This window comes from Stenotrophomonas sp. SY1 (assembly GCF_021202945.1).
In the GTDB taxonomy this organism is placed as follows: domain Bacteria; phylum Pseudomonadota; class Gammaproteobacteria; order Xanthomonadales; family Xanthomonadaceae; genus Stenotrophomonas.
Window position 1 is genome coordinate 2169463 of the sequence record NZ_JAJOYR010000001.1, and the last position, 115343, is coordinate 2284805.

Below are 115343 nucleotides of genomic sequence, written 5' to 3' on the forward strand. Positions count from 1 at the left end.
GTGGCGCTGCTGGAGGCGCCAACACTGACCGCGAAGATGGCCAACCTGGTCGGCTCGCCGCTGGAGTTCGCGGTGCGCAAGTTGCCCAACGCGGTGTCTTCGCGCATCCAGAGCGTGACCGAAGCGGCGCTGTACAAGGCCGCGCAGACCGCGCTGTGGAGCATGGACCGGCAGCAGCCGGGCAAGTCGGCATCGCCCCGCCTGCACAAGCTGGCCGCAGCGGCTTCCGGCGCACTCGGCGGCCTGGGCGGATTGCCGGCGCTGGCGGTGGAACTGCCGTTGTCGACCACAATCATCATGCGTGCGGTGGCCGATATCGCACGCAGTGAAGGCTTCGACCTGAATGATTTCGCCACCCGGCAGGCCTGCCTGGAAGTGTTCGCGCTGGGCGGGAATACCGGCAAGGACGACGCCAGCGAAACCGGTTATTACCTGGCGCGCGGCTTCACCACCGAGGTGATGCGGCACCTGTCGGCGGAGCTTGCCGGCAGTGCGGTCAGCGGCGGTCACGGGGTGATCCTGGGGCTGGGGCCGAAGGAAGCCGGCAAGTGGCTGGCGAAGATCGTGGAAAAGGTGGCTGCGCGTTTCGGCGTGGTGGTGTCGGAGAAGTTCGCCGCGCAGGCGGTGCCGATCATCGGTGCGGTTGCCGGCGCCACCTTGAACACCATGTTCACCAGTTACTACCAGGACATGGCGCGCGGCCATTTCATCGTCAAACGGCTCGAACGCAGCTACGGTTTCGAGCCGGTGCGGTTGGCCTACGCGGCCATTGCCGGGCAGCGCGGCAGCTGAGTTCGGCTGCCGGCACGGTGACGCTCATTTTTCGGGAATGACGACGTTTTCGGCGAGGAAGTCGAGGAAGGCGCGCACCCGCTGCGGCAGGTGGCCGCCCTGGCCGACGAACACGGCGTGGATGTCCTCGATGTCGCCGGGGTTCCAGTCTCCCAGCACCGGCAGCAGGCGCCCTGCGGCGATATCCGCAGTTGCCTGGAAGGCCGCCAGCCGCGCCAGGCCAACCCCGGCCAGCGCCAACCGGTGCAACGCCTCGCCGTCGCTGGCCTGCACGTTGCCCAGCGGCGTGATGCTGAACTCCTCGTTGTCCTGCCGCATCGGCCAGCCCGGCTGTGCGCGCGCGTAGCGGGTGGTGAGCAGGTTGTGCAGCGGGAGCTGCTGCGGATGCTGCGGCAAGCCATGCAGAGCGGCGTAGGCCGGTGCCGCGACCACGATCATCCGGGTGCTGCCCAGCCGGCGCGCGGTCAGCGTTGAATCCTTGAGCGGGCCGGCCCGCACGGCCACGTCGGTGCGCTGTTCGAGCAGGTCGATGACCTCGTCGCTGAGCGTGATGTCCAGCGAAACATCGGGGTGGCGTGCCAGGAAGGCTGGCGTGAGCGGCAGCAGGAAGTGGTGGCCGAACGGCACATTGGCATTGACCCGCACGCGCCCGCGCGGCGTGGCGTGGACGCCGGCGCAGCGCTCGGCTTCGTCCAGGTCGGACAGGATGCCGATGCCGCGCTCGTAGAAGGCGCAGCCTTCAGCGGTGAGCTGCAACTGGCGGGTGGAGCGGTTGACCAGCCGCGTGCCCAGCCGTTGCTCCAGCCGCGCCACCAGTTTGCTGACGGCCGACGGCGTCATGCCGAAGGCCCGCGCGGCAGCGGAAAACCCGCCCAGCTCGATCACGCGGACGAAGACTTCCAGCTCGCCGGAGCGGTTGACGTCAAGGCGGGCCACAGCGGCTCCTTTGTTGAGTTGAAGTCACAAATGTTTTTCTGGCGCGCAGTCTAGTACACGAAGTGGGGCGGGCAGATGATGGCTCCCCCATTCAAACGGCGCTGATTCGATGAATTCCCTGTTGCCGCAGCTTGCCTGCCTCCTGATTGCTGGTAGCGGACTGTTCGCTGCGGCTCAAGCCGCCGAGCCTGCTCATGTCGATGCGGGAGGCGGGCATTGGGTTGCCAGCTGGACGGCCGCACCGCAGCCGGTCTGGGCGAAGGATTTCCTGTTCCCCAACAATGTTCCGGAGCAGTTGCAGGACCAGACGCTGCGCCAGGTGGCACGGCTGAGCCTGGGCGGTAACCGGGTGCGGCTGGTGTTCTCCAATGCGTATGGCGACCAACCGATGCACCTGGGCAGGATCAGCGTGGCAATCGCCGGCAAGGACGGGCAGCTGCGGACCGGCAGTCTGCGCGAACGGCGCTTTGACGGCCGCGCGACGGCCACGTTGGCCGCAGGTGCGGCCCAGGTCAGTGATCCGGTGGAGTTGAAGGTGCCGGCGCTGGCGCGACTGGCCGTGAGCATCCACTTCCCCGGACCGACGCCGGTGCGCACCTTCCATTGGGATGGTCGCCAGACCGCGTGGCTGGTCGAAGGCGATCAGACCGGCGCAGCTGCGTTGGATCTGCGTGCTTCGCGCAGCCAGACGACGACCGCGCGGGTGCTGTTGAGTGGTATCGAGGTGGAGTCCGCAGCGCCGGCCGGCGCGGTGGCGGTCATCGGTGACTCGATCACCGATGGCGCGACCGCCAGCCTGGACGCCGACAGCCGTTGGCCTGATGTGCTGGCCGAGCGCCTGGCACCACGCGGCGTCGCGGTGATCAATGCTGGCATTTCCGGCGGCCGTCTGCTGTCCGATGGCATGGGCGAGAGCGCGGTGGCCCGGTTGCAGCGCGATGTATTGAGCCAACCGGGCGTGCGCACGGTGGTGGTGCTGATCGGCATCAACGACATCGCCTGGCCCGGCACCGCCTTTGCCCGCGACCAGCCGCGGCCGACGTTGGACGCGTTGCAGGCCGGCTATCAGCAATTGGCCCGGCAGGCGCGGCGCCAAGGGGTTCGGGTGATCGGCATGACCCTGGCACCGTTTGAGGGCGCACTGCCGGATACACCGTTGGCCGATTATTACCAGCAGCCAAAGGACGCGCTGCGTCGTCAGTTGAATGACTGGATTCGCAGCACCACTGTCTTTGATGCGGTCATCGATGCCGATCGTGTGCTGCGTGATCCGGCCCACCCGCAGCGGCTGCTGCCGCGTTTTGATTCCGGGGATCACCTGCATCCGGGTGATGCCGGCAACCAGGCATTGGCCGAGGCGGTCGATCTGGACGCTTTGTTGGCCCCTGCAGCTTCGATGACCTTCGTTTCAACTTCCCCCCACAAGGAATGATCCATGTTGTTTACCCCCTATCGTTTAGGTGCACTCGAGCTGCCCAATCGCATCGTGATGCCGCCGATGACCCGCTCCCGCGCCGCTGCCGGCAATGTCGCCACACCGCTGATGGCGCAGTACTACGCGCAGCGCGCGTCGGCGGGCCTGATCGTCAGCGAAGGCACGCAGATCAGCCCGCAGGGCCAGGGCTATGCCTGGACGCCAGGCATCTACAGCCCCGAGCAGGTGGCGGGCTGGCGCGGTGTGGCCGACGCCGTGCATGCCCAGGGCGGGCGCATCTTCGCCCAGCTATGGCACGTAGGCCGGGTGTCGCATGTGGCGTTGCAGCCGGGCGTCCAAGCGCCGGTGTCGTCATCGGCTTTGCAGGCCGAAGGGGTGAAGGTCTTCATCGATCCGCAGGGCAGGGGCCCGGAAGACGGCGTCGGCGAGATGGTCCAGCATTCGATGCCGCGTGCACTGGACGTGGAAGAGATTCCGGCCGTGATCCGCGATTACGCCAAGGCCGCGCGCAACGCCATCGATGCAGGCTTTGATGGCGTGGAACTGCACGGCGCAAACGGCTACCTGATCAACCAGTTCATCGACTCGCAGGCGAACGCGCGTACCGACGCCTACGGCGGTTCGTTGCAGAACCGCCTGCGCTTCCTGTGCGAGGTGGTGGAGGCGGTGGTGGCTGAAGTGGGTGCGGAGCGTGTCGGCGTGCGTCTGGCGCCCTTGACCACGTTGCAGGGCGCGGTGGACGACACCCCGCAGGCGACCTACCTGGCGGCGGCGCACGTGCTGGAGCAGTTGGGTGTGGCTTACATCCACATCGCTGAAGCCGACTGGGAAGATGCGCCGCTGATGCCAGTGGCCTTCAAGCAGGCCTTGCGGATGATCTACTCCGGCACGCTGATCTACGCCGGCAAGTACGACCTGGCGCGTGCCGAAGAGGCGTTGCGGAGTGGTTGGGCGGACCTGATCGGTTTCGGCCGTCCGTTCATCGCCAATCCGGATCTGCCGCAGCGTCTGCAGCAGGGCCTGCCGCTGAACCCGCCGGATGGCAGCACCTTCTTTGGCGGTGGTGCGAAGGGGCTGGTGGATTACCCGAAGACGGTACGGGAGCCGGCGGAAGCGGTCGAGGCATCGTGAGCCACCGTTTCCCGTTGCCGGGCATCGCTCGGCACCACCGCTGATGCGCTCCCTCCCTTTCGCGCAGCGAAGGGGAGGGTTGGAGAGAGGTAAGCTTCTCTCGCCCGCAATAAAACAAAACCCCGCTTGCGCGGGGTTTTGTTCATGCAGCCAGCAACTGGATCAGCTGTTGGCCTTGAGCTTGGCCAGCCGCAGCCAGGTGTCGACCACGGTGTCCGGGTTCAGCGACACCGACTCGATGCCTTCCTGCATCAGCCACTCGGCCAGGTCCGGATGGTCGGACGGGCCCTGGCCGCAGATGCCGACGTACTTGCCCTTGGCGCGCGCCGACTTGATAGCCATCGACAGCAGCTTCTTCACCGCCGGGTTCCGCTCGTCGAACAGGTGCGCGACGATCGAGGAATCGCGGTCCAGGCCCAGGGTGAGCTGGGTCAGGTCGTTGGAGCCGATCGAGAAGCCGTCGAAGATTTCCAGGAACTCATCGGCCAGCAGTGCGTTGGACGGCACCTCGCACATCATGATGATCTTCAGGCCGTTCTCGCCCTGCTTCAGGCCGTTGGCAGCCAGCACCTCGACGACCTTGCGGCCTTCTTCCAGGGTGCGCACGAACGGGATCATCACCCACAGGTTCTCCAGGCCCATTTCGTTGCGCACGCGCAGCACGGCCTGGCATTCCAGTGCGAACGCCTTGGAGAAGGACGGGTCGACGTAACGGCTGGCGCCGCGGAAGCCGATCATCGGGTTCTCTTCGTGCGGTTCGTAGTTGGTGCCGCCGATCAGGTTGGCGTACTCGTTGGACTTGAAGTCCGACAGGCGCACGATCACCGGGTTCGGCGCGACCGAGGCGGTCAGGGTGGCGATGCCTTCAGCCAAACGATCCACGTAGAAGCTGACCGGATCCTTGTAGCCGGCAATCTTCTCGTCGATCTTCTTCTTGGTGGCCGCATCCTGGCGGTCGTATTCCAGCAGCGCATTCGGGTGGATGCCGATGTGGCTGGCGATGATCATTTCCAGGCGGGCCAGGCCGATGCCGGCGTTCGGCAGCTGGCCGAAGTCGAAGGCACGTTCCGGGTTGGCCACGTTCATCATGATCTTGAGCGGTGCCGGCGGCATGTTCTCAAGGTCGGTGGTGGTGCGCTCGAACGCCAGCTTGCCGTCGTAGATGAAGCCGGTGTCGCCTTCAGCGCAGCTGACGGTCACTTCCTGGCCATCCTGGATCAGCTGGGTGGCGTTGCCCGAGCCGACCACGGCCGGTACGCCCAGCTCGCGCGCGATGATCGCGGCGTGGCAGGTGCGGCCGCCACGGTTGGTGACAATGGCCGAAGCGCGCTTCATCACCGGCTCCCAATCGGGGTCGGTCATGTCGGCGATCAGCACGTCGCCGGGCTGCACGCGGGCCATGTCTTCCAGCGACTTCACCACGCGTGCGGTGCCGGCACCGATCTTGGCGCCAACGGCGCGGCCTTCGGCGATCACTTCACCCTTGCCCTGCAGCGCGTAGCGCTCCATCTGGGTGGCCTTGGCGCGCGACTTCACGGTCTCCGGGCGGGCCTGCACGATGAACAGCTTGCCGCTGACGCCGTCCTTGGCCCACTCGATATCCATCGGGCGGCCGTAATGCTTTTCGATGACCAGCGCCTGCTTGGACAGTTCCTGCACGTCCTCGTCGCTGATGGAGAAGGTGTTGCGCACCTCGACCGGGGTGTCCTCGATCTTGACGCGCTCACCCGGCACATCCGAATAGACCATGCGGATCGCCTTGGAACCCAGCGAGCGGCGCAGGATCGCCGGCTTGCCAGCGTTCAAGGTGGGCTTGTAGACGTAGAACTCGTCAGGGTTGACTGCGCCCTGCACGACCATTTCGCCCAGGCCGAACGACGAAGTGACGAACACCACGTCGCGGAAGCCGGACTCGGTGTCCAGGGTGAACAGCACGCCGGACGAACCCACGCCCGAGCGGACCATCAGCTGCACGCCGGCGGACAGGAACACGTCCTCATGCTTGAAGCCGTGATGCACGCGGTAGGCAATGGCGCGGTCGTTGTACAGCGAGGCGAAGACTTCCTTGACCTTGTGCACGACATCATCGGCACCGGTCACGTTCAGGAAGGTTTCCTGCTGGCCGGCGAAGGACGCATCGGGCAGGTCTTCGGCGGTGGCCGAGGAGCGCACTGCCACGGCCACGTCGCCGCCGCCGTTTTCGGCGCTCAGCTTGGCGTAGGCGTCACGGATGTCCTTGTCCAGCTGCGGCTGCAGCGGGGCGTCGATCACCCAGCCGCGGATTTCCTTGCCGGCAGCGGTCAGCGCAGCGACGTCCTCGACGTCCAGCGTGGCCAGCTTGTCGAAGATGCGCTTGGACAGGTCGTTATGGGCAATGAAGTCCTTGAACGCCTCGGAAGTGGTGGCATAGCCGCCGGGCACCGACACGCCCAAACCGGCCAGATTGCCGATCATCTCGCCGAGCGAGGAGTTCTTGCCACCCACGCGGGCCAAGTCGGCCAAGCGCAGCTCATGCAACCAAAGAATGTTCTCGTTCAAGCGCGATGCTCCGTTTGGCCATCGCCCGGGTCGGGCTTGGGATGGCCACGTCCGTAGGAAGAAGCCAATATGATGCAGTGCACACCCAAGCCGCACAAGCTTGTGACAATACTTTGTCTTGTGCTTGTCTTTCCCGGGACAGGGTATGGCCAGGCACCCTGACCCCCGGGTCGGGATCACTACAACGAGGGATCGCGCATGTCGGCAATTCGGCCGGTTTTCTATGTTTCCGACGGTACCGGCATCACCGCTGAAACCGTGGGTCACAGCCTGTTGACCCAGTTCAACGGCTTCAGTTTCGTTACTGATCGCATGTCATTCGTGGACGATGGCGACAAAGCGCTTGATGCTGCGGCCCGCATCCGGGCCGCCGGGGAGCGCTACCAGGTGCGCCCGATCGTGATCAGCTCGTGCGTGGACTCCAGCCTCGGGCTGATCCTGGAGGAGAGCGGGGCGCTGGTGCTGGACGTGTTCAAGCCGTTCATCGGCCCGCTGGAGCAGGAGCTGAACGCGGCCCGCCATTCCAAGGTCGGCCAAGCGCACGGCATGGTCGATTTCGACACTTACCACCGCCGAATCAACGCGATGAACTTCGCGCTCAGCCACGACGACGGCATCGCGGTGAACTACGACGAGGCCGATGTGGTGCTGGTTGCGGTATCGCGCGCCGGCAAGACCCCGACCTGCATCTACCTGGCGATGCATTACGGCATCCGCGCCGCCAATTACCCGCTGACCGAGGAAGACCTCGAGCACGACCGCCTGCCGCCGCGCCTGCGCCCATACCGCAGCAAGCTGTTCGGGCTGACCATCGACCCCGAGCGCCTGCAGCAGATCCGCCAGGAGCGCCGGCCCAACTCGCGCTATGCCAGCGCCGAGACCTGCCGTCGCGAGGTTTCAGCGGCCGAGAAGATGTTCCGGATGGAGCGGATTCCGACCCTGAGCACGACACATACCTCCATCGAGGAAATCTCCAGCAAGGTGCTGGCGACGCTGGGCCTGCAGCGCGAGATGTACTGAGCCGGGCATGGGACATGGGGCGTGGCCGGTTGGCTCCGGCCCCAGGCATCTCGCCTGCTGCTGTAGGAGCGGCTCAGGCCGCGAGGCAGGCAGGCGTTTCGTTGGCAGCAACGCGCACGATTTCAGCCATGCCGCATGAAAAGTGGGTGTGTTTGAAGGGTTCCCACGCATCGCGGCTCAAGCCGCTCGTGCGCGACAGCCGGCACACGTTCCAGCATGCGCGCTGATCGGCCCGATGTTCAAGGCTGCACCGGAGCCTTTGCCGCGTGTACGATCAGGCCCATGGCACAGGCACTTTCCCGCATCGATCGCATCCCCCGGCTCAGCCGTCTCGGCTGGCTGATGGGCTTGTATGCGGAGAACTACGGGCATCTGGTGCGCCTGTTCGCGCCGCAGCACCTTGCTGCAGGCAGTTATGTATCGAGCATCGGTGACGGACTGGACCTGCGCCTGGATGTCATCGAATGCCATCGTTACACGGTGGAGCTGCGCATGACCTATGACATCTGCGACCCGGTTACCGGCGAGCCGGACCCGTCGGCCTACGTGCGGCTGTACCAGGATGCACGCCAGGTCGAAGCCACCCATTGCTACGTGGGCCGGCGCTGGCAGGATGTGGTCGGCATGTATCCGCCGGCCGATGAACTGATCAGTCATCGCATGCGCATGAACACGTTCCTGGGCAAATGGATGGAGTACCTGGCCGAGCGCGGCCACGGCGTGGCCACGCTGCGCCTGGCCGATGCGCCGGCAGTTCCCAAGCGTCTGCCCAACGTGCTGGAGCACTGAGGCTGCGCGTACGCATGGGGCGTTGTGTCGATGACGGGGCGGTTTCATTGCGATCGGTCATACTGCGCGCCCCTGTTTCCGGTAGTTGCCGATGCCGTACACCCCGATTCTGGCCACCCTGGGCTACGTGCTTTCTGCCGATGGCAGCCAGGCGTTGATGATCCACCGCAACACCCGCCCTGGCGATATTCATCTGGGCAAGTACAACGGGTTGGGCGGCAAGATGGAGCCGGACGAGGACATCCTGGCCTGCATGCACCGCGAAATCCGCGAGGAAGCAGGCATCGAATGCGGCACCACGCGCCTGCGCGGCACGATCAGCTGGCCGGGCTTCGGCAAGAATGGCGAGGACTGGTTCGCCTTCATCTTCGTCATTGACGATTACACCGGCACGCCGATGGAATCCAATCCGGAGGGCACGCTGGAATGGCTGCCGGTGGACCAGTTGGAGTCGCTGCCGCTGTGGGAAGGCGACCGCAATTTCCTGCCGCTGGTGTTCGATACCGACCCGCGCCCGTTTCACGGCGTGATGCCCTATCGCGATGGCAGGATGCAGTCGTGGAGTTTCAGTCGGTTGTGAGTGGTTGGAATTGGTTGTCCTGGATTCGCAAAGGCAGTATTGCTGCGACCATCAGGTGAGCCCGGGTGCCGGACTTCTCAGGTCGTCATTTCTGCCCAGGCGGGCATGACGAGCACGAAGGCAAGGGCGGGAAGTGCAGGCGAAAGCCTGTAATCCCAATTCCGAATCCCAGCCCGTAAGCTGACACCCTGCAATCACCCACTTTTCATTCCCCAATCCCGGCATTTAAATGAAACGTCACTTCTCGATGCTTCGCGAGTTCCAGCTTGCTGATTGGTTCACACTGGGCAACGCGTTCTGCGGCACCGGTGCCGTGTTCGCGGCGATGCGCTTTCTGCAGGACGGCCAGCGCGGCTTCCTGATGTTCGGCATGGCGCTGATCCCGTTGGCCTTCATCTTCGATGCGCTCGATGGCCGGGTGGCGCGCTGGCGCCAGTCCTCGTCCACGCTCGGGCGCGAGCTGGATTCGCTGGCCGACATCATTTCCTTCGGGGTTGCCCCGGCCGCGTTGGCCTATGCATGCGGCATGCAGGGCGGCTGGGACTGGCTGGTGCTGAGTTATTTCGTCTGCTGCGGCGTCAGCCGCCTGGCGCGCTACAACGTGACTGCCGAAGCGCTGTCCGGTGATTCGGACAAGGTGCCGTACTTCGAAGGCACACCGATCCCGACCAGCCTGGCGCTGGTGATCCTGCTGGCGGTGGCCGCGCACTTCAACGCCATCGGCCCGGCCCTGTGGGGCGGCAGCTGGCAGCTGGGGCCGTGGCAGCTGCATCCGTTGGTACTGCTGTATGCGCTGTCCGGCTCGCTGATGATCAGCAAGACCCTGCGTATTCCCAAGCCCTGAGCCTGGCTCCAGGCTGCATTGCTATCATCGCCACGCAACCGGGGAACTGTGCAATGAGTGGGTCAGGCAACAACGGCAACGAAGGTTTTGAAGCAGGCATGCGCCGCTACTGGGAGGCTTTGGCCCAAGGTATGCAGGGGCAGGGCGAAGGTGCGGCCGGCGATTTCCCCTGGCGCGAGAGCATCGAGAAGTGGACCCGCTTGGTCACCACCGATGCGCCTGCCGAAGTGCAGGACCTCGGTGCGCGCTTCCAGCACCAGGCCAGCGACTGGTTCAGCCTGATGCAGCAGGTGGCTGCCCGCTTTGCCGGGCGCGATACCAGTGCGGCGGAAGTGGCAGGCGCCTGGCGCGAGGCGGTGCAGGGGCAGGGTGAAGGCATGCTGCGTTGGATGCTGGGGGCGGCCCGTGGCGGCACTGCGCTCAACGACCAGCCGTGGATGCGCGATTTCGCCCGCACCATGCAGGCCGGGTTTGGCGGTGACGAATGGCTGCAGGCGCCGGCGTTCGGCCCGGCCCGTGAGCACCAGGCGCGCTGGCAGGCACTGCTGAAGATGCAGCGTGAATACCAGGGCCGTGCCGACGTCTACGTCGAAACCATCCGCAATGTCCTGGACGACGCATTCAAGCGTTTCGAGGCCAAGCTGGCCGAGCACGAAGTGCCCGGTGCGCAGCTGACCAGTGCGCGGGCGATGTTCGACCTGTGGATCGACGCGGCCGAGGAGGCCTACGCCAAGGTCGCGCTGTCGGACGAGTTCCAGCGTATCTATGCCGACCTGGCCAACGCACAGATGCGTCTGCGTGCAGCCTCCCAGCATGAGCTTGAGCGTGCCTGCGAAACGATGGGCATGCCGACCCGCACCGAGATGGATTCCGCGCACAAGCGCATCGCCGAACTGGAACGGCAGGTGCGGCGTTTGATCGCGGCTACTTCCAGCGCGGCGGCTGCGCAGGCGCCGAAGTCTGCTGCGCCGGCCAAGCGCGCGAGCGCAGCCAGTGCCACAACGCCGAAGACAGGATCAGCCAAGGGTACGAAGCCGAGGTCGACGCCCGCATCCAAGCCTGGTAAGCCTGCAGCCAAGGGCGCGGCCAAGAAAGTCGCGGCAAGGAAGCCCGTGGCGAAGAAGGCTGCCGCGAAGAAAGTGGCCGGGAAGAAGAACACCACCCGCCGCGGAGGCAAGGCATGAAGGGCCCGCTTGGATTCGGTGGTGACGATCTGCTGCAGGAAACCCTGCAGTGGCAGCGCAAGCTGCTGGACGGCCTGAAGCTGCTGCCCGGCGTCGAGGACGTGGATTACGGCGTCACCGCGCGCGAGGAAGTCTGGAGCGACGGCAAGGTCAAGCTGTACCGCTTTGTCAGTGATCAACCCAGCGCGGGCCAACCGCCGCTGCTGATCGTCTACGCGCTGGTCAACCGGCCGTACATGGTGGACCTGCAGGACGGCCGCTCGCTGGTGCAGAAGCTGCTGGCATTGGGCCAGGACGTCTACGTGCTGGACTGGGGCTACCCGGACCGCTCCGAACGCTACCTGACGCTGGAAGACTACCTGCTGCGTTACATCGACGGCGCGGTGGACCACCTCCGTGCGCAGCACGACGGCGTGCCGGTCAACCTGCTGGGCATCTGTCAGGGCGGCGTGTTCTCGCTGTGCTACGCGGCATTGCGCCCTGACAAGGTGCGCAACCTGATCGCCATGGTCACGCCGGTGGATTTCCAGACCCCGGACAACATGCTGTCGCATTGGGCGCGGCACGTGGACGTGGACCTGTTCGTCGACACGCTGGGCAACATCCCGGCCGACCTGATGAACGCCAGCTACCTGATGCTCAAGCCGTTCCGCCTCAACGTGCAGAAGTACGTGGGGCTGATGGACATCCTGGACGACAAACAGGCGCTGGAAGATTTCCTGCGCATGGAAAAGTGGATCTTCGATTCGCCCGACCTGGCCGGAGAAACCTTCCGTCAGTTCGTCAGGCAGTTCTACCAGGACAATGGCCTGATGCGCGGCAGCATCGTCATCGGCGATGAAGCGGTGGACCTGAAGCAACTGACCATGCCGGTGTTGAACATCTATGCCGAGCAGGACCACCTGGTGCCGCCTGCGGCGTCGCGGGCGATGGCGGGGCAGTTGGGTTCAACGGATTACACCGAGCTGAGTTTCCGTGGTGGGCATATCGGTATTTATGTTTCCGGACGCGCGCAGCGGGAAGTGCCCGGCGCGATCCACGAATGGTTGAGCAAGCGCATATGAATCGTTGTTTCAAGTTTCTCGCCGCCGTCGCATTGGCTACGGCAGCAGCCAGCGCCGTCGCTGCGCCCAGCCCGACCGCGCAGCGCGAGATCACCGGCTTGATGCAGGCATTGGAAACTTCCGGTTGCCGCTTCCAGCGCAATGGCAGCTGGCACGATGCGGCGCAGGCGCGCAGCCACCTGCAACGCAAGTACGACTATCTGCTCAAGCGCGACCTGGCTGATACCGCCGAACAGTTCATCGACCGTGCCGCCAGCCGCAGCAGCATCAGCGGCAAGGCCTATCGCGTGGCGTGTCCGGGCGCGGCCGAGCAGGACGCAGGGCCGTGGTTCCTGCGGCAACTGCGCAGCCTGCGCGAAAGCAGCAAGTGAACCTCGTCGCTGGCCGTGGCTGAAAGAGCGCCGCCGCCGGCTGCTACGCCGCGCACGCCGGTGAACCTGCGTATTGCGCAGCTGCTGGGTGCGCTGTGGACCTCGCCCAATACCTTGATCGGCCTGCTCATCGGCCTGGTTGGAATGACGGGCGGTGCGCGCATGTACTGGAGCAGGCGCGAGTACGCGCTGGTGTTTCGTCGCTGGCCATGGGGGCCGAGTGGTGCGATCACGCTGGGCATGGTGATCCTGCACAGCGGTGATGATCTTGAGGGTATGTGTCTGACCTATGAACACCGCGCAGGCCGTTGCCAGCATCCGCGCGTGCGTCTGGGCGATCACGAGCGCGCGCATGTGTTCCAGTACATGTTGCTGGGGCCGTTGTTCCTGCCGCTGTATCTGTTGTGCGGCGGTGTGAGTGCACGCAACCCATTGGAACGTGCTGCCGATCACTACGCGATGCATGGACGCGGCTGGTGGCCGTGGTGGAACTGAACCGGCATTCATGCGATGTCGCTATTTCGAAATGCTGCGGTCATGGCCCGCAAACCTTTTATGTACATCCTGGTAACACCCACCTGCGTATGGTGGCGTCGTTACAGCAACAACAGGAGTACGTACCACCATGGCAATTGTTCTTTATATCGGTGGAAGCAAGGACGGTGACAAGGGCGTGGTGCCCTACGGTTTCAGCAAGACCCGCGCGGACACGGAACATGGTCCGGAATTCTATGTAGAGCGGATGATGGAAATTGGTGGCAGGGCCCGGATGCGGGTGATGGTGCTGCAGGACCTGCGTGATGACATCGCCACTCAGCGGTTGAGCCACCATCTGGCCTGAACACGGAACGCGCGCCGGGCGACAGGTCCGGCGCGTGCTGTCAACGGCTTCCGCCAGGCGCGTTGCATTGCCAGAATGCGGATTCCCGTCATCGTGGCTACCGCACCCGGCATGCAAGATACCCAGCTCGCGCAGCAGATCGCGCAGACCATCGCCGTCGAAATCGGCGCACAGCCCGCACAGGCCAAGGCCGCCATCGCACTGCTGGACGAAGGTGCCAGCGTCCCGTTCATCGCCCGCTACCGCAAGGAAGTGACCGGTGGCCTGGACGACACCCAGTTGCGCAACCTTGAAGTCCGCCTGACCTATCTGCGTGAACTGGAAGATCGTCGCGCAGCGGTGCTGGCCAGCATTGCCGAGCAGGGCAAGCTCAGTGACGAGCTGCGCAATGACATTCTTGGTGCCGATACCAAGAGCCGGCTCGAAGATCTGTACCTGCCGTACAAGCCCAAGCGCCGCACCAAGGCACAGATCGCCCGTGAAGCCGGGCTCGAGCCGCTGGCCGATGGCCTGCTGGGCGACCCGACGCTGGACCCGCAGGCGTTCGCTGCCGACTTTGTCGATGCCGACAAGGGCGTGGCCGACAACAAGGCCGCGCTGGAAGGCGCGCGCGCGATCCTGATGGAGCGCTGGGGCGAGGACGCCGCGCTGGTGGGTGAGCTGCGTCAGTGGCTGGGCGAGGTCGGCGTGATTCGTGCGCGCGTGGCCGAAGGCAAGGAAAACGAAGGCACCAAGTACCGCGACTACTTTGACCACTCCGAGTCGCTGGCAAAGATTCCCTCGCACCGGCTGCTGGCGCTGTTCCGCGCGCGCCGCGAGGAAATCCTGTTCCTCGAACTGGACCCGGGCAGCGATGCCGAGGCTGGTCATCAGTACGGCGAAGGTCGCGTGGCGCGCAAGGCCGGTATCGCCGACAAGGGGCGCCCGGCCGACCGCTGGTTGCTGGACGCCTGTCGCCTGGCCTGGCGCGCCAAGCTGCACATGCACCTGCTGCTGGATCTGTTCAACCAGGCGCGCGAGAAGGCCGAGGCCGAAGCGATTGCCGTGTTCGGCGACAACCTCAAGGACCTGCTGCTGGCCGCGCCGGCCGGCCCCAAGAGCGTGCTGGGCCTGGACCCGGGCATCCGCACCGGCTGCAAGATCGCCGTGGTCGATGCCACCGGCAAGCTGGTCGCGACCGAGACCATCTACCCGCACGAGCCGCGCCGGCAGTGGGATCAGTCGTTGCAGACGATCAAGCAGCTGTGTAGCAAGCACAACGTCGAACTGATCGCGATCGGCAACGGCACCGCCAGCCGCGAAACCGACAAGCTGGCCGGTGAGGCCATCAAGCTGTGCAACAACCCGAAGCTGCAGAAGATCGTGGTCAGCGAAGCCGGCGCGTCGGTGTACTCGGCGTCCGAATTCGCAGCCAAGGAGTTTCCGGGGCTGGATGTCTCGCTGCGTGGCGCGGTTTCCATCGCCCGTCGCTTGCAGGACCCGCTGGCCGAACTGGTCAAGATCGATCCCAAGGCGATCGGCGTTGGCCAGTACCAGCACGACGTGGATCAGTACCGCCTGGCCAAGGCGCTGGATGCGCGCGTGGAGGACTGCGTGAACGCGGTGGGCGTGTTCGTCAACACCGCATCGGCGGCCTTGCTGACACGTGTGTCAGGCCTGTCGTCGACGGTGGCCGAGAACATCGTGCGTCACCGTGACGAGAACGGCCCGTTCAAGCGTCGCAAGGATTTGTTGAAAGTGGCGCGGCTGGGTGACAAGACGTTCGAGCAATGCGCCGGCTTCCTGCGCATTGCCGATGGTGACGAGCCGCTGGATGCTTCGGCGGTGCACCCGGAAGCCTATCCGGTGGTGGAGCGCATCGTCGCGGCGGCCGATCGGCCGATCAAGACACTGCTGGGCGACGGCAGCTACCTGCGCGGCTTGAAGGCCGAGCAGTTCACCGACGACAAGTTCGGCGTGCCGACCGTGCGCGACATCCTCAAGGAAATGGAAAAGCCTGGCCGCGATCCGCGCCCTGACTTCAAGGCGGTGCGTTTCGCCGACGGCGTGGAGGACATCAAGGACCTGCGCGAAGGCATGATCCTGGAAGGTGTGGTCAGCAACGTGGCCGCGTTTGGTGCCTTTGTTGATATCGGTGTACATCAGGACGGGTTGATCCACATCTCCGCCTTGTCGGACACCTTCGTCAAAGACCCGCGTGACGTGGTCAAGGCCGGCGACATCGTCAAGGTCAAGGTGCTGGAGGTGGATGTGCCACGCAAGCGCATCGCGCTGACCCGGCGTCTGGACGACAGCGCGCCGGCACCGAAGAAGCACGAACGCGAGGAGCGCCAGGCGGGGCAGGGCAATGGCCCGCGTCGTGATGGTGGTAACCGCGCTGGGCAGCGAAGCGGCGGCAATGCGAAGCCGGCAACGTCCGCGCCGCCGGCCAACAATGCTTTGGCAGATGCCTTCGCCCGCGCTCGCAAGGGTTGATCGACGGCACGGGTAGCGCCGAACCATGCTCGGCGACGCCTTGTCGGGAAGTTCTCCGCGCAGCCTGGCTGCGCGTCACGTAGCGCTGGGATTTCGTCCCGGCCTGCGAAGCTCGGGGGTGGCTCAGGCCACCGCCAGCGCCTGCTTCAAGGCATGGATCAGATCTTTGCTGGTGTAGGGCTTTGCCAGCTTGATGCCGGCGTTGAATACCTCGGGGAGTTGTGAGGTGTCCATGCCCGTGGCAACCAGGAAGGGGATGCCGCGGTGCTGCAGCAATGCGGCCACCGAAGTGCTGTTCTCGTTGCGAGCCAGCCAGTAGTCCAGAAACACCAGCTGCGGCTCATGGGCCTGGATCATCTCCAGCGCCTCGGCCACCGTAGGAGCGATGCCTTCCACGCGCATGCCTTCGCCTTCCAACTGCATCTGCAGCAGCATGGCGTTCAATTCGTCGTTCTCGACCACAAGAACCCGCATTCCCTGAAGCGAGGTCATTACCGCTTGCCCCAATCTGAAGTCCGCCGAGTATAGCCAGTCAGCGAAACGGACATTTCGGAAAAAAATTGCAAAGGGACCTGCCCAATCGCAGGAAGCTTCGTTATACTCCCGCTCCTGCCAGCCGAAGTGGCGGAATCGGTAGACGCAGCGGATTCAAAATCCGCCGCCCTTAAAAGCGTGTGGGTTCGAGTCCCACCTTCGGCACCAGAGAAAACAGGCACTTAGGTGCCTTTTTCTTTGCCCGGAATTTGAGTGTCCTGCTCCGCAGTGATGGGGGCGGTCGTCGATTCCACTTGGTCGGGGTTGCCTTGTCACCGGCCGATTCGGGCTTTCCGGTGGCCGGCTTGGCGCGCAGATCGCGGCGTTGGCCCCGGCCACGCCGGCCAAGCGGAAAGCTTCTGCGAAGCGTCGTGACCGCGCAGCCAGCCTGATCGTCTCCGCCGGCATCAAACACGGCCAGCGTGGCTGCGTAGCGGCGCAAGCGCTTCATTGTCCGAATTCCGACAAGCACCTGGGGCCGCTTGCCAATCACTGCAATGCTGACCTTGGCGCCTGTCCAGGCCTGCCTGAGTTGCAGGGAACGATCCTCAAGTGTGAGTTCGTTGAGCGCCAGGACACCACATGGCCGTTGATCTGTCGGTAAAGCAGGCCCAGGAAATCGGTCAATGTCCCAGACGGATGATGCTTTATCTGGTTTTACTGATCGTCCTTGAAGCGCACGATGCGAACAGAGCCCTTTCCCCCATTGAATTCTGTGCAGGGGGTTAACGAGCCAACCTGATCAAGAGAGCGAAGGGTGGATGTACTGGGCTTCTGACGCAGGGTTCACCACGTCTTAGCAGGGATGCCTGTTACATGGTCCTCTCATCCTGACCAGGGCTCGTCATGACTGAAGACATCGTTACAGTCCCCAATGTTGATCTTGAGCGCTACCTCGGACGCTGGTTTGAAATTGCGCGAAAGCCGATGCGGCATGAGGACGCGCACGCAAGCGACGTCGTTGCGGAGTATTCACTGAACAATGATGGATCAGTTCGAGTGCTCAACTCCTGTCTGAATGACAAAGGGGAGCCCGAGCAGTCAGAGGGAAGGGCAACAGCAGTTGACGGAAGCAACGCGAAGCTCGAAGTGAGCTTCTTGCCTCAGGGCTTGCAGTGGATACCTTTCACGAAAGGTGACTATTGGATCATCAGGCTTGATGACGACTACGCAACCGCCTTGGTCGGCGGGCCAGATCGGAAATACCTGTGGCTGCTCAGTCGCGATAGCAACTTGAATCGCGAGGTGGCACAGGATTGGCTGCGTTATGCAGAGAGCCAAGGCTACGACATCGCAGATGTGATATGGCCCAGGCAGTCAGGGAAGGTGCATGGCAAGCCCTGACGTGCAGTCGATAGTTCAATGGTTCGGGGCACGCTTCTTGTGGGGCCTTCCTTATCGATGATTTACATACAGCCATCGAGTTGGACGGCACCGCCAAACGAACGGGGTGCCGCCGTTAGATGGCAAATGGCTTGGATGCAAACAGAGCACTCTGGCTATGTTCAAGTTCTCACGCAACGTCCGCAACCGGCCAGAAGCAGGCGTCATCTCATTTCCGCCTAGGTCGGTGCGGGCCGCGCCTGCGGCCCGCACCGGGTTGGCTCTCGACTACTCCGATGCCAAGAATGCAGCGTGATACGACACCTCGGCGCGCGGGACATCGAACCCAAACGGTAGCGCCTGGAAGTATTCTGCGGGCACATCAGGCAAGGAAAAACCCGGCCACGTCTTGAAACCGAAGCGCGCGTAGTAGGCGGGATCCCCAAGTACGACGCAGCCTCTGCTTTGCAACTCCCGCATTCGGGCGAGCGCAGCGTGAACCAGTGCGGCCCCGACACCCTGCTTCTGCCAGCGCGGGTGCACCGACAAGGGGCCCAAGCCGTGCCAGCCCGACTCCTTCGTCGAGAGGCTGACGGGGGATATCGCGACATGGCCGATCAGCTCAAGGCCAGAGGTTGCGACGAGCGAGATCGACAGACGGTCTGCACGCCGCAGTGCGGCGACAATGAACTGCTCCGTGCCGCTCGAATGCACCAGGGGCGCGAAGGCCAGTTGTGTCAAGAGACCGATGGCATCGGCATCCGTTGCCACCTCTGTCCGAATGATTACGTCAGGATTCAGTACGACCTGCGGCTGGGTGCCAGCGGCATTATTTGATGTCATGGAAATGGTTTCCGAAAGTGGCCGCGGCGCCTGCGCTGATCGCGCATCATCACGCCGACATATGGCCGGAGATGATGGCTAACGGTTGTCGAGCTGCGGTCGAACCGCTTTAAGCCCCGCCGCGTTGATGCGATAGGGCTTGCCGGACATTGAGCTTATGAGGCGCTTGGACTTGAGCTTCTTGAAGACATCGAGCGTGCAGTCTGCGAGTACATAGCCATCGACCGTGCGGCATTCGACCGCTGCGATGCGACCTGACTCATTTCGACTGTGGACAATAGCCCCGCCCTTGGCGAGCACATGAAGTGCCCGCTGCTCCGATCTGGAGATGTTCATTAGTTGGAATCATCCGGAATAGGCAAAAACCGGCGGACACGTCGTGCCCACCTACGGATTCGCATATTGATAACCGCCCAACCAAAAACGGTCGGAGTGCGGTTATCGGATGGTTACAAGCTCCAACATGAAAACCTCTTCTGGACGCCCTGTGGGCTGTCGATCAGGAGGGATTAACACACACCACGCCGCGACCAGTCAACGGCACAGCGCGGTGCGTGGGACGCCCCACAGCCAGAGTCGGCCAGGTGCGGACGTTTGAAGCGCCAGACTTATGCCATGCCGCGAAGAGGCAGCAGCGGCTTAAAGGGAGGGCCGCCTCGTCGAAGCTGGCCCTCCTCCTTGGCATCAATTGGTCCGCATTGTCTCCAGCTCTTTCAGTCGCTTCATCGCGTCCTGTTGCTGCAGCAGACCATAGTTGATCCCACTGGGATTCAACGAGCTACCGACCTGGTACGGGTAATCACCGAAGTCCTGGAAGAAGGCCTTGATCTGCGCCTGGATGGGTACCAGCAGCCACATCTGCTGGCCGACGAATTGCATCGCGCCGCCCCCCTCCTCGATGCCGCGCTCGTAGGGGTCCATCCGCAGGTTGGTGATCGTCGCCCACGAAGTCACTTCGCGTTTTGCCGTGGCGATGTTGCCGTGGCTGGCCACGGCAAAACTCACCTTCCAGTCTGCATAGCGAACCGCATTGAGATTGCCGCCCTGGTCGAAGTAGTAAAGCGCCTGTCGCGGACCCTGCTCGGCTTTGCCCTTGAAATAGGGCCCAAAATCATAGCCGTCCAGGTGCACCTTGAAGGTCTTCCCGCCCGCCTTGTAGCCCTTCTTCATCTGGCCGACGACGTCATCCACACCTGCCGCTCCACACAAGGTCGGGAACCAGTCGATCAGCGAAATGATGTCGGTGTACGCGGTACCTGGTTCGATGACGCCAGGCCAACGAACCATCATGGGAATACGCATGCCACCTTCCCAAGTGGTGCCTTTCTCGCCGCGGAACGGCGTCATCGCACCGTCCGGCCACAACGCTATCTCGGCGCCGTTGTCGGTGGTGTATAGCACGATGGTGTTGTCGGCGATTCCCAGTTCGTCCAGTTGATCAAGCAACTGCCCGACGTGACCATCATGTTCCACCATGCCGTCAGCGTGCAGACCCTTGCCAGTGACACCGTCGGACTCGGGCTTGAGGTGGGTGAACACATGCATTCGGGTGGTGTTGAACCAGACGAAAAACGGTTTGTCTTCCTTGACGCTGTTGCCGATGAAGCCCTGTGCGGCTTCGAGGAACTCTTCATCCACGGTCGGCATCCGCGCCTTGTTCAGCGGCCCCGTGTCTTCGATCTTGCCGCCGGCCTTGGAGTGGATTACGCCGCGCGGGCCGTACTTCTTCTTGAACGCGGGATCCTTGGGATAGAAGTAGCCTTCGGGTTCTTCCTCGGCATTGAGGTGGTAGAGGTTGCCGAAGAACTCATCGAAACCATGATTGGTCGGCAGGTGCTGGTCCTGATCGCCCAGATGATTCTTGCCGAACTGGCCGGTGGCATACCCCGCGCCCTTGAGCACATCGGCAATCGTTGGCATCCAATCGGCGATGCCGTGCGGATCGCCGGGCATGCCGATGGTCAGCAATCCGGTACGGAACGGCTCCTGCCCCAGAATGAAGGATGCACGCCCTGCTGTGCAGCTCTGCTGCCCATAGGAGTCGGTGAACAACGCTCCCTCCTTGGCAATACGATCGATGTTGGGTGTCTGGTAGCCCATCAGTCCTCGGGTGTAGGCGCTGATCTGCGGGATACCGATATCGTCGCCAAAAATGACGAGGATATTGGGCTTCTTGTTCGGGGCAGCTTTGCTGTTTGCCATAACGTGCTCCAACGCTCTCGGGACATTGGGGGTGCTTTCATTCTTGACGGTAGGCCCTTCCGGGGCATCCGTAGTTTTCCGCTAGCCATATCAGTAGTTCTACCGCTCGCTTGGTCGCCATGCGGCCTCTTTAGGCTTGCCGGAGTGTTGATCTGCACGCACGTGGATCAATCAATTCGCAAGATCGTCAGTCAACGGGAGCCGGATGTACGTGCATGGATCCTGAGGCGGGGATTCGCTGAATACCCGCTTCGTGTCGCTTGCTGCCATGCCAACTGGTTGACGTTTAATATTCATGCGCTCAGGAAACGTGGCGAAGCAGCCTCAAAGTACCAAACAGGCCGGTAGCGGTGCCCGGTTGATAGTGATGAAAGAAAAATGCTCCGGGATGTCGAAATTCTTCGCTCTGGTTCGTCGAAGTAGTTCAACAAGGAGATTTTCATGGATCAGAACACCTTTCACTCCGAGCATCATCGTCGCCTGGATGTCCTCGCGGGCGCATGGCAGACGACCATCACCGCGCTGGAGCCCGATGGCAGTGCGGGAGCCGTATCCCAAGCGTCTGATATCTACACATGGATGCCCAATGGGCACTTTCTGATGCATGAGGTCGACGCCGCGATGGGGTCCGAGCGCGTCCAGTCGGTTGAGGTAATCGGGATCAATGCCGCATCCGGCGGATTCTTCAGCCGAAGCTACGATCCCGATGGCAGCACGAATGACTTCGTATCCAGGATCGACGGGCTTGAGTACACAATCAGTGGCGAGGTCCAGCGTTTCGCCGGACATTTCAGCGATGACGGCCTGAGGTTGACGGGTGAATGGATGCAGCTGATTGGCGGGAATTGGATGCCTTTTGTCCGCGTCGTACTTGAACGGAAAGTGTGAGACTTGCGGCGCCTGCGCTCGCTGGCTGTTGCCAGCCTTGGGCTGAAAGAGTCATGCAGACAACCTGCTCGGAAGGTCGGGGTGAAATGGCTGTCACGTGATGAGCGTTCAGCAGGGGCATTCGAACCTGTTGCGTGGTGATTCAATGCCGAGCGGCCGCGGTCATCGCGCGACAGGGAAGGGCGGGCGCTGTTGCCGGCGCGCCGCCTGTTTCCTATGATCGGCACCGTCACCGCAGCTTGTGCGGTTGGCCGTAAGCGTTCACGTCAACCAACGCGCCCATCAACTCCGGCACTGCCGGGGCTGGTCGCCTTCATCGGCGACAGGCGCCTTTGCTTGACCGGATCCAAGGAGATCGCATTTGAACGCTTCAAAGCAAACCCATCTGTTTTTTGGCATTCCCAAGCTGCCTGCGCGTTCTGCGGCGGTGGTGATGCCGTTGCTGCTGTCCATCCTGATGACATGCATCGTGTCGCTGATCAGTACCTTCAACAGCCTCGGGGCTACCCCGGGCTTCCTCGGTAAATGGCTGGGAGCGTGGGGCATCTCATGGCTGATCGCTTTCCCGGTCCTGTTGCTGGTGCTGCCCGTGGTGCGCCGGGTGACGGGGGCGCTGGTCCGCTCCGCTTAAGCCGCGCGGTTTGCAACGAACGGCCCGCTGCTGAACGGCGGGCCGTTTTCGTTGGTCCGAGTAAACCCGGGGGGCTTGTGCAATCAGTTCTTGGCAGGCGCTTGAGATTGGTGTACATATGTACACCATGTCCGAATTGTCCCCACAACGAGCTGCGGTGCTGGCCTTCCTGCGTGAGCGGGTGGGCCAGGGTGCGCCGCCCAGCCTGGCCGAAATCGCCGCGTGCTTTGGCTTTGCCTCGCGCAATGCAGCCCAGAAGCATGTGCAGGCGCTGGCCGAGGCCGGGCTGATCGAGCTGCGTAGCGGGCAGAAGCGGGGCATCGCCATTCCTGGCGTCGAGCCGGATGCGTTGCTGAGCCTGCCGGTGCTGGGCCGGGTGGCGGCGGGTTTGCCGATCGGGCCGGACATTGGCCTGGAGCGCCAGCTGCGGCTGGATCGCGGACTGTTTGCGTTGCGCCCGGATTACCTGCTGCAGGTGCAGGGCGACTCGATGATCGACGACGGCATCCTGGATGGCGATCTGGTGGGGGTGCATCGCAGCAGCGTGGCGCGCAATGGCCAGATCGTGGTGGCGCGTGTGGAGGATGAAATCACCATCAAGCGGCTGGAGCGCAGCGCATCGGGCATTCGTCTGTTGCCGCGTAATCCGGCGCATGCGCCGATCGTGGTGGCGGCCGATGCCGACTTCGCCATTGAAGGCATCTACTGCGGTTTGATCAGGCAGGGTTGAGCATGGGCGAGGTGCTGGCCCTGGATGAACTGATGGCAGCGCGCACGGTGTGGCGTGCCGGCCATGGCAGTGCGCTCAACCATGCCGGCGAACCCAGCGGACATGCGGCGCTGGATGCATTGCTGCCCACGGGCGGCTGGCCGCGCAAGGCGCTGACCGAACTGCTGCTGCCTGCCGACGGCGTGGGCGAAATTGCCTTGCTGATGCCGACCCTGGCGCGGATGACCGCCGCCGGCAACCGGGTGGTGCTGGTGGCGCCACCGTGGATTCCGTATGCGCCGGCCTGGCAGTCCGGCGGCGTGGAGCTTGCCGGGCTGGAAGTGGTGGAGGCCGAGCCCAAGGATGCGTTGTGGGCGTTTGAACAATGCCTGCGCAGTGGTGCGTGTTCGGCGGTATTGGGGTGGCCGAAGACCGCCGATGCGCGGGCGCTGCGGCGCCTGCAGGTGGCGGCGGACAGCGGTGATTGCTGCGGCTTTGCGCTGCGCGACCGGCGCCACGCGGTGAATGCATCACCGGCGGCACTGCGGTTGGAATACCTCCCCGCCGACGCGGCCTGGCAAGTGCGCAAATGCCGGGGCGGGCAGATTCCGTCGCAGCCGCTGCGGCTGGTGCAGTGAGCCGCACACATGCTCTGGGCCTGCATTCTATTGCCGCATCTGGCGCTGGACGCCGTCCTGCGGCGTCTGCCTGATCCCGAAGCGCCGCTGGCGCTGGTGGAAGGGCCGGCGCAGCTGCGGCGGCTGCATGCGGTGAACGAGACGGCCGCGCAGCATGGGCTGGTGCCGGGCATGCGGCTGTCGGCCGCGCATGCGCTGATGGCGCAGGTGAGAACCCTCGATTACGACGCACAGGCCGAGGCACATTGGCACCGCTTTTTGGCGGCGTGGGCGTACCGGCACAGCTCGCTGGTCAGCCAGCAATGGGCGCATGCCATCGTGCTGGAGGTGCAGGCCAGCTTCCAGTTGTTCGGGCCATGGCCGCGTTTTGAACGGCGGCTGCGCGAGGAGTTGAATGCGCTGGGTTTTCGTCATCGCATCGCGCTGGCGCCAACGCCGCGTGCGGCGCGGGTGCTGGTCGGCCTGCGCGATGGCCTGGCGATCACCCAACTGGCGCCGATGCGGGCCATGCTCGACAAGGTGCCGGTACGGCGCGCGGCCTTGCCCGATGATGCCGGCGAGCGCCTGCAACGCATGGGCATCGGCAGCCTGGCCGCGCTGCGTGCCTTGCCGGCCGATGGCGTGCGCCGCCGCTTTGGTGGTCCGCTGCTGGAACACCTGCGCAAGCTCTACGGCGAAACCGATGATCCGTTGACCTGCTACACGCCGCCGGATCATTTCGATGCGCGGGTGGAAATGGGCTACGAGGTGGAAACCCACACCGCGCTGCTGTTTCCGCTGCGGCGTCTGGTTGGCGACCTGTGCACCTATCTTTCCGTCCGCGACGGCGGTGTGCAGCGTTTCGTGGTGCGGCTGGAGCACGAGCAGGGGCACACCGATGTGGATGTGGGCCTGCTCGCGGCCGAGCGCTCGCCTTCGATGTTGTTCGAGCTGTCACGCAACCGTCTGGAGCGGGTGGAAATCCCGCAGCCGGTGGTGGCGTTGCGCTTGCTGGCCAAGCACCTGCCGCCGTTCGTGCCGGCCACGCGTGATCTGTTCGACCAACGCCCACAGCAGGCGATGGACTGGCCGCATCTGCGCGAACGCCTGCGTGCGCGCTTGGGCGATGACGCGGTCTACCGGCTGGCCACCGGTGATGATCCGCGCCCGGAACGCGCCTGGCGGCGGCTGACCGGTGATGCGGTATCGGCTGACATCGCCCCGCAACGGCCGCCGCGCCCCACCTGGTTGTTGCCGCAACCGGTGCCGATGCGCGACACACGTCTGCGCATCATCAGCGGCCCGGAGCGGCTGGAAAGCGGTTGGTGGGACGGTGATGACGCGCGTCGTGATTACTACGTAGTGGAAACCGTGCAGGGTCAGCGCGGCTGGGCGTTCGTGGCACCGGGTGAGCAGCAGGGCTGGATGCTGCATGGTTGGTTCGCATGAGCCGGGATGACTCGCCCAGTGGTGGCCCGTCGCGCAGCTGGAGCGTGGGCGCACGCCTGCATGCGGCGGCCAATGATGAGGTCGCCCACCATGACATCGACGGCAGTCCGGTCTATGCCGAGCTGCACTGCCTTTCGGATTTCTCGTTCCTGCGCGGCGCCTCCAGCGCCGAGAAGTTGTTCGCGCGCGCGCGCGACTGCGGTTATGACGCATTGGCGATCACCGATGAGTGTTCGCTGGCCGGCATCGTGCGTGGCTGGGAGGCGGCCAAGGCCACCGGTCTGAAGTTGATCGTCGGCAGCGAATTCACCCTGGTGGATGGCCTGAAACTGGTGCTGCTGGTGGAAGACAGTCACGGGTACCAGCAGCTGTGCACGTTGATCACCACCGCACGCCGGGCGGCCGGCAAGGGTGACTACCGGCTGAGCCGGGCGGATATGGAACGCGTCCTGCGGGACCAGCCGCTCGGTCTGTTCGCGCTCTGGGTGCCGGCAAACGTGCCGGATGCGGGGCAGGGCGAGTGGCTGAAGACGCTGTTTGGTGAGCGCGCCTGGCTGGCGGTGGAGCTGCACCGGCACTGCGATGACGCCGCCCGCCTGACGCAGTTGCTGGCCTTGGCGCGACAACTGGGAATGGCTGCACTGGCCAGTGGCGACGTGCACATGGCCACGCGCCGCGAACGCGTCATGCAGGACACGATCACCGCCATCCGCCACAACCTGCCGCTGGCCGAAGCGGGCGCCCATCTGTTCCGCAATGGCGAACATCATCTGCGTGCGCGACGGACGCTGGGCAACATCTACCCGGCCGCGCTGTTGCATGCGACGATGCAACTGGCCGGCCGCTGCCGGTTCGATCTCAAGCGCGACCTGCATTACCAATATCCGGCCGAACTGATTCCGGACGGACATACGCCGGCAAGCTACCTGCGCGAACTGACCGAGGCCGGTATCGCCGAACGCTGGAACGAAACCAGGCCGATGCCGGACAAGGTGCGTGAGGATATCGAGGAAGAGCTGGAGCTGATTGCCGAGCTCAAGTACGAACCGTTTTTCCTGACCGTGCATGACATCGTGCGCTTCGCGCGCTCGCGCAACATCCTGTGCCAGGGGCGCGGCTCTTCGGCCAACTCGGCGGTGTGCTACGCGCTGGGCATCACGGCGGTGGACCCGGGCGAGAACAAACTGCTGATTTCCCGCTTCCTTTCCAAGGCGCGCGATGAGCCGCCGGATATCGACGTGGACTTCGAGCACGAGCGGCGCGAGGAAGTGCTGCAGTACGTCTACAACAAGTACGGACGCGCCCGTGCGGCGCTGGCCGCCACGGTCATCAGCTATCGCGGCAAGAGCGCGGTGCGTGACGTGGCGCGGGTATTCGGCCTGCCGCCGGATCAGATCAGCCTGCTGTCCAACTGTTATGGCTGGGGCAACGGCGAAACGCCGATGGAGCAACGCATCAGCGAGGCCGGGTTTGATCTGGAAAATCCGCTGATCGCACGTGTGCTGGCCGTCACCGAGATGCTGCGTGGCCACCCGCGCCACCTGTCGCAGCACGTGGGTGGGTTTGTGATCTCCGATACGGCGCTGTCCAGCGTGGTGCCGGTGGAGAACGCGGCCATGGCCGACCGCACCATCATCCAATGGGACAAGGACGACCTGGAAAGCATGCGCCTGCTCAAGGTCGATTGCCTGGCGCTGGGCATGCTCACCTGCCTGCGCAAGACGATGGATCTGGTGCGCGAGCATCGGGGCCGTGACTTCGAACTGGCCACCATTCCGTCCGAGGATCAGCAGACCTACGCGATGATCCAGCGCGCCGACACCATCGGCGTGTTCCAGATCGAGTCGCGCGCGCAGATGGCGATGCTGCCGCGGCTGAAACCGGCGACGTTCTACGACCTGGTGATCGAAGTGGCGATCGTGCGTCCCGGCCCGATCCAGGGCGACATGGTGCATCCGTACCTGCGCCGTCGCCAGGGGCTGGAGCCGGTGACGTATCCGTCCGAAGGGGTGAAGGACATCCTCGGCAAGACGCTGGGCATCCCGTTGTTCCAGGAGCAGGTGATGGAGCTGGTGATGCATGCCGGCTACTCGGCGGATGAAGCCGATGGACTGCGTCGTTCGATGGCGGCGTGGCGGCGTGGCGGCGACATGGAGCCACACCGAAAGAAAATCCGGGAATTGATGGAAGACAAGAACTATTCCTCCGAGTTCATCGACCAGATCTTCGAGCAGATCAAAGGCTTCGGCTCGTATGGTTTTCCGCAGAGCCATGCGGCCTCGTTCGCCAAGCTGGTCTACGCAAGCTGCTGGTTGAAGCGACACGAACCGGCAGCCTTTGCCTGCGGCCTGCTCAATGCGCAGCCGATGGGTTTCTACTCGGCCAGCCAGATCGTGCAGGATGCGCGGCGCGGCTGTGCGGAGCGCTTGCCCGTGGAGGTGCGGCCGGTGGATGTGATGTGCAGTGATTGGGACAACCTGTTGGAAGGCGGGCGTGCATGGCGCAGTGAAGCCGATCCGGGCGAGCAGCCAGCGTTGCGGTTGGGCCTGCGCCAGGTGGCGGGGTTTTCGGAAGCTGCCGCCACGGCATTGATGCAGGCCCGCAGCCAGCGTCCTTTCAGCAGCGTGGCTGACCTGTGCCTGCGTGCCGGACTGGATGCAAAGGCGCGCGAAGCCCTGGCCGAAGCTGGAGCGTTGCAGTCGCTGGTGGGCAACCGCAATGCCGCCCGCTGGGCGGTGGCGGGCGTGGAGCGACGGCGGCCATTGCTGCCGGGCAGCCCGGAAGAAACCGCAGTGGAACTGCCGGCGGCCGATGAAGGGCAGGAGATCCTCTCCGACTACCAGAGCACCGGGCTCAGCCTGGGCCGGCACCCGATGGCGCTGCTACGCGAACAGATGGGGCAGCGACGAATCATGGGCCTGGACGCGCTGCGCAAGCGTCCGCATGGCAGTGGCGCGCACGTGGCCGGGCTGGTTACGCAGCGGCAGCGGCCGGGCACGGCGAAGGGCACCATCTTTGTCACGCTGGAGGATGAGAGCGGGATGATCAACGTCATCGTCTGGCCGCACGTGGCATTGCGCCGACGGCGGGCATTGCTGGAGTCGCGATTGATGGCCGTGCGCGGGCGCTGGGAGCGCGTGGACGGGGTTGAACACCTGATCGCCGGCGACCTGTACGACCTGAGCGAACTGCTGGGCGAGTTGCAGGTGGAGTCGCGGGATTTTCATTGAGCCATTGTTCGCACGCCAACGCTTTTGTAGGAGCGGCGTAAGCCGCGAAGCTCGGGGCATCTCTCTGCCGAATTGATTGCAATTGCAGTCAATTCGTCAGCCCTTGCCCCATCAGCTTCGCGGCTTACGCCGCCCCTACAGGAAGAGGTGAGACGCTGCGGATCAAATGGGCTGGCTATTTGTGATGCATCACATTAATTTGCGCGCAGTGCGGAAGGACGGATGACATGCAGGACGAAAAAGCGCCGGAGACGGCGGAGACAGAAGCACCACGCAAACGTGGCCGGCCCAGGATCTACAAGGAGCCACTCTCACAGGCCGAGCGTGCGCGCCGTTATCGGACCAAACGCGCCAATGATTTCAGCCCGCCCGCGGAAATGCGGGATTCCGGCTTGATCGATGCGCTGCGCTGGTGCATCAACAATCAGCATGAAGCGGTGGATCTGTACCTGGAAGAGTTGGTACGCCGCTTCCACAGCAAGGGGGGCGATGCGTTGAAGTGATGCGTGCAGGCGCAGGGTTCTGCACGAGCGGCTCAAGCCGTGAAGCTGATGAAGCCGCAGCTGTTGGCTTTGCTGCAAACGCAGACGACTTTTTCATCGGGGCCTGGTTGGTTTCATGGCTTACGCCGCTCCTGCAACAGCAAGGCGCTGATGCCTCAAGGCCTTGGCCGCAGGTGCCGTTTCCGTAGCGCCACCCACTCCAGCCTCACATCGGAGTGCCTACCCTGAAGTTGACCGTGTTGGTTATCGGGCGCAAGCTCGCCAGCACGCATTGGTTCCACTCAAACGGGAGGACTCATGACTGTCGCAACTTCAGTACCCGAATCGGGCAACCAACCATCCCCGTCGCATCTGGGCCGCGTGTTCTGGCTGCTGGGTGTGATTCCCAGCAACGTGCTGTGGGCGGTGGCGCTGTGGGCCCTGGCCAAGGGCATGACCTCGCTGATGCTGGGAATGTTCGTCGTGCTGCTGCTGTTCACCGGCTGGATCATCCCGACCGTATGGAAGGCCGCCCCTTCCGCGCAGAACCCCAATCTCGGCCTGGCCGCGCGTGGGCTGACCGTGGCCTGGGGCCTGAACACGGTGCTGGTGATCTTCTTCCTGACCCTGCAACTGGTGGGTCAATAGAACTGGAGCGGGTTGCCCTCGCGGTCGAAGGCGGCGAAACGGCTGATCTGGCCGTCGTTGATCGCGTTGACCATCAAGCGTAGCGGCTGGGCCGCCTCGTCGCTGGACGGGGCGATGCCGGCGCGTCCTTCCAATGCGGCCACGAAAGCCACGTCCCAGGTCATGCCGGCATTGGCCGATTCATTGGCCAGGGCGATGAACGAGGCCACTTCCTCAGGCGCCTTGTCCACGCACAGCACCGGCGTCAGCGTGCCGCCTTCGCCGCGCGCATGGCGGCCGTGCTGGTCGTCGGTGGGGGATTCGGGCAGGTCGGCCCTGGCGAACACAAACAACAGGCGCTGGGGTTCTGCTTGCTGGCGCGCTGCGTGCAGCAGGCCGTCGAAGTCGTTCAGCATCATGATCGCTGTCACACGGTGTAGGCATGGGAGCCTGCATGCTGCCACAACGCCGGCTGCCGCCGTGGGGAAGGGCATTGATTTAAGTCATGCCATCGCGCCATCACCCCCCGTAGGCTGTGTCCCAGTCAATGCAGGCGAGGCTCCCGGAATGCCGGGTGAGTAGAAAAAGTGAAGTCAGGAGGTGGAATAGCAATGAGCCAACTCACCGATGGCTTCGGTCGCAGCTTCCCCTACCTGCGCCTGTCGCTTACCGAGGCCTGCAATTTCCGGTGCAGCTACTGCCTTCCCGACGGCTACAAGGCCGACGGTCGGCCGCAGTTTCTTGCCGTGGATGAGATCGAGCGGCTCGTGCGTGCTTTCGCCACGCTGGGCATGCACAAGATCCGCCTGACCGGCGGCGAGCCCAGCCTGCGCAAGGATCTGGACCAGATCATCGAAACCGTGGCGCGCGTTCCCGGCATCCGCAAGGTGGCCATCACCACCAATGGCTGCCTGCTGCCACGTCGCCTGCCGGGCTGGCACCGCGCAGGCCTGACCGCGCTGAACGTGAGCATGGACAGCCTGCAGCGCGACCGCTTCCATGCCATCACCGGCCACGACCGGCTGCCGGAAGTGCTGGAAGGCATCGAGATGGCGCAGCAGCTGGGCCTGCAGTCGATCAAGCTCAACGCGGTGCTGCTGCGTGACCGCAACGATGACGAGCTGCCGCAGTGGATGGAATTCCTGCGCGAACGCCCGGTCAGCGTGCGCTTCATCGAGCTGATGCGCACCGGGGACAACCGTGAGTATTTCGAACGCCACCATCTGGATGCCGATGTGGTCATCGCGCAGCTCCAGGCCGCTGGCTGGCAGCAGCGCCCGCGCCTGGCCGATGCCGGCCCGGCACGCGAGTTCAGCCACCCGGACTACCGTGGCAGCGTGGGCATCATCGCCCCGTACTCGCGTGACTTCTGCAAGGGCTGCAACCGCCTTCGGGTAACCGCGCGTGGTGATCTGCGCCTGTGTCTGTTTGGTGACTTCGGCATCGCGCTGCGCCCGCTGCTGCAATCGGAAGACGAACGCGATGCATTGCTGGCCCGCATCACCACCCAGCTTGGCCTGAAGGCGGCAGGGCATGGGTTGCATGAGGGCAATACCGGCATCACGCCGCATCTGGCTTCAATCGGGGGATGAACGAAACAATGAGTGGTGAGATGACTGCGGCCTTCCATATGGCCGATGTACGCAACAAGCGCATCACCCGCCGCCGCGCGGTGGCCGTTGGCGAACTGCTGGCCGGCCCGGTGGCGTATCCGCTGATCGTCGAACGCCGCCTGCCCAAGGGCGATGCGATGGTGATGGCGGAAATTGCCGGCCTGCAGGGCGCCAAGATGGCCTCGGCGCTGATGCCCTTGTGCCACCCGCTGGCGCTGGAGCTGGTACGCGTCTACTGCGAGCCGGTGCCGGAGCGGCTGGCCATCCGCGTGTGGTGCGAATGCGCCAGCGAGGCGCGTACCGGCGTGGAGATGGAAGCGCTGGCCGGCATCAATGCAGCGTTGCTGACCCTGTACGACCTGAGCAAGCCGGTTGAACCGGCACTGGAAATCAGCGGTATCCGCCTGTTGTTCAAGGAGGGCGGCAAGAGCGGCTTGTGGCTGCACCCGCAGGGCATGAACGATGCCGAGCGCGAACGCTTCCAGCCCCGCGCGCCGAAAGGCCTGCAAGGGGCACGCTGTGCGGTGGTCACGCTCAGCGACCGCGCCAGCCGTGGCGAGTACGCCGATGAATCCGGCCCGCGCCTGGCGCAGGGCCTGCGTGCACAGGGCGGTGAGGTGGTGAGCGAGCTGGTGCTGGCCGATGGCATCGAGCCGTTGGCCACGCAGCTGCGTTCGCTGGCCACCAATGGCATACGCCTGTGCCTGTGTACCGGCGGCACCGGGCTTGGCCCGCGCGATCTTGCGCCCGAAGCGCTGCAATCACTGGGCGGGCGACGCGTGGATGGGCTGGCGCAGATGCTGCGTTCGCTCAGCGCGCAGCACACGCAGATGGCCTGGCTCAGTCGCGCCGAGGTGGTGCAGCTGGGCGACATGCTGATATTCGCGCTGCCGGGCAGCCCGCGTGCAGCGGCGCAATGCCTGGATATCCTGGCGCCGGTGCTGGGCCACGCACTGGCAATGATCGATGGCGGTGGCCACGCATGATCAGCTACGAGCAGGCGTTGCAACAGTTGCTGGCCGCCGCGTCCGCGTTGCCGAGTGAAGAAGTGCCGGTGACGCAGGCGGCCGGGCGCATCCTGGCTGCCGACGTGGTCAGCCCACAGGCATTGCCGCCCTTCGACAATTCGGCGATGGACGGCTTTGCGCTATGCGCGCAGGGCCAGATGATCGGCGCGGGCAGCACTTTCGAAGTCGTCGGCTGGCAGGCAGCAGGCGACCAGGCTGCGGAAGCCGGGCTGGGTGCCTGGGAAATCATGACCGGCGCACGCATGCCCGGCGGACTGGACAGCGTGGTACCGGTGGAGCAGGTGGAAGTACTGGATGTGCAGGCCGGGCGGCCGCAGCGGGTGCGCCTGCGGCAGGCGGTCAAGCCCGGCCAGCATGTGCGGTTGCGCGGACAGGACGTGGATCAGGATGAAACCGTGCTGACGGCGGGCACCACGCTGGATCTCAATGCCTTGACGCTGCTGCATGCGGTCGGTGTTGCCACGGTCCGCGTGCGTCAGACACCAGCGGTCGCGGTGATCACCACCGGCAAGGAACTGGTTGCCGATGCGGGCCAGGCGCTGCATTCCGGACAGATCCGTGACAGCAACCGGCCGTACTTGGTCGGCCGGATGCAGGCCGCCGGTGCCAACGTCGTGTGGCAGGGCATGGTCGGCGATGACGTGGCTGCGTTCGATGCCACGCTGGATGCCGCATTGGCCGCTGGCGCGCGGGTGCTTGTGAGCACCGGTGCGGTGTCACAGGGGCGTTATGACTTCATTCCCGATGCGCTGCGCGCACGCGGTGCGGAAATCATCTTCCACAAGGTCGCCATCCGACCGGGCAAGCCGCTGCTGTTCGCGCGGCTGGCCGATGGCGCGTTGTATTTCGGCCTGCCGGGCAATCCCATTTCCGCCGCCGTTGGCCAGCGCTTCTTCGTCGAGCCGGTGTTGCGGCGCCTGCTTGCCATGAACGACGAACTACCGTTGCAGTTGCCGCTGCAGGCGGCCATGCGCAAACCGCCTGGCCTGCGCATGCACGCGCGTGCGCGCATCGAACTGGATGCGCAGGGGCAACTGAGTGCATGCGTTCTGGCCGGGCAGGAATCCTTTCGCTTGAAGACCACACTGCAGGCCAATGCCTGGGTGGTGGTGGACGATGCACGCGAGCAGGCTGATGCCGGCGAATGCGTGCAGGTTTACGGTTGGGGCCACCGCGATCCGCTGCGGGTGGCCACTCAGGAGCTGACATGAAACAGATACACGTCCAGTTGTTCGGTGCGTTCTCCGAACTCGAACCCGGGCGCGAGATAGTCGTTCAAGTGGCCGGTGAACACGTGGCAGACCTGCGCAGCGCATTGCGTGAACTGCTGGCCGAGCGCTGGCCGCAATTCCGCGCCGGTCTGCTGGATTACTCGGCCTTTGCCGACGAACAGCGCGTGCTGCGCGATCACGAGCGTCTGCCCGAAGGCGGGCAGGTGGCGATCCTGCCGCCGGTCAGTGGAGGTTGAGCATGAGCGGACAACACGAATGGAAAGTGGTCGAACGCAGTGATGCGGCCATCGATCCGGTGGAAGGGATTGAATTCGTCTCTGACCCCGGTTTTGGCGGCATCGACGTATTCATCGGCAAGGTGCGCGACCTCAACCAGGGCCGCCCGGTGCTGGGCATCAGCTACGACCTGTTCCAGCCGCTGGTGCTCAACGAATTCCAGCGCATGATCGCCGAGATCGAAGCCGAGTTCGGCCCCCGCCTAAAGCTCTACGTCGCCCATGCCAAGGGCCGCCTTGCGGTTGGCGACGTGGCCGTGGTGGTCGCCGCCGGCAGCCCACACCGCGATGAAGCCTTCCGCGCCTGCCGGCAACTGATCGAAGGGGTAAAGCACCGCTCGCCGATCTGGAAGCAGGAGCATTACCAGGACGGCGACAGCGAATGGAGTGAAGGCTGCACCTTGTGTCATCCACACAGCGATGAGGCAGGTACCGAACATGCCCATGGCCACGCCCACGGTTGAGTGCGGCACGACCGCCGGCATCGTGCTGGCCGGTGGCCTGTCCAGCCGGATGGGCCGCGACAAGGCGCAACTGCCCTGGCAGGGGCGCACCCTGCTGACTCACATGCGGGCACTGCTGGCCAGTGCCGGCGCCGATCCGGTCAGGATCAGCGGCAATCACCCCGACATGGGCGGGGTGCCGGACCTGGTGCCCCGCTGCGGCCCGCTGGGCGGCCTGTACAGCGTGGTGACCACGCTCGAAGACGGCCCAGCCTGGGTCGTGCCGGTGGATATGCCCTATCTGGACGTACACCTGTTGTGGCAGCTGCGCGCCGCCACCAGCGCGACATGCACGGTGTTTGCCGAGTACCCGTTGCCGATGCTGCTGCACATCAATCCCTTCAGCCGTCAGTTACTGGCCGAGATGCTGGCCGACCCGTACGGGCCGCGCTCGCTGCGCAGCCTGCAACGGCGGCTGGGTGCGGTCGAACTGGCCTTGCCGGCCGATGCCGCTGCCTGCCTGTTCAACTGCAACACCCCCGAGCAATGGAAGGAAATTGCCAGATGAAGATCCAGATCCAGGATCAGTCGTTGCGCGTGCGGCTGGACGAAAGCGAACTGGCCAGGCTGCTGGACGGGCAACCGGTGCAGAACCAGACCCGGCTGGTCGGGCAGGGCATCTGGTCGCAGACGGTGCAGCTGAATGAGCAGGCGTTGCCGCAGGTCTGCGGTTCGGCCGAAGCGCTGCTGCTGACCCTGCCGCGCGATGCGGTGACCGCGCTGTCGGCGCGCCTTCCGTGTCGCGATGGCCTGGGCTGGGAACTGGCTGCGGCTGACGAGGTACTGCGCCTGCAACTGGACGTGGATGTACGCGACAGCGTGCGTCAGCGCGGCGTGCAACGTCGTACTGACGCGACCGTCACGCCAACGGGCTGACATTTGTCAGGAACACCGTTTGAAATGCCTCTCGCTTGATCCAGATCAACTCCGCCGTACGCATCACTTGGCCTAATTGGCCCACGACGGCGGAGCACAACTTGAAGCTGTAGCCCGTCGTCATTCCACAGCCTGGAGCCATGCATGACTGCCGGTAGCGATGTTGCAAAGAAGGGGAGCGCTCCTGGGCGCGTGATTACCGACTGGAAGCCCGATGATGCGGGTTACTGGGAGCGCACCGGTCACCGGGTCGCCACACGCAACCTGGTGATTTCGATCCCGGCGTTGATGTTGGCGTTCTGTGTCTGGGTGATGTTCTCGGCGGTATCGATCAGCCTGCCCAAGATCGGCTTCAACTTCACCACCGATCAACTGTTCTGGCTGGTGGCATTGCCCAGCCTGTCAGGCGCCACGTTCCGCATCTTCTACTCGTTCGTGATTCCGATCTTCGGTGGGCGCCGCTGGACGGCACTGTCCACCGCCTCGCTGCTGCTGCCCACGATCTGGCTGGGCTTTGCGGTGCAGGACCCGACCACGCCGTTCTGGGTGTTTGTCTGCATCGCGATCCTGTGCGGCTTCGGTGGGGCGAACTTCTCCTCCTCGATGTCCAACATCTCCTTCTTCTATCCCAAGCAGCGCCAAGGCATGGCGCTGGGTTTGAATGCGGGCCTGGGCAACGTGGGCGTTTCGGTATCGCAGCTGGTGATCCCGCTGGTGATCACGGTGGGGTTGTTCGGCAGCCTGGGCGGCGCGCCGCAGCCGATCGTCGAAGGCGGCGGGCAGATGTTCCTGCAGAACGCCGGGTTCATCTGGGTGCCAGCCATCGCCATCGTCGCCGTGGCGGCCTGGTTCGGCATGAACGACCTGACCAGTGCGCGTTCCTCGTTCTCCGAACAGGCCATCATTTTCCGCCGCAAGCACAACTGGCTGATGTGCTGGTTGTACATCGGTACGTTTGGTTCCTACATCGGCTTTTCGGCCGGTTTCCCGATGCTGGTCAAGAGCCAGTTCCCGGATGTGAACCCGATGACCTACGCCTTCATCGGCCCGCTGCTGGGCGCGCTGATGCGCTCGGTGGGCGGCAGCCTGGCCGACAAGTGGGGCGGGGCACGGCTGACGTTCTGGGTGTTCGCGCTGATGATCGCCGCCGTGTTCGCCGTGCTGCACTTCCTGCCGAGCAATGGCACGGGCGGCAACTTCTTCGGCTTCCTGATCTCGTTCATGGCGCTGTTCGTGCTCAGTGGCATCGGCAACGGCACCACGTTCCGGATGATCCCGGTGATCTTCCGTACGCTGCATGAGCGCCTGTCGGCCAATGCCAACGCCGAAGGCAAGTCCGCCGCCGCCCACCAGGCCAGCATCGAGTCGGCCGCCGTGGTCGGTTTCTCCGGTGCCATCGGTGCCTACGGCGGTTTCTTCATTCCCAAGAGCTACGGCTCTTCCATCACCTTGACCGGCAGCCCCGACATGGCGCTGTACGGATTCATTGCGTTCTATCTCACCTGCCTGGTCGTGACCTGGTGGTGGTACTACCGGCGCGGGGCCGAAACCCCCTGCTGAGCAGACAACGCAGTGCACCGCAGCCAATGACACACACAGCCACGATGCAGAAGTTCGCGAAGGGAGATTCACAATGAGCTATTTCCTGGATCGCTTGCAGTTTTTCAAGCGTGACCCACAACCCTTTGCCGATGGCCACGGGTTCACCAAAAGCGAAGGCAGGGACTGGGAAAACAGTTACCGCGCCCGCTGGCAATACGACAAGATCGTACGTTCCACCCACGGCGTGAACTGCACCGGCTCATGCAGCTGGAAGATCTACGTCAAGAACGGGCTGGTCACCTGGGAAACCCAGCAGACCGACTACCCGCGCACCCGCCCGGATCTGCCCAACCACGAACCTCGGGGTTGTCCGCGCGGTGCCAGCTACTCCTGGTACCTGTACAGCGCCAACCGGCTGAAGTACCCGCTGATCCGCGGCACCTTGGTACGCATGTGGCGGCAGGCACGCAAGACGATGGCGCCGGTCGATGCCTGGGCCAGCATTGTCGAGAGCCCGGAGAAGTCGCGCGAGTACAAGCGTCGTCGCGGCATGGGCGGGTTCGTGCGTTTGTCCTGGGACGAGGCCAACGAGATCATCGCCGCCTCCAACCTGTACACCACCAAGCAGTACGGCCCGGACCGGGTGATCGGCTTCTCGCCGATCCCGGCCATGTCGATGGTGTCCTACGCCGCCGGTGCGCGTTACCTGTCACTGCTCGGTGGCGCCTGCCTGTCGTTCTACGACTGGTACTGCGATCTGCCGCCGGCTTCGCCGCAGATCTGGGGCGAACAGACCGACGTGCCGGAATCGGCCGACTGGTACAACAGCCGCTACATCATCGCCTGGGGCTCGAACGTGCCGCAGACGCGTACGCCCGATGCGCACTTCTTCACCGAAGCCCGCTACAACGGCACCAAGACCGTTGCCGTGTGCCCGGACTATTCGGAGCTGGCCAAGCTCACCGACCACTGGCTGCATCCCAAGCAGGGCACCGACGCGGCGCTGGCCTTCGCCTTCGGCCATGTGATCCTGCGCGAGTTCCATGTCGACAAGCCGTCGCAGTACTTCCAGGACTACTGCCGCCAGTACTCGGACATGCCGATGCTGGTGCGCATCGAGAAGCGTCCGGACGGGCGCCTGGTGCCCGGCCGTTTCCTGCGCGCCAGCGAACTGGGCGGGCTGGGCGAGGCCAACAACCCCGAATGGAAGACGCTGGCCTTTGACGAGAACACCGGTGACATCACCGTGCCCAACGGTTCCATCGGCTTCCGCTGGGGCGAGAAGGGCAAGTGGAACATCGAGGAAAAGGCCAGCGATGGCCACGACACACGCCTGCGCCTGAGCCTGGCCGATGGCCACGACAGCATCGAAGGGGTGAGTTTCCCGTACTTCGGTGGCGTGGAGAGCGAAGGCTGGACCGCCGCGCCGGTGGACGATGTGCTGGAGCGCAACATCCCGGTGCGCCGCCTGCAACTGGCCGATGAGGGCGAGACGATGGTCGCCACCGTCTACGACCTGCTGCTGGCCCAGTACGGCGTTGACCGTGGCTTTGGCGGCGCCAACGTGGCCGCCAGCTTCGATGCCGACGTGCCGGGCACCCCGGCGTGGCAGGAACGCATCACCGGCGTGCCGCGTGCCGAGGTGATCGAGATCGCCCGCGAGTTCGCGCGCACCGCTGACAAGACGCATGGCCGCAGCATGATCATCGTCGGCGCCGGCATGAACCACTGGTTCCACAACGACATGAACTACCGCGGCCTGATCAACATGCTGGTCATGTGCGGCTGCGTAGGCCAGACCGGTGGTGGCTGGGCGCATTACGTGGGGCAGGAGAAACTGCGTCCGCAGACCGGCTGGCAGCCGCTTGCGTTCGGCCTGGACTGGAGCCGCCCGCCGCGTCAGATGAACGGCACCTCGTTCTTCTACTTCAACACCGGGCAGTGGCGTTACGAAAAGCTGCAGGTGGATGAACTGCTGTCGCCGCTGGCCGATGCCAGCAAGTACAGCGGCAGCCTGGCCGACCTCAACCTGCGTGCTGTGCGCATGGGCTGGTTGCCGTGCGCGCCGCAGCTGGACCGCAATCCGCTGCAACTGGTGCGCGAGGCCGAACAGGCCGGCGTCGCCCCGGCCGACTACGCGCTGGGCAAGTTCAAGGATGGTTCGCTGGACTTCGCCTTCGCCGACCCGGATGCAAAGCAGAACCACCCGCGCATGATGTTCATCTGGCGCTCCAACCTGCTCGGTTCCTCGGGCAAGGGCCACGAATACATGCTGCGTCACCTGCTGGGCACGCGCCACGGCCTGCAGGGCAAGGACCTGGGCGAGATGGGCGCGATCAAGCCCGAGGAAGTGAAGTGGCACGATGAAGCACCGGAAGGCAAGCTCGACCTGCTGGTCACGCTCGACTTCCGCATGTGCACCACCGCGCTGTACTCGGACATCGTGCTGCCCACCGCGACCTGGTACGAAAAGGACGATCTCAACACCTCGGACATGCACCCGTTCATCCACCCGCTGTCCAAGGCGGTGGATCCGGCATGGGAGTCGCGCAGCGACTGGGAAATCTTCAAGGGCGTGGCACGGACCCTCAGCGACATGGCCCCGGGCGTGCTGGGCGTGGAGAAGGACCTTGTGCTGGTGCCGACGCTGCACGACACCCCCAACGAACTGGGCATGCCGTTTGGCGTGACCGACTGGAAGAAGGGGCAGTGCGAGGCGATTCCCGGCCAGACCATGCCGACGATGGCGGTGGTCGAACGCGACTATCCCAACCTGTACCGCAAGTTCACCTCGCTGGGCCCGCTGCTGGACAAGCTGGGCAATGGCGGCAAGGGCATGAGCTGGGATACCAAGCACGAGGTGGAATTCCTCGGCAAGCTCAACCACACCGTGCGCGACGTTGGCGTCAGCCAGGGCCGGCCGGCCATCGACACGGCCATTGATGCCTGCGAAGTCATCCTGCACCTGGCACCGGAAACCAATGGCCACGTTGCGGTCAAGGCGTGGGAATCACTGGGCACCTTCACCGGGCGCGAGCACACGCATCTGGCGGTGGGCAAGGAGCACGAAGCCATCCGCTTCCGTGACATCCAGGCACAGCCGCGCAAGATCATCTCCTCGCCGATCTGGTCCGGCCTGGAAGACGACAACGTCAGCTACAACGCCGGCTACACCAACGTGCACGAGCTGATTCCGTGGCGCACGGTCACCGGTCGCCAGCAGTTCTACCAGGACCATGAGTGGATGATCGACTTCGGTGAGGCCTTCATGGGTTACCGGCCGCCGGTCAACACGCGCACCATCGAGCCGCTGCTCAACCAGCGCCCGAACGGCAACAAGGAGATCGTGCTGAACTGGATCACCCCGCACCAGAAGTGGGGCATCCACAGCACCTACAGCGACAACCTGATCATGCAGACGCTGTCGCGTGGTGGTCCGATCGTGTGGCTCAGCGAGGACGACGCACGCAGTGCCGGCATCGAGGACAACGACTGGATCGAGCTGTTCAACGTCAACGGTGCGATCGCCGCCCGCGCGGTGGTCAGCCAGCGCGTGATGTCGGGCATGGCGATGATGTACCACGCCCAGGAACGCATCATCAACGTGCCGGGTTCGGAGGTCACCGGCACTCGCGGCGGCATCCACAACTCGGTCACCCGCGTGGTGCTCAAGCCCACCCACATGATCGGTGGCTACGCGCAGCTGGCTTACGGCTTCAACTACTACGGAACCTGCGGAACCAACCGCGATGAGTTCGTGATCGTACGCAAGATGGACAAGATCAACTGGCTCGATGGCGAAGACGCCGTGGCCGACGCACGGGAGGTGGTGTGATGAAGGTTCGTGCACAGATCGCGATGGTGTTGAACCTGGACAAGTGCATCGGCTGCCATACCTGCTCGATCACCTGCAAGAACGTGTGGACCTCGCGCGAAGGCGTGGAGTACGCATGGTTCAACAACGTGGAAACCAAGCCGGGCATCGGTTATCCGAAGGAATGGGAGAACCAGGACAAGTGGAACGGTGGCTGGGTCCGTACCGGCAGCGGCAAGCTGGTGCCGCGCGCCGGCGGGCGCTGGCGCATGCTGGCCAAGATCTTCTCCAACCCGGACCTGCCGCAGATCGACGACTACTACGAGCCGTTCGATTTCGACTACCACCACCTGCACGACGCGCCGGATGTGAAGCACCAGCCGACCGCACGGCCGCGCTCGCTGATCAGCGGCCAGCGCATGGAGAAGATCGAGTGGGGCCCGAACTGGGAGGAAATCCTCGGTACCGAGTTCTCCAAGCGTTCGCGTGACTACAACTTCGACCAGGTGCAGAAGGAAATCTACGGCGCCTTCGAGAAGACCTTCATGATGTACCTGCCGCGTTTGTGCGAGCACTGCCTGAATCCGGCGTGCGTCTCGGCATGCCCGTCCGGTGCGATCTACAAGCGCGAGGAAGACGGCATCGTGCTGATCGACCAGGACAAGTGCCGTGGCTGGCGCATGTGCGTGTCGGCCTGCCCGTACAAGAAGATCTACTACAACTGGAAGAGCGGTAAATCCGAGAAGTGCATCTTCTGCTACCCGCGCATCGAGATGGGCGAGCCCACCGTGTGTTCGGAAACCTGCGTGGGCCGCATCCGCTACCTGGGCGTGATGCTGTACGACGCCGACCGCATCGCCGAGGCCGCTTCGGTCGCAGCCGAGAAGGATCTGTACCAGGCGCACCTGGATATCTTCCTGGACCCGGAAGACCCCAAGGTGATCGCCGCCGCCCGCGCCGAAGGCATCCCCGATTCGTGGCTGGACGCGGCAAAGCAGTCGCCGGTCTACAAGCTGGCAATCGACTGGAAGCTGGCCCTGCCGTTGCATCCGGAATACCGCACGCTGCCGATGGTCTGGTACGTGCCGCCACTGTCGCCGATCCAGTCCGCCGCCGAGCGCGGCCGCATCGGCATGAATGGCGAACTGCCGGATGTGGCCTCGCTGCGTATTCCGGTGCGCTACCTGGCCAACATGCTGTCGGCCGGTGATGAAGCACCGGTGATCCGTGCGCTGGATCGCCTGATGGCGATGCGTGCCTGGCGCCGTGCCAAGAACGTGGACGGTGTGGAAGATACCGGCGTGCTCGACCAGGTTGGGCTGACCAAGGCCCAGGCCGAGGACATGTACCGCTACCTGGCCATCGCCAATTACGAAGACCGCTTCGTGATTCCGTCCGCGCACCGCGAGTACGCCAACGACGCCTACGGCGAACGCGGCGGTTGCGGCTTCACCTTCGGCAACGGCTGCAATGGTGACAGCCCGGCCGACCTGTTCGGCCAGCGCAAGAGCACCACCTACGCGGTGCACCCGAACCGCCAGCATCGCCATGAGGTGGTCAAATGAGCCTGCTCAAGCTGATCGGCGTACTGCTGGACTACCCGCGCGATGAGTTGTGGCAGCACGGTGAGGAGTTGCTCGATGCCTGTGACGATCCGGCGCTGTCGCCGACGCGTCGCAAGCAGTTGCAGGGCTTTGTCACCCAGCTGCTGGAAAGCGACGTGCTGGACGCACAGTCGGCGTGGCTGGCCACCTTCGACCGGGGCCGGGCAATGAGCCTGCTGATGTTCGAACACATCCACGGCGAATCGCGCGACCGGGGCCAGGCCATGGTGGACCTGGTGGATGCTTACCGGCGCAACGGCTTCGAGCTCGATGCCAAGGAGCTGCCGGACTACCTGCCGCTGCTGCTGGAATATCTCTCGCACCGGCCCCAGGCCGAAGCCAAGGATTGGCTGCACCACATCGGCCACATCGCCGGCATGCTTGCCGCGCGTGCGGCCGAGCGCGAACTGCCGCACGCGGTGTTGCTGGAGATCCTGGTGGAAGCGGGCGAGGGCAAGGTGGATCTTGCCCTGCTGCGCCAGCGTGCCAGCGAGGAAGTACGCGACGACACCGTCGAAGCCATGGACAAACTGTGGGAAGAGGAAGCCGTGCGCTTTGGCAGTGAAGCCCCGTCGGAAGATTGCAAACCGCCACATCGTTCACCGGCACGCGCCGTGCAGCGGGAGACACAACCATGAGTTACTACCTGCATCAATTCGCCTTCCAGTACTACCCGTACATTGCCGTGGCCGTGCTGCTGATCGGCAGTTGGGCGCGCTATGACAAGGCCATGTACAGCTGGCGCACCGGTTCCAGCCAGATGCTGTCGGACAAGGGCATGCGGATCGGCAGCAACTGCTTCCACATCGGCATCCTGGCCATTCTTGGCGGCCACCTGGTTGGCCTGTTGACTCCGCACGCGGTGTACGAGCACTTCATCACCTCCTCGCAGAAGCAGTTGCTGGCGATGGTGGTGGGCGGCTTCTTCGGCGCACTGTGCTTCATCGGCATCACCATCCTGCTGGTGCGCCGCCTGACCAACGCCCGCGTGCGCGCCACCGGCAGCTTTGGTGACACGCTGGTGCTGGTGCTGCTGTTCGCGCAGCTGTGCCTGGGCCTGTACAGCATCAAGGCCTCGGCCAGCCACATGGACGGCGGCGTGATGGTGATGCTGGCCGAGTGGGCACAGCACATCGTCACCTTCCGTGCCGGTGCGGCCGACTTCATCACCGATGTGAGCTGGGTCTACAAGGCGCACATCTTCCTTGGCCTGACCCTGTTCCTGATTGCACCGTTCACCCGTCTGGTGCACGTGTGGAGCATCCCGATCAGCTACCTGTGGCGTCCGTACCAGGTGGTGCGTCGCCGCCAGGCCACGCTGCGCTACGGGCCGCGGGAGTAAGCCATGGGACAACTGCCGAGGATTCTCCCGATCACGGTCATCGACTCGGCCCAGCCGGTGCCGGCCGAGGCCGGCCACCATCACGACGACGCGGGCCAGGGCCCGCGCTCGTTGGGCCAGCCGGCACCGTGCCACCTGTTTGTCGATGACCTGGCCATCAGCGAAGCGGATATCGCCCGCGAAATGCAGCATCACCGGGCCATGCGCCCGGAACAGGCGCGCGCCGATGCGGCGCGTGCATTGGTGGTACGTGAACTGCTGCGCCGCGAAGCAGTCCGTCTGGGCCTGGATGAAGGGCAGGGCGATGGCCGCCACAGCGATGAGGAAGTGCAGATCCAGCGCCTGATCGAGCAGGTGCTGGAAGACCGGGTGCCCAGCGAGGAAGACTGCCGACGCTATTTCGCACAGAACCCGGAGCGCTTCCGCTCGGCCGACCGCATCCGTGTGCGACACATCCTGCTGGCGGCGCCGGCCGACGACGTGGCCGGGCGCTTCAAGGCGCGCACCGAGGCTGAAAAGCTGATTGCTCAGGTGCAGGAACAGCCGCATCTGTTTGCCGATCTGGCCGCGCGCCATTCGCAATGCCCGTCCAAGACTGATGGCGGCGACCTGGGTTGGCTGCAACGTGGCCAGACCACGCCGGAGTTCGACCGCCAGGTGTTCCGCCTGCGGCAGGGCCTGGCCGGTTTCCCGGTGGAGTCACGCTGGGGCTACCACGTGGTCATGGTCGATGAACACGAAGCTGGGCAGCCGCTGAGTTTCGAGCAGGTGCAGCCGCAGATCAGCGACTACCTCGAATTGCAGGTGCGTCAGCGCGATATCCAGCATTACCTGCAGGAGCTGCGCGAGCGTTACCCGGTACGTGGCCTGGATGAAATCGAAGCCCAGGCCGAATGATTGAAACACCTTTGAAGGAGTGGCGATGAGCCAGAGTCTGCAATCGGTCAGCAGTGGCCAACAGCAGCGTGCGCTGTGGTTGAGCACGTTCGCCTTCACCATCTGTTTTGCCGTCTGGATGATCTTCTCGATCATCGGCATCCAAATCAGCCAGCAACTGGGCTTGAACGACACCCAGTTCGGCCTGCTGATTGCCACCCCGGTGCTGACCGGCTCGCTGAGCCGTGTGTTCCTGGGCATCTGGTCCGACCAGTTTGGTGGCCGCAAGATCTTCACCTTCGTGATGCTGTGCGGTGCGGTGGCGACCTGGATGCTCACCTACGCGCATACCTATCCGCAGTTCCTGTTCGGGGCGCTGTGCGTGGGTATTGCCGGTGGCAGCTTCTCGGTGGGCGTGGCCTATGTCTCCAAGTGGTTCCCGACTGAAAAGCAGGGCACCGCGCTGGGTATCTTCGGCGCCGGCAACATCGGCTCTGCGCTGACCAAGCTGCTCGCACCGATGATCATGGTGGCTGCCGGCTGGACCATGGTGGCCAAGGTGTGGGCGGTAGGGCTGGCCATCACCGCCATCCTGTTCTTCCTGTTCAGCAAGGAAGACCCGCAACTGGAAAAGCGCCGTCGCGAAGGCGTCAAGCCGGTGCCGTTCGCCGAGCAGATGGCACCGCTGAAGAACCTGCAGGTGTGGCGTTTCTCGCTGTACTACTTCTTCGTGTTTGGCGGATTTGTCGCACTGGCGCTGTGGCTGCCGCGCTACCTGATCGGCGCCTATGGCATGGACGTGGCCACCGCTGGTGTGCTGGCCGCCTGCTATTCGATTCCGGCCAGCCTGTTCCGCGTGGTCGGCGGCTGGATGTCAGACCGCTACGGCGCGCGCCGGGTGATGTACTGGACCTTCAGCGTATCGGTCCTGTGCACTTTCCTGCTGGCGTACCCGGATACCGAGTACGTGGTCAAGGGCATCCACGGCGAGCTGCGCTTCCACCTGGCCATCGGCGTGACGATGTTCACCGTGCTGGTGTTCGTGCTGGGCTTCTTCATGTCGCTGGGCAAGGCCGCCGTGTACAAGCACATCCCGGTGTACTACCCGCAGCATGTGGGCGCAGTCGGCGGCGTGGTGGGCATGATCGGCGGCCTGGGCGGCTTCATCCTGCCCATCGCCTTCGGTGCGCTCAACGACGTGGTCGGCATCTGGAGCAGCTGCTTCATGCTGCTGTTCGTGGTGGCCGCCTCGGCCCTGGCGTGGATGCACTTTGCCATCCGCCGCATGGAGCGCAGGCAGTTTCCGCAGCTGGACAAGCAGACCGACCTGCCCGAAGCGATCGATGCGGCAGCGGCCGAACGCAAGCACGCTTGATCAAGATCAGGGCGCAGGCAAGGCATCGGCGCGAGGATACGGACATGTCAGTCGAAGCCCTTCCTACCGTGATGGCCGCAACACGTGCAAACGTGTTGCGGCAGCCGTACCCGGTGTTGTTCCCGCCGGCCGAACACTTCAGCGCAGGGTTCGGCGAAGCCGGCTGGCGGGCGGCGATGCTGGCCAGCAATGAGCATCTGATCCCGCGTGTGCTGACCCTGGGATTCAAGGCCGCGCCGGAATCGCAGCGGATTGATCCGGGCGCCTATCTGGCAGCCCTGCTGTCGGCACTGCAGCTGCAGGCCGCTGGCCTGGCCGAAGACCGCGAAGTGGTGGCGATGGTCCTGCAACTGGGGCTTGCCGAGCAGTTGCCGCCTACAATGGTCGGGCAGTTGCTTGATGCGGTACCGGCACGCCTGCGTACGGTGGCCCGGCCGCAGGTGGAGGTACGCGTGGACGCGGGCAGCAGGTTGCAGCCGGCGGCGTTGCGTGAAGTGGGTTGTACCCGTTTGACCGTGCTTGACCGTGCCAACGCTGACGGCCCGGCCATGCTGGCCGCTGCACAACAGGTGGGCTTCACCGCGTGCTATTACCAGTTGCGGGTACCGTCGATGGCGGACCCGGCATTCGTGGATCGGTTTCGGCAGGTGCTTGCCTGCGCGCCGGAGCGCATCGTACTGCCCACACCGGACGTCCTGCCGGCCGACCCGGATGCCGATGCCTGGTGGCAGGCGTGGCAGGAAGTACGTGCCGCCGGCTACCAAGCGCTGGGCGGAGACCACTATCAACGCGGTGACCTGGCCATGCCGGCAAGGCCGGGGGATGGCATGCGCCACTGCGACATGGCTGCGGTGCCCCGGCGCGAGCGGTGCGATTTCATCGGCATCGGGCTTGGCGCGCGCAGCCAGATCGGCGATGTGTACTGCTGCCTGGAGCAGGACATGGCACGCTGGCAGGCCCGATTGAGCGCGGGTCATTCCGGCGTGGCTTCCGGGCTGATCCTCTCCGAGCGCGAGTGTCTGGGCGATGAAGTGGTGCAGAGCATCGCCTGCGATCATGCATTGGACGTTGCGGCCTTCGAATGGCGCAACGCGCTGCCGTTCCGGGAATGCTTCAGCAGCGCGATGAACTCCCTGCAGCCACTGCTCGAGAGCGGGTGGTTGCATTGGGACAACGGCGTCCTGCGCCTGCAACACGAAGGGGAATTGTTGTGGCGTATGATCGCCGCGTGCTTCCGTTCCGTGGATACCACTGCATAATCCAGCAATGATGTCCGCTTCCCAGCCCCCGCGCGGCTCCGCCGCCGACACACCCAACCCCGCCGCCGCCAACGATGGCGACGAACTGCATTTCTGCAGCACCTGCGCCTTCTCCGATGCCTGCATGTCGCAGGGTTACGACAAGACCGCGCTGGGCGAACTGCATGTGCTGGTGGATCACATTGGCCCCTTCCATGAAGGCGACTACATCTTCCGCGCCGGCGAGCCGTTCGATGCGATTGCCGCCGTGCGTGCGGGCATGGTCAAGACCTTTGTCGATGACAGCCTGGGCAACGAGCAGGTGCTCGGTTTCGCGCTGCCCGGCGAGGTCATCGGCCTGAACGCCATCCACGGTTCGCGTTACCCCTGCAACGCGGTGGCGCTGGACACGGTGCATCTGTGCCGTATTTCCTTCCCCAAGATCAGCCTGCTGGCCACGCGCATGCCCGGTTTGCAGGCCAAGCTGTTCAGCCTGCTCAGTGCCGAGATCGGCAAGGCCGCGCTGCTGTCGGCCAATTACCGGACTGAAGAACGCATGGCCGCGTTCCTGCTGGACATCTCCAACCGCTATGCGCGAAGGGGCTTCTCGGCAACGCGTTTCAACCTGACCATGACCCGCACCGAGATCGCCAATTACCTGCGCATGGCGCCGGAAACGGCCAGCCGCGTGCTGCGGCGGCTCAGTGATGACGGGGTTATTGCGGTCAAACAACGAGAAATCATTTTGCTCGACCCCGAGCGGCTGGCACAAATGGCAGCGGTCGACGATCCGTCGACCTGACCCGAACCCACTGGAACCGACCATGCGTAGACCCTGGATAGTGCTGCTGTTGCTGTGGGTTGCAGGTAGCTCGGCAGCGGCGGACCTGACCGTCTCGGCCGCTTCCAGCTTGACCGAGAGCTTCCGCGAAATCGCCGCCGCCTATGAAAAGGCGCATCCGGGCACGCATGTGGACCTGAACTTCGCCGCCTCCGGGGTGTTGCTGCAGCAGATTGCCCGTGGCGCGCCGGTGGACGTATTTGCCTCGGCCGACGAGGAAACCATGGACAAGGCTGCGGGGCAGGGCCTGTTGAGCGATGGCAGCAGGCAGGTGTTCGCTTCCAACAGCCTTTGGGTAGTCGTTCCGCCGCAGGTGCGGCAGCGGCCGGCATCGCTGGCCGACCTGGCCAAGCCTGCGGTGCAGCGAGTCGCCATTGGCAATCCCGACAGCGTGCCGGTTGGCCGCTATGCACGTGGCGCCCTGCAGCAGGCCGGGCTGTGGACCGCAGTGCAGGCCAAGACCATCAGCACCCAGAACGTGCGGCAGTCGCTGGACTACGTCGCACGCGGCGAAGTGGACGCAGGCTTCGTCTACGCCACCGATGCGCAGGCCATGCCGGACCGCGTGCAGCGCGCATTCCAGGTGCCGGTTGCCAGTGGCATCCATTATCCGCTGGCGCTGGTGAAAGGCAGTGCCAATGCTGTCCAGGCGCGTGGTTTCATCGCCTTCGTGCGCTCGGCCGAAGGCCAGGCCATCCTGCGCCGGCACGGGTTTGGCAGCCCCTGATCGATGGACCTGGATTGGGGCGCGTTGTGGTTGTCACTGAAGGTCGCCGGCTGGGCGACCGCGATCAATCTGGTGGTGGGCGTAGCCTTGGGCGCATTGCTGGCCCGGCGTCGTTTTCCCGGCCGTGAATTGCTGGACACGCTGTTGACCCTGCCGATGGTGCTGCCGCCCACGGTGCTGGGCTATTACCTGCTGGTGCTGATCGGTCGCAACGGGCCGTTGGGCGCGTGGCTGCAGGAGAGTTTCGGCATCAACCTGGTGTTCACCTGGCAGGCCGCTGTCATCGCCGCGGCGATTGCCTCGTTGCCATTGGTGTTCAAGCCGGCCCGGGCTGCGTTCGAGGGCGTGGACAGCCAACTGGAGCAGGCCGCGCGCACGCTCGGGGTATCCGAGACCGCATTGTTCTTCCGGGTGACCCTGCCGCTGGCGTGGCGAGGCATCCTGGCAGGCCTGTTGTTGGCCTTCGCGCGTGCGATGGGCGAGTTCGGCGCCACCATCATGGTTGCCGGGAGCATTCCCGGGCGTACCCAGACGCTTTCCATCGCCATCTACGAAGCCGTGCAGGCCGGCAATGACGGTCGCGCCAATGCGCTGGTGGTGCTGTCCTCGGTGGTCTGCATCAGCATCCTGCTGCTGGCCGCGCGTCTGGTGCAGCGGCAGGAACGGAGGGCTGCGTGATGTGGCTGGAACTGGACATCTTGCGCCAGCTGCACGCTGCTGACCAGCATTTCCACCTGCAGATCGCATTGCGTTGCACGCAACAGCATGTGGTGCTGTTCGGCCCATCCGGTGCCGGCAAGAGTCTGACCCTGCGCGCCATTGCAGGCCTGCTGCAACCGGATGCGGGACACATCCGCCTGCATGGCCGCACGTTGTATGACGGCAAGGCCGGCATCAATCTGCCGCCGCAGCAGCGCCGCGTGGGTTACGTGTTCCAGGACTACGCGTTGTTCCCGCACCTGACCGTGCGACAGAACGTGGCCTTTGCACTGCATCGCGGCTGGCTGAACCCGCTGCGCGGCAAACGGCACGGGCAGGTGGAGCATTGGCTGCAGGCGCTGCGCATCGACCACCTGGGCGACATGTACCCGCAGCAGATATCCGGTGGCCAACGCCAACGCACCGCGCTGGCGCGTGCGTTGGTGACCCAGCCACAGGTGCTGCTGCTGGATGAACCCTTTGCCGCGCTGGACCACGATCTGCGCAAGCACCTGCGCCAGGAACTGGAAGCGGTGCTGGATGCCTCGGGTATTCCGTTGCTGCTGATCACCCACGACCCCGAGGATGTGACCATGTTCGGTCAGCAGGTGGTGCATCTGGCGCAGGGAACCGTCTGCGTCTGAGGCAGTGCCCATTCAAGGTTGTGCGCGGATGCGGACGCGCGGAGTACCTGCGCTTAACGGTGCCGGACCGATAGTGCGCCTGCGACGCACCGGTCGCATTGGAGGCACGGCATGAGCATCAGTACGCACCGCAACGCACGCGCGATTATCAACGATCCGGACAGAAACCGGCCATGGCGGCATGCCGGCCCGGACCGCCCTGACGACGCGCCCGGCAAGCAGGCGCCGCAGCGTGAACGGCCACAGCGTCACGAGGACGAAGAGGAAGAGTAGTCAGGCATTGGCCGGCACATTCAGGCACACCGGCCCGCGTACTGGATCCATGCGGGCCGTCGGCACGCGCCGTAGCGGCAGCTGCCGGCTTGTGCGGTCAACGGCGGCTGGATGCCCGGCCGCTCAACGGCCAGCAGTCAGCGCTGTCAGTCAGTCGGGCGCCTTGGCAGGGACGAAAGGTGAAACCGGATCGCTGGCCGGAAACGTTTCTTCCAGCGCTTCGTCCTGGTTGTCGCTTTCGTGCGCCTTGCGCTTTTGCTTCTCTTCCGGCGTCTCCTCTTCCGGCGTCTCCGGATGGTCCTGTTCCCGTGAAGGTTCGGGCGGGTCTTTACGATCCCTGTTCATGGCGGCACCTTGGGTTGGCTCGACGTGGATTGTCACGCCGGCCATGCCGCTGTTGGTGTGAGCCGGTGTGAATGCGGTATCCACATAGGCAACTGCGTTCGCGTCGCCGCCGCGCGCGGTCGAATGCAGGCGCGCTGTCACCACGCTCGGCTGCGTGATCCAGGTGCGGGCGCGCACTGAACCGCTGATGGAGAAACATCATGAGCAAGACCGCCCCGCGTGTACTTACCGAACAGGCGGCCATTGAACGGCTGAAGGACCTGCAAGCCGCACTCGATTCGGAAATCGTGATCGAAGTGCATCTGCATGACGGCACTACGTTGACCGGTACCGTGGTCGAGCGTCCGGCGATACTGCAATTCATCGATGCGCACGGCAATGAGGGCACCAACGGCGTGCTTCCATTGGATGTCGGTGACACGCATGTCCATATGATCTGGCTCGATGAAGTCGATCGTTTCATACGCCTTGGCACCTGCTGAATGTCGCCCAGCAGTCAAGCGAATTCGTGCGCGCTGATCGTCAGCGTCATCACGAACATTTGACAGTCGCAACGGTCAAAATGTTCGCGCTCAATCCACACTTACGAGCAGAGGATGACAATGGAAAAGGACGGTTGGGGGCGCAATTCATGAAGCAAGGTTCGATCAGGTTTTGTCTGGCAGTTTCCACCGTGCTCGCCGCAGCATGGCCATTCGTGAGCATGGCCCAGCAGACCGATACCGCGCAGTTCCAGGTCAAGATCGTCATTCTGGAATCCTGCAACATCACCACGAGCGCAGCCTCGGACGTTGACTTCCTTACGCATCTGCGCGGTGCCGACGCACCGGTGGATGCCTCGGGCACACTGACGATCAACTGCACCCTGGACACGCCGTACAACGTCGGACTGAACGCGGGTTTGAGTTCCACCTCGCCAACGCCGTCGGCGGACAATCGCCGGATGACCAACGGCACCGCATTCGTGCCCTATGGGCTCTACCGCGATGCGGCCAGGCAACTGCTCTGGGGCGAGACGATCGGCACCGAAACGCTTTCCGGCGTGGGTACCGCCGCTGACGTGGATGTGCCGGTGTATGGGCGGGTGCCTTCCACGGACTATCCGCCGGGAACCTATACGGACACCGTGGTCGCCACGGTCACCTACTGACGGTGGCCGGTTGCAGCGAGGTTCACGCGAAGGCGCGACGACGCGCTTCGCCGATCCGGCGTGGCTGGCTGCTGGCTGCGCTGTTGTTCGCGCAGGCCTTCAGTGCGGTCCAGGCCGGCGACTTGCAGGTGGCCCCGGTGTCGCTGGAGTTCCCGGCTGGCTCACAGGCCGAAGGCTTGTGGCTGGAGAACACCGGGGTGGCGCCGTTGTACGCGCAGCTGCGCGTATTCCGCTGGTCACAGGCCGGTGGCGAAGAGCAGTTGCAGCCCGCCGAAGATCTGCTTTCCAGCCCGCCCATCGTTTCCATCGCGCCTGGCGCCAAGCAGTACGTGCGGCTGGTGCGTACCGACGGCCGCGCCTCGGCTCAGGAGTTGAGCTACCGGGTGCTCGTGGATGAGTTGCCGGCGCCGGATGCCAAACCGGCGCAAGGGCTTCGGTTCCTGCTGCGTTACTCCATTCCGGTGTTTGTGCTGCCAGCCGGCGTGGCACCGCGCAATGCAGCTACCGGACCAACGCAGGCCGATCTGTCGCTGGTGTCCGCCTCGGTGGAGGAGCGTGCAGGCCAGACCTGGCTGACGGTGCGCAACCAGGGCCGTCAGCGGTTACGTCTGCGCGAGCTTTTGCTGGTTGATCCGCAAGGCGCGCAGACCGCGCTGGTTCCCGGATTGCTGGGCTATGTATTGAACGGAGGACAGATGCAGTGGCCGCTGAAGGTGAGTGCAGCGGCAGTGCGGAACGGAACATTGAAGGCCAGATTCAACGATGACCCGGAAGCGCGAAACCTGCCGATGGCGCGCTAGCGCCATCGGGGCGCCGGTGCTGATCGTACTGATCACGATGCGTGCCCACGCCGGCGCTGCTGCCTGGCCAGATCTGGCTGCCGGCGAGGCGGCAGATGCAACGATGGCGCCATCGGCCGCGACGCCAGGACTGGCCTTGCTGTTGAGCGAGGCCGATGGTGTGGCCGACGCCAGCACGCGCTATCTGGAAGTCATCCTCAACGAGGTGCGCACCGGCCGCGTCGCGCGTTTCTCGATCCAGGACAACCGGATATCGGCCAGCGCGGAAACCCTGCGCGCACTTGGCCTGCAATGGCCGGGTTCGGACGTGGCGCAAGGGCGCATCGCGCTGGATGAGTTGTCGGGCCTGCAGGCGCACTACGACACCAGCCGCCAGCAGATCCGGTTGCTGGTGCCGGTGACGATGCTGGCCGGCAGCACCCGACGCGTGGGTTACAGCCAGCGCTTGCAGAACGTGGCCGATCCGCTGACGCCCGGTGCTGGCCTAGTGATGAACTACGACATCTACGCCCAGCAGGTGGGCGATACGCGCTCGGTCAGCGGCTGGAGCGATTGGCGCCTGTTCGGCCGCTTTGGCGTGCTGGGCAACACCATGGTCAGCCGCCGCGTTGACAACAGCGGCCATGGCACGCAGCACGAGAACATCCGTCTGGACAGCACCTGGCAACTGGATTTCCCGGAGCGGATGCTGTCGTTGACCGTTGGTGACAGCGTCACCGGTGCCCTGGCGTGGACACGGCCCACGCGCGTGGGCGGCATTCGCCTGTCGCGGAATTTTTCGTTGCAGCCGTATCGGGTGGTCACGCCGCTGGTTTCCTTCACTGGTGAGAGCGTGCTGCCTTCAACCGTGGACCTGCTGATCAACGGCATCCGGCAGTCGCGTGAACAGGTGCTGCCCGGCCAGTTCCAGATCGACACTGCGCCGACACTCAACGGGGCAGGGCAGGCGCAGGTGGTGATCACCGATATCAACGGCCGCAGCCAGGTGGTCGATTTTTCAATCTACGGCAGTCAGCAGCTGTTGCAGCAGGGCATGTCGGACTGGTCGCTGGAGCTGGGTGCGGTGCGCCAGGACTACGGCGTGCGCTCGTTCTCCTACCGCGACGAACCGATGTTCAGTGCCACCGGCCGTTACGGCGTGAACGAGCAGACAACGTTGGAAGGGCATATGGAAGGGTCCGACGGACTGGTACTGGCCGGCTTGGGTGCAGTGCGGCTGCTGGGCCAGCGTGGCGGCATACTTTCTGCCGCGGCATCGGGCAGTCAATACGAAGGCGCGCAAGGCTTCCTGGGGCGACTGGGCTATCAATGGAACTCGGCCCATTTCAACACCGGCCTGACCTCGACCTACCGTGATGCCGATTACCGCGATGTGGCCAGCCTTGAGGGCGGTCTGATGGCGCGCCGTACGCATCATGGCTATGTGGGTGTCAGTGGCGTACTGGGATACTGGAGCGCCAGCTACATTCACCAGCAGTACGACGGTAGTCCGCGCTCGCGTTATGTCAGCCTGAACTGGTCCAAGCAGTTGCCGCGCAACGCCATGCTGAGCCTGAGCGCGAGCCGTGAGCTGGAACGCGACAATGGCACCAGCGCCTATCTGTACTTCTCACTGCCGCTGGATCGCCTGACCAACATCTCGGCCAGCGTGCGTCACGCGCGCGACACGCAGAGCCTGATGGTCGGCGCCAAGCGCTCGGTGCCGGTGGACCTGGGCGGCTGGGGCTGGCGCGCGCAGGCCACCGCTGGTGATGGTGCCGGCGGCCAGGCCGAGCTGACCTACCTGGCCCGGTACGGGCAATGGACGGCGGGTGTGGATCATCGCAATGGTGGTGGCGACAGCACCGCATGGTATGGCGGCCTCAACGGTGGCGTGGTGCTGATGGGTGGCCACGGCCGGTTGATGCGGCGGGTGGATGATGCTTTTGCCATGGTGTCCACCGACGGCGTTGCCGGCGTACCCGTGCAGCTGGAGAACCGACTGGTCGGTTACACCGACGACAAGGGCGTGTTGCTGATCAACCGCCTCAATGCATGGCAGCGCAACCAGCTGTCGATCGATCCACTCGGACTGCCGGCGGACATGTACGTTGCCACCACCCGCAGCGTGGTGGTGCCGGCCAGCCGCAGCGGCTCCCTGGTCCGCTTCAACATGCAACGGACATTGGCGGTGCGCCTGATTGTGCGCGGCACCGATGGTGTACCGCTGCCGGCCGGCAGCGAAGTGCGCGTGCAGGCGCAGGGCGGATCATCACCGGTGGCCACATCCGCCACGGTGGTTGGTCACGACGGTCTGGTCTACCTGCAGGACCCGCCCGCACATGCCACGTTGCATGTGCGGATGGGCAAGGCCGAATGCGTGGCGCAATTGCCGACGCTGAGCGCGGACACCGGCACGGTTGATGCCGGGGAGGTGGTATGCCGATGAACCAGACTTTGGACCTGCATGTACGTCGGACAACGGCCACATCGGCAACGGTGTGCCGCTGGCTGCTCTGCCTGAGCTTGCTGGTGCTGTTCTGGATGCCGTTCTCCACGCGCGCCCAGGACCCCACCGGCACCTGCTGGGTGAATGGCTCGGCCACACTGGACTTCGGCCGGATCGGTGCTGGCGCGGAGGCGTCCACCAACAGCACGATGCAGTTCGGCTGCTCGGTCACGCCGTTGACGCCTGCCGTTGATGTCACCGTGCGGCTGTGCGTCTTCATCGAAAGCGATCCAACCGTGCCCGGTGTCCTGCCGCGTCGCATGCGTGGCGACCAACATCAGCAGGTCCTTCAATATGACCTCTACTACGATGCCGCGCACCAGCATCCGATCGGCCAGGCAGGCACCAATCTACCCATCGACAGCTGGACCATGACGGTGCCGGCCTCGGCCAATGGCAGCCCGGTCATGGGCGACTTTCCGATCCACGCGAAAGTGCACGGCGGGCAGGCCAGCGTCATGGCCGACCGTTATCAGACCCATCCAGCGGGCTCCACGTTCCGGTACATATTCAGTACCAACGCGACCATCCCGGTGCTTGCCTGTGAAAGCCCGCTGGCACAGAGTGCGGATCTCGCCTTTGGCGGCGTGTACGCTGAAATCGGCGAGTCCTGCCACATCATGACCGCCACCAACATGGATTTCGGCCAGGTGCGGTCACTGACCGGCGGGCTTGAGCAGGTCTCGCAGATATCGTTGACCTGCCCGGTTGGCATGGCCTGGCAGGTGGGCCTGGACAATGGCGCCAATGCCGACGGGCAGACCCGCCGCATGGCCGCGCCCAATGGCAACTTCATCAACTACGAGCTGTACCGCGATGCCGCCCGCCAGCAGCGCTGGGGCAACACGCCCGACAGCGATACCAGCGCCGGCACCGGGCAGGGCAGCACGGTGGTCACGCTGGACGTTTATGGCAGGGTGCCCGACCAGCCGACCTCGGCCGGCACCTATGAAGATACCGTCACAGTGACGTTGACGTTCTGAGGCCGCAGGCCGGCAGCACGTATTTTTACTGGCGTGGGCTGCGTAGAACCGCAGAGGCGGTGCCCTGCGGCAGGGTGCACGATCGTGGCAATCCCATGGCCCATGCTCACTCCCGATGACCGCCAGAACACGCAACTCCACCCCTGCCGCAGCGCAGGGCATTCCCGGGCCGATTCCCGGCACGCGCCTGACCGAAGCCTACGCACGCGCCGCCGCGCGCGATGTGTATTTCTGGGCGTGGCCGATGGTGAACATCTACAACCGCCGGGTGAACTTCGAGCCGCTGCCTGGCCCTGGGCGGCTGGGTGGCGTGCTGCCCGCCGCGCCACCCAACCAGCTGAGCATGCTGACCGACTACGTCGCCCCGAATGAGCGCGAGGTTGCCTGTCCCAATCAGGATGTGGTGTACGGCGGTGGCCCGCTGGCGCTGGATATCGAACCGCTGGTGTTGCAGGTGCCGGATTTTGGCGATCGCTTCTGGGTGTACCAGGTTGTCGATACCCGCACAGACAGCTTCGCCGACCTGGGCAGCATGTACGGCACGGCCCCCGGTTTCTATCTGCTGGTGGGGCCCGGCTGGAGCGGTGCGGTGCCGGCTGGCATCAGCGGTGTATTCCACAGCAGCACCTACAGCGGCTACGTTATCCCGCGCGTGTTCCTGGACGATACCGAGCAGGACCGCCAGAAGGTGCAGGCACTGCTCAGTCAGATCGACATGTACCGGCTCTCGCAGTTCGATGGCCGCATGAAGACGCGTGACTGGAGCGCTACGCCGGACTTCCCCGCACCACCGCCGCAGCCGGACGGCAGTGAAGCGCCCAAGGTGAATCCCGAGACTTTCTGGGACGAACTGGCCACGGTACTGGCCGACACCACGCCGCTGCCAGGCGAGCAGGCCCAGTACGCCAAGGCGCTGGCCTTGATCGACGCTGCCGCACGCGACCCCGCACTCAAGGAAGCCATTACCGACGAAGCGGTCCGCACCGAGCGCGAACTGATCGCGCCGCTGCTGGAGTTCCGCCATTTCGGCATTCCGTTGCCGGGGCATTGGACCACCATCCGCAACGGCGCCCGGTTCGGCACCGATTACTTCACCCGGACGGCAGTGGCCAAGTCCAATATCTACGTCAACAAGCCGAACGAGGCGACCTACTTCTACCAGGACCTCGATTCAAGCGGTGCACGCCTGGATGGCAGCAAGCACTACACCGTGACCTTCGCCAAAGGCGAACCGCCGGTGAAGGGTTTCTGGTCCTTGACGCTGTATGACGCGCAGCATTTCTTCGTGCCCAACGCCGTCGGGCGTTACTCGCTGGGAACCAAGAACCAGGACCTGGTCCGCAATGCCGACGGAGGCCTGACCCTGCACGTTCAGCCCGATCCGCCCACTGACCCTGCATTGCACGGCAATTGGTTGCCGTCGCCGAAAGGCGCGGCGTTCTCGCTGTACGTGCGCACCTACTGGCCAGATGCGGCCATCCTCGAAGGCAACTGGTCGCCGCCTGCCGTCGAGACAACCCCGGGAGGCAAACCATGAACCGCACCGCCTGTGTAACGTTGACTGTCGCGCTGTCTCTTGTGTTGTCCGGGTGCGAGCGCAGTGCGCAGGAGGGCGATACGCCTGCCGCTGCGCCGGAGTCCGCACCGGCCGATGCCGCATCGCAGGTAGCCAAGGGCGCGCCGGCGTATTCGGACCAGGACATCAGCGATGCCTGGATCTACCTGCTCGGCCGCCTGTTGGTACTGCGTCAGCAGCAGGCCGACTTCGCCGATGGCATGGAGTGGAACCAGATGGTGCATCGCAAGCCCGGTGCCGTGCAGTGGCCCAACCCCAATCTGGATGTTGCCTATTCCGAAGCGTGGGTGGCCGTGGATGACGGCAGTTGCACGGTGGTGACGGTGCCCAGGATCAGCGGGCGCTACTACACGGTGCAGTTCCTCAACGGCTGGGGTGAAACGCTGGCCAACATCAACGAGCGCACCCAGCCCGAACGCCCGGACGGGGAGTTCGCGGTTTGCCTGGAAGGAGCGGCAGTGACGCTGCCACCGGGCGTCACCCGCATCGACGTTCCAGCGAAATACATGCGCGTGTTGTCGCGCGTTGAACTCGGGGACGATTGGGGCCAGGCCGAAGCGCTGCAGCACAAGTTCCGCTTGCAGGCGACCGGGACACCGGCCACGCCGACGTTGCCGCCGGTCAAGGATTTCGACCAGCAGCATCTGCCCGGCGTTGAAGCATTCGACAATGCCGCAGCGGTCCTGGACAGCGAGCGCGACCTCAACGAAGGCATGGATGCCGTGGCTGCCAAAGCGCGGGCGATTGGCGTTGGCATCCAGGACGCAACCGAACGTGCCCGAGTGGACCAGGTGGTGCGGCAGAAAGCACAGCACGATCTGGCCAAGGCCTCGCCGACCATCGGTCACGGCACGCTTCGCAACGGTTGGGTGCGGCCAGCGGTGGCCGGCAACTACGGCAATGACTGGCTGGGCCGCACCCTGATCAACCTTGGTGGCATCTGGGCGAACCGGATGGACGAGGTGGTTTACTACAAGGGCAACCTCGACGGCACCAACACCCAGCTCAATGGCGACAACGCCTATACGCTCACTTTCCCGAAGGACGCGTTGCCGCCGCAGTATGCCGACTACTTCTGGTCGGTCATCGCGGTGGATCCGGTGTTCGCACGGGTGCTGCCAAATCCGAAGAACCGCTTCCTGCTCAACCGCGAGTCCGGTCTGAAGTACAACACCGACGGCTCCTTGACACTGCACTTTGCGGCGGAGAAGCCCGCCTCGGCGCCGGACTCCAACTGGCTGCCGACTCCGAAGGGCCAGGACTACCGGTTGACGTTCCGGTTCTATGGACCGAAGGGTGGAGTAAAGGATGGCAGCTACTATCCGCCACCGCTGGTGAAGAGTTAGCAGCAGACGCTTGTGCCGCATCGCGAATGCTGCGGCACCACGTCGTCATGCGCGTACCCAGGCAACTGCTGGTGTGCAGGCGTCAGCCCATAGGCTGCGCGCGGTCACGGCCGGAGCCGTTGCCGCTGCGTGGGCCGATTGCGCCAAAACAACATCATCGGCCCCTTCGCCTTGGACGCGCGCATGCGTTGCAAAAAGCGCACACCGCGAAAGCGGCGCAGCGCCGGAACTGAAACATCCGGCCTGCAGCAATCAACAGCGTTCCGTGTTTCTACACGACTGGAATGCGGGGCGCTTCAGTAGCACCCAGTAATAGTACTTATCCGTTTCCCGAAAGAATGCGTTGGCACCCCTGGCTGTTCGTAAGCCAGTATCCAATGACCCTGTCGATGGAGCGGAACCGTGACCCAGAAGCGTTCAGAAAAGCCTTCGCAGCCGAACATCCTTGTTATGTGGGGCGACGATATCGGCACCCCGAATCTGAGTTGTTACGCCGATGGACTCATGGGGTACGAAACGCCGAACATCGATCGCCTGGCCCATGAAGGCCTGCGCTTTCTCCACTACTACGGCGAACAGTCCTGCACCGCTGGCCGCGCCGCCTTCCTGACTGGTCAGCACGGCATCCGCACCGGTTTGACCAAGGTGGGTTTCCCGGGTGCGCCGATGGGCATGAGCCAGCTTGATCCTTCGATCGGCGGGCTGCTCAAAGGCCTGGGTTATACCACTGGCCAGTTCGGCAAGAACCACGTGGGCGATCGCAACGACACGCTGCCGACGGTCAACGGCTTCGATGAATTCTTCGGCAACCTTTACCATCTCAACGCCGAGGAAGAACCCGAACTTCCCGACTACCCGAAGGACCCGACCTACGTGAAGCGCTTCGGGCCGCGCGGCGTGCTCAAGTGCAAGGCGACGTCCAAGGACGATCCGACCGAGGATCCGCGTTTCGGAAAAATTGGCAAGCAGACCATCGAGGACACCGGTGCGCTCACCAAGAAGCGCATGGAGACCATCGATGATGAGACCTCCGATGCCGCGATTGATTTCATCAAGCGCTCGGCATCCGGCGACAAGCCGTTCTTCTGCTGGTTCAATGCCACCCGCATGCACCTGCGTACACATGTACGCAAATCCCATCGTGGGCGCTACGAGCATGGTGACAGCGAGTACCTGGACGGCATGATGGAGCACGACGACACCATCGGGAAAATTCTCGATGCGCTGGACAAGCTTGGCATTGCCGACAACACCATCGTGGTCTATTCAACCGACAACGGCCCGCACATGAATACCTGGCCGGACGGTGCGATGACCTGGTTCCGTTCGGAGAAGAACACCAACTGGGAAGGCGCGTTCCGCGTGCCGTGTCTGGTCCGTTGGCCAAAGCACATCAAGGCCGGCACGGTCACCAACGAGTTGATGGCGCACAACGACTGGATCCCAACCTTGTGCGCGATTGCCGGCGAGCCGGCGATCAAGGAGAAGCTCAAGACCGGCTACACCGCCAATGGCACCAAGTACAAGGTGCATCTGGACGGATACGACCAGTCCGAGCTGCTGACCAAGGTGGAGGGTACGCCTGGCCGCAACAACGGCGTCAAGAGTCAGCGCGATACCTTCTTCTATTCCGACGACGATGGCCTGTTGGTCGGTGTACGCATGGACGCCTACAAGTATGTGTTTGCCGAACAGCGCGCACAGGGAACGTTGGAATTGTGGGCCGAGCCGTTCACCGTCCTGCGCCTGCAGAAGATATTCAACCTGTTCCAGGACCCGTTCGAGCGCGCCGACATCACCTCGAACACCTACTGGGACTGGAACCTCAACCACGTCGGCAGCGCCTACGGGATGATGCAGACGGTGTACGAGTTTGCGGCCACGTTCAAGGAGTTCCCGCCGCGCGCGTTCCCGCCCAGCTTCAACCCGGCCAACGTGCTGGAGGAGGAGCTCAGGGAGATCAAGGCCATCGACAAGGTCAAGGCCTATCGGGAGCGCCAGGCCCTGCCCAAGGGCAGCGCATGACAGAAGGTCGGTGATTGGGGGCTGGCGCGCCTTGCGCGCCAGCCCCTCATTGATGGAATTGTGGGCACGTCGAACACACGCTGGATCGAGGCGCAAACATGCACGAAGAGCTGCTGAAGAGCTGGAATGCCGGCGCCACGCGCCAATCGATCATCGATTTCGTCACGGCGGTGACCCAGGAAGATGGTCCCCAATACGTGCCTATCACTGCAAGAATCGCCGTGTTCGACAACGATGGATGTCTGTGGTGCGAGAAGCCCATGCCCATCCAGGCCGGCTTCCTGATGGGCAGGATCGCCGAACAGGCCGCTGCCGATCCCGCGCTTCGCGAGAAGCAGCCCTGGAAGGCGGTCTACGGCAAGGACCAGGCCTGGCTGGGCGATGTCATCACCAAGCACTATGAAGGGGACGACACGGAGCTCAAGCAGATGGCTGCGGGCCTGTTGTCGGCCTATGCCGACGATGAGGTCGAAGCCTTCGCGACCAAGGCCGAGGAGTTCCTGCGCAAGTCGCAGAACCCGGTGCTGAAGCGGCCTTATCTCAAGACTGCCTATGCGCCGATGCGCGAGCTTCTTCACTATCTGGAAGCCAACGGCTTCACCAACTACATCGTGTCCGGTGGCGGTCGCGATTTCATGCGCCCGATCACCGCCGAGCTTTATGGCATTCCGCCCGAGCGTGTGGTAGGTACCTCCGTCACGCTGGAATACCGCGAGGAAGACGGCGTCGGCAAGTTGTTCCATACCTCGAAACTGGACGTCTTTGATGATGGCCCGGCCAAGGTGGTGCGGATATGGAACCGGATCGGCGCACGCCCGATCTTTGCCGCCGGCAACTCCAATGGCGACATCCAGATGCTGAGCTTCGCCACGCAGGGCAAGCGCGCCTCGCTGGCCGTGCTGGTCACCCACGACGACGAGAAGCGGGATATCGCCTACGTCTCCGGTGCGCAGAAGGCGGTAGCGCTGGCCAAGGAGCGCGGCTGGCCACTGGTCAGCGTCCGTGACGACTGGGTCCGTGTGTTCAACGACTGACGCTGACGAAACGGCCGCCGATGCGTGTGCGTTGGGTGCGCATCGGGATGCCGCCGCAGTGCTCGACGGCGGCGGCCAGAGCTGCTACACAACCGATCATTCCAGGGCAAGTTCGGCGCGCAGCGCGGTGACGTGGGCACGGCCCACGGCCAGCTCCGCGCCATCGTTCAATACCAGCCAATAGCGGCTGCCTGAGCCGGCATGAAGGCTGCGGACATGGCGCAGGTTGACCAGGTAGGAGCGGTGGCAGCGCACGAAGTCGGGCGGCAGCACGCCGCTTAGGCCGGCCAGGGACTTGTCGTGCAGCTCGCTGCGGCCGTCACGCATGCGCAGTTCGCTGTAATCGCCGTCCGCACGGATCCACACCACGTCTTCCAGTTCGACCAGCGCGGTGCCTTGTGCACGCCAGATGCCGAGATAGCGTGCGCGCCCTGAGCGATAACGGCCAACATCAAGCAGGCGTTCGAGGGCTTGGCCAAGACGCTCACGTGAGAACGGTTTGGGCACGAAGTCCAATACACCATGCTCGAAGGCCTGCAACGCCCGCTCGCGATGGGCCGACACCACGACGCAGTGATAGCGGCCAGCCACTGCGCGCCGCAGCAGCTCAAAGCCGTCCTCGCCACCAAGGTTCAGATCCAGCAGCAGGCCGTCGTAGATGCTGCGCTCAAGCCGGTCACCGGCCGCCTCAAGGTCGGCGACCGCGTCAAAACGGGCACGTGCCCCCACCAACTCCGCGCACAGGCGCAGCAGGCGCTGCCGGACCAGCGGTTCGTCCTCGACGATCAGGATGCGCATGTCAGCTCTATCCGGCCATACCAGTCGGCACCGTCGGCGCCTTGGACAAAATGCCAGCCATCGGGGCAGGCCGCGGCCAGGCTGGCCTCGATGTAGCGTGTGCCGGTCCCGCGTCCACGGTGCGGCGCGGACCCGCGAGCGCTGCGCAGTTCCAGCGTCCAACGGTCGTTCTGGCGCTGTACGTGCAGGCGGAAGGGGCGTTGCGCACAGGCGAGGGTGCCGGCATGGGTGAGTGCATTCTCGACCTGGGCATGAAGGATGCCCGGTGGCAGCCGCAACCGGGTGTCGCTGGCGTCCACTTCGAGCGTCATCGGCCGATCCAGCGCCAGCCCGACGATATCCAGATGGCTGCGGCACAACGCCAGCTCGTCCTCCAAAGGAACGCTTTGCTGGCTGCTGCTGTCGCGCAGACGGTCGAACTGCTCGGCCAATGACTCGACCAGCTGGCTCGCGCGCGACGGTGCCTGCTCGATCAACTCCTGCAGGCAGGTCAGGGTATTCATCAGCCAGTGCGGCTGGATGCCACGCTGCAACAACTGCAGCGAGAGCTGCGCGCGCTCTTCGCGCAGCCTGGCGTTGTGGCGATCCAGCGCCCGCAGCTGCGCGGCGTGGCGCAGCAGCAGGAAACCCATCAGCACCGCCAGCAACAGAAAGTAAGGGCCGTCGAGGAACGCACCGCGCGCGACCATCAACGCCGCCGTGCCGGCAAGCAGCAGCGCCAGGATCGGCCAACGCTCTTCCTGCGCGTCACGCACGCGCAGCAGCAGCCCCGCTGATGCCAGCAGGCTTATCAGCAGCACGGCAGCCGAGCGGGTATCGAAGCCGGGCAGCAACGCCACGGCGATAGCCAGCACGATCAGATAAGCGATGCGTGCGCCCTTGGATACCGGAACATCGAAGCGACGAGCGAGGTAGGCCGGCAACAACACTGCCGCCGCAACGTGCAACGCCTGCAGCAGGAGCAGACGTGGGCCGTGCCATGGATAGGCATAGCCCAGCAGTGGGCGCCAGGCTTCAACGACCGGCAGGGCCAGGCCCACCACGCAGAGTGCGAGCAGCAGCCGGGCGCCGGGCGCGGGTGGACGGCCGCGCTGCACCGCCAGGAAGAACAGACAGGCCGCTGTGAGCGCGCCGGTGGCAAATGCCGCGATCAACCAGGGCCGGAGGATGTGGCCATAGAGCAATGCCGCCGGCGCGACCACGGCGACCGCATCGGCACCGTGCAGCTGGAAACGTTGGTGCTGACTGGATGCCAGCACGATCAGTTCGTCCTGGCCGGATGTGGAGGAGGGCGGCAACACGCGGACGATGTCGTTGCGTCCGGGGCGCTCTTCCTCGCCGCTACGACCGACGATGCCGTTGCCGGCCAGCGGTTGTCCGTTCCAGGAAAGCTGGCTGGCAGCACGCAGCGACAGGCGCAAGGCACGGTCGCTTTCGCTGGGTGCCACCGGCTCTGTTGATCGCCAGCGCAGCCAGTAAGGGTCACGCCAGCCGGCCAGGACGCGCTGATCGAGCGGGCGCCAGTGCGTATCGTCCGGTGGCAATGCCGGCAGGTTTCCGGAAGTGGTGAGCCTTGCCGGGGCCATCTCTCCGCTGAGCACCCGCACCGTGGTCATGTCAGGGATTGAAACGGCGAGCCACGCCGCCACGGCGGCCAGCAACACGACGAGTACGGCCAGGGTTCGCGGGATCTGCATGGCGCCTATCGTATCGGCTCGGCGGAGACACTGGACGGTCGTCTGGAGTCGTTCGGCGGACGCAGGCCACCGGACCGCCCCGGTGGAGGAGATGCTCGGTCCCGTGGTGAGAGCTGCTGCACGTCCAACAGGGACGCCGGGGCCTGCGCCACCTTCGCATCCACCTCACAACCGGAGTCCGCCATGTCCAGCAACCGTTCTTCCCTGTTCACTACCCGCACTGCGTGTTCGTCAGTCCCGTCGACGACGTCGGCAATGCCGCTCCACGTTTCGCATTGCCACGACGGTGCCCGCACCGTCGCACCTGGCAAGGACAAGCCCATGCGGAAGTTGCAGCGGGTGGGCACGCTGGCAGCGATGAGCCTTGCACTGGTCTGGGCGGCGCCGGTGCTGGCCAGGGATGTGCCGACGCCACTGGTGTTCTCGCACTACACGATGAAAACCCAGAGTCACGGCACGATCGACTCGGAGGAGGCCTTCCTTGAGGTGCCGCGTCGCCATGATGTGCCCGATGGTCCCCGCATCCGGCTGCGGGTGATACGTCTGCGTGCCACCGGAGGGGATGGCAGCGCCGCACCGGTGCTCTATCTGGCCGGCGGCCCGGGTGGCTCCAGCTTCGGCACGTCGCTTGGCCCACGTTGGCCGGTGTTCGATCGTATCCGTCGCGAGACCGATGTGCTGCTGCTCGATCAGCGTGGCACCGATTTCTCGGAGCCCCCGCCGGCCTGCACGCACGAAAGTCATTTTGACGACAACCAGCCGCTGCAACGCGACGCGGCGTTGGCAAAGATCCGTGCGACGACTGCCAGCTGCATCGCCGAATGGAAGAAGGGCGGGATTGACCTGGCGGCCTACACCACGGCCGAGAGTGCCGACGACATCGAGGACCTGCGCCGCGCCATGGGGCTGCCGCGGGTAAGCCTGTGGGGGATGAGCTACGGCACGCACTTGGCGCTGGCCACGGTCCGTCGTCATGGCGCGAACATCGAGCGCGTGGTGTTGATGGGCACCGAAGGCCCAGACGACACGATCAAGTTGCCGCTGGCGGCGGACGCGCTGTTGGCCGATCTGGCGGTGCTGGCCCGGAAAGACGGTTTCGACGATCTGGTGGGTTCCACCCGGCGCGTGCTGGAAACGCTGCAACGCCAGCCCGGCCAAGGCAGCAGCCCGATGCATGAGGGCAGGAAGGTCACCATCGGCCAGTACGATGCACAGCTGGCATTGGCGGTGATGCTCGGCCGTCGTTCCACCCAGCAGCTGCTGCCGTTGATGATGCGTCAGGCCGAGGCCGGCAACTACGATCTGCTGGCGGCAGGCGTGCTGATGGTGCGCGGCGGGCTTGGTGGATTCCGTGCCATGCCGCTGGCAATGGACATCGCATCAGGGCAGAGTCCGCAACGTCGTGCCCTGGTGCAGGCGCAGGCACGCCAGAGCCTGTTCGGGGATGCCTTGAACTTCCCGTTCCCGGAGCTCGGAGACGGCCTGGGGCTGGTTGACCTGGGTGAGGCATTCCGTGGGCCGCTGCACAGCGACGTACCGGTGCTCTTCATCAGCGGCACGCTGGATGGCCGCACGCCGCAGGCCAATGCACAGGCAATGCTGCCCGGCTTCCGCAAGGGCCAGCAGCTGTTGGTGCGCGGTGCCAGCCACGACAACGAGCTGTGGCTGGGCAACCCGGACATCGCCGGCAACATTGCCAGCTTCCTCGCAGGGCGGCCGGTAAAGGATGAAGTGCTGGATGTGCCGCCGCCGGTGTTTGCCACGAGCACGCCTGAGCGTTTGTAACGGTCATCTGCTGGAAGCCTTGCTGACCAGCGCAGCGGCGAGGGCACTCGCCGCTGCATCAGTTCCAAAGGTGATCTGCGTAGCCCATGCATTGTTGGGCCAGGCGTGCAAGCCTGCACGGATCGCCTCCAGCGTCCACGGCACGGCGCTGATGAGACGGACAACCCGCTGGAGCAAGCGCGCCGCATGCCGGGCTTCACTCGTGCCTAACGCAGGCAGGTGGTCAATGCATCGTCGGTGGGTACCGACCACGCACGCGCGGATCTGATCCGGGCCAACGTGCAGCTTCGGATGATCGGTTCGTAGTTGCCGGTAGCGGGCCGATATCGTGACCTTCCGAGACCTCAGTTCTGCTGATCATCAACGGGAGATACCAATGCGAACCCTGAAGTCCCTGCTGTGGCTGCTTGTCGTCGCCACCGCGCTGATTGCCATGCCCAGCCAGGCATCGAATGCGTCCAACAAATGGCGTATTGCCGTAGACCATGCGGCGAAAATTGACGGCGAGGTCGAGTTCTCGTTCGTTCCGGAGGGAGGTACGGCCAGCAGCCTGGTGGTGCCGATTCCTTCGGGGACCCATGAGAACCAGGCCGCGCATTTGATTCGTGATGCGATCCGCAATCGCTATGGGCGGGATGTCTACCATGTCGAACTGGACGACGGCGAGGATGTGCTGGTCAAGGTGCGCCACCATATCCCCGACGTGGAGATCATCCTGGTGCGCAACACGGCCGAGGGGTTGTCCTTTCACCTGAGCAGGGAATAGATCGCGCTGACACGGTGGCTCTGGGGTTCCCTGTCCGCATGGGGCATGCCGTGGGCATCAGTAGATTTACTGGAGGCGGCTCAGCAAATTCCATGCTGATGGTTGCCGTGCCCGAGTGCAGACTTGGTGGACGCAATGCGAAGCGTCGCATGAGCGCGGCTCTCACAGGACACAGACCATGGCTCGCGAATTCAGAGGCTCGATCGAACTCGACATCCGCAATTCCACGGCGGACTGGGACGCATTCCTGGATAACCGGGCGCCCAAGGATGCGCCCAATGTCCTGGTCATCCTGTACGACGACACCGGCCAGGCCGCCTGGTCCCCCTACGGTGGCCGGATCGAGATGCCAACGCTGGACCGGCTGGCAAAGAACGGGCTGACGTACACCCAATGGCACACCACGGCGGTGTGCTCACCGACGCGCTCGTGCTTCCTCACCGGGCGCAATCACCACGCCAATGGGTTTGGATGCATCTCCGAAGCTGCGACGGGTTTTCCCGGGTACGCGGGCCACATTCCGCTGGAGAACGGCACCGTTGCCAGCATCCTGCGCGATGCCGGTTGGAGCACGTTCTGGATCGGCAAGAACCACAACGTGCCGGTCGATGGCTTCGGCATGAGCGCATCGAAAAAGAAATGGCCACTTGGCCTGGGCTACGATCGTTTCTACGGGTTCATCGGTGGCGAAACCAACCAGTGGTATCCGGAGCTGATCGAAGACAATCACTTCGTGGACCAGCCGGCGCAACCCGAACAGGGCTATCACTTCTCCAGCGACATCGCCGACAAGGCGATCTCGTTCATCCGCGACAGCAAGCAGGGCGAGCCCGACAAGCCCTGGTACATGTGGTACTGCCCCGGTGCGAACCATGCCCCCCATCACGCACCCCAGGAGTACATCGACAAGTATCGGGGCATGTTCGACGACGGCTACGAGGCCTACCGCGAATGGGTGCTCAAGCGAATGATCGAACGCGGCATCCTGCCGGCCGATACCGTGCTCACACCGATCAACCCCATGCCTGAGGACCGAGCCGCGCCGGATGACATGGTGCGCCCCTGGGCCACATTGAACGACGATGAGAAGAAGCTGTTCAGCCGCATGGCCGAGGTATATGCCGGGTTCTCCGAGTACACCGATGTGCAGATCGGTAGGCTGATCGACTACCTGGAAGAATCGGGCCAGTTGGACAACACGCTGGTGTTCTACTGCGCCGACAACGGTGCCTCCGGTGAAGGCTCACCCAGCGGCTCGGTCAACGAGAACCGCTTCTTCAACGGCTACCCGGATGACATCGAATCGAACCTGGCAATGATGGACAAGCTGGGGTCGCCGGACACCTACAACCACTATCCAACCGGTTGGGCCGTGGCGTTCTCAACGCCGTACCGGATGTTCAAACGTTATGCCTCCTATGCCGGTGGCACTTGCGACCCGATGGTGATCCATTGGCCCAAGGGCATCCGCGCCAAGGGCGAGGTCCGTCACCAGTACCACCACTGCACCGACATCGTGCCGACGATTCTTGAAGCGTGCGGCGTGCCTCTTCCCGATGTCGTCGATGGCGTCAAACAGGCGCCGATGCCGGGCGTTTCCATGCTTTACAGCTTCGACGGCGCACAGGCACCCACAACCAAGGAAACCCAGTACTACGAGATGGCTGGCACGCGCAGCATCTGGCACAAGGGCTGGAAGGCGGCGACCGTCCATGCGCCCATCCCGTCGGACCAGGGCAACTTCGACAAGGATCAGTGGCAGCTCTTTCATACCGATACCGATCGCGCCGAGGCGTACGACCTGGCAGAGAAGAATCCGGAGAAAGTGAAGGAACTGACCGAGCTGTGGATGCAGGAGGCCAGGAAGAACAACGTGCTGCCGCTGATTGATCTTGGGGTACGGGCGATGCATGAGGCCGAGTACCACGCCGAGAAGCGTGATCGGTACGTGTACTACCCGAATACAACCGAGGTCCCGGAAGCGGCGGCCGCCCGCACCCTGGGCATCTCCTTCAAGATGCTGGCCGAAGTGGAGTTCACCAGCGACAGCAACGGCGTGATCGTTGCCCAAGGCTCGCGCTTCGGCGGGTACTCGCTTTTCGTCAAGGACGGGAAGCTTTTCTATGTGTACAACTTTCTCGGCATTCCTCCCGAGCAGCGTCTGGTCTGCGATGCACCCAAGACGGGCCGGCATGTGGTTGGGGTTGAGTTCGTAAAGGAAAGCGTCAGCGCAAAAGGGGAGGCCAACGGCACGATGTCCTTGCATGTCGACGACAAGGTCGTAGCAACTGCGCCGTTCCGGACCCAGACCGGCCGCTACATTCTGTGTGGCGAAGGCCTGTGCATCGGCTACGACGGTGGCGATGCGGTGAGCAGCGAGTACAAGCCGCAGTTCCCGTTCACCGGCGGCACGGTGGTGAAGGTCGTGTTCGACCTGGCTGATGACGCCTATCTGGATATCGAGCAGAAGTTCGCGGCGAAACTGGCTCGGGATTGATGCAAACGGGGCGGGGCATTTATCTCCCGTCCCGTCCTGCAGAAGCGAGCGGCGCAGTGAAGCCGGCCACTCCATGGTGCTGGGAGCGGCATGTGGTTTGTGCGCAGTCAGGAGCGGTGACGCCTGGGTTGTCGCCGCGATGCCGTTGATAACAGCGTGGTGATTGACGAAGTCCACGCTCCAGCGCCCCTTCAGGGGCGTGCTGGCAGTGCTCAAGCCGAGCGCTCGCTTGCCGGCAAGGCCTGGGTTGCACGGCAGAGCGCTGGAACTCACCAGTTCCAACGCATGCCCAGCTTCCAGTTCCACGCGGTGTTGACGCCGCCAAAGCCCCAGCTGTAATCGATATCGGCGAACAGGTAGCCCGTCTGCGATACCTGCCAGGTGCCACCGATTCCGACCTCTGCCCAGGTGCCGCCCATATCCACCGCGAACGGCACGTAGCCACTGTTGGTGGTGAACTCGGCACGCGGCTCACCACGGAACTCGTGCCAGATGTTGGCTCGCAACCATGCGTTGCTCACGCGCAGTTCGCCGGCCTTGTTCTCGCGTTGCCCATTGCGGTTGAGCCTGGCGCCGATGCGTGCCACCAGGGAGTCGCCGTCGGTGAACCGCACATGCGCGCTACCGACATCAAGGTCATCAACGTCAATGCGTTGCCAGATCACCTGGGCCTGCGGCTCCAGCCGCCAGCGGCCGTCTTCGATGCTGCGTCCGTCCCCGTCGTTGAGGATGAAAGGCCAGCCTCCTTCCAGGGACAGTGCCAGGCCATCTGCATCGACAAAGCTGTCCTGCATGCGTGGCGACTGGATGCGCATGTCGTACCACGTGTACTGGGCCACTGCGTCCAGATAGGCACCCTTGGCGTTGAACCCTGTCCAGTATCCGCCGACCGAGCCGGCTTTGAAGCGGTCGGTGCCGGCATGGAAGCGATGCTCCAGCAGGTTGTGGCGCACTTCACCCTTGCCCTTGCCGTAGGCCAGGTAGAAGCCGGCATGCTTGCGGCTGTCGTCTTCCGGGTCCAGGTGCCGGTACAGGTCGGTACCAATCTGCAGGGCATCGAAGCGGTAGTCGAAGTCGGGGCCGCGATTGCCGTAGACGCCCCGGCGGCCACCGTCATGCTCGCCGTCGTGGCCGACGTAGCGCATCCAGGCGCCGTTGAACCCGGTGCGGTCAGGATCAAAGTCCGTGCGCTGGCGCAGCAGCTCTTCATCACCCACACGTTCGTGCAGGGTGTCGATGATCGTCCGCCCATAGACCTGTGCCATCGCTGGTGCCGCTGCAATCAGCGATACCTCCTGGCGGTAGGCCGGCGGTGGTTCCGGTTGCGGCGGAACGGGGGGGACTGGCGGAACAGGGGGAACTGGTGGTTCCGGATCAGGGTCGGGATCAGGATCCGGAGGCGGTACCGGCGGGCAGGGCGGTGAGGGCGCGCCCGGTACAGCACAATCGATCACCGAGCGCAGAAACCAGCTGTTCTCGATGTCCGCCCCCGACGCTGCGGCGTTGCCACCGCGATACAGGAAGTACTCGTACGGGCCGGCTACCACCGGTCCCGCAAGTGCAAAGTTGTCGGTCGTGGTGGTGGCGTTGACCGTCTGCACCACGCGGATGCCGTTGGCGGTGGTCAGGTCGCCCAGCCCGCCGGTATTGCTGACCTCGATGAAACCCGGCCCGCTGCTTGTGCCGTTGAGCACGACCAGCTGGTCCGAAGGCGAACCATCGTTGCCAAGCCAGGTGTTCAACGCCAACGTGCCATCGCCGCTGTAGCCGGACACCGTCAGGATCTTGTACGAGGAGGCAAGCTGCGGATCACCAACGGGTGGGGCGAACTCGATCCGGCTGGGGTCGTTGACCAGCGTGGTGAGGTTCGAGTTGCCGGTCATCCGCCACAGTGCGTCGACAAGGACCAGGTTCGAGACGCTGCCGTCGGCAGTGAAGGCCGAGCCGGTGAGGGTGCTGCGTGTGGCGGTAATGTCGGCGGCGCCAGGCAGTAGCGGGATCGGAGCAGGCGGTGGCGGCGGCGGTGGCGCGGACGGAAGGTTGCCGTCGTCATCGGGAAAGTCGGACGGGCCTTGAATCCCCGCCTCGTTCGCGACCAGAACAGGGAAATCGTCGAGATCTCCCACGCGCAGCCATTGGTCGGTGCCGGTGACGGTGGTGTCGGTCAGGCTGATACGGCCATTGCCGGCGACGCCTACCGTCGGCCCGCCTGTGTTGGTCATCGTGCTCGCGGTGAAGTCGGCCTGGGAGATTGCCGTTGGCGTGCCCACCACATAGAGCGCCATTGCATCACTGCCCGTGGGCGCCACGGTGGTGGAAGTGCCAACCACATGTCCACCCAGCAACGAAACCGCGCCATGGGCCGCGACTCCCGTTGGCCGCAGCGCCACGTTGTCCATCTGCACCAACGTGGGGTTGTCGCGGGACAAGGCACCGTGGGCGCCGGCACCGCTGGTGGCAACGGTCAGGTTGCGTGCTGATACCTGCGCTTCGCCGTGGCCCGTGGGAGGGTCGCCCCCGTAGTTCGCCAGTGCCGCGCGCAGTCCGACGGCACCAACGCCGTGCGTGGTAACCGGCGTACCGTCGATGTCGATCCGCGCCAGTTCTGTTGGTATGTCGTTGCGTGCCTGGGCGTTCACACCGTGGGCCAGATCGCCCAACGTCTCGACACTGCCACCGGTGAAGGTCACCTTGGCAGGGAACTCCGCCCCGGTCTGCTCGGTGATCGCCAACACTCCGTTCGCGCCCACGCCTTCGGTTTTCACGGTCACCGAATCCACATTGGCGGTGCCCCCGTCATCGGCCCACACGCCCATGGCGTAGGTTCCGTAGGTGTGGGCGGTAGTGCCGCTGGCGGTCAGCACGCCACCGGGATTCCGCGCGCCCAGGGCATGGGCGAACGAGGACTGCCGGACCTGATTGCCGTAGGTCGTGATTGAACCTCCGGTCAGCGCTACCGTGCTGTTGCCGTCAGCCAGCGCGCCCATCGCGTTGTCGTTGCCGCGTGTGACGATGGTGAAGTTGCTCGCGGTAATGGTTGAGCTGCCGGCGCTGATTGCAGCTGCGTCCACACCCAATGTGGTGATAGCCGTGCCGTCCAGCGTGATTGATGATCCGGCCAATGCACGGACGCCGTGAGCGGTAGCGCGCTCGGTACTCACGCTGCCATCCTGCAGGCTGATGCTCGCCCCGGCGCCGTCGGCGAGCACGGCCGGCGCCGAGGAGCCGCTGGCGCCCGACGCCGTCATGACTACATTGGTGTTGGTGAGGGAAGCCGCCCCGTCCGCCAGTACCGACACGCCGATTGAACGCGCACCGCCCACGGTAATGGTCGCGCCATCGACGGTTGCGGTGGAGCCGGCATCGGTTACTACCAGACCCGGTGACCACAATGCGCTGGTGGTAAGCGAACTTGCACCATCCAGGGTGAAGCTGCCGCCGCTGGCAACACGTACGCCGGCGGCCGCCGTGGCCGCATTCCCGGTGCCTGTATGCGACAGGATGCTTGAACTCAATGCCACCGCGCCGCCTGCGTCGGCGCGAACCAGGTTGGCAAAGGCGCCGGAAGTAGTGGCGGTGACGCCCTGACCGGTGATACGACTGGCGATGCCGCGTGCAACCATGGCATGGCTTCCGTCCAGGGTCGTAGTGTTCTGTCCGCCCGCCGTCGTGATCTGCGTGCCGTCCAGGGTGACCAGGCCGCCATCGAGCGCCAGTACGCCGAACGCCCCGCGCGAGCCGGTACTCACGCTGCCTGAAACCAGTTGCACGGTGCTGCCCGCACCTGTCGCTTGCACACCATAGTTGTTGACGGCATTGGAGCCGCCCTGCACGTGAATCCGCGCATCCTCGAGGCTGATCGTGCCCTGCGCCTCGGCGCTGACACCGCGCATGTTTGCAGGAGAGCTAGTGCCCCCTGGCGCCATGCTGACGACGGCGCCAGCGGCGGTGATGCGACTGTCGGCACCGGTTGCGCGAAGCCCGAACTGGCCACCTGCCGCAGCGGCGGACGATGTGGTTTGAACGGTGCTGGAGTTGAGGCTGATCTGCCCACCGGATTGGGCCATGGCGCCAGTCGCATTCGTCCCCGTGAGGTTGACGGTAATGCCGTCGCCGATGATTGATCCTGTGGTCTGGGCCGACAGGCCGGTTGCGTTGGCGCCTACGGTCGCGGTCGAGCCTGGGGAAACCGTGCATTGGCCGCCTGCCGTGGCCACGGCAGGCGAAGGGCAGGTCTGGGCACCGGCCTGTGAAGACAGGGCCAATGCCACGGCGCCAGCCAGCCGGCACAGTCGGCTTGACCGCCGCGCAACCGGATTGACCGGTGCCGAGTGAACGAACATGGCGACTCCTGGGTGAACCGCGCCGAGCTCACTCTGCGATTGTTTGCCGCCAATGGAAAACGGTAAAAACCAGCGATTGGCCTAAGTAAATAAACTTAGGCGTCTGGCGCTGCGCCAAGCCGTTCGTGCGATGGCTGAATGAGGGAGGCCGCGGGTCTGCGTTTACGGCATTGCGATGAAATCCTCGCCCTAGAACCCTGTGCTTTGCTGTGGTGTCGCAGGACCTCACTGAAGCCGGGGGGCTGAACACCCCGATGGACCTGGCTCGCAGTTGAGGCGGTCCCAGCACAGCTGGGCGATCTGGGCAGCCACGTTCGAGCTGTTCCTCGGCTGACACGGGGGACGACGTGCATGCAGATCCTTGAGCCAAGCGCTGTGCAGGCCGCGTGGATCGCGCAGATGGATTTCGCATGCAAGCTTGATGATGGCGATGCAATCGTTGCGGAAGGAACTGCCGTTCAACGATCTGCGGTCAAAGCGCTGTTGCCAGTACGACAGCTCGCTGACGGCGTTGACGAATTCCCGATCTCTCAAGCCAATCATGTACATGCTCCTGAAGCAGCCAGCTCACGCATGCGTGCCGGGTTGCCCGCCTGATGGTGCCCTGCGGGTCAGTTGACTGCGGATTCGATGGGATGACTCTCCGACAGCACTGCCGCAGTTGCGGCATCAGCCGTGCTCGTAGTTCTCCTGAAGCTTCTCGCGCTGGGCGGCCGCAACAACCGCGCGCTCAACCCGATCAAGCAGGGCCTCAATGCTGCCGCGCCGCTCGGGCTCGTTGGGTGAGCCGGAGGCGGCCTGCAACGCACGTCTTGTCAGGATGGTGAAGGAGCGAAGCTTGTCCAAGCGTTGCGAGTGCGACCAGGACAGCGTGGACGTGGTGATTTCAAGTGCCAGTTCATCCAGGTCAGCACGTGCTTCTTCGTAATTCATTCGGTGCACCTTGAGCGCAAGGAACGCCCGATGTCCTGGCAGCATAGGCGCTTTGTGGCGCCCCGGTGTGACGATGGGGATGAATATGGATTAGCCGTTACATGTGGCCTGCTGGCGATGGCTGGGAAGCCCACTTTTCCCATCGGATCCTGCGATCCGTTTGCAGTAAGCACAATGCGGACCTGAGATCGGCGTGGCCACGGCTTCAAAAGAGATCGCACGTCCCGAAGGTGCTGTCCATGCTCAGCCCATGACGGTGAGCTTCGCGCACGAAGCAACGGCGGTATCTAAGGGGGTCAAGCTGCTTCCATGACATTCAATGGCCGCAGCAGAAGGCGCATAGTCAACCGTGCTGTCACCGAAGGGTCTGCTGATCGTTTGGCGGGCGCGGGACATCCACCGGCGGTGCGGTTTGCCAAGGATAGCCACGGGCGCCGAGCTGATAGGCGTACTCGAACAGGCGCGCCATGTAGTGCCGATCGAACCGTCTGTGCGGCGGATGCCTGAATTCCGGGCCGATGAACGCAAGGCGATACTCGGCGCCGTCTTGATGCGCCGTGCGATGGATTCTGTCCAGGTCGTTGATTGCCTGGCGCTGCAGCAACACGCTCAAGGCACGTGAGCCGATACCGACAGTGCGGTGCAGAGCATTCGACCACTCGGGAAGCAGTTTTCCATTCATCAGGACGTAAACCCCAATCTTCCCTTGGAAGGGCTCGCCGGTAAGCCGCTCCATCACTGCCAACGTTGCCGAAGGGTAGGTGAATGCCTGCGCACTTACGCCACCATCCACGTGCATCTCCTGGTACTGCCTTCCGTCGAGCTCCACGTTGATCAGGACCGGTGAGACCGCTCCGGGAATGCTGGCCGAAGCCACCATCACCTTGCGGAAAAGGGTCAAGGCATCCGGCGACCCGCTGGCCGCGATGGCGCCCATGTTCCAGGTGACGGACCGGCCCGAGTACAGCTCGGTGGTGCCGATCATCAGAGCCCGGCCCTTTCCGTACTCTGCGGCGACGGCCAACAGCACCTGTGGTGTGACGTAGTGTTCGACCAGTTTCATGAGCCGTGCATTACTGGACATGCCATCGCTCAGTAGACCGAATGGGCCCCTGGAACGGAATACGCCTTCCTCGCCAATCGAACTGATGGAGCGATGCAACAGATCGTCATAATCCGGCCCCAGGAACGCAAAGGGCGCGAGCAACCCTCCAGCGCTGACGCCGGTAACCACCCTGAATTCAGGACGGTCACCATGCGCGCTCCAACCTTTGAGCAGGCCCACCGAGAAGGCTGCATCCTCGCCGCCCCCGGAAATGGCCAGTACGTCGGCGCGCGCGGACGCGTCGGCAGGCAGGCCGCGCAGGGCAGCGGCCTCCTTCTGACGACGAAGGTCGGCAATCGCATTCTCGACGAAGGGGGTGATGTCGCTGTCCAGCCAATAGCGCGCATTCTCTATTCCGGACACCGTTGCATGATCACGCGCCAGCTCGGGTATGGCGTTGGTGTTCGGCATTGAGCTGCAGGCCAGCAGTAAGGAAGTGGTCAGCAGAAACAACGCGAGGCGCGCGGCATGCCGCACCACGGCGCTCCTGCGCACGCCACCCTCAATGGTCCGGGCCATGATTGTTGCTCCGAAGTGGCGCGTGGCAGGGGATGTCCCTTATGCGCGGGTACGCCTTATGCAAAGGCCTTGGCGATCTCATCGTTTGCTGCGCGCAATGCCTGCGCGCGGGGCTCATCGCCCATCGCCAGGCCTTCGGCGCGGATGAACTGGATGTCGGTGATTCCCAGGAATCCAAACACGCTTTTCAAGTAGGTTTCGTGGTAATCCATCGGCGCCGCAGGCGTGCCTTCGGCATAGATTCCGCCACGCGTGGAAGCAATCAGCAGCCGTTTTCCACCGGCGAGTCCTTCCGGGCCCTTCTCGGTGTAACGGAATGTCTTGCCGGCAACAGCGATGCGATCGATCCAGGCCTTGAGCTGGCTGGGGATGCTGAAGTTGTACATCGGGGCACCGATGACGATCACATCCGAATCGAGGAAGGTTTCCAGATCACTCGCACCGGCATTGACATCCTGCTGGATGGTCGAGGATTCGGGCGTGGCTCCCTGCGCTGCGGCAAGATGCGCACCGGCCAGATGCCCAACGGGCTGCGCCGCCAGGTCCCGGTAGATGACGGTCGCAGTAGTGGTGCTGGCCCGTGCGGCATGCACGAGCTTTGCGGTCAATTGCCGGCTGACCGAGTTGTCGCCAAGGATGCTGGAATCGATGTGGAGGAGTTTCATGTCGTTCACCTGATGGTTTTGGGAGGAGCGGTCCCATCGCTGTACTTCGAAACCGCAGGGCACACCCTATGCACGCTGCCGGCAGGCGACTAGAAGGCGATCCGGGATTTCACCCGTCCATCCAGTGAAGCAATGCCCGGCCCGGCGTTCCAGCGGCGGGATTTGCGGGCCAGCGTCCCGGGTAGAGCCGCTCCGCCGGTACGCACGCGTCGTGCAGTGCAAGGGCGATGCAAAAGCGATTGGGTCCGTTGATGGATGAATGAAATCCCTTTCTAGTGGCTACTGGATGGACGGCCTGACTCCTAGATTGTTGTCCCGCCAGCCGACACGCCTGGCTGGACAACCATGCACAGGAGCTACCGACATGCTTGAACCAGCCAGTCACGAAAGTCAGGCCCGTAGCAGCCATCACCGGCTTCGCGCGATGACGCACAGGAGCCGCGGGCAGTCGAAGGGCCCCGTCATCCGCTTGATCAGCCCCTCGGACCTTGGTGAAGTGCTCAAGCCGTTCGTGTTCCTCGATCTGATCGACACCGCGCATCTGCGCGGAGACAGAACGCCGGGATTTGGTCTTCACCCACATTCCGGGATTGCCACGTTGACGTGGTTGTTCGAGGGATCGGTTGCCTATGAGGATGACCAGGGGCGATGCGGGCGCATCGAGCAGGGCTGGATGGAATGGATGCATGCCGGCAGTGGTGCCTGGCATGGCGGTGATTTCGGCAACTCCAACCGGCTGCGCGGCTTCCAGCTCTGGCTGGCCTTGCCACCTGCAGCCGAACTGGCGCTGCCATACAGCAGGTACGTCGGTCCGAGCAGTATCGGCCGGGATGGGCCGGTGGCTGTTCTGCTGGGACGGCACGGCCGCGTCACAGGGCCGATCGCAACGCCTTCGCTTATCAACTACTTCGCGATCACACTTGCAGCCGGCCAACGTTGGAGATTCCAGCCCCCGACTGGTCACACAGTGGCATGGGCAGCCGTAAGTGCCGGCGCATTGCGAGGTTCCGGGACCATCGCGGCCGGTGAAGTCGGCGTGTTCGAGAACGGCGAGGATGCCATCGAGTTCGTCGCAATCGAGGATGCGGAGTTTGTGTTCGGTTCGGCAGCCAAGCATCCCCATGAGCTCGTTCTGGGCCGCCACTCCGTGCACACCTGTGCGCGATCCCTGGCACAGGGCGAAAAACGCATCCAGACACTTGGCGAACAGCTGCGCGCTGCAGGCCGGTTCTGATGGTCAGGTTGCCACAGTGTTCCACCCAATACTCTCCAAACAGGAGCATCGCAATGAACTCCACAGCCATCAGCGAATGGAAAGTCCGGCGCATAACCAAGGCTGGCAAGGCCGAGCCGGGTTTCGCCGGCCCTGGACACACTGCAAGGAAAGTGTTCGGCTCGGACAACTTCGAGCTGACCAATCCCTTCGTGCTGATGATGGACGATACCTTGGCTTTCCAGCCCGGGCAGCCGGTGGGCGAGGCGCATCCGCACGCGGGACTGGAAACCGTCACGCTTATCCTGGAAGGCTCGCTCATTGACGCTGCGGAAGGGCATCTGCACACCGGCGATCTGGCCTGGATGACCGCGGGTCGGGGCATCGTCCACAACGAAGATGTCGTCGCTACCGGACACGCCCGCATCCTCCAGCTCTGGGTGGCATTGCCGCAACATCATCGTGATGAACCGCCGGCACTCCAGATTGTTCCGCTGCAGACGGCGTCTGTCCGGAACGAATCAGGCGCCGAGGTGCGTCTCTACAGCGGACGCGCGGGCGAGTTGGAATCACCCACGGTCACCCGCGTGCCCATGACGGTCGTGGACCTGTTGCTGCAACCCCATGCCCGCGTTTGGCAGGCGTTTCCGGCAGGACAGAGCGGGTTTGCCTATGTCACCGATGGGCGACTGACAATCGGCGACGTCCCACTGCGGGCTGGAGAGGTAGGCTGGGGAGCAGGCGATATGCAGGCCGCATCCGGTGCCACCATCGTCGCCGGAGACCAAGGCGCCCGCGTGACCATCTATGCGGGTCAACCCATCGACGAATCGGTGATGCAGCATGGTCCGTTCGTTGGTGGCAGCAGAGCGGAGTTGGCGCACTTCTATCAGGAGTTCCATGCGGGGCACTTCGTGCGAATCCGGGATGTTGCCGTTGCCAAACCATGAGCAACAAGGAGCCGCCGGCAGCGTCAAACTCCGGTCGTCACCAACCCGGTCTCGACCAGCTTGGTCATGGCGAAATCAATGAAGGCACTCACTGCACGTGGCATCTGCCTGCGGCTCTGGTAGACGAGGTAGACATTCACACCATCAATTCCGTAGTCCGGCAGAACCAGGACCAACTGGCCATTCTGCAGGTGGGGTGCGCACATGACGTCGGGAAGCAGGGCGATGCCGGCGCCTGCGACACTGGCCTTGAGAAGCGTCAGCGCCGAGTTGGCGAAGAACCGCCCATGTACTTCCGCCTCGACAGGCCCATTCGGGCCGTCCAGATACCAGCTCAGACGTCCAGGCGCTGATCGAGCGGCGATGCAATCGTGATCCTTCAGGTCATCAGGTGACTGGGGAACACCTCGCTCCTCCAGATACGAAGGGCTGGCAACCAGGCACGCTCGATTCCTGCCGATGTGACGGGCGATCAACGTGGGCTCGGTAACTTCCCCTGCGCGGACGGCGACATCAATGCCCTCGGCGATCAGGTCCGCCCGCGCGTCGCTGAGTACGAACTCAAGCGTGACCCTGGGATAGGCCGCCAGGAATTCCTTTGCCCAACGCACGTCGAACCAGTTGAAGAAGTCAGCGGCTGCGGCCACCCGGACTTTGCCGGAAGGGGTCTGGGTACCTTCACCCAGTTCAAGCGCGGCTTCGGACAGGGCATCTATCTGCGCCGCGCTGCGCGCATAGAGCGTCTCGCCGGCATCGGTGAGCGTGAGCTTCCGGGTTGACCGGTGCAACAGTCGCAGGCCCAGTTGTTCCTCGAGCTGCTGGATCCGCCGGCTGGCGGTATTGGAAGGGATTCCGATACGACGAGCAGCCTCGGCAAAGCTGCCAGCCTTGACCACTTGCACGAACAAGGCCACGTCATTCAGGTCGATCATCTCTGCACATCCCAATGCCTGCCGCGCAGGCTGCCCGCAGCACAGTGATCAAAAGCGCTCCACGGTGCAAGGGGGCGGCGATGGGCTTCGCGGCTGGAGCGGCGAGCCGGGGTACCCCCGCAGGGAAGGGCGGGGGGCAGCACCGGCTGGACATACAGCTTCGCAATCGCCGAACACTCGCCGCAATCCAGGAACGGTGCGTCCGGGCTGCCGTCCCTAATCTGCCCACAACGGAATTGCGGGGCTTTTCCCACGATCCGAACCGGAGCACAGAACCATGATCACCTTGCATCAAGCCCGCACGCTGATCGCCGCCGGCGAGGCTCGGGCCGACGCCCTGGGCGTCGCCGCCAACATCGCCGTGCTCGACGCCGGCGCACACCTCAAGGCCTTCGCCCGCCAGGATGGCGCGGTGCTGGGTTCCATTGAAATCGCGGTCAACAAGGCCCGCTCGGCGGCACTGTTCCAGGCGCCGACGGAAGCCTTGTGGGACTACGCCAAACCCGGTGGTCCGTCGCCCGGACTGGAGAACAGCAACGGTGGCCTGGTGGTGTTTCCCGGCGGCCTGCCGCTGTTCGACGCCAGTGGCGCTCTGATTGGTGCCGTTGGTGTCTCCGGCGGCGCACCTTCGCAAGACCTCGATATCGCACAGGCCGCAGCTGCCGTGCTTCTGGCCTGAACAACCATCGCGTACCTGCTTCCAACACAACCTTCTGGAGAACGACATGAACACCAACACCAACAACACTAAGACCATCCTGATCACCGGCGCTGCCGGCGGCTTCGGCAAGGGCGCTGCCATTGGCATGGCCCGCAACGGCCACAACATCATCGCCACCGTCCACGTGGCCTCGCAGGTCACACCGTTGCGCGAGGAAGTAGCGCGCCTGGGTCTGGCCGACAGGATCACGGTCCAGCGCCTGGACCTGACCGATCCCTATGACATCAAGCAGGCCCTTACCTGGGACTTCGACATCCTGTGGAACAACGCCGGTATGGGCGAGGCCGGTCCGGTCTGGGAGATTCCACTGGAGCTGGTTCGCAAGAACTTCGAGGTCAACGTCTTCCTGCCGCTGCAATTGACCCAGGACGTACTGCGCAAGTGGATCAAGGAGGGCAGCGCTCGCGGCAAGAAGGTGGTGTTCACCTCGTCGATGGGCGGCTTGTTCACCCCGGCGAACTGGGGCACCTACGTCTCCACCAAGCACGCACTGGAATCGATTGCCGAGGCGTTGCAGCAGGAACTGGCCGCCTATGGCGTGAAGATCCAGACCATCAATCCTGGTGCGTACTACACCGGTTACAACGAGACGATGGCGGACAACCCGTTCCGTTGGCTGGACGAAGAAGTTCACTTCACCAAGCGCGCCGACCTGCGCAAGGGCTTCGATGATTTCTTCGCCACGCCCGAAGGAAAGATGGATGCGCAGGAAATGATCGATCGCATGATCGAGGTCGTTCCGGCGGACACCGGCAAGTTCCGCAACGTCATGCCGAAGGCAATCGAAGACATGCTCAAGGCGCACCAGAGCGCTGCCTGGGACAACGCGATCTGACCACTGCTCACCCTCGGATCGGCGTGCACACCACTCCGGTCCGGGGGCTTCTCGAGGACACTCACATGAAATCTTCAGTTTTTGGCCCCCGTATCGCTACCATCCTGCTGACTATTGCAGGTGTTCTTGGCGCGCCCGTCGCAGCGCAGGCAAATGACGGCAACGTGGCCATCGTGCGCAAGGCATTCGACGACTGGGCAGCAGGTACGGGCGGTCCCTACGCACTGCTTGCCGATGACGCCGTGTGGACCATCACCGGCAACTCGCTGGCCTCCAGGACCTACAGCAGTCGCGAGGCATTCATGAGCGAGGTCATCCGGCCGTTCAATGCGCGGATGAGCACCGGCCTGAGACCGACCATACGCAGTCTGTATCGGGATGGTGACACCGTCATCGTGTTCTTCGATGCCAGTGGAACGGCGCGCGATGGAAAGACCTATGCAAACACCTACGCGTGGTTTCTGGAGTTGCGCGACGGGCGGATAGTCCAGGCATCGGCGTTCTTCGACAGCATCGCCTTCAACGATCTCTGGACGCGCGTGCATCCGGTGCAATAGGCCCCAGTCCGCATCACAACTCCATCAGGGGGATCGCGGACACCGCGATCCTTCCTCTCTGGTGCACAAGGAGATATCCAATGAAAACATGGTTCATTACCGGGGCATCACGCGGCTTCGGCGCCCTGATCGCACAGCGTGCCCTCGCCAATGGAGACAATGTCGTGGCCACGGCCCGCAATCCCGAAGCCGTCACTGAACGCCTGGGCCAGCACGCGAACCTGCTGTCCGTTGCGCTCGACGTCACCGATCAAACCCAGGCGAAGCTGGCGGTGGACCAGGCCATCGAGCGGTTTGGTCGCATTGACGTACTGCTGAACAATGCCGGGTACGGTCTGTTGGGGGCGGTCGAGGAGGCTACAAGCGAGGAAGTCGAAAGACTCTATCGCACCAACGTATTCGGGCTGCTGACCGTTACCCGCACCGTGCTTCCCCACATGCGGGCGCAGCGCTCCGGCCGCATTCTCAACATCTCCTCGATCGGCGGATATCGGGCGGCTGCCGGTTTTGGGGTGTATTGCTCGACCAAGTTCGCAGTGGAAGGCCTTTCGGAGGCGCTGCATGCAGAACTGGAGCCGCTCGGCATTCACGTCACCGTGGTCGAGCCCGGCTACTTTCGCACCGACTTTCTGGATTCAACCTCACTGACCATCAGCGGTACGTCGATCAGCGACTACAACAACACGGCCGGACGGGTACGAGGTGCAGCTGCGGAGTTGAATCATCTCCAACCGGGAGATCCTCAACGGCTGGCTCAGGTGCTGGTCGCGTTTGCCGAGATGGCCAACCCGCCCGTGCGTCTTCCGCTTGGCAGCGACACGGTGGCTGCCCTGAAGTCCAAGCACGATACGGATGCAGCCATCCTTGCGCAGTGGCATGAGGTGTCGGTCTCAACCGACTACGCAGCACGGGCAGCATAGGACCCGCTTGCGGCCGATCAGTCGAGCTGGACCGAAACTGATTGGCCGCCAATGTGGGTTACGCGCTGCGACGGAAAGCCGTGGGTGTGGTCCCTGCGATCTTTCGGAACGCAGCGGCGAATGATGAAGGGGTTTCATATCCAACCGCCAGCGCGATGTCGGTAATCGGCAGCTTCTGGTCGGCCAGCAGTTGGCGTGCCTTCTCGATGCGCAGGCGTACCAGCCATTCGTGTGGCGTGGTTCCCGTGGCTACGCGGAAAGCAGTGCAGAAGTGGAACCGGCTCAGTCCGGCAATGCCGGCCAGATCATCGAGCCCGATGGGCGCGCCCAAACGCTCACGCATGTAGGTTGTTACTTTCTTGACCTGCCACGTCGCCAGACCGCGCTGGCGCGCATGTCCGTCGGGTGAGAAGTTCGAGGTGTGCGCGCGCAGCAGTTGGGTAACCAGCAGATCCGTCGCCTGTTCGACGAACAGTCGGGACGATGGATCTGCCACATCCGCTTCACGGCCAAGCATCTCCATCACCCGCGAGGCGACAGGATCGGCGGCGCCCACACGCGGAAGCAACTCAAGTGCGTTGCTGCTTCCGATCCGCTCCGCACTTTCCCGCAACCGTTGATCAGACAGAAATACATGGGAAACCCCGATGTCCCCTGCGATATCCCAGTCGCCGTCGTGACCCTGGGGGATGATGGTGATCGACCCATTCTGGGTGGTGGATATCAGCCGCTCTCCGCCCGTGCGCCAGACGATCTGCTGTGGCTCACCGTAGTAGGTGATGATGACGTGGCCGTCCATCGGCCCCAGATGGCTGTGTAATGCACCATGCCCCCACGGCCGGGTAAGACGGGTTGCGTCCTTCAGTTCCGCTTCGCTGACTGGAGGCGCGCTGCCGATGATCCCGGCAAGCGCGGCTGGGGCAGATATCCGACTTGTGCTCTTCTCGGGCATGGCGTTCTGGTCGTCTCGGTCGGCTATCGGATTTCCACCTGGGTAGGAATCCGCGATTCTCTGACACCGGCGACAATAGGTGGCAAGCCGGTAGCTGCCAATAGCGCATGCCTAACTGGAACCTTGGTTACGGATCGTGATCGGTCGAGGTGTGTCCGCGCCGCGGCTTGGGAATCGGGCTCAAGTCATCTGCTCCGGGGGGGGCGGTCAGGGGCGTGGGGCACCTCGCGCGCGCTCTACCGCGAAGCGTCCGCGCTGGAAAGCGGAGCTGGCGGGATCATCGCTGGTGATTCCTGCTTTGCCGGTCCCTCGAGCAGCGCCTTTTATCGGCGGGTCACGTCCACTGCAGCCGAGGGCGTCCAGGCAGGCCTGTGGGCCTGTATCAGGCTGGCCCTGCATGCGTCGTCGTTACGCGCGGTCTCCGACTCAAGGGCCGCCAACGGACGAAGGGCACCGGCCGGTGCCTTCGTCCGTCGGCTGGCGGCTTACCTGGCACCCTTGGCCGCCTGTTCGATCAGGCTGACCACCGCCTGCGGCTGGGAGACGTAGATCGCATGGCTGCCGGCAACTTCCTTGACGTCTGCGCCTGCACGCTGCGCCATTTGCCGCTGCGCCGGCGGCGGAATCATCTTGTCGTCCTTCGCGACCAGATACCAACTTGGCTTGGACTTCCAGGCCGGAACGCTCACCGACCCTGCAAGTGCGTTCACTCCCCAGGGCACCTGCGAATCGGCCATCAGGGCTGCCTCTTCCGGTGTCACATCGGCAGCAAAGGAATCGGCGAACTTGGCGCTGTCCAGGAACAGGAAACCATCCTGCGGCGGCAGGATCGGGGGAGCCGGCGCGCCCGGCGGGGGATTGGCGATCAGCGACTGCACGGACTCGCCAGCGTCTGGGGCAAAGGCGGCGATGTAGACCAGGCGCTCAACCTTGGGGTCGGTGCCGGCTTCGGAAATGACCACGCCACCATAGGAGTGACCGACCAGGACCACCGGGCCGTCCATCCTGGCGATGGCGCGCTTGGTGAAGGCAACGTCGTCAGCCAGCGAGGTGGTGGGATTCTGGACGATGCTGACGTTGTAGCCGTCCTTTTTCAGTTGCTGGTAGACCTTGCTCCAGCCAGAGCCATCGACGAATCCGCCGTGGACCAGGACTACATTCTTGATGATGCCGGGATTGGGGCCGGGTTGGCTGGCCACGGCGGAGGTGGCCATGCCGAAGGCGGCGAGGGAGGCCAGGGCGAAGGAGTTCAGTTTCATGGAATTTCTCCAGGAGAGGGGTATGTGGTTCCGGGTTTGCTCCGGCAGTGGATTGGGTCCCAACCACCGTGGAATTACTTTGCGCCTCCGGAAGAACGGCTACCATCGGTTGAATGACGGAGGCTGTGATGTGGCGCATCGGCCTCATTCCCGCCATGGTTCGTGCCAACAGGTGGCTGCATGAATGATTCAGCTGTCCCGTTGTTTGACGCTGTCCGGGCATTGGCGTTCGTGGGGGACCTGGCGATGGGCCAGCCCACGGATCATTCGCAACGCGCTGCCTGGATCGCCGCTCAGATATCCCGGGATGCCGGTGCCAACGACACCACAAGCACCCGTGCCATGACCGTCAGCCTGCTGCGCTGGTCCGGTTGCACGGCAAACGCGCCCGACTTCGCGCAGTTGTTTGGCGACGACGTCAGTGGTCGCAACGCATTGCTTTCCGCGCAATCACCAGAAGGTGGCTTTCGCAGCGGAACCCACGCGGAGCAGTCCGCGTTCCAGACGCTGTCGCGTATCCACTGCGAAGTATCGGGAGACATCGCAGTGCAGCTTGGGTTGGACATGGAGGCCCAGTACGCGCTGCGCCACCTTTTCGAGAGCTTTGACGGCAATGGTGCGCCGTCAGGTCTGAAAGGCAACGCGGTGCCGATGGAGGTGTACTGCGCCGCATTGGCCGGGGATCTGGAAATCTTCGCCAGGCTGTACGGAAAGGAGCAGGCACTGGCGTTGATCCAACAGCGCACCGGCCACCTGTACCCGGCGGAGCTTGCCCGACACGTCGTCAATCGCGCTCCGCAGTGGCTCGCCGCACTGGATGAAGAAGGTTTGTCGCGAGAGTGCGAACCCAGAGAGAATTCCGTCGGGAACCGCACGACGTCGCTTGAGATCATGGCGCATGTGATCGATCTGAAGCTGCCCTGGATGACGGGGCATTCAAGACAGGTGGCGCGTCTTGCGCGCAAGGCAGCACGGCAATTGGGGCTGGAGCAGGAGGTGGAGATGCGGGTGTACCGTGCTGCACTCATCCACGGCATGGGGCGCGCCTCGGTGCCCAATCCAATCTGGGATACGCCGGGCCGGCTCGGAAGGGCCGCATGGGAGCGCGTACGCCTGGCTCCCTACTGGACGGGCAGGGCCGCACGGCAGGTGGGGTCGCTCGCCGCTGAAGCCGAAATCGCTTCATACGCATATGAGCAACCGGATGGCTCAGGGTACTTCCGCGAATGCCGGCAGGCGGGGTTCCCTCTGGAAGGAAGAATTCTTGCTGCAAGCGTCAGCCTGGCGGCCTTGCAGGCTGACAGACCTTGGCGCCAGAAATTCGATCTGGAGCACGCCAGCGCCATACTCTTGGCGGATGCAAAAACAGGCCGCTACGATCTGAGCGTCGTGCATGCGTTGCTGGATCAGGCCGCGCTGCCTGCCGTGGCCACTCCTGCAGGTGTCGTGACTGATCTCCTGTCAGGACGGGAGAGAGATGTGCTGCGTTGGATCAGCCTGGGCGCGAGCAACAAGGTTGCAGCGCAGAGGTTGTCGATAAGCCCGAGCACTGTTCGCACACATGTGGAAAGCATTTTCAGAAAGCTGGATTGTTCCACACGTGCCGCTGCGACGCTGAAGGCATCGCAGCTCGGTTTGCTTTAAGGGCTGAATCCTCCGTGAGGAGTCCAAGCAGACAGGCAGCCCGTTCACCGGGTACTTCGCAGTGGGTGATCTGCACCGCGATGCAGGATGCAATGGACAACAACCGCTGCGGAACAATGGGTGTCCGCGCTGCTGATGGGAATGGCCCGGCCGCCAGGCGTTCAATCTCCCGTACCGGCAGTTGATGTTCCGAACGCAACGATGGTGACTTGGCCTTCCTGGCCTCGCTTCGCTCTGGCGTCATCGTTGTTCGCAGCGAAACTTCGGCTTCTGGAAATCGTCTCTCCAGTGAGGTGACGGTTGGCGACCCAGCGTTGGATGGAGGATTCGCGGAGAACTCCATTGAAGGTGCCGACAGTAGAAGTACTGAGGAAAGCGACATCCCGACACCCTACAATTTCAGGCGTCAGTTCCGGTCGAGCTCCAGTCATGAGAACGAGCGTGCGTTATCCGGCCCGGACAATTGCTGCTTGTACGATTACGGGAGGCCGTTATGGAAGAGCTGTTCCGTTCCATCAGTTCATGGATCGCCCTCGTTCTTGAGTGCCTTTCCGTCCTGACGATCGTGGCTGGAAGCATCGACGCCTTATACCGCCTTGCCCCGGCGTTCCGCATTCGTCTGGGTAGCCATGGTGCGCGTCGGGCTGCCTGGTTGAGCTTGGCGCGCTGGTTGCTTCTCGGCCTGGAGTTCATGCTGGCCGCCGACATCGTGCGCACCGCAATAGCACCAAGCTGGACGGATATTGGACAGCTTGCCTCCATCGCCGTCATCCGAACGTTCCTCAATTTCTTTCTTGAGCGCGATCTTGAGAATGCCGCAAGCGAGCAGGCTTCGATTCGCAATGCAAACGCCCCTGAAGAGCTGAGATAGGGGCGAAGTAGTCCCGCTACAGCGCAGGCAGGCTCTGATGTGCGAACGCCGGGTAGGCAGGAACGGCGTAGATCCACTTGTCGGCATACATGATTCCGGCCAGTTGAACAGACGATTCTGTATCCGCGCTCCAGCTTGCTTTTACCGCCCCAGATGAGGCCGCAATGATCTTTTCCGGTTCCTATCCATACATGCCGCTGTGGTTGCTGACTCTTTTGTTCTTCGTCGCATTGATGGTGGCGCGTGAGATCGGGATTCGTCTGCGCCTGCACCGGCTGAGGCTATCGCGCGAACCCGCAGAAGCCACGATCTCAAGCAAGCCGGTGGACTCTGACGGCGCCAAGGAAGATGGTTTCGCGATGACGTCGGTCATGGGGCTGCTTGCGTTGCTGATCGGCTTTACGTTCTCGCTTGCGTTGGGCCGATATGACGAACGACGCGAGCTGGTGGTCAAGGAAGCAAACGCAATCGGAACCACCTGGCTGCGTACGGATCTGCTGGAACCCAGGGATGGTGAGCGGATGCGGGAGGTCCTGCGGCGGTACGTTGATGCCCGCGTCGATTTCGCCAATGCCGCCGATGCTGGTGAGGAGATGCGGCAGTTCGCACGAACGGTGGCGCTGCAGAATGAACTCTGGATCGCAATGAGGCATGGCATCGCCACGTTCCGTGATACTCCCCGCGCATCACTCATCGTCAGTACCACCAATGAGTCGATTGATCTGGCTGCGGAGCGCTACGCGGCACGTCAGGATCACATCCCTCCGCGCATCCTGCGCATGCTGTTCATCTTTGCCATCCTGTCTGCGGGGTTGGTGGGTTACGAACGCTATCGGCAGCGCAAGGCGACCGCCTTGCTGTTGCTGTTGTTCTCGCTTGCTGTCGGACTGGTGCTGGACCTTGACCTTCCCAGCACAGGAGCCACCAGCGTGCCGCAGGACCCGATGCTGGACCTGCAGCGCAGCCTCCATCAGGCCGCGCCGACTCCTCAGCCGCCGTTGGTCAGCTGAGGTCAAATGGAAGCGCCGGCTTTCGCGTTGGATGTAGTTCCACGCGTACAGCGTCAGGACATCCGCCCGAACCTGGCAGGCTGATGGTTGATGGGCCACGGTACCGGCGGACGTCCTAGTCCGCGCCGATCGTGAGGACCGGCATCGGTGCCGAACTTCCTGTCTCGGCCAGTGAAAAGAACATCATCGTGAACGCGAAGGCGCGCTTGGACGGCATGTCCCGGTCGTCGACCCAGAACCAGGTTTGACGATAGCGCACCGCCACATAAGCATCTGCAGGCGGTTGGGGTCCGCTATGTATGGTCGCCAGCGGTGGGCCTGCCGAGTTCTCCGTGCCCGCCAGCCGGTAACCGGGCGTCGTCCGCCCCTCGGCAATATGCTCGGCAGGGACATCAATGCAGTTGGAGAAGTCCAGCAGTATTTCCAGCATCGAGCGCGTCAGCAGCGCGATCTCCGAATCGTTTCGTGCGGTAGCGCCATAGACCAGGTTGAACTCGGCAGACTGCTTGACACCCAGCAGCTTCCGGACACGAGCGATATCCTCGTCAAGTTGCGCGTTGGCACCGCCGCGGAAGAACAGCAGTGTCGTGTCACCATTCTCGCGTTTTTCGATGCGCATCCCCAGGCCTTCCGAGCGCTGTATGCGGCGGAGCAGCTCGCTGAGCTCCACGAACTGCGGATCGGATGGGCGGGCGTTGACTCCCGCTGAGCGGTTGTAGTTTCCGTTCAGGGCGCGCGTGGTGGCGCTGAGGATGAAGTCGGCCGGATACCCTGCCTGGATCATCTGGAACACGGACGCCGGCGGAATCGGCCGCAACAGGCCCTGAGTGAACTTGTCACCTGTCAGGGGCGCGTAGGAGATGGTGGGCTTGTTGGTGAAACGCCCATAGCCACCGATAGCGGAGTTGGCCGAAGCGTGGGCCGGGAAGTTGACGCCGGCATCCAGTTGCCCCTCGGTCGAGTAGGAAGCGACGACGGATGAAACGTCGAGGAACATGGGCGCATCCGCATAGCGCAGGCGAACGATGTTGAGCAAGGTCTGCTCTTTCCAGGACTCACCGATGGCGCTGGAATAGCCCAGTCGATCGCGCGGAATGCTTTGTGGCCCCATCGTCACGCAACCAGGCCCAATCAGTGCGATCGCCAGGAGACCGCATGCAGGCAGCCTGGGTGACATGTTCAAGAATCCTCCGGGCTTCATGGCCGGTGATGTGCGGTGCTCATTGATCCGTGAATAGCCACAGTGCGGTCAACCCACCCAGCAGCAACAACCCAAGGCTGAAGACGAAGTTGGCGCGATGGCGGGGGACAAGCACTCCTCTTTCAATGTCCTGGCTTACTTTCCAATAACGTATGAGTGACCACAGCAGAAGTGCCAGGCCCAGTACCACCATGCCAATGCCCGCGTTGCTTGCGTCGTGAAGGAACAGGCGCCCGCCCTGCGGCCCTTGATCGTTCTCGATGAGGTAGGTGCTGAAGCGGTTGATGGTGATGCCAAAGCCGATGAGGGACACCGTGGTACGAAGATAGGCGAGATGGGTGCGCTCGTTGGCCATGTGGGTTCGTCCACGGGCCAGATCGTTTGACAGCGAACCGGCTACTTGGTCCGACGCATTGGATGCGGAAGATTGTGTGTCGGTGGCCATGCGAAAGTCCTGAAACGGGGAATCTTCAAAAGTATCGATCGGGCGAAGCAGGCGGCGCCGACAGCATCGGCGCCGCCGTGAACCTAGTCGGCAGCAAATGCCGCCGCCGCCAGCTTCTCAAGGTCGATGTACTGCGCCTTCTCCACGGTCACACCTACACCGAGGATCTCGCCGCCCTTGAATTCGCCCGGGGTGGTGTACTCCGAGCTCACCGCATCGCCGCTGTCGCGGCCGATGCAGAGGCCGTCACCGGACAAGGTGAACTTGCCGAGCTGGGTCTTCATGTCTCCCTCGGCCTCGACTTTGTCATTGACATACAGCTTCGTCTTGCCCAGCGATTCGCCGTGCTCACCTGCACCGGTGCGCTCGAACTCCATGCCAAGCGTGTACTTGCCAGGCTTCAGCTCGGTTTTCGACACGAACTTCTGTTCGGGTTTGATGCCCAGGAAGTTGTAGACGTAGTAGAGCCGCTTGTCCTTGATGAACAGGCTGTGGCCGCCGAAGCGCGAACCGTGGGCGAAGATGACGCCGGAGCAATTGGCATCCTTGATCTCAACGTCGGCCAGTATCTTGTAGGAGCGCCCACGCACGTTGACCGCTACGCCTTCCGGAACCGGGGAGGTGCCCGGATAGTAGAGATAGCGCTCACGGGGGGCTTCGGTGGTCGGCCGTTCCGTGCCCAGCACCTCGGCGGCGGTGCGGTCGTCCAGCGGCAGGACGTTGTTGGTGTCGGCCTCCTCGAACCAGGCATCGATCAGTGCCTTGAGCTTGTCCGGATGCTCCTTGGACAGGTCTTTGGACTCCGAGCGGTCCTCGTCCACGTTGTAGAGCTCCCAGCGGTCCTTGTCGAAATGCCCCTTGCTGGTCAGTGGAGCATGCACCGCAGCCGCCTTCCAGCCGTTCTCCCAGATGCCCCGTGTGCCCAGCATCGCGTAGTACTGGCGCCTCTTCTGGGTCGGGCCGTCCTTCTCGAACGAGTACTTCATCGACACACCGGAAAGCGGGTGCTGCTTGGCGCCACGATAGGTATCGGGCATCTGGATGCCGATGGATTCCAGGATGGTCGGGACGATGTCCACGGCGTGGTGATACTGATTGCGCACCTCGCCCTTGGCCTTGATGCCCTTGGGCCAGTGAATGACCATGGGGCAACAGGTGCCGCCCGCATACTCGGAGTAGCGCTTGAACATCTTGTACGGAGCCGAGAACGCAGCGGCCCAACCGGTCGGATAGTGGTTGTAGGTCTCCGGCCCACCCAGTACGTCCAGGTACTTCAGATTCTCTTCCAGAGAGTCCGGGTAGTTGTTGAAGAACTTGTTCTCGTTCACCGAGCCGGTGGGGCTGCCCTCACCAGAGGCGCCGTTGTCGGAGCAGTAGAAGACGATGGTGTTGTCCAGCTGCCCACTCTTCTCGAGGTAATCGACGATCCGGCCGACCTGGGCATCGGTGTATTCGGAGAATCCTGCATAGACCTCGGCCATGCGCGCGAACAGCTTCTTCTCATCGGCGCTCAGTGAATCCCAGGGTTTGACGTAGTCGGCCGGGTTGGCCTGATCCTCAGGCATGGGATTGAATTCCGGAACGGCGGTTCCGGGCGGCAGCAGGCCTTTCTCGATCATGCGTGGCACGACCCATTTGCGATATGCGTCGTAGCCCTCGTCGAATTTTCCCTTGTACTTGTCGACGTATTCCTGGGGTGCATGGTGCGGCGCATGGTTTGCGCCCGGGCAGAACCACATGAACCAGGGCTTGGAGGGGTTGGAGGCCTTCTGGTCGCGGATCATCTGCAGTGCCTGATCGGCCAGATCCTTGGACAGGTGATAGCCGTCCTCGGGGCCGTAAGGCTGATCGATGAACAGGTTGTCCTGGGTCAGGTCGGGATACCACTGGTTGGTCTCGCCGCCCAGGAAACCGTAGAAACGGTCAAAGCCCTTCTGCAATGGCCACTCGGATTTCGGGCCGCCGGAACAGATGTCCGGCTCGGGCACGTTGTGATCCTTGCCGATCCAGAAGGTGCTGTATCCGGTGTCCTGCAGCATCTGCCCCACCGACATGCATTCTTCAGGCACGCGCCCGGACCAGCCCGGGAAGCCGTTGGCCGTTTCGGTGATGGCGGACATGCCATTGAGATGATGGTTGCGCCCGGTCAGAAAGCAGGAGCGGGTAGGCGAGCACAGCGCAGTGGTGTGCCACTGGGTATAGGTCAACCCGTTGTCCGCAAGCTTCTGCAAGGTTGGCATGTTGATCGCGCCGCCGTAGGGCTGCCATGCGGCCTGACCGGTGTCGTCATAGAGAACTATCAGGATATTCGGGGCGCCGTCGGGCGCCTTGGGCGGCAGGAACGGGTCCCAATCAGCCTTTGAGTCGCGAATGTCGAGTTTGATAACACCCTTGAACTTCTTGTTGGTCATGTCGGTGATCCTACGGTTTCCATTCTGGGGGGATTGCATCCGGAAGCAGCGAGAGCAGCGCGGGATTACTGGGGGCGAATGACAGGGGGGGAGGGCTTCTTTCTTTGGACATTCATCTGCTCGCCGATGCAGGTGAGTCCCTGTTGTGACGTGGTGCCCAACAATGGAGCTGTCGGGGCGATTCGCAAGCTGCGTGAGAGAACCCACACTGCACCACGTCCGATCGGCTGGTTGCTTCTGTAAAGCTACTTAGCCGCCATCAGTATTTGTTCCCAAATACCTGGATTTGGCCTGTGAATGGTCACCCGCGTGTTGACGTCGCTCCGAGCAGCTGGAGCGTTCATGTGCAGGGGAAGATCTCCATGCCTAGACGTCAATGACGTTGGTGGTGGTTCCTGCCGAACTGCACCCGGGTCATCGATGTGCAGATAATGTGTGGTCGCCCGATGTTGTGGGGGAAACGCGTTGCCGCGCATGTCGACATTGCTGTTGACTGCGCAGCAGCTGACCACAGGAATACGGGCCGGATGGCAGATGCAACGATGCAGCGCAGGCGAAAGATGTCCAGCTTGCGTTGCTCCTGCCAGGATTCATCTGCTCAATGATCAAGCCTCGATCCGGTCACCCGGAATGCTCCCGACGCCCACGCATCACAGCGGCGATGCACGCACTCCAGTGCGGCCACAATGGGGGCGCGGTGAGCGGGCCTCATTGTCGCGGCTCGTCCTTCGGTGTTTCATCCACCGCGCCGGCAGGGAACCATTTGGATGGCGGCACCACGACCGCTTCCTCGGGCTGCGCCTCAAAGTGCGGCGACATGATCTGCACGCCATGGTTGTTGAAGGCGTCCTGGATGTTGGCGTGCAGGGTGGACATGATCATGGGTTTGCGTGGAAGCCGTTCGATGGCATCCTCAAGCGCCGCGAACACCTCGTACTCCACATAGAAATCACCCAGCGCCTGCTGCAGTACAAACGGCGTCGGAGTGGTGGAAAGATCGTCCGTCGCCGCGACCGCTTCCAGCAGGATCTGATGCACCAAGCGCCATGGCGCGTCGTAGCCGATGGTGACCTTGACCGACAGATAGATGGGAGCGCCATCGTCGGCAAGCTTGGAGTAGTTGCGCACAGCGTTACCCACCAGCAGCGAGTTGGGCAGGGTGATCTCCTGGCGATTCAGGTTGACCAGTTTGGTGGCCAGGCTACCGACCTCCATGACCCGCGCCTCGATGCCGTCAATCTCGACCATGTCACCACGTCGCAGCGCACGCGAGTAGACCACCACCATGCCGCTCATCAACTGGTTGACCACGCCGGCCGAGCCCAAGGTGAAGACGATGCCCAACATGACCGATACCCCCTTGAACGCATCGCTGCTGGAACCCGGTATGTAGGGATAGGCGATCGCCACACCCATCGCCCACACCGCGATGGTGATCAGGCGCTTGGTCGCCGACGCAGTTTCGGGATGGATGAACGGGGCACGTATGCTGCGGCGCTGCACGTTGTCGAAGAACAGGCGCACGCCCTCGGCAACGGCACGGGTCAGAAACAGGATCAGCAGGACGGTGACGATGCCGGGGGATGCCTCCACCAGTCCGCGGGCAAGCTGCCGCAGCTTGTCGGCAAAGAACACCTGCAGCCCCGCACTCAGCGGCCGCGTGAGCGGGAACGCTGCAAGCACGGCGGCCAGCCAGACATACACCACCAGGAGCTGTGCCAACCATGCCAGGACAATGAACAGACGGGTCACAAGGGGGCGCACGTAGTCGCGCCAGCGCAGGCGGCTCCTGGGTTTGGTCCGCTCGATACGCAGCTGCAGCCAATGCTCGAGACGACGCGTGCCGGCGCGGATCAGCCACGCCAGTATCAGCGCGACCACGGTCGCAGCCAGTGCAATCAGAACGCCGCGTAGCAGGATCTGTGGTCGTCGCTGCTGGCGCTCTGCTTCAAATGCTTGCTGCAGGTTGCCGCGCACGCGTGCCGCCTCCTGCTCCAACGGCCGGCCCTCGGCTTCGGTGTCGCCCGGCAGCAGCGCAAAGATCACGTGACTGCCAACCTGGACCGCAACGGCCGGCCTGTCCATGTACTGGAAAGCCCGGGTGCTGACGGGTTGCAGCTTGTCGGCATCGTCCAGCGTTCGCAGGACCGCTGTTGCACGTTCCGCGCGGACATGTGGAACTGCACCGCTCAACGGCTCGTGGAAGCTGGCGATGTTGCGATTGGCGTAGCGCAGCGTTGCCGATTCGGAGGCGGCAGGCTCCTGCGCGTGTGAGGACTGGAAACATGCGCTGATGAGAAACGCCAGCACGAGGCCTGGCACGATCAGGGACCATGGCTGCTTCACGGGGAACCTCGTTTGATGATGCATCGGGCCGATGGCGGAGCGGTGCGACCGCATTATGGCTACCGCAACGGGCCTGCGAGGAGCGTAAATTTACTTAGCATCACTCGGTAATTAAGCGCTGGAAGCCAGCGCGATACAGACGGCAATCTGGCTGCCATAACGGTGGTAGCTCCTGCATGCCGAGGGATTCATTGGCGGCATCGGCGCAGTCACCTCCATCCGCGCCGGCCCCATCTCGTTGAGTCCACAGCCATGCCGAGTGAAGAAACCGCCATCCAGTGGGTCGAATGGTCCGCGCTCGGCATCGAGCTGGTGGCGATTGGTCTGATCGTCGCGACGATCGTGGTTTCCACTGTCGTCTACCTGCTGGCGATGGTCGTGCAGCACAAGGACCGCGTGGAAAGCTACGAGCGCTACCGGCGCAGGTTGGGACGTGCGCTGCTGCTGGGGCTGGAGATTCTGGTGGCCGCCGACATCGTCCGCACCGTCGCGCTGGACAGCGCCATGAGCGCGATCCTGTCGCTGGGCCTGCTGGTCATCATCCGCACGTTCCTGAGCTGGTCGGTGGTTCTGGAAGTGGAAGGATTCTGGCCGTGGAAGCGCCCGCCGGAACAACTCGCCAGCAGGCGCGGGGAGTAGCCGTGAACAACCCTTCCATTGACATGAATCCATTGCGATGACGACCCAGACAGTCATCCTGCACTGCCTGCAGGCGAGCATCTTTGGCACCGTGTTTGGGTTCGGCCTGGCCGCGACGGTAACCGATGCGCTTTACGTGGTGCGCCGCCCGGGTCTTCTGCTGCGCTGCCTGCTGGCCATGTTCGTGGCCATGCCGCTGGTTGCCATTCTCATCGTGCGGATCTTCGAGGTGCCGCAGGCAACGGAAATCGCCCTGGTGGCGCTCGCGATCGCTCCGATCCCTCCGTTGCTTCCAAAGAAGGAGAGCAAGGCCGGTGGGGAAGGGGCATTCGCGCTGGGGCTGATGGCCCTGATGGGCCTGTTGGCGATCGTCGTGGTCCCGCTGCAGGTCACCCTGATCGGGACGTACTTCGATCGTGACTTCCAGATGTCGGCACTGGCCATCGCCAAGGTCGTGCTGATCATGATCGTGGCTCCACTGCTGCTCGGCATGCTGGTACGGGCCTACCGGCCTCACCTTGCCGACAGGTTGAGCAGGCCGGTGTCCTTGCTCTCGTTCGTTCTCCTTCTCGCCATGGCTGTACTGGTCCTCTACGCCATGATGCCGGCGGTGATGACACTGATCGGCAATGGAACCGTGGTGGCCATCGTCGCCTTCATCGTGATCGGCCTGCTGGTCGGGCACGTTCTCGCCGGACGAAGCGCGGAGCGGCAAACGGTACTGGCCCTGTCCACGGCAAGCCGGCATCCGGCGATCGCACTGGCGATTGCAAAAACCAACTTCCCCGACGTGCCACTGCTGGGCGCCACGATCGTGCTGTACCTGATCGTGGTGACTGTCGTGGCCATTCCCTACGTTCAATGGCGCAGACACAGAGCACCACGGGGTGGAGCGGGGCAGAAGTGAAGGCGCTTCCCAATCACTGGAGTGGCAACCATGACAACCAAGGCAACCAAATCAAGCAACGCCAAGCGGCCCAACATCCTGGTGATGTGGGGAGACGACATCGGCCAGGCCAACCTGAGCTGCTACACCAAGGGCTTGATGGGTTATCGCACGCCCAACATCGACCGCATCGCCAAGGAAGGAATGATCTTTACCGACTCGTATGCCGAGCAGAGCTGTACCGCTGGGCGTGCGTCATTCATCACCGGCCAGTGCGGCCTGCGTACCGGATTGACCAAGGTCGGATTGCCGGGTGCCGAGTTGGGGCTGAAAGCCGAAGACATCACGATCGCCGAAGCACTCAAGCCCTTGGGCTATCGGACCGGCCAGTTCGGCAAGAACCATCTCGGCGATCGTGACGAGCATCTTCCAACGATGCATGGCTTCGACGAATTCTTCGGCAACCTCTACCACCTCAATGCGGAAGAAGAGCCGGAGGAGGTCGACTATCCCAACAAGAAGGACTTCCCGGACTTCAAGAAGAAGTATGGTCCGCGCGGTGTCCTGCATTGCTGGGCAGACGGCAAGGGGGGGCAGAAGATCGAGAACACCGGCCCGCTGACCCGCAAGCGCATGGAAACCTGTGACGATGAGTTCCTCGCCGGTGCGAAGAAGTTCATCCAGGCCGCGCACGATGCCGGCGAGCCCTTCTTCGTCTGGTTCAACACCTCGCACATGCACGCCTGGACCCACGTCAAGCCGGAAAGCCGTGGGCAGTCCGGTCGTTGGCAGTCCGAATACCACGACGTGATGATTGATCATGACAAGTGCATCGGCGAGATGCTCGACTTCCTGGATGAACTCGGCATCGCCGACGACACCTTCGTCCAGTACAGCACCGACAACGGCCCGCACATGAACACCTGGCCGGATGCGGGCACCACGCCGTTCCGCAACGAGAAGAATTCCAGCTGGGAAGGCGCCTATCGGGTTCCCTGCATGGTGCGCTTCCCGGGAAGGATCGAGGCAGGGTCCGAATCCAACGAGATCGTCAGCCATCTGGACTGGTTCCCGACCATCCTGGCCGCCGCTGGCGAACCGGAGATCAAGGAGAAGTTGAAGAAGGGCTACAAGATCGGCAAGACCACCTACAAGGTTCACCTGGATGGCTACAACCTGGTGCCTTACCTGACCGGCAAGGAGAAGAAGAGTCCGCGTCCGGGCTTCATCTACTTCACCGATGACGGTGATGTCGCCGCGCTGCGTTATGACAACTGGAAGATGTTGTTCATGGAGCAGCGCGTGCAGGGGACCTTGAAGATCTGGCAGGAGCCATTCGTGGTGCTGCGCACGCCTTACATCTTCAACATGCGCATGGACCCCTACGAGCGTGCGCAGATCACCTCCAATACGTTCTACGACTGGATGTTCCGGCACATCTATCTGCTGGTGCCGGCACAGGCCGTCATCGCCGAGTTCCTGGCCACGTTCAAGGAGTTTCCGCCCAGGCAGAAGTCGGCCAGTTTCAGCCTGGATCATGTGTTGGAGAAGATGAAGGAAGCGTCATCAGGTTCCTGAAATCGTCTTCGTATGATGGCGCCCTGCACCCCGCCCCCACGTCCTGTGGAGGCGGGGTGCCGCACCACAGATATGGCCCCATCCGGTCAGCATCCCGGCGGGAAGGGGCCGAGCCTGAACTAGCTGGGGAGCAACAGGATGTTCGGACACAGACGATGCGTCGAGCAGGACCGTCAGCGCTTGGCTGCCTGGCAGGACATGCGTGGCTAAGTGCTGGGGGCCCATGTCGGCGACACCGCGCTCGTGGACGTTGTCCTGGGCCAGCAGCATCGCGCTTGCGTTGCTGGTCGTGTCGTCATGCGTGGGCAATGCCCAGGCACAGGTCTCCGTGCAGAACACCGCCCAGATCGATCTGCCGGCGGGTGTCGTGGACGCAACTCCCGCCAACAATTCGGCCACCATCACGGCCGACGTTTTCGCGGTAACCATCGCCAAGACGGGCAGCCCGGCCAGCGGCAGCCCGGTGGCCGCCGGGGATACGATCGGCTTCAACCTGATTGCCACCGTCACCGGGGTAGCGACGGCCACTGCGACCACCTTCACCGACACACTGGGGCCGGGCTTGACGCTGGTGCCCGGTTCGCTGCCCGCAAATTGCAGCAGCAGTGGCCAGGTCGTCACCTGCACCGTAGACGCGGGCACGGCGCCCGGCACCTATCCGTGGTCGTACCAGGCCCGGGTTGATCCGGCCGCCACCGGCGTAGTCACCAACTCGGTGACCGGCGGGCAAGGCTGTACGGCAGCAGCGAGCTGCATGACCAGCCACCAGGTCTTTGCCGGGGTCAGCCTGGGCAAGACCTGGACCGGTGGCCCGGCCGGTGATGCCGTGGACCTTTCGATCTCTGGCGCTGCGGGCAGCGTGATCGTGCTGGGCGGTGGTACGTCCACCTCCGGCGGAAACACTGTCGCAGCGACGGCCGGGGCCGGGCCGGGCGTGCAGGTCACGCTGACCGAGACCTTCAGCAACGGCGATGCCGCCAACTACGTCACCACGTTGGCCTGCACGCGCGCGGACAATGGCGCGGCCGTGCCGGTCACCGGGTCGGGCGCCAGCGGCACCTTCGTGATGCCTGCCGACACCGGGGTGAGCTGCGCCTTCAGCAACGTGCGGCGCGAGGCGACGCTGGTGCTGGTCAAGCGCTGGGTCGATGCGCGGGCCGGGGAGACAGCGACCGTTTCGGCCACCGGCTTCACCAACAACGCGACCACGGGGCTGTCGACATCCACCGGCAACAACGATACGACCGGCGCGGCCGTCACCGTCTACGCCGGCGAGGCCGGCAGCATTGCCGAGACCCTCAGCAACGCCGCCAACTACACCTCGACCCTGACCTGCACCGGCAACAATCTGCCGCTGAGCGGCACCACGCTGACCATCTCGCCCGCAGACGTCGCCATCACCTGCACCCAGACCAACACGCGGCGGAGTGCGACCCTGGTACTGGCCAAAGCCTGGATCGACGGCCTGCCCGGCGACACCGCCACGGTGACTGCCAGCGGCTTCGAGAATCCGGCCAGCAGCGGCCTGTCCACGTCCACCGGCAACAATGTCACCACCGGCACGCCGGTGACGGTGTTCGCCGGAGAGACTGGCACGATCAGCGAAGTACTCAGCAACCCGGGCAACTACGATGCCACGCTGGTGTGCAGCGGCAACGGGACGCCGTTGAGCGGTTCGACACTGAGCATCAATCCGGCCGACACGGACATCACCTGCACCCAGTCCAATACGCGCCGGGCGGTGAACCTGACCCTGCGCAAGAGCTGGGTGGACGCGGCGATCGGTGAATCGGTGACGGTTTCGGCAACCGGCAGCACCACGTTTCCCATCACGCTGGTATCCACTGCCGACAGCGCGACCGAAACCGACACCGGCAGCGCCGTCCAGGTGTATGCCGGTGAAGCCATCACCCTCGCCGAGACGTTTGCCGTGCCGGCCAATGCGGTGAACTACGGCACCACGCTGGCCTGTACCGGAACCAGCGGCCTGAGCGGGAGCGTGCTCACGGTCGGGCAGGGCGACAGCGACATCGTGTGTACCTATACCAACACCCGCCCGCAGACCACGTTGCAGCTGGTCAAGCAATGGGCGGCAGACAGCCGCAACGGCGACGTCGCCCAGCTCGGCGCGACCACGGGGCTGCAGAACAACACCAATGCCTTCACCGCGACGGCGTCGATCGGCGCCAACAGCAGCACCGTGGTGGTGTATGCCGGCGAGCAGGCCACCTTGCCTGCGGAAACGATGGGCGGCGGAGCGCTGGCGAACTACTCGGTCGCGCTGGCCTGCACCGGCGGCAGCCTGAGCGGCAGCGACGGCAAACTCGCCAATACGCTTCTGGTCGAGCCGGGCGATGCAGGCACGCCACTGGTGTGCACCTATACCAACACCCGCAGCAGCACCACGCTGATCCTGGAGAAGACCTGGCTGAACGGCCTGGTCAACGACGAGGTAACGATTGGTGCCACCGGGCTGCAGTCGCTCAGTTCCATTGCCAACGGCCAGCCCAGCCAGACCACGACCGGCACGCCGCAGACCGTGCATTCGGGCGATGTCATTGTGCTGACCGAGTCCTTCGGTTCGGTCACCTCCAACCTCTACAACACCACGTTGTCGTGCACCAACACCGCCGGCTTGGTGGTGAACTCACCCACGACCGGCACCTTGACCGTCGGTGCCGACGACAATGATCCGATCACCTGCACCTTCGTCAACGACCGCCGCAGTGCCCAGTTGATCGTGCGCAAGGTCTGGAGTGGTGGCGGCCCGCCGTCAACGGTGTCGATCCCGGGCAGCACCGGGTTTACCAACAACACCCCGGCATTCACGTCCACGTCGCCCACGTCGAACCAGGTCGGCCCGGTGACCGTGTATGCCATCGAGAACGGCAGCCTTGGCGCGGAAAGCTTCCCCGGCGGCAACGCAGGCGACTACAACAGCACGCTCACCTGCGATGGCACCGACACCAATCCGGCCGATGGGCTGTTGATCCCGATCGCCGATGCAGACAAGACCATCACCTGCACCTACAGCAACACCTTCGTTCCGCGGGCGACGCTCGACCTGCAGAAGACCACGACGGTCACCAGCGTCACCACGCCGGGCCAGACCATTCCGTATCAGATCACCGCGAGCAACACCGGCAATGTGCCGTTGACCAATGTCACCGTGATCGACCCCCTGATCGCGGGCAGCCTGGTGTGTACTCCGGCCATTCCGGTCGCCACGCTTGCGCCGGGAGCAACCATCAGCTGCACCGGAACCTACGTCGTCACGCAGGCCGACATCGACCGCGTTGGCAGCGGCGACGGCGTGGATGACGAGGTCATTACCAACACGGCCGATGTTGATGGTATTGATCCCGACGGCAATACGGTGACTGACAACGCAAGCACAGACACCACGCTGCCACCGCGCAACTACGTCGCAGATTTCACCAAGACCCCCAATCTTGCCGATACCAGCGGTAACGGCACCGGCAGCGTCGGTGAAGTGATCAGTTACAACTTCACCGTCACCAATGCAGGCAACACCACCATCCAGAGCGTGACCGTTGCCGATCCGGGCCTACCGGGCTTGAGCTGTCCGCCGGGCGGCCCCTTGGCACCGGGTGATTCGGTCACCTTCGGTACCGCGCCACCGGCGGATATCGCCTGCACCGGCAACACGCACACCATCACCCAGGCCGACATCGATGACCGCGGCGGTGGTGACGGCGATATCGACAATACCGCTACTGCCACCGCCGTGGTGCCTGGTGGCGGCAGCGCGAGCGGCGATGCCACCTCGAGTGTTCCGCTGGATCCGCCTGCACCCCAGCTGGTACTGGACAAGACGGCCAGCCCAACCCAGGTCAATGCGGCTGGACCGGTGATCACTTACACCTTCGCCGTCACCAATCCGGGCAACGTCACGCTCAACAACATCAATGTCGTTGATCCGAAGAGTGGGCTGAGCGCGATCACCTGCACGCCAGCGGCGCCGTTCACGCTTGCTCCAGGCGCATCCGCCACCTGCACGGCCACGTATACCGTCACCCAGGCCGACATCGACGGCGGACTTGCCATCACCAATGTGGCCACCGCCGCTGGAGACTATGACGGCACGCCCGTTGTCGATACCGACGGCGCCACGGTGATCATCAACCACGGCACGGTAAGTCCCGAACTGATCAAGATTGCCAGCCGCACCTCGGTGAGCGCAGTGGGCGACCAGATCAGCTACACCTTCCGGGTCAACAATCCCTCCACCGTCACCCTGGAAAACCTGCAGATCCTGGATGACACATTGCTCGGCAGCGGCTTGTCGTGCGCGACCATCGCCAGCCTGCCACCTGGCGGCAGCGCCGATTTCGTCTGTACCGGCAACACCTACACGGTGCAGCAATCGGATATCGACAACCAGGGCAACCCGGTCAACGACACCCAGCTGATCGAAAATGACGTCACCGGCCAGGCCCAGTACCAGATTGGCGGCGGCCCCGTGATTACCGTGACCGACACGGCCAGTGCCGATGTCACGTTGCCGCAGCGCACACCGGCCATCTTCATGACCAAGGGCTCGGACGTGGCCTCGGTCCCCGGCCCGAACCAGGACATCACGTACACGTTCTCGTTGCAGAACACCGGCAACGTGACGCTGTTCAACGTGAGGGTGACAGACCCGATGCTGCCGTCACTGTCGTGTCCGCCGCTGTCCAGCCTGGCACCCGGAGCGCTGGTGGTATTGAGCGGCTGCAGCGGAAATGTCTACACGGTCACCCAGGCCGACATCGACAGCGGCAGCAGTGACGCTCTGCCGGGCAATGGGCAGATCGACAACGTGGCCACGGTTGTCGCCGACACTCCTGTGGCCGGCGCCACCGTGACCGATACCGGCGAGCATCAGGTAACCCTGCCGGTACGTGGTCCGCAGATGACATTGGTGAAGAGTGCCGATGTCACCACCGTCACAGCGCCCGGCACGATCAACTATCGCTTCACGGTCAGCAACACCGGCAACGTGACCCTGGATGACGTCACGGTGACCGATGCCGCCCTGGGCCTTGCCTGCCCAAGCGTCGACATGGCGCCGGGGCAGACGCTCGTGTTCGGCGGTGCCGGTGCCGATGTCGTGTGCACAGGCACCACCCGCACGGTAACGCAGGTGGAGGTGGACACGTTCAACGTGCTCAGCAACATGGCAACCGCCAACGGAACCTCCCAGGTGGGGGGGGCGATCAGCCGCATAGGTACACTCGATATCCCGGTCGTGCGAAGCCCGGCACTGAACCTGTCCAAGGTCGCCAACGTCACCCAGGTGCAGGCACCGGGCGATGCCATCGTCTACACCCTCACTGCCAGGAACGAAGGCAACAGCACGCTGACCAACGTCACCGTCAGCGATCCGATGCTGCCGTCGCTCTCGTGCACGCCGGCCATTCCGGTCGCGGCACTGGCGCCAGGCGCCACGATCAGCTGCGAGGGCACCTACATCACCACGCAGGCCGATTTCGATACCAACGGTGGCGGCGACCAGACGGTGGACAACACCGCCACCGCGACATCCGACGTCGTCAACACCTCGGCCAGCGCACAGGTCAGCCTGCCGCTGCCGCAGCAATCACTGGACATCGCCAAGACCGCAGGCACACCCACCACGGCGCTGGGCCGCGATCCGGCGGTGACTGATGCCGGCGACACCATCACCTACACCTTCGTGGTGACCAATACCGGCAATCAGAGCCTGTCGGCGTTGGCGGTGATCGACAGCAACATCGACGCCCCGGCCACCTGCGACAAGACCACGCTGACGGCCAGTGGTCCGGATGCGGTGGCCACCTGTACCGGTGTGCACACCATCACCCAGGCCGAGATGGACAACGGCACGGTCAGCAACACCGCCACCGCTGAGGGCACGCCGCCCGGCAGCTCGCGGGTCAGCTCCTCGCCGGACTCGGTGGTGGTCAACCTGACGCCGCAGCCGGTATTGCTGCTGGACAAGACCGCCAGTGCGCCGACCGTGGCCGGTGGCGCGCTGGCGTCGGTAACCGATGCGGGCGACACGATCTCCTACAGCTTCGTTGTTACCAACAACGGCAACGTAACGCTCGACAACATCACCGTCAGCGATCCGCTGCCTGGCATGTCAACGATCACCTGTCCGTCCGGTCAGCTGGCGCCAGGTGCATCCACTACCTGCTCGACGACGATCTACACGCTGACCCAGGCAGACATGGATGCCGGTGTGGTGACCAACACCGCGACAGGGGAGGGCATGCCACCCATCGGCCCGATTGCCAGCGGTCAGGACAGCACCACCACCCCGTTGACGGCGGGCCCGGCACTGGGCATGACCAAGAGCGCCAACCCCACCACGTATGCCAGCGTTGGCCAGTCCATCAGCTACAGCTACGTGGTCAGCAACAGCGGCAACGTCACCTTGAACGCACTGGCCGTCACCGACGACCGCATCACGAGCGTGACCTGTCCGGTGACCACGCTGGCACCGGGCGCGAGCACCACCTGCACCGGCACGTATCTCATCACCCAGGCCGACCTGGATGCCGGCACGGTGACAAACATCGCGGCGGCCAACGTCGTACCGGCGCAGGGCAGCGTCGGTCCGGCCAACGCACAAGCGACCATCACCGCCGTCCAGGACCGCGCCCTGTCACTGGTCAAGAGCAGCACCACCGCGAGCTACAGCTCAGTCGGGCAGACCGTGCCTTACAGCTATCTGGTGACCAACACCGGCAACATCACCCTGACCGATCCGGTCATCGTCAGCGACGACCGTATCGTTGCGCCCAACACGGTGGTTTGCCCGGCGCTGCCAACCGGTGGATTGGCGCCGGGCGCCAGCATCACCTGCACGGCCAGTTACACCATCGTCCAGTCCGACCTGGATGCCGGCAGCCTCACCAACATCGCCACCGCACAGTCCGGTGCAACCACATCGCCATCGTCCTCGGTCACCATTCCGGGCAACCAGCAGCCGGCCCTTGTGCTGGACAAGACCACCACCGCGACCACCTATGATTCGGTGGGTGACACGCTCAGCTACAGCTACCGGGTCACCAACAGCGGCAACATCACCCTGACCGTGCCGGTGACAATCAGCGATGACCGCATCGTCGCGCCGAACACAGTCAGCTGCCCGGCACTGCCGCCTGGAGGCCTGGTCCCCGGTGCCGAGCTCACCTGCACGGCAACCCATACCGTCACCCAGGCCGACCTGGATGCCGGCAACGTTACCAACACGGCGACCGCGCGGTCCGGCAACGTCAGCTCCGCCCCCGATTCGGTCACTGTCACCGGCCAGCAGAACCCTGCGATGCGGATGGACAAGGCGGTCACCGGCGCGCCGAATCCGGTGGTGCTCAACAGCGTGCTGGAGTTCACCGTCACCGGCACCAACACCGGCAATACCACCTTGACCAACGTGGTGATCAGCGACAGCAAGATCACCCCGTCCAGCATCACCTGCGCCAGCGTCGCGCCGGCTGGCAGCTGCGTACTGGTAGGCACCTACACGGTGACCCAGGCCGACGTGGATGCCGGGCAGGTGCTCAACATCGGCAGCGGCATCTCCGATACCACGCCTGATACACCGTCGCCGCCGACCATCACCCCGGTACAGCAGCTGCGTGGCCTCAGCCTGGACAAGAGCAGCAGCACGACCACCTACGACGCTGTGGGTGACACGCTCAGCTACAGCTATCTGGTCACCAACACCGGCACCGTGACCATCACCACGCCCATCACCGTCAGCGATGACCGCATCGTCGCTCCGGCGACGGTGAGCTGCCCGGCGCTTCCGGTCAACGGCCTGGCCCCTGGCGCCAGCCTGACCTGCACGGCCAGCTACAGCGTCACCCAGATCGATCTGAACCAGGGCTCCGTCACCAACACGGCCACCGCCAGCGACGGCACCACCACCTCGGCACCGGACACGGTGACCATCAACGCCACGCAGCTGCCAGCGATCACCCTGGACAAGACCGCCAGCGTCGCCGACACCAATGCCGATGGCATCACGGGCGATGCCGGTGACGTGATCACCTATGCCTTCAGCGTGACCAACACCGGCAACGTGCTGCTGTCGCCGGTGCGCGTGGCCGATCCGCTGCTGCCGGGGCTGAGCTGCACGGTGCTGGCACTGCCACCGGGCACCACCACGGCGTGCAGCGCCACCGGCAACACGTACACCATTACCTTTGCCGACGAGACGGCCACGAACGTCGTCAATACCGCCACCGCGACCGGTGAAGCACCCGGTACAGCGCCCGATGCCAGCGCAACCGACACCGAAACCACGCCCACCGCAATCACCCCCGCTGCGATCACCGTCAACAAGGCCGCCACGCCGCCCAGCGGAACGCAGGTGGCGCCCGGCGATGCGCTGCAGTTCACGCTCACCGTCGTGGTTGCCAACAATGCACTGCACGAGCCGCTCACCCTGACCGATACGCTGGGCAATGGGCTGACTTTCGTGGCGGTCACCAGCGCCGGTGCGTTCACCTGCAACGCCGCCAATCCGCTGGTCTGCGTCCTGCCTGTGGGGACGGCTGCGGGCAGCTACGCACTGACCTACACCGCAAGCGTGGACGCCGACGCCACCGGCACGCTGCGCAACGGCGTTGTGCCGACCAAGCCGGCCGGCGTGGATCCCCCGCCGCTGTGCCAGACCTGCAGCACCGAACATCCGGTGGTGCCCTCGACCGCTACGGTGAGCAAGAGCGCCGCGCCGGTCAGCGGCAGCCTCGTGCAGCAAGGCCAGACGATCACCTACACCGTCACCACGGTCATTGCCGGCTCTGCCACCACCCAGCCACTGATCCTCAATGACCAGTTGGATGCCGGGCTTGGCCAGGCCACGGTGGTCACGCCCGGTGCCTACAGCTGCAGCGGCAATCTGGCCTGCATTCTGCCCATCGGCACGTTGCCCGGTACCTATCCGTTGGTCTACACGGCCACCGTGGCGGCCGACGCCAGCGGCACACTGCACAACCGGGTGAGCGCGATCAATCTTCCCGGTGGCGATCCAGATCCGGTCTGCGTGCAGTGCAGCACTGAACATATCGTCGAGCAGCCCGCACTGGAGACCAGCAAGCGTCTGGCCGGCAACAGCGACCCCAGTGGCATCGTCTCCACCGGGGATACGCTGACCTACACCGTCACTGCCACCAATACCGGCAACGTGGTGCTGAGCAACGTCACCATCGACGATCCCCTGATCAGCCCGAGCCGCGTCGTCTGCGCCAGCGTTGCGCCGGGTGCAGGTTGCGAGCTGACCGGCAGCTACGTCGTCACCCAGGCCGACACCGATGCGGGCACCGTCGACAACACCGCCACCATCAGCGCGCAGCCCGGACCGGGTGGCAGTGCACTGCCACCGCAGGTGTGTCCGCCAGGCTCGGCCGATGCCCGCTGCCGACCGGTGCTGAACCTGCCCATCGCACGCAATCCCGCCCTGGCCACCACCAAGACCGCCGTCCTGAGCGTGGACCGTGGCACGCCGGGCAAGGGCAATGCGGACGATGTGATCACCTATGCGGTCACCGCCACCAACACCGGCAACGTCACGCTGGATCAGCTGGTGATCCAGGACAGCCTGCAGGGTGGCACGCCCACGCTGTTGAGCTGCACACCGACCCGGCTCGCACCGGGAGAGGGCGCGACCTGCACCAGCTACGACCACACCATCACCGAAGCCGACGCGGGTGTGGACGGCGGCCAGTTGACCAACACCGTCACCGCCACTGCCCAGCCCACGGGCGCCGGGCTGGCCACGGCCACTGCCAACGCGGCGGCCGTAGTCGCCGTCGAGAATGCGCCAGCCGATATCCGTCTGAGCAAGGTCGCCAACGTGCGCGAGGTCAAGGTGGGCGACCTGGTGCGCTACAGCCTGACCGTGCAGAACGTGGGCCAGATCGACCTGGTGGACGGTTACATCATCGACACACCCGCGCCCGGCTTCACCTACGTGGAGGGCTCGTTGCAGGGTGAGGACGACGATCATTCGGTGACCGCCAGCGGCATCTCGCCGCTGCGCATCAACGACCTGGACATCGCCGCCGGCAACACCGCCCGGGTGTCCTACCTGATGCGGGTGGGCGCTGGCGTGCGCCCCGGCACGCTGATCAACCGCGCGCAGACCTTTGCCCCCACCGACAAGGCGGCATCCAACGTCGCCACTGCCGAGGTTGTGACCGGCAGCGATCCGCTGATGGACGACAGCCTGATCATGGGTAGCGTGTTCGACGACCGCGACCGCGATGGTTGGCAGGACAGCGCGACGCTGACCGGCTTGAAGGTGCAGGGCGGCTTTGCGGCGGAGGCCTACATCGCAGGGTCCACCAGCATCGATCGTGGCAACGGGCCGCAGCCGGTGGCCGATGCCAGCGCGCCGCTGCTGCATGGCGTGTCACTGGGCGAACTGGCGGGCAGGCGCAGCGAAGCCGATCCTGCGCATCTCATCGTGATCCGTCAGCGCCTGCGTGAGCCGCGCTTCACCGACGACTTCGTGCTGGACAGCCGCCAAGGCATCCGCGTGCACCTGCAGGCAGATGGCAGCACCCGTACCGAGCGTGAAGGTGACGCCGCCAAGGGCCTGACCGCCGCGATCCCCAGCGTGCAGCGCAAGGTGACGCAGGGCGAAGATGGCTACGTGGTGGATTACGTGATCGCCAACGAAGGCATCGACGAATCCGGTATCCCGGGCGTGCGCATCGGCTCGGTGGAGGGGCTGCTGATGGAAACCGACCAGTTCGGTCGCTACCACGTGGTCGGCGTGTCCGGTGGTGGCCTGGCGCGCGGGCGCAACTTCATCCTCAAGGTGGATGCGGCGACCTTGCCGGCGGGGACCACCTTCGTTACCCGCAATCCGCTGCTGCGGCGGATCACGCCCGGAGTCCCGGCCCGTTTCGACTTCGCTGTATCGCTGCCCACAACCGTGCTGGAACAGAACCGCCAGGTCGAGATGACACTGGGCGAGGTGTTCTTTGCGGCCGACAGCGCGCAGATCGCCGAACGCTACCGTCCGGTGATCGAAGCGATGGCCGAGCAGGTTCGCGGACGCGGAGAAGGCGAGGTCGTGGTTTCGGCCAATGGCGCCAGCGAAGCAATCGCCTTCGCCCGCGCCGAAGCGGTGCGCCAGGCATTGCTGGCAGAGCTCGCGGCCAATGCCACCCCGGTCACCGTGTTGGCGCGTACCAACGTCGATGATCCGGCCTCGCTGCTGGTTGGCGTGGACCAGGGCGGCGCGCTGCTGGGTACTGTCCTGTTCGATACCGACAGTGCTCGTATCCGTCCGCAGATGCAGGCCCTTCTGGCACGCATCGCCCAGGACCTGGAGCGCCGGGGTGGCGGTCGGGTGGTGATCGTCGGGCATGCCGACGTGCGCGGCGATGCCGGGTACAACGTGAAGCTCGGTCTGCGTCGCGCCGAGGCGGTCTCCGCGGCGCTGCGCGAGCAGCTCAGTCCAGCCGTTCGCGACAAGGTGCAGGTGCAGGCCAGCGGCGATCCTTCCGCCGCGCTGGATGCGCAACCTGGCGCAGGGGAGGGCAGATGAAACCGCATCTGCTCAGCTGTGCACTGGCCACGCTGCTCGCAGGCACAGCCCCCACGGCGCGCGCGCAGCAACCTGCGCAAGCCGTCGGGCCGTCAACGCCCGCGCCCGGGGTGGCGGCCACCCCACAGCCGCCACCAGTGACCTGCGGCGAGCAGGGCTGCCGGGAAGGCGAGGGACTGCTGCTGCGCATACGCACCCGCGGCGCTGCCGAACCTGCCACCCAAGGAACGGATGCACGCTCGGGCGAGGCAACGTTGCAGCCGGATCGACGCGTCACGATTTCCGCACCGCCAGCGGATCGCGCCATCGCTGCAGGGCGGTTCAACGTACGCCTGCCGAGCGGCGGCGTGATCTGGGCGACCGAGGATCCCAATCTGGGCCAGCCGGAGCTGTCGGTATCCGCGCCATCGCTGGTCGCCTTCGAGAACGGAAGGATTCTCAAGCCGGTGCCGTTCTATGTGCGTGGCAACTACAGCGACTTCATCGAGCGCATGGAGGTGTTGATCTACCGCCCCACCGATCTGGATCTGATCGCGCCGGTGGCGCGCGTGCCGCTGGACGTCTCTGCGGTCAGCCAGGTGGAGTGGGATGGCGTGTTGCCCAGCGATGAGCCGTTCCGTGCCGGCGACCAACTGCGCTACGTGGTGCGCGCCTACGGCAGCAACGGCACCTTCGATGAGACCGTGGCCCATACGCTGCAACTGGTGCGGCCGATCGAAGCAGACAGCCAGCTCAGTGGCCTGCGCACCCAGGTTGAACGCAGCCAGGGCACCGCGTTGGGCACCGAGCAGGCGTTGCGGCAAAGCCTGATCGACGCGGCATTCGCCGAGAACGGTCTACGGCTGCAGAACATTCCCATCTATGGCTCCCGCATCCGCATCACCGGCCGCGACATCCCCGAATCCACCTCGTTGACCATCAATGGCGATTCGTATCCGGTGGACATGGAGCGCAAGTTCGTTGCCGAGTACCTGGTCCCGGTTGGCCCCCATCGTTTCGACATCGCCGTGAGCGGCGGCGCGGATGCGCTGGAGCAGCACCATGTGCTGGAGCTGGATGTCACCGGCAGATACTTCTTCGGCATCGGCCTGGCCGACGTCACCATCGCCCAGAACAGCGTCAGCGGTTCGATCGCCCCGTTCGCGGTGGACGAGCGCTACCAGGATGATGTGATCAGCGATGGCCGGTTGGCGTTCTACGCCAAGGGCAAGGCGCGCGGCAAGTACCTGATCACGGCGCAGGCCGACACCACCGAGCAGGATATCAAGCATCTGTTCGACGGTTTCACCGAGGCATGGCCGCAGGATATCTTCCGCCGGCTCGACCCGGACCTGTACTACCCGACCTACGGTGATGACTCGACCACCTACCGCGACGTGGACAGCATGGGTCGCTTCTACCTGCGCGTGGACTGGGACAAGAACCAGGCGCTGTGGGGCAACTATGCGACCGGGCTGACCGGTACCGAATACGCGCAGTACGTGCGCTCGCTCTACGGCGGGGCGTTGAGCTGGCGTTCGCAGGCGATCAACCCCTGGGGTGACCCACGCAGCACCCTGCGGCTGTTCGGCGCACAGGAACAGACCGCGCCCGGCCACAACGAATTCATCGGTACCGGTGGCAGCCTGTACTACCTGCGCAACACCGACATCCTGCCCGGCTCGGACCAGGTGGTGGTTGAGATCCGTGACCGCACCACCGGCCGCGTTGAAAAGCGCATCCCCCTGCAACGTGGCACCGACTACGAGATCGACGAGCTGCAGGGCCGCCTGCTGCTGACCCGGTCATTGGCCCAGGTGACCCGCGAAAACCTGCCCACGCTGACCCGCGACCTGCCGCTGGATGGCTACGAACAACGCCTGCTGGTCGATTACGAATGGCTGCCGTCTGGTTTCGACGATGGCGAGCTGACCGCAGGCGTGCGTGGCAAGCAATGGTTCGGTGACCACGTCGGCGTGGGCGTTACCTACGTGGACGAGAACCGCGACAGCCAGGATTACACCTTGGCCAGCGGCGATCTCACCCTGCAGGCCGGCAAGGGCACCTACCTGAAAGCCGAGTACGCGCATACCGAGTCGTTCGGCGTACCGTCGTTCTTCTCCGACAACGGTGGCTTCACCTTCATCCGCAGCAACAACACCGACGCGCAACGAGAAGGCGATGCCAAGGCCATCGAAGCACGCGCCAACTTCCGCGAGCTGGGTTGGACCCGGCTGGACTGGAGTGCCGGTGGCTGGTGGCGGGAAACCGATCCGGGTTTCTCCATTGCCCGGCATGACACCGGACTGTCCGTCACCGAGTACGGCGCCGAAGCGCTCGGCCAGATCACCCGTCAACTGGGCCTGTACGCGCGCTACAGCAAGGCGGAAAGCGGCACCGAGCAGTTCACCCAGGCGCAGGCCACATTGGAATGGCGCCCCGACGACTGGAACACCCTCAGCGGTGAGCTGCGCAGGGTGGAAGAGGGCAGCAGCGACGATCCCGCAGCCGGTCTGCTCGGCGCGCTGAAGTACAGCCATCGCTTCAACACCACGTTGGAGCTGTACGGCACCGTGCAGGCGACCCTGGACGATGACGGCGGGCGCTACGCCGACAACAATGCCGTGGCCATTGGCGCGGAGTACCTGCTCGACGATCGAGCCAGCGTCGGCGCGGAAGTCAGCACCGGTGATCGCGGTGATTCGGCCACACTCGATGCCGAGTACAAGCTCGACAGCGACCACACGCTCTACGGCGCCTACACGTACTCCACCGACAGCACCGAATACGAATCCCTGTTCAACCCGACCCGGCAGAACGGCTGGACACTTGGCCAGCGCTGGCGCCTGTCCAGCCGCACCAACCTGTTCAACGAAAGCCAGTTCCTGAAGGAGCCGGATCAATCTGGCCTGGCACACACGTTCGGCATGGACTTCTACCCGGCACAGGGCTGGAACCTGGGGTTCACGCTGCAATCGGGCGACCTGGACACCGTCGATGGCGGCCACGTGGACCGCAGTGCGGTCAGCGTCAGCGGCAGCCGCACGTCTGCTGACACTGACTGGCGCAGCAAAGTGGAATGGCGCAAGGACACCGGCAGCGAGCGCCGCGAGCAATGGGTGACCACCAACCGGCTCACTCACCGCTTCAACGACAGCTGGCGTATCGCGGCCCGCCTGAACTACTCGCGCACCAATGACGAACTCAACGCGCTGGCCGGCGCACGCTTCTGGGAAGGTAACGTCGGCTTCGCTTACCGGCCATGGAACAGCCAGCGCTGGGCGTTGTTTGGCCGCTATACGTACCTGTACGACCTGGCGACCGAGGCCCAGCTGGGCGGTGCCGACCAGGACCAGAAGACCCAGATCCTGTCCTTTGAGGGCGTCTACAAACATGATGCCCACTGGGAACTGGCGACCAAGCTTGCGCGTCGCGAGGGCGAAGTGCGGATGGGGCGGGGCAGTGGGCCCTGGTTCGATTCGGCCACCATGCTCAGCGTGCTGCAACTGCGCTACCAGCTTCGCCAGAAGTGGTACGCCATGGGCGAGTACCGCTGGCTGGACGTACATGCCGGTGGCACCCAGTCCGGCTTCCTGGTGGGCGTGGACCGCGATATCGGCAACAACTTCCGGATGGGCGTGGGTTACAACTTCACCGACTTCAGCGATGACCTCACCGACTTCGATTACGACCACAAGGGCTGGTTCCTCAACATGGTGGGAACCTACTGATGGGCGCACCCCGCCAGGAGCAGATGCCGTGAATCGCACACGCCAACGCCATGCCCACCGTCACCGCACGATGCGGTGGCGCAGTTGGGCCGTGGTCGGGCTGCTGCTGGCATGCATGGCCGGGCCAGCCACTGCGCAGACCGTGCAGCTTGCCAAACGCACCATCGGTGGGGCTGGCAACTTCGATTTCAGCATGGTCAATCTGCTCCCCGGCACGGACAGTATCACCACCACCGTTCCCGGCACGCCCGTTAACTCCACGCTGATTGCCCCGGTGACCAATCCGTTGTTGGCGGTGACCATCACCGAACAACCCAGCGCCCAGCACACACTCACATCAGCGAGCTGCGAGGACACCAACACCGGCACCACCGGTATAGGGACGCTGGTCGGAAACACTCTGACCATCGATCCGATCGAACTGCAGCCGGCGCCCACCTTGCTGTGCACATTCGAAAACACACTAGTCAGTCCGGACCTCACCATCGTCAAGGCCGTTGATCTCGCATCGGTGCCCAGTGGCGGTTCCCTGATCTACACGCTGACCGCCAGCAACGTCGGCGTGGTGGGCGTGACAGATGCGGTGCTGCGTGACACGCCGGACAGCGGATTGAGCTGCACCAGTGCAGCCAGCTGCACGCCCGCTGGCAATGCAGTGTGCCCCGCAAGCCTGCCTGCCAATGAGTTGTTCGGTACTGGCGTCACCGTGCCCAGCCTGCCGGCAGGCAGCAGCATCGTCGTCACGGCGACATGCACGGTCACAGCTTCGGGGCAATGAGTCTCTGGCGATAGGGGGCGCAGTGTGGCGTTCGCCTCATGCGCGGTAACCAGCTGATGCTGCTTTGGCGCCGCGCAATGACGATCTGTTGAAGGGCGCGTCGAAGGGCGCGGCGCTCCGTTGCGTCCAACACCCGGCCAGCTTCTCGGAACCTCTGTGGGCGCGCGGACGTTACCGGCTGCTGGTTGGCTTGCCACCTGTCCACGTCGCAATGGCACAATCCACGCCGACCTCAGTTTTCGAATGATTCGAGAAAGAGGCCTCAGGAGCACCATGGTGACCGCAACAGGCTTCACGATCATTGTTTGCCTTGCCGCTTGCGGGGCGCATGTCTTCTCCGAGTTCCGTGGCTGGAAGACCGGCAAAGCCATATTCAAGATTGCCGCCAGTACGGCATTTCTGGCCTTGGCGGCCCAACTCGACGCAACCGCATCAACGTATGGTCAACTGATCCTGGCCGCGCTTGTGCTCAGCTGGGTGGGGGACGTCTTCCTGTTGTCTCAGAAGAGCCGTCTCTTCCTGCTCGGCATCGCCAGCTTCCTGCTTGCCCACGTGGTTTTCTCGGTTGCCTTCGCAACCCGCCCCATGAATGGCACCGCGTTGATCGTTGGGCTCGCCGTCATGGCTTGTATTGGGATCGGGGTGCTTGCTTGGCTCTGGAAGCATCTGACCGACTTCTATCGCGTCGCGGTTACCGCGTACGTGATGGCCATTGTCGCCATGTGCGCGCTGGCCATTGCCGTGAGCGCCGCATCCGGGGCGTGGCTGCTGGCGGTTGGTGCGGTGACGTTCGCGGTCTCGGACATTACCGTCGCTCGGGACCGTTTCGTGGCACCTGGCCCCATCAACCGGCTCTGGGGCCTGCCGCTCTACTACGTGGCCCAGATCATCCTTGCCATGTCGATTGGCGGGGCACACCCCGGTATCGGCTGACTGGACCTCAAGCCCTGGCGCTTCCTGAGACCCTGGCGGCGGGACAGGGCCGCAGGAGAACCGCCGCGGAGGTGCTTATCCAGCGTGCTGCCCACCGGTTTTCAGG

At 64.0% G+C, this 115343-nt stretch carries 94 protein-coding genes and 1 tRNA gene (2 of these 95 only partly in view); 72 read left to right on the top strand and 23 right to left on the bottom strand.

Annotated elements, in window-relative coordinates; genetic code table 11:
- Window positions 1-792, top strand: partial view of an EcsC family protein gene (locus LR961_RS09190; protein WP_232148491.1) — the 3' portion only. The gene continues 63 nt to the left of window position 1, outside the view; the window shows 792 of its 855 coding nt (coding positions 64-855); its start codon lies off the left edge, out of view; it ends in the stop codon at window positions 790-792.
- 24 nt (window positions 793-816) lie between these two features.
- Here LR961_RS09190 and LR961_RS09195 read toward each other — a convergent pair whose 3' ends face one another.
- Window positions 817-1728: a LysR family transcriptional regulator gene (locus LR961_RS09195; protein WP_232148493.1), complete on the bottom strand. Its 912-nt coding sequence runs from the start codon at window positions 1726-1728 to the stop codon at window positions 817-819.
- Window positions 1729-1837: 109 nt separating this feature from the next.
- Between LR961_RS09195 and LR961_RS09200 the strand changes: the two genes are divergently transcribed.
- Both LR961_RS09200 and LR961_RS09205 read left to right on the top strand, forming a co-directional pair.
- Window positions 1838-3160 (top strand): SGNH/GDSL hydrolase family protein, encoded by a 1323-nt coding sequence (locus LR961_RS09200; protein ID WP_232148494.1) that lies wholly within the window; start codon window positions 1838-1840, stop codon window positions 3158-3160.
- Window positions 3161-3163: 3 nt separating this feature from the next.
- Window positions 3164-4294, top strand: coding sequence for an alkene reductase (locus LR961_RS09205; RefSeq protein WP_232148496.1), 1131 nt, complete (start codon window positions 3164-3166; stop codon window positions 4292-4294).
- A gap of 162 nt (window positions 4295-4456) precedes the next feature.
- Here LR961_RS09205 and ppsA read toward each other — a convergent pair whose 3' ends face one another.
- Window positions 4457-6832 (bottom strand): phosphoenolpyruvate synthase, encoded by a 2376-nt coding sequence (gene ppsA, locus LR961_RS09210; RefSeq protein ID WP_232148497.1) that lies wholly within the window; start codon window positions 6830-6832, stop codon window positions 4457-4459.
- A gap of 198 nt (window positions 6833-7030) precedes the next feature.
- On the opposite strand from ppsA, the gene LR961_RS09215 reads away from it, so the two are divergent.
- The 10 genes from LR961_RS09215 to LR961_RS09260 all read left to right on the top strand — a co-directional run bounded on the left by LR961_RS09215 (window position 7031) and on the right by LR961_RS09260 (window position 16000).
- Window positions 7031-7852, top strand: coding sequence for a pyruvate, water dikinase regulatory protein (locus tag LR961_RS09215; RefSeq protein WP_232148499.1), 822 nt, complete (start codon window positions 7031-7033; stop codon window positions 7850-7852).
- Between the two features lie 282 nt (window positions 7853-8134).
- On the top strand, window positions 8135-8641 hold the full coding sequence (locus LR961_RS09220) for a DUF1249 domain-containing protein (protein ID WP_232148501.1): 507 nt from the start codon (window positions 8135-8137) through the stop codon (window positions 8639-8641).
- A gap of 91 nt (window positions 8642-8732) precedes the next feature.
- Window positions 8733-9221, top strand: a complete 489-nt coding sequence (locus tag LR961_RS09225) for an 8-oxo-dGTP diphosphatase (protein ID WP_232148502.1) — start codon at window positions 8733-8735, stop codon at window positions 9219-9221.
- 229 nt (window positions 9222-9450) lie between these two features.
- Entirely contained in the window at window positions 9451-10065 is a 615-nt protein-coding gene (locus tag LR961_RS09230; RefSeq protein ID WP_232148503.1) for a CDP-alcohol phosphatidyltransferase family protein, read from the top strand.
- Window positions 10066-10118: 53 nt separating this feature from the next.
- A complete protein-coding gene (gene phaE / locus LR961_RS09235; protein ID WP_232148505.1) occupies window positions 10119-11249 on the top strand; it encodes a class III poly(R)-hydroxyalkanoic acid synthase subunit PhaE in 1131 nt (376 codons plus the stop codon).
- Complete coding sequence (locus LR961_RS09240; RefSeq protein WP_232148513.1) at window positions 11246-12313, top strand: class III poly(R)-hydroxyalkanoic acid synthase subunit PhaC; 1068 nt, start codon at window positions 11246-11248, stop codon at window positions 12311-12313. The genes phaE and LR961_RS09240 overlap by 4 nt, the downstream gene beginning before the upstream one ends.
- Window positions 12310-12684 (top strand): DUF5329 domain-containing protein, encoded by a 375-nt coding sequence (locus tag LR961_RS09245; protein ID WP_232148514.1) that lies wholly within the window; start codon window positions 12310-12312, stop codon window positions 12682-12684. Before LR961_RS09240 ends, LR961_RS09245 begins: the two co-directional genes overlap by 4 nt.
- A gap of 60 nt (window positions 12685-12744) precedes the next feature.
- The gene (locus LR961_RS09250; protein WP_232148515.1) at window positions 12745-13179 is read left to right on the top strand and encodes a hypothetical protein; all 435 of its coding nucleotides are present in this window, start codon (window positions 12745-12747) and stop codon (window positions 13177-13179) included.
- A 130-nt stretch (window positions 13180-13309) separates the two neighbouring features.
- Entirely contained in the window at window positions 13310-13525 is a 216-nt protein-coding gene (locus LR961_RS09255; RefSeq protein WP_232148516.1) for a hypothetical protein, read from the top strand.
- 111 nt (window positions 13526-13636) lie between these two features.
- Complete coding sequence (locus LR961_RS09260; RefSeq protein ID WP_232148517.1) at window positions 13637-16000, top strand: Tex family protein; 2364 nt, start codon at window positions 13637-13639, stop codon at window positions 15998-16000.
- A 123-nt stretch (window positions 16001-16123) separates the two neighbouring features.
- Here the strand turns inward: LR961_RS09260 and LR961_RS09265 are convergent, their stop codons facing one another.
- Window positions 16124-16492 carry a response regulator gene (locus tag LR961_RS09265; RefSeq protein WP_232148518.1) on the bottom strand — a complete coding sequence of 123 codons (369 nt, stop codon included), beginning with the start codon at window positions 16490-16492 and terminating at the stop codon, window positions 16124-16126.
- A 123-nt stretch (window positions 16493-16615) separates the two neighbouring features.
- On the opposite strand from LR961_RS09265, the gene LR961_RS09270 reads away from it, so the two are divergent.
- Window positions 16616-16702: transfer RNA gene (locus LR961_RS09270), tRNA-Leu, on the top strand.
- Here the strand turns inward: LR961_RS09270 and LR961_RS09275 are convergent.
- Window positions 16665-16985 (bottom strand): hypothetical protein, encoded by a 321-nt coding sequence (locus LR961_RS09275; RefSeq protein WP_232148520.1) that lies wholly within the window; start codon window positions 16983-16985, stop codon window positions 16665-16667. The genes LR961_RS09270 and LR961_RS09275 overlap by 38 nt on opposite strands.
- A 395-nt stretch (window positions 16986-17380) precedes the next feature.
- Between LR961_RS09275 and LR961_RS09280 the strand changes: the two genes are divergently transcribed.
- A complete protein-coding gene (locus LR961_RS09280; protein WP_232148523.1) occupies window positions 17381-17878 on the top strand; it encodes a lipocalin family protein in 498 nt (165 codons plus the stop codon).
- A gap of 267 nt (window positions 17879-18145) precedes the next feature.
- Here the strand turns inward: LR961_RS09280 and LR961_RS09285 are convergent, their stop codons facing one another.
- From LR961_RS09285 to LR961_RS09295, 3 genes are all read right to left on the bottom strand, one after another.
- A complete protein-coding gene (locus tag LR961_RS09285; protein WP_232148524.1) occupies window positions 18146-18700 on the bottom strand; it encodes an N-acetyltransferase in 555 nt (184 codons plus the stop codon).
- A 78-nt stretch (window positions 18701-18778) separates the two neighbouring features.
- A complete protein-coding gene (locus LR961_RS09290; protein ID WP_232148526.1) occupies window positions 18779-19036 on the bottom strand; it encodes a YjhX family toxin in 258 nt (85 codons plus the stop codon).
- Window positions 19037-19384: 348 nt separating this feature from the next.
- Window positions 19385-20902: an arylsulfatase gene (locus LR961_RS09295; protein WP_232148527.1), complete on the bottom strand. Its 1518-nt coding sequence runs from the start codon at window positions 20900-20902 to the stop codon at window positions 19385-19387.
- Window positions 20903-21343: 441 nt separating this feature from the next.
- On the opposite strand from LR961_RS09295, the gene LR961_RS09300 reads away from it, so the two are divergent.
- The 8 genes from LR961_RS09300 to LR961_RS09335 all read left to right on the top strand — a co-directional run bounded on the left by LR961_RS09300 (window position 21344) and on the right by LR961_RS09335 (window position 29556).
- Window positions 21344-21790, top strand: coding sequence for a hypothetical protein (locus tag LR961_RS09300; RefSeq protein WP_232148528.1), 447 nt, complete (start codon window positions 21344-21346; stop codon window positions 21788-21790).
- Window positions 21791-22151: 361 nt separating this feature from the next.
- Window positions 22152-22421, top strand: a complete 270-nt coding sequence (locus LR961_RS09305) for a DUF2798 domain-containing protein (RefSeq protein ID WP_232148529.1) — start codon at window positions 22152-22154, stop codon at window positions 22419-22421.
- Between the two features lie 127 nt (window positions 22422-22548).
- Window positions 22549-23151: a transcriptional repressor LexA gene (gene lexA / locus LR961_RS09310; RefSeq protein WP_232148532.1), complete on the top strand. Its 603-nt coding sequence runs from the start codon at window positions 22549-22551 to the stop codon at window positions 23149-23151.
- 2 nt (window positions 23152-23153) lie between these two features.
- On the top strand, window positions 23154-23768 hold the full coding sequence (gene imuA, locus LR961_RS09315) for a translesion DNA synthesis-associated protein ImuA (RefSeq protein ID WP_232148535.1): 615 nt from the start codon (window positions 23154-23156) through the stop codon (window positions 23766-23768).
- 9 nt (window positions 23769-23777) lie between these two features.
- Entirely contained in the window at window positions 23778-25196 is a 1419-nt protein-coding gene (locus tag LR961_RS09320) for a DNA polymerase Y family protein (protein WP_232148536.1), read from the top strand.
- Window positions 25193-28426, top strand: a complete 3234-nt coding sequence (locus LR961_RS09325; RefSeq protein WP_232148538.1) for an error-prone DNA polymerase — start codon at window positions 25193-25195, stop codon at window positions 28424-28426. Before LR961_RS09320 ends, LR961_RS09325 begins: the two co-directional genes overlap by 4 nt.
- Window positions 28427-28653: 227 nt before the next feature.
- Window positions 28654-28929 (top strand): hypothetical protein, encoded by a 276-nt coding sequence (locus tag LR961_RS09330; RefSeq protein WP_232148539.1) that lies wholly within the window; start codon window positions 28654-28656, stop codon window positions 28927-28929.
- A gap of 297 nt (window positions 28930-29226) precedes the next feature.
- The gene (locus tag LR961_RS09335) at window positions 29227-29556 is read left to right on the top strand and encodes a hypothetical protein (RefSeq protein WP_232148540.1); all 330 of its coding nucleotides are present in this window, start codon (window positions 29227-29229) and stop codon (window positions 29554-29556) included.
- Here the strand turns inward: LR961_RS09335 and LR961_RS09340 are convergent.
- Entirely contained in the window at window positions 29550-29954 is a 405-nt protein-coding gene (locus tag LR961_RS09340; RefSeq protein WP_232148542.1) for a ribonucleotide reductase subunit alpha, read from the bottom strand. The genes LR961_RS09335 and LR961_RS09340 overlap by 7 nt on opposite strands.
- Before the next feature lie 192 nt (window positions 29955-30146).
- Between LR961_RS09340 and moaA the strand changes: the two genes are divergently transcribed.
- The 20 genes from moaA (at window position 30147) to LR961_RS09440 (ending at window position 50037) form a co-directional block, all read left to right on the top strand.
- Entirely contained in the window at window positions 30147-31127 is a 981-nt protein-coding gene (gene moaA / locus LR961_RS09345) for a GTP 3',8-cyclase MoaA (protein WP_232148544.1), read from the top strand.
- Window positions 31128-31135: 8 nt separating this feature from the next.
- On the top strand, window positions 31136-32134 hold the full coding sequence (gene moaCB, locus LR961_RS09350) for a bifunctional molybdenum cofactor biosynthesis protein MoaC/MoaB (protein WP_232149299.1): 999 nt from the start codon (window positions 31136-31138) through the stop codon (window positions 32132-32134).
- On the top strand, window positions 32131-33387 hold the full coding sequence (gene glp, locus LR961_RS09355; protein WP_232148545.1) for a gephyrin-like molybdotransferase Glp: 1257 nt from the start codon (window positions 32131-32133) through the stop codon (window positions 33385-33387). Before moaCB ends, glp begins: the two co-directional genes overlap by 4 nt.
- The gene (locus tag LR961_RS09360; RefSeq protein WP_232148546.1) at window positions 33384-33644 is read left to right on the top strand and encodes a MoaD/ThiS family protein; all 261 of its coding nucleotides are present in this window, start codon (window positions 33384-33386) and stop codon (window positions 33642-33644) included. Before glp ends, LR961_RS09360 begins: the two co-directional genes overlap by 4 nt.
- 2 nt (window positions 33645-33646) lie before the next feature.
- The gene (locus LR961_RS09365) at window positions 33647-34147 is read left to right on the top strand and encodes a molybdenum cofactor biosynthesis protein MoaE (RefSeq protein WP_232148547.1); all 501 of its coding nucleotides are present in this window, start codon (window positions 33647-33649) and stop codon (window positions 34145-34147) included.
- Complete coding sequence (locus LR961_RS09370) at window positions 34122-34694, top strand: molybdenum cofactor guanylyltransferase (RefSeq protein ID WP_232148548.1); 573 nt, start codon at window positions 34122-34124, stop codon at window positions 34692-34694. The genes LR961_RS09365 and LR961_RS09370 overlap by 26 nt, the downstream gene beginning before the upstream one ends.
- A complete protein-coding gene (locus tag LR961_RS09375; RefSeq protein ID WP_232148549.1) occupies window positions 34691-35062 on the top strand; it encodes a hypothetical protein in 372 nt (123 codons plus the stop codon). Before LR961_RS09370 ends, LR961_RS09375 begins: the two co-directional genes overlap by 4 nt.
- Window positions 35063-35206: 144 nt before the next feature.
- Window positions 35207-36622 carry a NarK family nitrate/nitrite MFS transporter gene (locus LR961_RS09380; protein WP_232148550.1) on the top strand — a complete coding sequence of 472 codons (1416 nt, stop codon included), beginning with the start codon at window positions 35207-35209 and terminating at the stop codon, window positions 36620-36622.
- Between the two features lie 73 nt (window positions 36623-36695).
- Entirely contained in the window at window positions 36696-40439 is a 3744-nt protein-coding gene (locus LR961_RS09385) for a nitrate reductase subunit alpha (RefSeq protein ID WP_232148552.1), read from the top strand.
- Window positions 40439-41983 (top strand): nitrate reductase subunit beta, encoded by a 1545-nt coding sequence (gene narH, locus LR961_RS09390; protein WP_232148553.1) that lies wholly within the window; start codon window positions 40439-40441, stop codon window positions 41981-41983. The genes LR961_RS09385 and narH overlap by 1 nt, the downstream gene beginning before the upstream one ends.
- A complete protein-coding gene (narJ, locus tag LR961_RS09395) occupies window positions 41980-42660 on the top strand; it encodes a nitrate reductase molybdenum cofactor assembly chaperone (protein WP_232148554.1) in 681 nt (226 codons plus the stop codon). Before narH ends, narJ begins: the two co-directional genes overlap by 4 nt.
- A complete protein-coding gene (gene narI / locus LR961_RS09400; protein ID WP_232148555.1) occupies window positions 42657-43364 on the top strand; it encodes a respiratory nitrate reductase subunit gamma in 708 nt (235 codons plus the stop codon). Before narJ ends, narI begins: the two co-directional genes overlap by 4 nt.
- A 3-nt stretch (window positions 43365-43367) precedes the next feature.
- On the top strand, window positions 43368-44261 hold the full coding sequence (locus LR961_RS09405; protein ID WP_232148556.1) for a peptidylprolyl isomerase: 894 nt from the start codon (window positions 43368-43370) through the stop codon (window positions 44259-44261).
- A gap of 25 nt (window positions 44262-44286) precedes the next feature.
- A complete protein-coding gene (locus tag LR961_RS09410; RefSeq protein WP_232148557.1) occupies window positions 44287-45615 on the top strand; it encodes a nitrate/nitrite transporter in 1329 nt (442 codons plus the stop codon).
- 44 nt (window positions 45616-45659) lie between these two features.
- On the top strand, window positions 45660-46874 hold the full coding sequence (locus LR961_RS09415; RefSeq protein ID WP_232148558.1) for a coproporphyrinogen III oxidase: 1215 nt from the start codon (window positions 45660-45662) through the stop codon (window positions 46872-46874).
- Window positions 46875-46884: 10 nt separating this feature from the next.
- On the top strand, window positions 46885-47655 hold the full coding sequence (locus tag LR961_RS09420; protein ID WP_232148559.1) for a helix-turn-helix domain-containing protein: 771 nt from the start codon (window positions 46885-46887) through the stop codon (window positions 47653-47655).
- Between the two features lie 22 nt (window positions 47656-47677).
- Entirely contained in the window at window positions 47678-48421 is a 744-nt protein-coding gene (gene modA, locus LR961_RS09425) for a molybdate ABC transporter substrate-binding protein (RefSeq protein ID WP_232148560.1), read from the top strand.
- Window positions 48422-48424: 3 nt separating this feature from the next.
- Window positions 48425-49099: a molybdate ABC transporter permease subunit gene (modB, locus tag LR961_RS09430; RefSeq protein ID WP_232148566.1), complete on the top strand. Its 675-nt coding sequence runs from the start codon at window positions 48425-48427 to the stop codon at window positions 49097-49099.
- Complete coding sequence (locus LR961_RS09435; RefSeq protein ID WP_232148567.1) at window positions 49099-49764, top strand: ATP-binding cassette domain-containing protein; 666 nt, start codon at window positions 49099-49101, stop codon at window positions 49762-49764. Before modB ends, LR961_RS09435 begins: the two co-directional genes overlap by 1 nt.
- 111 nt (window positions 49765-49875) lie before the next feature.
- Window positions 49876-50037: a hypothetical protein gene (locus tag LR961_RS09440; RefSeq protein WP_232148568.1), complete on the top strand. Its 162-nt coding sequence runs from the start codon at window positions 49876-49878 to the stop codon at window positions 50035-50037.
- A gap of 150 nt (window positions 50038-50187) precedes the next feature.
- Here the strand turns inward: LR961_RS09440 and LR961_RS09445 are convergent, their stop codons facing one another.
- The gene (locus LR961_RS09445) at window positions 50188-50559 is read right to left on the bottom strand and encodes a hypothetical protein (RefSeq protein ID WP_232148569.1); all 372 of its coding nucleotides are present in this window, start codon (window positions 50557-50559) and stop codon (window positions 50188-50190) included.
- Between the two features lie 23 nt (window positions 50560-50582).
- Between LR961_RS09445 and LR961_RS09450 the strand changes: the two genes are divergently transcribed.
- From LR961_RS09450 to LR961_RS09490, 9 genes are all read left to right on the top strand, one after another.
- Window positions 50583-50864: a DUF3247 family protein gene (locus LR961_RS09450; RefSeq protein ID WP_232148570.1), complete on the top strand. Its 282-nt coding sequence runs from the start codon at window positions 50583-50585 to the stop codon at window positions 50862-50864.
- Between the two features lie 221 nt (window positions 50865-51085).
- The gene (locus LR961_RS09455) at window positions 51086-51532 is read left to right on the top strand and encodes a spore coat U domain-containing protein (protein WP_232149301.1); all 447 of its coding nucleotides are present in this window, start codon (window positions 51086-51088) and stop codon (window positions 51530-51532) included.
- A 2-nt stretch (window positions 51533-51534) separates the two neighbouring features.
- Complete coding sequence (locus LR961_RS09460; RefSeq protein WP_232148573.1) at window positions 51535-52332, top strand: fimbria/pilus periplasmic chaperone; 798 nt, start codon at window positions 51535-51537, stop codon at window positions 52330-52332.
- Window positions 52295-54760 carry a fimbria/pilus outer membrane usher protein gene (locus LR961_RS09465; protein WP_232148575.1) on the top strand — a complete coding sequence of 822 codons (2466 nt, stop codon included), beginning with the start codon at window positions 52295-52297 and terminating at the stop codon, window positions 54758-54760. The genes LR961_RS09460 and LR961_RS09465 overlap by 38 nt, the downstream gene beginning before the upstream one ends.
- Entirely contained in the window at window positions 54757-55803 is a 1047-nt protein-coding gene (locus LR961_RS09470) for a spore coat U domain-containing protein (RefSeq protein WP_232148577.1), read from the top strand. The genes LR961_RS09465 and LR961_RS09470 overlap by 4 nt, the downstream gene beginning before the upstream one ends.
- A 115-nt stretch (window positions 55804-55918) precedes the next feature.
- The gene (locus tag LR961_RS09475; RefSeq protein WP_232148578.1) at window positions 55919-57340 is read left to right on the top strand and encodes a DUF1254 domain-containing protein; all 1422 of its coding nucleotides are present in this window, start codon (window positions 55919-55921) and stop codon (window positions 57338-57340) included.
- Entirely contained in the window at window positions 57337-58725 is a 1389-nt protein-coding gene (locus tag LR961_RS09480; protein WP_232148579.1) for a DUF1214 domain-containing protein, read from the top strand. Before LR961_RS09475 ends, LR961_RS09480 begins: the two co-directional genes overlap by 4 nt.
- Before the next feature lie 402 nt (window positions 58726-59127).
- On the top strand, window positions 59128-60750 hold the full coding sequence (locus LR961_RS09485) for an arylsulfatase (protein ID WP_232148580.1): 1623 nt from the start codon (window positions 59128-59130) through the stop codon (window positions 60748-60750).
- A gap of 98 nt (window positions 60751-60848) precedes the next feature.
- Window positions 60849-61784: an HAD family hydrolase gene (locus LR961_RS09490; RefSeq protein ID WP_232148581.1), complete on the top strand. Its 936-nt coding sequence runs from the start codon at window positions 60849-60851 to the stop codon at window positions 61782-61784.
- A gap of 96 nt (window positions 61785-61880) precedes the next feature.
- On the opposite strand, the gene LR961_RS09495 is transcribed toward LR961_RS09490, so the two are convergent.
- Both LR961_RS09495 and LR961_RS09500 read right to left on the bottom strand, forming a co-directional pair.
- Window positions 61881-62582, bottom strand: coding sequence for a LytTR family DNA-binding domain-containing protein (locus tag LR961_RS09495; protein ID WP_232148582.1), 702 nt, complete (start codon window positions 62580-62582; stop codon window positions 61881-61883).
- Window positions 62570-64279, bottom strand: a complete 1710-nt coding sequence (locus tag LR961_RS09500) for a sensor histidine kinase (RefSeq protein ID WP_232148583.1) — start codon at window positions 64277-64279, stop codon at window positions 62570-62572. Before LR961_RS09500 ends, LR961_RS09495 begins: the two co-directional genes overlap by 13 nt.
- A gap of 321 nt (window positions 64280-64600) precedes the next feature.
- Here LR961_RS09500 and LR961_RS09505 point away from each other — a divergent pair, with 321 nt between their 5' ends.
- From LR961_RS09505 to LR961_RS09515, 3 genes are all read left to right on the top strand, one after another.
- Window positions 64601-66064: an alpha/beta fold hydrolase gene (locus LR961_RS09505; protein WP_232148584.1), complete on the top strand. Its 1464-nt coding sequence runs from the start codon at window positions 64601-64603 to the stop codon at window positions 66062-66064.
- Window positions 66065-66440: 376 nt separating this feature from the next.
- On the top strand, window positions 66441-66830 hold the full coding sequence (locus tag LR961_RS09510) for a hypothetical protein (RefSeq protein ID WP_232148585.1): 390 nt from the start codon (window positions 66441-66443) through the stop codon (window positions 66828-66830).
- A 178-nt stretch (window positions 66831-67008) separates the two neighbouring features.
- A complete protein-coding gene (locus tag LR961_RS09515; protein WP_232148586.1) occupies window positions 67009-69327 on the top strand; it encodes an arylsulfatase in 2319 nt (772 codons plus the stop codon).
- A gap of 269 nt (window positions 69328-69596) precedes the next feature.
- Here the strand turns inward: LR961_RS09515 and LR961_RS09520 are convergent, their stop codons facing one another.
- The gene (locus LR961_RS09520; protein ID WP_232148588.1) at window positions 69597-73670 is read right to left on the bottom strand and encodes an autotransporter outer membrane beta-barrel domain-containing protein; all 4074 of its coding nucleotides are present in this window, start codon (window positions 73668-73670) and stop codon (window positions 69597-69599) included.
- Between the two features lie 351 nt (window positions 73671-74021).
- On the opposite strand from LR961_RS09520, the gene LR961_RS09525 reads away from it, so the two are divergent.
- The gene (locus LR961_RS09525) at window positions 74022-74267 is read left to right on the top strand and encodes a hypothetical protein (protein ID WP_232148589.1); all 246 of its coding nucleotides are present in this window, start codon (window positions 74022-74024) and stop codon (window positions 74265-74267) included.
- A gap of 72 nt (window positions 74268-74339) precedes the next feature.
- Here LR961_RS09525 and LR961_RS09530 read toward each other — a convergent pair whose 3' ends face one another.
- The 3 genes from LR961_RS09530 to LR961_RS09540 all read right to left on the bottom strand — a co-directional run bounded on the left by LR961_RS09530 (window position 74340) and on the right by LR961_RS09540 (window position 76892).
- Window positions 74340-74603 carry a hypothetical protein gene (locus tag LR961_RS09530; protein ID WP_232148590.1) on the bottom strand — a complete coding sequence of 88 codons (264 nt, stop codon included), beginning with the start codon at window positions 74601-74603 and terminating at the stop codon, window positions 74340-74342.
- Between the two features lie 355 nt (window positions 74604-74958).
- On the bottom strand, window positions 74959-76227 hold the full coding sequence (locus LR961_RS09535; protein WP_232148592.1) for a patatin-like phospholipase family protein: 1269 nt from the start codon (window positions 76225-76227) through the stop codon (window positions 74959-74961).
- 56 nt (window positions 76228-76283) lie between these two features.
- Window positions 76284-76892, bottom strand: a complete 609-nt coding sequence (locus LR961_RS09540; RefSeq protein WP_232148593.1) for an NAD(P)H-dependent oxidoreductase — start codon at window positions 76890-76892, stop codon at window positions 76284-76286.
- A gap of 364 nt (window positions 76893-77256) precedes the next feature.
- Between LR961_RS09540 and LR961_RS09545 the strand changes: the two genes are divergently transcribed.
- Both LR961_RS09545 and LR961_RS09550 read left to right on the top strand, forming a co-directional pair.
- On the top strand, window positions 77257-78126 hold the full coding sequence (locus LR961_RS09545) for a pirin family protein (RefSeq protein ID WP_232148594.1): 870 nt from the start codon (window positions 77257-77259) through the stop codon (window positions 78124-78126).
- A 53-nt stretch (window positions 78127-78179) separates the two neighbouring features.
- Window positions 78180-79055: a pirin-like C-terminal cupin domain-containing protein gene (locus LR961_RS09550; RefSeq protein WP_232148595.1), complete on the top strand. Its 876-nt coding sequence runs from the start codon at window positions 78180-78182 to the stop codon at window positions 79053-79055.
- A gap of 23 nt (window positions 79056-79078) precedes the next feature.
- Here LR961_RS09550 and LR961_RS09555 read toward each other — a convergent pair whose 3' ends face one another.
- On the bottom strand, window positions 79079-79987 hold the full coding sequence (locus LR961_RS09555) for a LysR family transcriptional regulator (protein WP_232148596.1): 909 nt from the start codon (window positions 79985-79987) through the stop codon (window positions 79079-79081).
- Window positions 79988-80264: 277 nt separating this feature from the next.
- On the opposite strand from LR961_RS09555, the gene LR961_RS09560 reads away from it, so the two are divergent.
- The 4 genes from LR961_RS09560 to LR961_RS09575 all read left to right on the top strand — a co-directional run bounded on the left by LR961_RS09560 (window position 80265) and on the right by LR961_RS09575 (window position 83020).
- Complete coding sequence (locus LR961_RS09560) at window positions 80265-80666, top strand: heme-binding protein (protein ID WP_232148597.1); 402 nt, start codon at window positions 80265-80267, stop codon at window positions 80664-80666.
- 46 nt (window positions 80667-80712) lie between these two features.
- On the top strand, window positions 80713-81543 hold the full coding sequence (locus tag LR961_RS09565) for an SDR family oxidoreductase (RefSeq protein WP_232148598.1): 831 nt from the start codon (window positions 80713-80715) through the stop codon (window positions 81541-81543).
- Between the two features lie 65 nt (window positions 81544-81608).
- Window positions 81609-82100 carry a nuclear transport factor 2 family protein gene (locus LR961_RS09570; protein ID WP_232148599.1) on the top strand — a complete coding sequence of 164 codons (492 nt, stop codon included), beginning with the start codon at window positions 81609-81611 and terminating at the stop codon, window positions 82098-82100.
- An 80-nt stretch (window positions 82101-82180) separates the two neighbouring features.
- Window positions 82181-83020: an oxidoreductase gene (locus LR961_RS09575; protein WP_232148601.1), complete on the top strand. Its 840-nt coding sequence runs from the start codon at window positions 82181-82183 to the stop codon at window positions 83018-83020.
- A 58-nt stretch (window positions 83021-83078) separates the two neighbouring features.
- Here LR961_RS09575 and LR961_RS09580 read toward each other — a convergent pair whose 3' ends face one another.
- Together LR961_RS09580 and LR961_RS09585 are read right to left on the bottom strand one after the other, a co-directional pair.
- The gene (locus LR961_RS09580) at window positions 83079-83972 is read right to left on the bottom strand and encodes an AraC family transcriptional regulator (protein WP_232148602.1); all 894 of its coding nucleotides are present in this window, start codon (window positions 83970-83972) and stop codon (window positions 83079-83081) included.
- 485 nt (window positions 83973-84457) lie between these two features.
- Window positions 84458-85231: an alpha/beta hydrolase gene (locus LR961_RS09585; protein WP_232148603.1), complete on the bottom strand. Its 774-nt coding sequence runs from the start codon at window positions 85229-85231 to the stop codon at window positions 84458-84460.
- Window positions 85232-85411: 180 nt separating this feature from the next.
- Here LR961_RS09585 and LR961_RS09590 point away from each other — a divergent pair, with 180 nt between their 5' ends.
- The 3 genes from LR961_RS09590 (at window position 85412) to LR961_RS09600 (ending at window position 88756) form a co-directional block, all read left to right on the top strand.
- Window positions 85412-86875, top strand: coding sequence for an HD domain-containing phosphohydrolase (locus LR961_RS09590; protein WP_232148604.1), 1464 nt, complete (start codon window positions 85412-85414; stop codon window positions 86873-86875).
- A 493-nt stretch (window positions 86876-87368) separates the two neighbouring features.
- Complete coding sequence (locus tag LR961_RS09595) at window positions 87369-87746, top strand: DUF1622 domain-containing protein (protein WP_232148606.1); 378 nt, start codon at window positions 87369-87371, stop codon at window positions 87744-87746.
- A 164-nt stretch (window positions 87747-87910) separates the two neighbouring features.
- A complete protein-coding gene (locus LR961_RS09600; RefSeq protein ID WP_232148607.1) occupies window positions 87911-88756 on the top strand; it encodes a hypothetical protein in 846 nt (281 codons plus the stop codon).
- Window positions 88757-88871: 115 nt separating this feature from the next.
- Here LR961_RS09600 and LR961_RS09605 read toward each other — a convergent pair whose 3' ends face one another.
- The 4 genes from LR961_RS09605 to LR961_RS09620 all read right to left on the bottom strand — a co-directional run bounded on the left by LR961_RS09605 (window position 88872) and on the right by LR961_RS09620 (window position 95159).
- The gene (locus LR961_RS09605) at window positions 88872-89939 is read right to left on the bottom strand and encodes a hypothetical protein (protein WP_232148609.1); all 1068 of its coding nucleotides are present in this window, start codon (window positions 89937-89939) and stop codon (window positions 88872-88874) included.
- A 37-nt stretch (window positions 89940-89976) separates the two neighbouring features.
- Window positions 89977-90402, bottom strand: coding sequence for a DUF202 domain-containing protein (locus LR961_RS09610; protein WP_232148611.1), 426 nt, complete (start codon window positions 90400-90402; stop codon window positions 89977-89979).
- An 83-nt stretch (window positions 90403-90485) separates the two neighbouring features.
- Window positions 90486-92813, bottom strand: coding sequence for an arylsulfatase (locus LR961_RS09615; protein ID WP_232148612.1), 2328 nt, complete (start codon window positions 92811-92813; stop codon window positions 90486-90488).
- Between the two features lie 708 nt (window positions 92814-93521).
- Window positions 93522-95159, bottom strand: a complete 1638-nt coding sequence (locus LR961_RS09620; RefSeq protein ID WP_232148613.1) for a mechanosensitive ion channel domain-containing protein — start codon at window positions 95157-95159, stop codon at window positions 93522-93524.
- Between the two features lie 252 nt (window positions 95160-95411).
- Here LR961_RS09620 and LR961_RS09625 point away from each other — a divergent pair, with 252 nt between their 5' ends.
- The 7 genes from LR961_RS09625 (at window position 95412) to LR961_RS09655 (ending at window position 115237) form a co-directional block, all read left to right on the top strand.
- Window positions 95412-95798, top strand: a complete 387-nt coding sequence (locus LR961_RS09625; RefSeq protein ID WP_232148614.1) for a DUF1622 domain-containing protein — start codon at window positions 95412-95414, stop codon at window positions 95796-95798.
- A gap of 37 nt (window positions 95799-95835) precedes the next feature.
- Window positions 95836-96705, top strand: a complete 870-nt coding sequence (locus LR961_RS09630) for a hypothetical protein (protein WP_232148616.1) — start codon at window positions 95836-95838, stop codon at window positions 96703-96705.
- Window positions 96706-96735: 30 nt separating this feature from the next.
- Window positions 96736-98262, top strand: a complete 1527-nt coding sequence (locus LR961_RS09635) for an arylsulfatase (protein WP_232148622.1) — start codon at window positions 96736-96738, stop codon at window positions 98260-98262.
- Between the two features lie 223 nt (window positions 98263-98485).
- A complete protein-coding gene (locus LR961_RS09640; RefSeq protein WP_232148624.1) occupies window positions 98486-109816 on the top strand; it encodes an OmpA family protein in 11331 nt (3776 codons plus the stop codon).
- Window positions 109813-113526, top strand: a complete 3714-nt coding sequence (locus tag LR961_RS09645; protein WP_232148625.1) for a hypothetical protein — start codon at window positions 109813-109815, stop codon at window positions 113524-113526. Before LR961_RS09640 ends, LR961_RS09645 begins: the two co-directional genes overlap by 4 nt.
- A gap of 28 nt (window positions 113527-113554) precedes the next feature.
- Window positions 113555-114304, top strand: a complete 750-nt coding sequence (locus LR961_RS09650; RefSeq protein ID WP_232148626.1) for a DUF11 domain-containing protein — start codon at window positions 113555-113557, stop codon at window positions 114302-114304.
- A 273-nt stretch (window positions 114305-114577) separates the two neighbouring features.
- Window positions 114578-115237: a lysoplasmalogenase gene (locus LR961_RS09655; protein ID WP_232148627.1), complete on the top strand. Its 660-nt coding sequence runs from the start codon at window positions 114578-114580 to the stop codon at window positions 115235-115237.
- A 75-nt stretch (window positions 115238-115312) separates the two neighbouring features.
- Here the strand turns inward: LR961_RS09655 and LR961_RS09660 are convergent, their stop codons facing one another.
- On the bottom strand, window positions 115313-115343 hold the 3' portion of the coding sequence (locus tag LR961_RS09660; RefSeq protein ID WP_232148628.1) for an efflux transporter outer membrane subunit. It continues 1418 nt past the right edge of the window; the window shows 31 of its 1449 coding nt (coding positions 1419-1449); its start codon lies off the right edge, out of view — the gene reads right to left on this strand; its stop codon occupies window positions 115313-115315.

Coding starts and splice junctions, on each gene's coding strand:
- LR961_RS09200 (WP_232148494.1), top strand. CDS start 1,838: ATGAATTCCCTGTTGCCGCAGCTTGCCTGCCTCCTGATTGCTGGTAGC.
- LR961_RS09205 (WP_232148496.1), top strand. CDS start 3,164: ATGTTGTTTACCCCCTATCGTTTAGGTGCACTCGAGCTGCCCAATCGC.
- LR961_RS09215 (WP_232148499.1), top strand. CDS start 7,031: ATGTCGGCAATTCGGCCGGTTTTCTATGTTTCCGACGGTACCGGCATC.
- LR961_RS09220 (WP_232148501.1), top strand. CDS start 8,135: ATGGCACAGGCACTTTCCCGCATCGATCGCATCCCCCGGCTCAGCCGT.
- LR961_RS09225 (WP_232148502.1), top strand. CDS start 8,733: ATGCCGTACACCCCGATTCTGGCCACCCTGGGCTACGTGCTTTCTGCC.
- LR961_RS09230 (WP_232148503.1), top strand. CDS start 9,451: ATGAAACGTCACTTCTCGATGCTTCGCGAGTTCCAGCTTGCTGATTGG.
- phaE (WP_232148505.1), top strand. CDS start 10,119: ATGAGTGGGTCAGGCAACAACGGCAACGAAGGTTTTGAAGCAGGCATG.
- LR961_RS09240 (WP_232148513.1), top strand. CDS start 11,246: ATGAAGGGCCCGCTTGGATTCGGTGGTGACGATCTGCTGCAGGAAACC.
- LR961_RS09245 (WP_232148514.1), top strand. CDS start 12,310: ATGAATCGTTGTTTCAAGTTTCTCGCCGCCGTCGCATTGGCTACGGCA.
- LR961_RS09255 (WP_232148516.1), top strand. CDS start 13,310: ATGGCAATTGTTCTTTATATCGGTGGAAGCAAGGACGGTGACAAGGGC.
- LR961_RS09260 (WP_232148517.1), top strand. CDS start 13,637: ATGCAAGATACCCAGCTCGCGCAGCAGATCGCGCAGACCATCGCCGTC.
- LR961_RS09265 (WP_232148518.1), bottom strand. CDS start 16,492: ATGACCTCGCTTCAGGGAATGCGGGTTCTTGTGGTCGAGAACGACGAA.
- LR961_RS09275 (WP_232148520.1), bottom strand. CDS start 16,985: ATGAAGCGCTTGCGCCGCTACGCAGCCACGCTGGCCGTGTTTGATGCC.
- LR961_RS09280 (WP_232148523.1), top strand. CDS start 17,381: ATGACTGAAGACATCGTTACAGTCCCCAATGTTGATCTTGAGCGCTAC.
- LR961_RS09285 (WP_232148524.1), bottom strand. CDS start 18,700: ATGACATCAAATAATGCCGCTGGCACCCAGCCGCAGGTCGTACTGAAT.
- LR961_RS09290 (WP_232148526.1), bottom strand. CDS start 19,036: ATGAACATCTCCAGATCGGAGCAGCGGGCACTTCATGTGCTCGCCAAG.
- LR961_RS09295 (WP_232148527.1), bottom strand. CDS start 20,902: ATGGCAAACAGCAAAGCTGCCCCGAACAAGAAGCCCAATATCCTCGTC.
- LR961_RS09300 (WP_232148528.1), top strand. CDS start 21,344: ATGGATCAGAACACCTTTCACTCCGAGCATCATCGTCGCCTGGATGTC.
- lexA (WP_232148532.1), top strand. CDS start 22,549: ATGTCCGAATTGTCCCCACAACGAGCTGCGGTGCTGGCCTTCCTGCGT.
- imuA (WP_232148535.1), top strand. CDS start 23,154: ATGGGCGAGGTGCTGGCCCTGGATGAACTGATGGCAGCGCGCACGGTG.
- LR961_RS09320 (WP_232148536.1), top strand. CDS start 23,778: ATGCTCTGGGCCTGCATTCTATTGCCGCATCTGGCGCTGGACGCCGTC.
- LR961_RS09325 (WP_232148538.1), top strand. CDS start 25,193: ATGAGCCGGGATGACTCGCCCAGTGGTGGCCCGTCGCGCAGCTGGAGC.
- LR961_RS09330 (WP_232148539.1), top strand. CDS start 28,654: ATGCAGGACGAAAAAGCGCCGGAGACGGCGGAGACAGAAGCACCACGC.
- LR961_RS09335 (WP_232148540.1), top strand. CDS start 29,227: ATGACTGTCGCAACTTCAGTACCCGAATCGGGCAACCAACCATCCCCG.
- LR961_RS09340 (WP_232148542.1), bottom strand. CDS start 29,954: ATGATGCTGAACGACTTCGACGGCCTGCTGCACGCAGCGCGCCAGCAA.
- moaA (WP_232148544.1), top strand. CDS start 30,147: ATGAGCCAACTCACCGATGGCTTCGGTCGCAGCTTCCCCTACCTGCGC.
- moaCB (WP_232149299.1), top strand. CDS start 31,136: ATGAGTGGTGAGATGACTGCGGCCTTCCATATGGCCGATGTACGCAAC.
- glp (WP_232148545.1), top strand. CDS start 32,131: ATGATCAGCTACGAGCAGGCGTTGCAACAGTTGCTGGCCGCCGCGTCC.
- LR961_RS09360 (WP_232148546.1), top strand. CDS start 33,384: ATGAAACAGATACACGTCCAGTTGTTCGGTGCGTTCTCCGAACTCGAA.
- LR961_RS09365 (WP_232148547.1), top strand. CDS start 33,647: ATGAGCGGACAACACGAATGGAAAGTGGTCGAACGCAGTGATGCGGCC.
- LR961_RS09370 (WP_232148548.1), top strand. CDS start 34,122: ATGCCCATGGCCACGCCCACGGTTGAGTGCGGCACGACCGCCGGCATC.
- LR961_RS09375 (WP_232148549.1), top strand. CDS start 34,691: ATGAAGATCCAGATCCAGGATCAGTCGTTGCGCGTGCGGCTGGACGAA.
- LR961_RS09380 (WP_232148550.1), top strand. CDS start 35,207: ATGACTGCCGGTAGCGATGTTGCAAAGAAGGGGAGCGCTCCTGGGCGC.
- LR961_RS09385 (WP_232148552.1), top strand. CDS start 36,696: ATGAGCTATTTCCTGGATCGCTTGCAGTTTTTCAAGCGTGACCCACAA.
- narH (WP_232148553.1), top strand. CDS start 40,439: ATGAAGGTTCGTGCACAGATCGCGATGGTGTTGAACCTGGACAAGTGC.
- narJ (WP_232148554.1), top strand. CDS start 41,980: ATGAGCCTGCTCAAGCTGATCGGCGTACTGCTGGACTACCCGCGCGAT.
- narI (WP_232148555.1), top strand. CDS start 42,657: ATGAGTTACTACCTGCATCAATTCGCCTTCCAGTACTACCCGTACATT.
- LR961_RS09405 (WP_232148556.1), top strand. CDS start 43,368: ATGGGACAACTGCCGAGGATTCTCCCGATCACGGTCATCGACTCGGCC.
- LR961_RS09410 (WP_232148557.1), top strand. CDS start 44,287: ATGAGCCAGAGTCTGCAATCGGTCAGCAGTGGCCAACAGCAGCGTGCG.
- LR961_RS09415 (WP_232148558.1), top strand. CDS start 45,660: ATGTCAGTCGAAGCCCTTCCTACCGTGATGGCCGCAACACGTGCAAAC.
- LR961_RS09420 (WP_232148559.1), top strand. CDS start 46,885: ATGTCCGCTTCCCAGCCCCCGCGCGGCTCCGCCGCCGACACACCCAAC.
- modA (WP_232148560.1), top strand. CDS start 47,678: ATGCGTAGACCCTGGATAGTGCTGCTGTTGCTGTGGGTTGCAGGTAGC.
- modB (WP_232148566.1), top strand. CDS start 48,425: ATGGACCTGGATTGGGGCGCGTTGTGGTTGTCACTGAAGGTCGCCGGC.
- LR961_RS09435 (WP_232148567.1), top strand. CDS start 49,099: ATGTGGCTGGAACTGGACATCTTGCGCCAGCTGCACGCTGCTGACCAG.
- LR961_RS09440 (WP_232148568.1), top strand. CDS start 49,876: ATGAGCATCAGTACGCACCGCAACGCACGCGCGATTATCAACGATCCG.
- LR961_RS09450 (WP_232148570.1), top strand. CDS start 50,583: ATGAGCAAGACCGCCCCGCGTGTACTTACCGAACAGGCGGCCATTGAA.
- LR961_RS09455 (WP_232149301.1), top strand. CDS start 51,086: ATGGCCCAGCAGACCGATACCGCGCAGTTCCAGGTCAAGATCGTCATT.
- LR961_RS09465 (WP_232148575.1), top strand. CDS start 52,295: ATGACCCGGAAGCGCGAAACCTGCCGATGGCGCGCTAGCGCCATCGGG.
- LR961_RS09470 (WP_232148577.1), top strand. CDS start 54,757: ATGAACCAGACTTTGGACCTGCATGTACGTCGGACAACGGCCACATCG.
- LR961_RS09475 (WP_232148578.1), top strand. CDS start 55,919: ATGACCGCCAGAACACGCAACTCCACCCCTGCCGCAGCGCAGGGCATT.
- LR961_RS09480 (WP_232148579.1), top strand. CDS start 57,337: ATGAACCGCACCGCCTGTGTAACGTTGACTGTCGCGCTGTCTCTTGTG.
- LR961_RS09490 (WP_232148581.1), top strand. CDS start 60,849: ATGCACGAAGAGCTGCTGAAGAGCTGGAATGCCGGCGCCACGCGCCAA.
- LR961_RS09495 (WP_232148582.1), bottom strand. CDS start 62,582: ATGCGCATCCTGATCGTCGAGGACGAACCGCTGGTCCGGCAGCGCCTG.
- LR961_RS09500 (WP_232148583.1), bottom strand. CDS start 64,279: ATGCAGATCCCGCGAACCCTGGCCGTACTCGTCGTGTTGCTGGCCGCC.
- LR961_RS09505 (WP_232148584.1), top strand. CDS start 64,601: ATGCGGAAGTTGCAGCGGGTGGGCACGCTGGCAGCGATGAGCCTTGCA.
- LR961_RS09510 (WP_232148585.1), top strand. CDS start 66,441: ATGCGAACCCTGAAGTCCCTGCTGTGGCTGCTTGTCGTCGCCACCGCG.
- LR961_RS09515 (WP_232148586.1), top strand. CDS start 67,009: ATGGCTCGCGAATTCAGAGGCTCGATCGAACTCGACATCCGCAATTCC.
- LR961_RS09520 (WP_232148588.1), bottom strand. CDS start 73,670: ATGTTCGTTCACTCGGCACCGGTCAATCCGGTTGCGCGGCGGTCAAGC.
- LR961_RS09525 (WP_232148589.1), top strand. CDS start 74,022: ATGCAGATCCTTGAGCCAAGCGCTGTGCAGGCCGCGTGGATCGCGCAG.
- LR961_RS09530 (WP_232148590.1), bottom strand. CDS start 74,603: ATGAATTACGAAGAAGCACGTGCTGACCTGGATGAACTGGCACTTGAA.
- LR961_RS09535 (WP_232148592.1), bottom strand. CDS start 76,227: ATGGCCCGGACCATTGAGGGTGGCGTGCGCAGGAGCGCCGTGGTGCGG.
- LR961_RS09540 (WP_232148593.1), bottom strand. CDS start 76,892: ATGAAACTCCTCCACATCGATTCCAGCATCCTTGGCGACAACTCGGTC.
- LR961_RS09545 (WP_232148594.1), top strand. CDS start 77,257: ATGCTTGAACCAGCCAGTCACGAAAGTCAGGCCCGTAGCAGCCATCAC.
- LR961_RS09550 (WP_232148595.1), top strand. CDS start 78,180: ATGAACTCCACAGCCATCAGCGAATGGAAAGTCCGGCGCATAACCAAG.
- LR961_RS09555 (WP_232148596.1), bottom strand. CDS start 79,987: ATGATCGACCTGAATGACGTGGCCTTGTTCGTGCAAGTGGTCAAGGCT.
- LR961_RS09560 (WP_232148597.1), top strand. CDS start 80,265: ATGATCACCTTGCATCAAGCCCGCACGCTGATCGCCGCCGGCGAGGCT.
- LR961_RS09565 (WP_232148598.1), top strand. CDS start 80,713: ATGAACACCAACACCAACAACACTAAGACCATCCTGATCACCGGCGCT.
- LR961_RS09570 (WP_232148599.1), top strand. CDS start 81,609: ATGAAATCTTCAGTTTTTGGCCCCCGTATCGCTACCATCCTGCTGACT.
- LR961_RS09575 (WP_232148601.1), top strand. CDS start 82,181: ATGAAAACATGGTTCATTACCGGGGCATCACGCGGCTTCGGCGCCCTG.
- LR961_RS09580 (WP_232148602.1), bottom strand. CDS start 83,972: ATGCCCGAGAAGAGCACAAGTCGGATATCTGCCCCAGCCGCGCTTGCC.
- LR961_RS09585 (WP_232148603.1), bottom strand. CDS start 85,231: ATGAAACTGAACTCCTTCGCCCTGGCCTCCCTCGCCGCCTTCGGCATG.
- LR961_RS09590 (WP_232148604.1), top strand. CDS start 85,412: ATGAATGATTCAGCTGTCCCGTTGTTTGACGCTGTCCGGGCATTGGCG.
- LR961_RS09595 (WP_232148606.1), top strand. CDS start 87,369: ATGGAAGAGCTGTTCCGTTCCATCAGTTCATGGATCGCCCTCGTTCTT.
- LR961_RS09600 (WP_232148607.1), top strand. CDS start 87,911: ATGATCTTTTCCGGTTCCTATCCATACATGCCGCTGTGGTTGCTGACT.
- LR961_RS09610 (WP_232148611.1), bottom strand. CDS start 90,402: ATGGCCACCGACACACAATCTTCCGCATCCAATGCGTCGGACCAAGTA.
- LR961_RS09615 (WP_232148612.1), bottom strand. CDS start 92,813: ATGACCAACAAGAAGTTCAAGGGTGTTATCAAACTCGACATTCGCGAC.
- LR961_RS09625 (WP_232148614.1), top strand. CDS start 95,412: ATGCCGAGTGAAGAAACCGCCATCCAGTGGGTCGAATGGTCCGCGCTC.
- LR961_RS09630 (WP_232148616.1), top strand. CDS start 95,836: ATGACGACCCAGACAGTCATCCTGCACTGCCTGCAGGCGAGCATCTTT.
- LR961_RS09635 (WP_232148622.1), top strand. CDS start 96,736: ATGACAACCAAGGCAACCAAATCAAGCAACGCCAAGCGGCCCAACATC.
- LR961_RS09640 (WP_232148624.1), top strand. CDS start 98,486: ATGTCGGCGACACCGCGCTCGTGGACGTTGTCCTGGGCCAGCAGCATC.
- LR961_RS09645 (WP_232148625.1), top strand. CDS start 109,813: ATGAAACCGCATCTGCTCAGCTGTGCACTGGCCACGCTGCTCGCAGGC.
- LR961_RS09655 (WP_232148627.1), top strand. CDS start 114,578: ATGGTGACCGCAACAGGCTTCACGATCATTGTTTGCCTTGCCGCTTGC.